Here is a 113,508-nt window from a genome sequence, read left to right as displayed (position 1 = left end):
GGTGCTCCAGGTGCCGCGTCTTCGGCGGCCCGGCGGTGACGCGGATCGGCACCGACCGGTTGTCGATCGCCCAGGCCGGGCCGACCGGCGCGTAGGAATTGGCCCGGAAGCGGCGGTAGGAATTGGCGTTCGGGGCGAACAGCGCCATGGACTCCGCCATGGTGGCTTCCAGGCCCGCGATCGCCTGGCGCAGGAGCGCGTTGCCGGCCGGCTCCTCGCCGGCGAAGAGGTTCGTGCCGGCCGCGTCGGCGAAGCTCACGTGGAGATGGGTGCCCGACCCGGCGAAGCCCGCGTAGGGCTTGGCCATGAAGGTGGCCGCGTAGCCATGGCGCTCCGCGACGCCCTTGACGAGCCGCTTCCACAGGACGGCGTCGTCGCAGGCCCGGAGCGGGTCGTCCCGGTGTTCCAGGACGATCTCCAGCTGCCCGGGCGAATATTCCGAGATGAGGGTGCGGGCCGGCAGGCCGGCGATCTCGGCCGCCTTGTAGACGTCGTCCAGGAAACCGGAGAAGTCGGACAGGTCCTGGACGAGATAGGCCTGCAGTTCGCTCTGCCGGAAGCCGTTGGGGGCGGTCGGCGGCACGGCGCGGCCCTCGGCGGCCGCCTTGCCGTCGAGGAGGTAGAATTCCAGCTCCACCGCCGCCACCGGATGGAGGCCGGCGGCCCGGCAGGCGTCCGTCACGCGGGCGAGCGCATGGCGCGGGTCCGCGTCGGAGCCGCTGCCGTCCTTCTCGAACGAGGTGAGGATGAACTGGGCCGTGGGCGTCGACCGCCACGGCGAGCGGGTCAGCGTGCCCTTGACGGGCCGGCACATGCGGTCGCTGTCGCCCTCGTCCCAGACGAGGCCGGTCTCCTCCACGTCCGCGCCCCGGATGTCGAGCGACAGGATGGAGCAGGGCAGCGGGCGGCCGTGCCGGTAGGCGCCCATCATCTCCTCCCGGCGGAGGATCTTGCCCCGCTGGACCCCGGACGGATCGGTGAGGAAGCACTCGAACTGGACCACGTCCGGGTTGGCGGCGAGGAAGGCCTCGGCCTCGGACGGATCGGCGATGAAGGCGGGGCGGTCGGTCAAGGCGGTCACCGGAGAAGAGCCGTGAGGGTGTCGTCGAAGGCCTCCGCCAGCCGGCCCACGTGGGCGGCGGTGGTGGCGGGCGACACGAGGGTCATGTTGTGGAAGGGCGTCACGATGACCTCGCGGTTGAGGAGCGCGATGTGGATCGCCGCCTCCAGGTCGTGATCGATCGTGGCGGCCGCGTGGGCGCCGTCCGTGAGCGGCGTCGGCGAGTGGACGATCTCCGCCCGGGCGCCGAGGCGCGTCACCGACCAGGGCAGGCCGTGCCGGGTAATGGCGGCGGAAAGCTCCGCGGCGAGCCGGTCCGAGAGCGCCAGCATGTGGCCGTAGGCCTCCGGCGTCATGACGTCCTCAAGCGTCGCCCGCATGGCGGCGAGCTGGAGCATGTTGCCGGAGAGCGTGGTGCCGATGCCCGAATAGCCCGCCGGCCGCTCCGCGTCGGCCCGGCGCATGGCCGCCTCCACGTCGGCGGTGAAGCCGAACACGGCGGCCGGAAGGCCGCCGGCGACCGGCTTGCCGACCACCAGGAAGTCCGGCTTGAGGCCGTGCGCCCTGGCGTAGCCGCCGCGCGCGGTGGAGATCGTGTGGGTCTCGTCGAGGCAGAGGAGGGTTCCGGCGCGCCGGCAGGCGGCCGCGAGGCCGTCCAGGAAGCCGGGCGCGGGCAGCACCATGGCGGTGTTCGTGAGCGCCGGCTCGGTGAGGACCAGCGCCACGTCGCCGGCCGCGAGCGCCGCCTCGACGGCCGGCAGGTCGTTGAACGGGCAGCAGACCGTGGTGGCGGCGACGTCCGCCACCTGGCCGAGGAGGCCGGGGCGGACCACCGTGCGGCCGTCCGGCCCGCGGGCCACGAAGGCGTCGTCCACCTGGCCGTGGTAGCAGCCTTCGAACACCAGGATCCTCGGCCGCCCGGTGATCGCCCGGGCCCAGCGGATCACCGCCCGGTTGGCGTCGCTCGCCGTCTGGGTCACCTGCCAGAACGGCAGGGCGAACACCTCGGCGAGGAGGTCGCCGACAGCCGCCGTGCCGGTGGACGGCATCATGGCGGTGAGGCCGTGGCCGGCCGCCGCGCGGATCGCCTCCACCACCGGGGCCGGCGCGTGGCCGAACATGGCGCCGGTGTCGCCGAGGCAGAAGTCCGCCAGACGGTGGCCGTCCGCGTCCAGCACCTCCGCACCGGACGCCTCCGCGACCGCGAGCGGGAAGGGCGTGCCCCAGTCCTTCATCCAATGGAGCGGCACGCCGCCGGGGAAATGCCGCCCGGCGCTCTCCGCGAGCGCGCGGGACTTGGGGTTGCGGTCGGCGAAGCGTCCGCGCTCGGCGGTGAGAAGCGCGGCGGCGCGGGAGGTGAGGGAGGGTGGGGCCATGCTGTTGTGATCACAAATTCGTCGGAGCCGGAACGGAGACACGATCCCGGCGCGCTTGTCCAGAGGGTCGATGGAGGAGAGGCCCGCGGCCTGGCTCCGCGGCCCGGGCCTGGGCCTGGGACGGGGCCGGCCGGGGCGCGCCGATCCGGGCCGCCGGCACGATCGTCCTTGCGGGACGGCCGCCGGATCGACAAAAGAGAACCCGCATGTTGAATGGAAGAATGTCGATGCGTTCGCTGCCCCGCCTGGCCCTCCTCGCCGTCCTCGCCCTGTCGGCCTGCGCCGGCCGACCGGACGAAGGGGCCCTGATCCCGACGGACGTGCCGGCGCCCGGGGCGAGCGAGGTCGAGATCCTCGCCACCACGACCCGTCTGCGCGCCCCCGAGACGCCGGCCATGTTCTCCGGCGAGCGGTCGGACGGTATCGACTTCGCGCGCCTGACCGTCTCCATTCCGCCCGCCCACAAGCCGGGCGCGGTGGAATGGCCGCGCCGGGCGCCCGGCGACCCGGCCCGCCACTTCGTGACGCGCCAGCGCGACTACGTGGACGGGGAGGGCGCGTTCCGCGGCCGCCTGGAGGCGGCCGTACGCGCCAAGGCGCCGGAGAACCGCACGGTCTTCGTGTTCGTGCACGGCTACAACACCGCCTTCGACGAAGGGGTCTACCGGCTCGCCCAGATCGTCCACGACACGGACTTCCCGGGCGTGCCGGTGCTCTTCACCTGGGCGTCGCGCGGCTCGCTCCTCGACTACGTCTACGACCGCGACAGCGCCACCGTGGCCCGGGACGCCCTGGAGCAGACGCTGCGCATCGCCGCCGACAGCGGGGCGCGCAACGTGGTGCTGTTCGCCCACTCGATGGGGAACTGGATCGCCGTGGAGGCGCTGCGGCAGGCCAAGATCAGCGGCAACCCGGACCTCGGCGGCAAGCTGACCGACGTGGTGCTCGCCTCGCCGGACATCGACGTGGACGTCTTCCGCGCCCAGATGGACCGCTACGGCAAGCCGGACAAGCCCTTCATCATGATGGTGTCGCAGGACGACCGGGCGCTCCTCGTGTCCAGCATCCTGGCCGGCGACAAGCCGCGCGTCGGCGGCTACACGGAGGACACGGCCGCCATCGCCGAACTGGGCGTGGTCGTGATCGACCTCTCCAACGTGGAGGGGCTGGACAGCCTGAACCACGACAAGTTCAACGCCGTGGCGCCCGGCTTCCTGCAGCGCCTGCGCGACCGGTTGGCCGCCGGCGACGACCTGGAGTTCCAGGAGACGAGCGTCGGCGAGACCATCGGCACCATCGGGCGCAACCTCGGCGGCGCGGTCGGCACGACGGCCGGCGTGATCATCACCACGCCGGCGACCATCCTGACCGCCCCGGTGGAGGCGATCATCCGGCGCTGACCGCCGCCGCCCCGCGCCGCCTTGGCGGCGCCTTGGCGGCGGCAGGGGCCGCGCCGGAGCGGCCCGGCCGGTCAGTAGCCTTCCGTCAGCACCCGCGCCTTGGCGATCTCGTCGAGCGCCTTCAGGTCGGCGAGGAAGCCCGGGATCCAGGAGAGCGGCAGCATGTTCGGGCCGTCGGACGGGGCGTTGTCCGGATCGTCGTGGGCCTCCGCGAACACCGCCGCGCAGCCGACCGCCATGGCGGCGCGGGCGAGCGTCGGCGCGAAGGCCCGCTTGCCGCCGGACGAGGTGCCGCGCCCGCCGGGCTCCTGCACCGAATGGGTGGCGTCGAACACCACCGGATAGCCGGTCTCGGCCATGACCGGCAGGCCACGGAAGTCGGTGATCAGCGTGCCGTAGCCGAACGAGGTGCCGCGGTCGCAGAGGAGGATGTTCTCGTTGCCCGTGGAGGCGATCTTGTCGGCGACGTTCGCCATGTCCCACGGGGCGAGGAACTGGCCCTTCTTGACGTTGATGCACGCGCCGGTCTCGCCGGCGGCGAGGAGCAGGTCGGTCTGGCGGCAGAGGAAGGCCGGGATCTGGATGATGTCCACCACCTCGGCGGCCCGGCGGGCCTGCTCGATGTCGTGGATGTCGGTGAGGATCGGGCAGCCGTAGGTTTCCCGGACGGCGGCGAGGATCTCCAGACCGGCCTCGATGCCGATGCCGCGCTGGCCCTTCAGCGACGTGCGGTTCGCCTTGTCGTAGGACGACTTGTAGACGAACGGCACGTCCGCCTTGGCGGTCGCCTCGGCGAGCGCGTCGGCGATGCGGAAGGCGTGGTCGCGGCTCTCGATCTGGCAGGGGCCGGAGATGAGCACGAAGGGAAGGTCGTTGCCGAACGTGACGCGACCGGCCGAGACGGTCTTCTGGGGCGTGGCGATGGCCATGGCGGTTTTCCTTTGAAGGCGGGGGGCGGCCGGTCAGGCCACGCCGGCCCGGAGCATGTCGAGAACGTGGATGATGCCCACGGGCTTGCCGTTCTCGACCACGAAGAGGACGCTGATCTGCTGGGCCTGCATGGACTCCAGCGCCTCGCCGGCGATCACGTCCGGCGCGATCGTCTTCGGCGCCCGGCTCATCACCTCGTCCACCGGGAGCGACAGGATCTCCATGGACATGTGCCGGCGGAGGTCGCCGTCCGTGATCACGCCGACGAGGTCGCCGGCGGGGTCGGTGATGCCGACCACGCCGAACCCGCGCGACGTCATCTCCATCAGGGCGTCCGTCATCGGGGCTCCGGTCGAAAGGAGCGGCATGCGGTCGCCCTCGTGCATCAGGTCGCGCACGAAGGTGAGCTGCGCGCCGAGCTTGCCGCCCGGGTGGAAGACCCGGAAGTCGATGGCCGAGAAGCCCTTCTCCTCCAGGAGCGCGATCGCGAGCGCGTCCCCGATGGCGAGCTGGAGGAGGGTGGACGTGGTGGGGGCGAGCCCGTTCGGGCAGGCCTCCTGCACCTTCGGCAGCACCAGCGCCACGTCCGCGTTGCGGGCGAGGGTGGACTGGGCGCCCGACGTCAGGGCGATCAGCGGCACGTTGAACCGCTTGGCGTAGGTCAGGATGTCGGCGAGCTCGGTGGTCTCGCCGGACCAGGACAGGGCGAGCACCACGTCCTCCCGGTCGATCATGCCGAGGTCGCCGTGGCTCGCCTCGCCGGCGTGCACGAAATACGCCGGCGTGCCGGTGGACGCGAAGGTGGCGGCGAGCTTGCGGCCGATATGGCCGCTCTTGCCGACGCCGACCACGATCAGGCGCCCGGAGGCGTCGCGGATCAGCCGGGCGGCAGCGGCCAGCCGCTCGCCGAGTTTCCCGTCGCCGATCTCGGACCGGACGGCATCGATGGCTTTGGTGGCGATGTCGAGCGTCCGGAGGGCGGACGCCGTCGTCTTCATGGGCATGGGGCTGCCGGGTCTCCAGGGAAGCCCCGGCGCCGGCGCGTCAGGGCTTGGTGTTGCGCTTTCTCAGCGAATCTTCCCACGACAGGGCGTGGGACACGATCATGTCCAGGTCCGCATGCTTGGGGGTCCAGCCGAGCAGGGCCCGGATCCTGGCGGAATCGGCGATGAGGGCCGACGGATCCCCGGCGCGACGCTCTGCGATTTCGACCTTGAAGTCCACCCCCGAGACGCGTTTCACCGCGTCGATCACCTCCAGCACGGAGTAGCCGGTGCCGTAGCCGCAGTTGCACGTGAGGCTGTCGCCGCCGTCCATCAGGTGGGCGAGGGCGAGGACGTGGGCGTCGATCAGATCGGTCACGTGGATGTAGTCGCGCAGGCAGGTGCCGTCCGGCGTCGGGTAGTCGGTGCCGAACACGCTCATGTGCGGCCGGTCGCCGAGGGCGGTCTGGCTGGCGATCTTGATCAGGTGGGTGGCGTTCGGGGTCGACTGGCCGGTGCGGCCCTTCGGGTCGGCCCCGGCCACGTTGAAGTAGCGCAGCACCGCGTAGCGCAGGCCGTGGGCGGCCGCGGTGTCGCGGAGCATGATCTCGGTCATCAGCTTCGACCAGCCGTAGGGCGACACCGGCGCCGGCGCCATGGTCTCGTCGATCAGCGCCTTGGAGGGCTCGCCGTAGACCGCCGCCGTGGACGAGAACAGGAAGGATTGCACGCCCCGCTTCACCGCCGCCTCGATCAGGGCCCGGGACTTCACGGTATTGTTGTGATAGTATTTCAACGGGTTGGAGACGGATTCCGGCACCACGATCGAGCCGGCGAAATGGGCGATGCCGGTCACCCCATGGCGGGCGATCGTCTCCTCGATCAGCGGCTGGTCGCCGATGTCGCCGACCACAAGGGTGGCGGCCTCCGGCAGGACGGCGTCGAACCCGGTCGACAGGTCGTCCACCACGACCACGGTCTCGCCACGGTCAACGAGCGCATGAACCATGTGGCTGCCGATGTAGCCGGCGCCACCCGTGACCAGAACTGCCATGACATTCACCTCCTGGCGGCCCGCCCGCAAGCCCGCGCTGCCCCGGCACGACCGCGTCCCGGTCTTACCGGCTCCTCCCAATGCTGGCAAACGGTCGCGCCCGCCTCGGTTCACAGATCCATAAGGCCTCCTGCGGTCCGTGGGAGGTCGTTAACCAGTTGTTAATCATGGTTGCTGAAGTCTTGTTAAGGAGAGCGCCTTGGGAAAGGCTTGGGTGTGATTCGTAAAGACCGTCGGCCTGTTGGTCGGCGAGGGAGATGAGATGTTCGGTCCGTCCGACCACCGCACGTCCGACACGCGCAAGACCGCCCGCCTGACGGTCGTCGGCCGTGGGAACCTGCGTCCGCAGCGCCCGATCACTCTTCTCTACGTGGAGGACGACGAGGACGACGTCTTCCTCGTCCGACGGCACCTGTCCCAGTCCGGCCGCTTCGCCGTCGAGTTCGCCCACGCGCCGACCCTCGCGGCCGCCCGGGCGATGACCGCCAGGCACCGGTTCGACGTGGTGCTGTGCGACTTCTGGCTCGGCAGCGAGACCACCATCCCGCTCGTCGACGAACTCAAGGCCGACCCGGACTGCAAGGTCGTGCTGGTCTCGTCGCTGGAGAACGAGGATATCGAGCTGATCGGCCGCCGCGCCGGAGCGGCCGGCTACGTGGCCAAGGACGACCTGTCCGCCGCCGCCTTCGACCGCATCCTGGCGACGCTCCTGCCGGAGGAGACGGACGCGGTGGCCGAGGTCGCCGACGCCCGGCAGGCGGGCGGCGTCGGCCCGTGGTTGCGCGCGCTCATGCGGACCCTCGACCGCGCCAGCCGGACCACCGACCTTCGGGATCTCGCCGCCGGCCAGATCCTGTTCGCCGATGCCGGCACGCCCGGGCACGACCTGCGCGGCGACGTGATCCACCGTCTGGCCGACCTGGAGCGCGCCTCCCGCCAGGGCGGGATCGCCCGCTTCGACGTGGTTCCCTATCTGGCGGACGCGGTCGCCACCCTCCGGGTGCGGGCAGGCAGGGGCGCCGAGGTGGCCTTCGTGCCGCCCTACCTGCCGGTGCCGATCGAGGCCAACCCGGCCATCTTCGCCGACCTCGTGCACGGTTTCTTCGCCGAGGCGCTGGACGTGGTGCGCTCCGGCCGCCGGCTGGTGGTGACGCCGCGCGTGCGCGACGGCGCGCTCCTGATCGAACTCACCGTGGCGGCGACCGGGCCGGCGCGTGCGGTGGACGGGGACGACGCGGCCCGGATCCAGGCGGCCGCCGAGGCCCGCCGCTTCCTGGTGGAGACCTTGGTGACCGCCGCCGGCGGGAGCTGCAGCTTCGGAGACGCCGGCGCCGAGCTGGTCGGCGCCCTCAAGGTGCCGCTCCGCCCGCTCTGACGCGACCTCGGCGGACGGCGAGCGGGCCTTACGGGCGAACCCGCGGCCCGCGCGCTCCGGCCGCCCGCCGGACCGGGGCGGCCGCTTTTCGGACGCAAGCCCGAGGGCGCGGCTCCTCAGCCGCCGCTTTTCAGGATGTCGGGGCCGTGGCCCAGGATGGCCGGGTCCACCGCCCCGATCGCGTCGGCGGATTTCCCCTCGTAGTCGAGATGGGTCAAAACGTGCCGGATGGCGTTGAGCCGCGCCCGCTTCTTGTCGTTCGCCTTGATCACCAGCCAGGGCGCGAGGTCCGTGTGGGTCGCCGCCAGCATGCGGTCGCGCGCGGCGGTATAGTCGTCCCAGAGCGCGAGCGCCTTGATGTCGACCGGAGAGAGCTTCCAGATCTTCAGGGGATCGTGCCGCCGGTCGTGGAAGCGCTTCAGCTGCATCTCGCGGCCGATGTCGAGCCAGACCTTGAAGAGGCGCAGGCCGTCCTCCACCAGGAGGGCTTCCAGCTTGGGCGCCTCGGCCAGGAAGGTGTCGCTCTCCTCTTCGGTGCAGAAGCCCATCACCCGCTCCACGCCGGCCCGGTTGTACCAGGACCGGTCGAACAGGACGATTTCGCCGCGGGTCGGCAGGTGGGCGACGTAGCGCTGGAAATACCACTGGCCGCGCTCGGTGTCGCTCGGCTTCGGCAGCGCCACGGAGCGGGCCGAGCGCGGGTTCATGTAGGCCCGGAAGGTGGACACCATGCCGCCCTTGCCGGCCGCGTCCCGCCCCTCGAACAGGATCATCACCCGCTCGCCGGTCTCCACCACCCACTGCTGCAGCTTGACGAGCTCGATCTGCAGCAGGCGGAGCTGGTCCTCGTAGACCCGGTCCTTGGTGGTGTCCTCGTAGGGATAGCCGCCCGAGGCGAGCGCGCCATCGCGGATCTCCGGCGGCAGGTGCGGATCGTCGAGGTCGAACGCGATCCCGCCGACCAGGATGGCCGGGGCCTCCGGCGCCTGGGCGGCCAGCACGGCCGCGCCTTCGCGCGCGGCCACCGCCTCGGGGCGGTCCGCCCCGAGCGCCGCGTCGGCGTCCGCCCCGTTGCGGGCGGCCGCCCCGCCGTCGGCCGTCCGGCCGTCGGCGGTTTTCCGACGGCCGCCGGTCTTCCGAACACCTTCGACCTTCCGAGCACCTTCGGCCTTCCGGCCGCTGTCGGCCTTCTTCGTCTTCGCCATCCGCTCCTCCCGTCACCCCAGCGTCGCCGCCGGATGCTACCAGCCTCGCAAGCCAAAGCGACACGGTGGATGATTCGAGGCACACTGTCCCCCCTGCGACGGTCGCCCGGGCGAGGGGAGGCCCGGGCCGGTCGGCGGCGCGGGCGCTGAACGGCAAACCGGGGAGAGCGGCTCGATGGCCGAGACGGACGAGGACGACAGGCCGGAGGGAAGGCTGGCCCGCATGCTGGGCCGGGTGCGGTCCAGTCGCTGGCTTCTGGCCGCCGCGGCGGGGCTCGCGGTCCTCGCCGTCGCTCTCTACGAGGTGCCGCCGGCCGCGGCCCTCGCGGGCGTCGTCGTGCTCGCCCTCGTGGCGGCGGCCGGCGGGCTCGCCGGGCCGGCACGGATCCGGGGCAAGCCCGTGCGCGCCGCCGGCACGCCCGTGTGGCCGGACACCGGCATGAAGCTCCTCGTCGAGGTGATGGAGGACCCCTGCTTCATCACCGACGGCACCGGCATCGTGCGCTATCAGAACAACGCCGCCACCGAGCGGTTCGGCGCCGGCCGGACCGGCGACCCTTTGTCGTTCAAGCTGCGGGTGCCCGAGCTCCTGGCCGCCCTGGAACGGGTCGGCCGCGGCGACACGGTGGAGACTGTGCGCTTCGGCGAGCGGGTGCCGACCGAGCGCGCCTGGGTGGCGCGGGTCGCCGGCATCCGCATGGGCAAGCGCGAGGGGCGGCCACGCGCCGACTTCATCTTCGTGCGCCTCCACGACGAGACCGAGATGATGCGGGTGGAGCGGATGCGCGTGGACTTCATCGCCAACGCCAGCCACGAGCTGCGCACCCCGCTCGCCTCCCTGACCGGCTTCATCGAGACCCTGCTCGGCCCGGCGCGCAAGGACGAGGTGAACCGGGAGCGCTTCCTGAAGATCATGCTGGAGCAGGCCGGCCGGATGGCGCGGCTCATCGACGACCTTCTGTCGCTGAGCCGCATCGAGATGAAGGCGCACGTGCGCCCGGAGGCGGCCGTGGACCTCGCCCGCATCGTCGACCAGGTGGTGGACATGCTGGGCCCCCTGGCGACGGAGACGGGCGCCACCATCCGGCGGGCGGTCGCCGACGGCGGCCATGTGGTGCGCGGCGACCGGGACGAGCTGATCCAGGTGACCGCGAACCTGGTGGAGAACGCCCTCAAGTACGGCCGGGACGGCGGCCTGGTGGAGATCACGCTCGCGGCGGAACGGGGCCCGGACGGGGCGGACGGCCGGCTCCTCACGGTGCGGGACGACGGGCCCGGCATCCCGCCGGAACATCTGCCGCGCCTGACCGAGCGCTTCTACCGCATCGACGCGGACCAGAGCCGGCGGCGCAAGGGCACGGGCCTCGGGCTCGCCATCGTCAAGCACATCGTGGCCCGCCACAGGGGCCGGCTGACGATCCGCTCCAAACCGGGCGAAGGGGCGAGCTTCAGCGTCTGGCTGGAGGCCGCGAAGGCCGCCGAAGCGCCTCGCGAGGCCTCTTGAAAGACTCGTCCGGTCAACGCCTTGATCTTCCGGCCCGCCGTCACTAGAACGTCATCCGCGACTGGGCGGCGGCATGGAGCCGGCGCGTCGCGGAGCGTTTGGGCGCCGGGACCGATCGGGTCGCCCGGCCGGCGCGGGAGTGGCGGTGCGAACATGCCGAGCGAAGCGCCCGGGCGTCCGGCCCCGGCCGATGCGCGGACCTGACGGCGGCGGGTCATGACACGGATCCTGATCGCCGAGGACGAGGAGCCGCTCCGGCTTCTCCTCAGCTACAACCTGGAAGCGGAAGGCTTCGCCGTGGAGGTCGTCTCCACCGGCGACGACGCGGCGCTCAGCGTCCGCGAGGCGCCGCCCGATCTCCTCATCCTCGACTGGATGCTGCCGGGCGTCTCGGGCCTGGAGCTCTGCCGGCGCCTGCGCCAGGACCCGGCGAGCGCGCGCCTGCCGGTGATCATGCTGACCGCGCGCGGCAGCGAGGGCGACCGGATCCGCGGCCTCGCGGTCGGGGCCGACGATTATGTGGTGAAGCCCTTCTCGGTGCCGGAGCTGATCGCCCGCGTCCACGCGGTGCTGCGCAGGGCCTCGCCCGATCTGGTGTCCACCCGGCTCCAGGCCGGCGGGATCGAGCTCGACCGGGAGACCCACCGGGTCCGCCGCGCCGGCCGGGACATCCACCTGGGGCCGATCGAATTCCGCCTCCTCGACTTCCTGATGCGGACGCCCGGCCGCGTCTATACCCGCGAGCAGCTGCTCGACGGCGTGTGGGGCCGGGACGTCTACGTGGACGACCGCACCGTCGACGTGCACGTCGGCCGGCTCCGCCGATCGTTGAACGGCCCGGAGGAGCCGGATCCGATCCGCACGGTGCGCGGCGCGGGCTATTCCTTCGACGAGCGCTTCGCCGACCGCTGACCGGTTGGCCGGGCGGTCGGGCCGCCTGGAGGGCGCTGCGCCGCGCCCGATTGCGACAGTTGCATGTTTGACGCGGGTCAAGGCGCGGGTGCGCCGGCGCCCGTTAGGGTGGCTCCAGTCCGTCACGGGAACTCGGAGACGCTCCCATGCCCAAGACCATGAAAGCCGCCGTCGTCCACGCCTTCGGCCAGCCGCTCGTGCTGGAGGAGGTGCCCGTCCCCGAGCCCGGCCGCGGCCAGGTGCTCGTCAAGATCGTGGCGAGCGGCGTCTGCCACACGGACATCCACGCCGCCGACGGCGACTGGCCGGTGAAGCCCAAGCTGCCCTTCATCCCGGGCCACGAGGGCGTCGGCTATGTGGCCGCCCTCGGCCCGGGCGTGACCGGCCTGAAGGAGGGTGACCCGGTGGGCGTGCCGTGGCTCCACGACGCCTGCGGCTGCTGCGAGCATTGCACCACCGGCTGGGAGACGCTCTGCGAGGGCCAGCACAACACCGGCTACGGGGTGGACGGCGGCTATGCCGAATACGTGCTCGCCGACGCCAACTACGTGGGCCGCCTGCCGGACAACCCGGACTTCGTCGCCATGGCGCCCATCCTGTGCGCCGGCGTGACCACCTACAAGGGCCTGAAGGAGACCGAAGCCCGGCCGGGCGAATGGGTGGTGATCTCCGGCATCGGCGGCCTCGGCCACGTGGCCGTCCAATATGCCAAGGCCATGGGCCTGCACGTGGCCGCCGTGGACGTGGCGGACGACAAGCTGGACCTTGCCCGCTCGCTCGGGGCCGACGTGGCGGTGAACGCCGCCACGGAGGACGTGGGCGCGGCGATCCAGAAGGCCACCCACGGCGGCGCCCACGGGGTGCTGGTCACCGCCGTCTCGCGCCAGGCCTTCGCGGACGCCCTGAAGATGGTCCGCCGGCGCGGCACCGTGAGCCTCGTCGGCCTGCCGCCGGGCGACTTCCCCACCCCGATCTTCGACGTGGTGCTGAAGCGCGTCACCATCCGCGGCTCCATCGTGGGCACCCGGCGCGACCTTGCCGAAGCGATCGAGTTCGCCGCCGAGGGCAAGGTGAAGCCGACCACCTCCACCGAGCCGCTGGAGGCCATCAACGGCGTGTTCGACCGGCTGAAGGCCGGGCACGTGGACGGGCGCGTGGTCCTGACCCTCTGAGCGCGCGAGGCGCGACCGGGCGGGCGGCGGCCTTGCATTCGCCGCCCGCCCGGCGTATAGGATGCCCATCAGTTCTGATGTGCTCGCTAAGAGCGGATTGGAGTGGGTTCCCCCGGAACCCGCTCTTTTTTATTATCCGCGGCGGGGCATCGATTGCATGAAGGCATCGACCGACCCATATGACCGCTGAAGACACCGCCCCGACCCCTCCGACCGAGCCCGCGGACAGCGCCGCGCCGGCCGGGGATCTGACCGAGCCGCGCGTGGTGGCCGAGACGGGCGTCGACGCCCGGGTGGCGGCGATCGTCGAGCCGGTGCTGCTCGACCTCGGGTACCGGCTGGTTCGGGTGAAGCTGTCCGGCCTCAACGGCCTGACCCTGCAGATCATGGCCGAGAAGGCCGACGGCACCATGAGCGTGGAGGACTGCGAGGCCGTGAGCCGCGCCGTCTCCCCGGTGCTGGATGTGGACGACCCGATCGACAAGGCCTATCACCTGGAGGTCTCGTCGCCGGGCATCGACCGGCCGCTGGTGCGCCGGTCCGATTTCGACCGCTGGTCCGGGTTCGAGGCCAAGCTGGAGCTGTCCGTGCCGCAGCTCGGACGCAAGCGCTTCCGCGGCTGGATCCTCGGCACCAGGGGCGAGCCGTCGGCCGCCGAGGGGGGCATGCGCCTCCTGCAGCCGGCGGACGGGGTGGACGAGGTCTGGTTTCCGCTCGACACCGTCTCGGACGCCCGCCTCGTGCTCAACGACGCGCTGATCCGCGACTCGCTGAAGGCGGGCAAGAACTGAAGAGGGGGCGGCGCGAAGGGGCGTGGCGCCCTCGCCGCCGGCAGGCATAGACCCACCGAGGTCAGGAGAAGAGAAGCATGGCCGTCAGTGCGAACCGACTCGAACTGCTGCAGATCGCCGATGCGGTCGCGCGCGAGAAGTCGATCGATCGTCAGATCGTGATCGCCGCCATGGAGGACGCCATCCAGAAGGCGGCCCGCTCGCGCTACGGTTCGGACACGGACGTGCGCGCCGAGATCAACCCGCGCACCGGCGAGATCCGGCTGCAGCGCCTGCTGCAGGTGGTGGAGACCGTCGAGAACGTGTCGACCGAGGTGGACCTCGCCGAGGCGCGCCACCGCAACCCGGCCGCCCGCATCGGCGACTTCATCGCCGAGCCGCTGCCGCCGATCGACTTCGGCCGCATCGCCGCCCAGTCGGCCAAGCAGGTGATCGTCCAGAAGGTGCGCGAGGCCGAGCGCGACCGCCAGTTCGACGAGTTCAAGGATCGCATCGGCGAGATCGTCAACGGCGTGGTCAAGCGCGTCGAATACGGCAACGTCATCGTCGACCTCGGCCGCGGCGAGGCGATCGTGCGCCGCGACGAGCTGATCCCCCGCGAAACCTTCCGCTACGGCGACCGCATCCGCGCGCTCATCTTCGACGTGCGCCGCGAGCAGCGCGGGCCCCAGGTCTTCCTCAGCCGCACCCATCCGCAGTTCATGGCGAAGCTGTTCGCCCAGGAGGTGCCGGAGATCTACGACGGCGTCATCGAGGTGAAGTCGGTCGCCCGCGACCCCGGCTCCCGCGCCAAGATCGCCGTCATCTCCAAGGACAGCTCCATCGACCCGGTCGGCGCTTGCGTCGGCATGCGCGGCAGCCGCGTGCAGGCGGTGGTGCAGGAGCTGCAGGGCGAGAAGATCGATATCATTCCGTGGAACCCGGACGCCGCGACCTTCATCGTCAACGCGCTGCAGCCGGCGGAAGTCTCCAAGGTGGTGCTCGACGAGGACGCCGAGCGCATCGAGGTGGTGGTGCCGGACGAGCAGCTGTCGCTCGCCATCGGCCGCCGCGGCCAGAACGTGCGCCTCGCCAGCCAGCTCACCGGCTGGGCGATCGACATCATGACCGAGGCCGAGGAGAGCGAGCGCCGCCAGAAGGAATTCAACGAGCGCACCGAACTCTTCATGAACGCCCTCAACGTGGACGAGGTCGTCGGCCAGCTGCTCGCCACCGAAGGCTTCGGCTCGGTGGAGGAACTCGCCTACGTGGACCGCGACGAGATCGCCTCCATCGAGGGCTTCGACGACGAGACCGCCGAGGAGATCCAGGCGCGCGCGCTGGAGTTCCTGGACGCCAAGGAGCGCGAACTCGACGAGGAGCGCGTGAAGCTCGGGGTCGCGGACGAACTGAAGGACATCCCGGGCGTGACCACCGCCATGCTGGTGGCCCTCGGCAAGGACGGCGTGAAGACCGTGGAGGATCTCGCCGGCTGCGCCACCGACGATCTCGTCGGCTGGACCGAGCGCAAGGGCGGCGAGGTGACCCGGCACAAGGGCGCCCTGTCGGACCTGGACGTGAGCCGCGCCGACGCGGAGGCGATCGTCATGAACGCGCGCGTGGCGGCCGGCTGGATCGAGGCTCCCGCCGAGGAGGCGGAGACGGACGCCGACGCGGACGCGGATGTGGACGGCGAGGTCGCCGAGGCGGAAGCCCAGAGCGCCTGATCACGGGCGCCCGACGGGGCGCCGGATCGGCGAGGACCAGGCGCCCGGCGGGATGCCGGCGGGCGCGACAGGCGTGAAGAGAGGACGGACGGGAGCATGGCGGCGCGGCGGGACGACTCCGAAAGGACCTGTCTGGTGACGCGCGCCACCGGTCCGACCGCCGGCCTCATCCGGTTCGTCCGCGCCCCGGACGGCCAGGTGGTGCCGGACTTGAGGGCGAAGCTGCCGGGCCGCGGCGTCTGGATCAGCGGGCGCCGGGCCGTGGTGGCCGAGGCGGTTCGCAAGCGGGTGTTCTCCCGCGGGTTCAAGGTCGAGACCGAGGCCCCGGCGGACCTGCCGGACCTGGTGGACCGGCTCTTGGCCGAGGCCGCGCTCGGGTCGCTTTCCATGGCCCGCAAGGCCGGGAAGGTGGTGACCGGGTTCGGCAAGGTGACGAGCGCCCTCGCGAGGGGGCAGGCGGTCGCCGTGGTCCACGCGATCGAGGCCGCCGACGACGGGCGGCGCAAGGTGGCGCAGGTGATGCGACGCCGCGCGCGCTCCGAGGCGGGCCTCGACGAGGACGACGCGGACGGTGAAGATTTGGAAGACGACGACCTCGACGATGAAGACTTCGACGACGAGGACTTCGACGACGAGGATCAGAACGGGGACCATCGGGACGGGGAGGCCGGCATCGGCCAGCCGTCCCGGGAGGATCCGGCCATCGACCCGGCGGCCATGCCGCGGGTGATCGGCGGGATCTTCACGAGCCGAGAATTGGATTTGGCATTGGGCGGCGCAAATGTGATACATGCTGCACTGCTCGCCGGCGGAGCGAGCACCAGCTTCCTCCAAAACGCCGCCGCGCTGGCCCGATACAGGGGCGTGGCGCAGGACACGGACTGGACAGCGGGCCTTTGAGACGAAGGACCCCGCGGCACGATTGGTCAATGGGCGCGGATGCGAGGCCTCTTGACCGGCGAGGATAGAGCACACGTATGAGCGATACGAAGAACACTGACGACAAGACCCTGAGCGTCGCCCCGAAGAAGGCGACCCTGTCCCTCGGCCGGCGCACCGTCGAGCAGGGGACCGTCCGGCAGAGCTTCAGCCACGGGCGGACGAAGGCTGTCGTCGTGGAGAAGAAGAAGAGCCGCGGCCCCGGCCATGGCGAGGGAGCGCCGGCGCCGTCCCAGACGGCCGCGCCCGCCCGCGCCGAGCAGTCGCCGCAGCGCGGCGAGCCGCGCCGCGACCAGGGCGGCCAGCCGCGCCCGCAGGACCGGCGTCCCAACGCCGGCGGCATGGTGCTGCGCTCCCTGTCGCAGGACGAGATGGAGGCCCGTCAGCAGGCGCTGGCCCAGGCCCTCGCCCGTGACGCCGAGGAGAAGCGCCGCGCCGCCGAGGAGGCGCGCCGCCGGGTCGAGGAAGAGGCCCGCCGCAAGATAGAAGAGGAAGAGCGCGCCCGCCGCGAGGCCGAGGAGGCGCGTCTTCGCGCCGAGGCCGAGGCCCGCGCCGCCGAGGAGGCCGCCGAACGGGCCGCCAACGCCCCGGCGCTCGCGGCGCAGCCCGCCGCCCAAGCGCCTGCCGCCGCCCCGGACGCGTCCGCGCCGGCCGCGGAGCCGGCCGTCACGTCCGTCCGCCTGACGGGCACCGAATCCAAGCGCCCGCCGGTGATCGAGATCCCGTCGCCGGCGCGGCCGAAGCCGGCCGCCGCCGCGACCCCGGGCGCCCCGGCCGCCGCCGCCGACGAGGACGACGAGAGCCCGCGCGGCCGCACCGCCGCCTCGGCGGTGAAGAAGGCGCGCGTGCCGGCCCCGGCGCCGGTCAAGCGCGCCGAGGAGGACCGCCGCAAGGGCCGCCTCACCATCACGGCCGCGCTGACGGACGACGAGGGCGAGCGCTCCCGCTCGCTCGCCGCGCTCCGCCGCCGCCGCGAGAAGGAGAAGCGCGCCCAGCAGTCCGGCCCGCGCGAGAAGGTCATGCGCGAGGTGGTGCTGCCGGAGGCGATCACCATCCAGGAGCTCGCCAACCGCATGGCCGAGCGCGCGGTCGACGTCATCCGCCTGCTGATGAAGCAGGGCCAGATGCTGAAGATCAACGACGTGATCGACGCCGACACGGCGGAACTGGTCGCGACGGAGATGGGCCACACGGTCAAGCGCGTGTCGGAGTCCGACGTGGAGGAGGGCCTGTTCGCGGCCCCCGACGCCGCCGCCGACACGGTCTCCCGGCCGCCGGTCGTCACCATCATGGGTCACGTGGACCACGGCAAGACGTCGCTCCTCGACGCCCTGCGCCAGGCCAACGTGGCGGCCGGCGAAGCGGGTGGCATCACCCAGCACATCGGCGCCTACCAGGTGGAGATGAACGGCCAGAAGGTCACCTTCATCGACACCCCGGGCCACGCCGCCTTCACGGCGATGCGCGCCCGCGGCGCCAAGGTGACCGACATCGTGGTGCTTGTGGTGGCCGCCGACGACGGCGTGATGCCGCAGACCATCGAGGCCATTGCCCACGCCAAGGCGGCGGGCGTGCCGATGATCGTGGCCATCAACAAGATCGACAAGCCGGACGCCAAGCCCGAGCGCGTGCGCACGGAACTGCTGCGCTACGAGGTGCAGGTGGAGTCCATGGGCGGCGACATCCTCGAGGTGGAGGTGTCGGCGACCAAGCGGATGAACCTCGACAAGCTGCTCGAGGCCATCCTGCTGCAGTCCGAGGTGCTCGAGCTCAAGGCCAACCCGGACCGGGCCGCCGAGGGCATCGTGGTCGAGGCCAAGCTCGACAAGGGTCGCGGCCCGGTGGCGTCCGTGCTGGTGGAGCGCGGCACCCTGAAGGTCGGCGACATCGTGGTGGCGGGCTCCGAGTGGGGCCGCGTGCGCGCGCTCCTCGACGACCACGGCCGCACCGTCCCGACCGCCGGCCCGTCCATGCCGGTCGAGGTCCTGGGCTTCCAGGGCACGCCGGACGCGGGCGACCGCGTCGCGGTGGTGGAGAACGAGGCCCGCGCCCGCGAGATCACCGAATACCGCATCCGCCTGAAGCGCGAGAACATGCAGAAGCGCGTGTCCGGCGCCCGCGGCTCGCTCGAGCAGATGATGAGCAAGCTCCAGACCGCCGGTCGCAAGGAGTTCCCGCTCGTCGTCAAGACCGACGTGCAGGGCTCGCTGGAGGCGATCATCGGGGCGCTCGACAAGCTCGGCAACGAGGAGGTCGCGGCCCGCATCATCCACGGCGGCGTCGGCGGCGTGACCGAGTCCGACGTGACCCTCGCGGAAGCGTCCGACGCGGCCATCATCGGCTTCAACGTGCGCGCCAACGCCCAGGCCCGCCAGGCGGCGGAGCGGTCCGGCATCGAAATCCGCTACTACAACATCATCTACAACCTCGTGGATGACGTGAAGGCGGCCATGTCGGGCCTCCTCAGCCCCGAACGCCGGGAGACCTTCCTCGGCAACGCCGAGATCCTGGAGATCTTCAACATCACCAAGGTCGGCAAGGTCGCCGGCTGCCGGGTGGTGGAAGGCGTGGTCGAGCGCGGCGCCAGCGTCCGCCTCATCCGCGACAACGTGGTGATCCACGAGGGCAAGCTCGGCACCCTGAAGCGCTTCAAGGACGACGTCCGGGAAGTGCACGCCGGCCAGGAATGCGGCATGAACTTCGAGAACTACCAGGACATGCGCGCCGGGGACGTGATCGAGTGCTTCCGCGTCGAGGAGATCGCGCGGACGCTCTGACGCCCGCGCATCGAGCCTGAACCAGACGGGACGGCGCCCGGCGGACGACCCCGCCGGCGCCGCCCGACCCCGGGCCCGGACCCGAACAGCCGACGTGAGCCGGTCTCCGCATGCCCGCGAGGGCGGCGGCGCGGCATCGTCCGACGCCCGCGGGACGAGGCCGGCCCGGCCGGCGGCCGACCGCGCCGGGGCCCGAACGGAATCGAGAGACCATGAGCAAGCACGCCTCCCGTGGCCGGGACACCGCCCGCGGCCCTTCCCAGCGCCAGCTTCGCGTCGGCGAACTGATCCGCCACGCCATCGCGGACCTCCTGTCCCGTGGCGAGATCATGGACGAGGCGGTCACGGCGCTGATGATCACCGTTCCGGAGGTTCGCATCTCGCCGGACCTGAAGAACGCCACCGTCTTCGTCACCCCCCTCGCCGGCGGCGACCCGGCGGCGGCCGTGAAGGCCCTGGAGCGCAACAAGCGGTGGATCCGCGGCCAGGTGGCCACCCGGATCAATCTCAAGTACGCGCCGGACCTCGTCTTCCGGTTCGACGACCGCTTCGAGGAGAGCGCCCGGATCGACGCCCTCCTGCGCAGCCCCGAGGTGCGCCAGGACCTCGGGCCCGACGACGAGACCGCCGAAGACTGACCGCGCGATCCTCTTCAAGGCGCGCCCATCCCGCATCCGCCGCGCGCCGGTCCGATCCCGGCCGGGCGAACCGACGAGATCACCCATGTCCCGCAAGAAGAAGCCCAACACCGTCCACGGCTGGATCGTGCTCGACAAGCCCGTGGGGATGACCTCCACCCAGGCGGTGGGGGCGATCAAGCGCCTGTTCGGCACCTCCAAGGCCGGGCACGCCGGCACGCTGGACCCGCTCGCCTCCGGCCTTCTGCCGATCGCCCTCGGCGAGGCCACGAAAACCGTCCCGTTCGTGCAGGACGGCCGCAAGCTCTACGCCTTCACGGTCCGCTGGGGCGAGGAGACCTCGACGGACGACACCGAAGGCCCGGTGATCGCCACCTCGGACGCGCGGCCGACCGCCGACGACATCGACGCGGTGCTGGACGAGTTCGAGGGCGAGATCCTGCAGACGCCGCCCGCCTTTTCGGCCATCAAGGTCAACGGCGAGCGCGCCTACGACCTCGCGAGGGACGGCGAGGAGGTGGTGCTGGAGGCCCGCCCGGTGACCATCCACCGGATCGACCTGGTGGCGACGCCCGACGCCGACACGGCGGTGTTCGAGGCCGAATGCGGCAAGGGCACCTACGTGCGGGCGCTCGCCCGCGACATCGGCCGCCGGCTCGGCACCCGGGGCCACGTGACGGCGCTCCGGCGCCTGGCGGTCGGCCCCTTCGGCGAAGCCGACATGATTCCGCTGGACACATTGCGCGACTTTTGGCAAGAGGACCCGGCTGACGGCCGTCTGGCCGCCGCACTCCGCCCCGTCGAGACCGCGCTGGACGACATCCCGGCCCTGGCCGTGACGGCGACGGACGCCAACCGGTTGCGCTCCGGCCAGCCGGTTCTCTTGCGCGGACGGGACGCTCCCGCCTTCGAAGGACCCGCCTACGCGACCTGCCAGGGGCAGCTCGTCGCGTTCGGGGACGTCGAGCGAGGCGAGCTCCACCCGAGGCGCGTCTTCAACCTGACCGCCGCCTGACGGCGCGGTCGACCCAGCCTAGAAGGATCCGACGATGTCGATCACGGCCGAGCGCAAGGCTGCGCTCATCAAGGACTATGGCACCAAGGACGGCGACACCGGGTCGCCGGAAGTGCAGGTGGCGATCCTCTCCGAGCGCATCGCCAACCTGACCGAGCACTTCAAGACCCACGGCAAGGATAACCATTCCCGCCGCGGCCTCCTGAAGCTGGTGAGCCAGCGCCGCCAGCTGCTCGACTACCTGAAGAAGTCGAGCGAGGAGCGCTACGCGACGCTCATCGGCCGCCTCGGCCTGCGCCGCTGACGGTTCGACGGGCGGGGAGCGACCTTCACGGTCGCGCTCCGCCCGTCGGTGTTTTTGGACGATTTGAACGCCCTCGCGCCGAAAACGTGCTATGGGCGTTCGTCAGGCGGTTTCCGCACGCGGCGGACACCCCCGAACCGGCGACCAGCGCCGATCCCCGACTGTCGAGAGCACCGGGATCGAGGCCCGTCGCCGCCACCCGGCGCGTTCGGCCATGGGGCAGGATTGCCGGACGCTTCGCCGCCGATCGCCGGCCCGAAGCGTCCCGCCGTCTTGCCCGTGGTCCGCGGCGCCGGATCCCACGACAAGACAGGAACGATCCATGTTCGATATCCAGAAGGTCGAGATCGAGTGGGCCGGGCGCCCGCTGACCCTCGAGACCGGGCGCGTCGCCCGCCAGGCCGACGGCTCCGTGCTGGCCACCTACGGCGAGAGCACCGTGCTCGCCACCGTCGTCTCGGCCAAGGAGCCGAAGCCCGGCCAGGACTTCTTTCCGCTGACCGTCAACTACCAGGAGAAGGCGTTCGCCGCCGGCAAGATCCCGGGCGGCTACTTCAAGCGCGAAGGCCGTCCGTCCGAGCACGAGACGCTGACCTCGCGCCTGATCGACCGCCCGATCCGCCCGCTCTTCCCGGACGGGTACAAGAACGACACCCAGGTGATCGTCACGACGCTCTCCCACGACATGGAGAACGCGCCGGACATCCTCGCCATGGTGGCGGCCTCCGCGGCGCTCACGCTCTCCGGCGTCCCCTTCATGGGCCCGATCGGCGGCGCCCGCGTCGGTCTCATCGACGGCGCCTTCGTGCTGAACCCGCCGGTCGACTCCATGGCCGACTCCAAGCTGGACCTCGTGGTCGCCGGCACCCATGACGCGGTGCTGATGGTGGAGTCCGAGGCCAAGGAGCTGGACGAGGACACCATGCTGAAGGCCGTAATGTTCGGCCATCAGGGCTTCCAGCCGGTGATCGACGCCATCATCCGCCTGGCCGAGCGCGCCGCCAAGGAGCCGCGCGACTTCACCGCCCCGGACTTCTCGGCCATCGAGCAGCGGATGCTGGAGATCGCCGAGACGGATCTGCGCGACGCCTACAAGATCACCCGCAAGCAGGACCGCTACGCCGCCGTCGACGCCGCCAAGGCGAAGGTGATGGCCGCCTTCTTCCCCGAGGGCGCGGAGCCGGAGTTCTCCAAGGAGCAGGTGGCGTCGGTCTTCAAGGACCTGCAGGCGAAGATCGTCCGCTGGAACATCCTGGACACGGGCCTGCGCATCGACGGCCGCGACCTGAAGACCGTCCGCCAGATCGTCGCCGAAGTCGGCGTCCTGCCCCGCGCCCACGGCTCGGCCCTGTTCACCCGCGGCGAGACGCAGGCCCTGGTGGTCGCGACCCTCGGCACCGGCGAGGACGAGCAGTTCGTGGACGCCCTGGAAGGCACCTACAAGCAGAACTTCCTTCTGCACTACAACTTCCCGCCTTATTCGGTGGGCGAGACCGGCCGCATGGGCTCCCCGGGCCGCCGCGAGATCGGCCACGGCAAGCTCGCCTGGCGCGCCATCCGGCCGATGCTGCCGGAGAAGCACGAGTTCCCCTACACCATCCGCGTGGTGTCGGAGATCACCGAGTCGAACGGCTCCTCGTCCATGGCCACCGTCTGCGGCTCGTCGCTGGCGCTGATGGACGCGGGCGTGCCGCTGAAGGCCGCCACCGCCGGCATCGCCATGGGCCTGATCAAGGAAGGCGAGCGCTTCGCCGTCCTGTCGGACATCCTTGGTGACGAGGATCATCTCGGCGACATGGACTTCAAGGTGGCCGGAACGTCCCAGGGCATCACCTCCCTGCAGATGGACATCAAGATCACCGGCATCACCGAGGAGATCATGAAGGTGGCGCTCGAGCAGGCCAAGGGCGGCCGCGAGCACATCCTCAATGAGATGGCCAAGGCCATCACCGGCGCCCGCGCCGAGCTCGGCGAGTTCGCGCCGCGCATCGAGGTGATGAAGATCCCGACCGACAAGATCCGCGAAGTGATCGGCACCGGCGGCAAGGTCATCCGCGAGATCGTGGAGAAGACCGGCGCCAAGATCGACATCCAGGACGACGGCACCGTCAAGTTCGCCTCCAGCGACATGAAGGCCATCCAGGCCGCCATGAACTGGGTGAAGGGCATCGCGGCCGAGCCGGAGATCGGCGCGGTCTACGAGGGCACCGTCGTGAAGGTCGTCGACTTCGGCGCCTTCGTGAACTTCTTCGGCTCCCGCGACGGTCTCGTCCACGTCAGCCAGCTCGCCCCGCAGCGCGTCCAGAACGTCAAGGACGTGGTGAAGGAAGGCGACAAGGTCTGGGTGAAGCTCGTCGGCTTCGACGAGCGCGGCAAGGTGCGCCTGTCCATGAAGGTGGTGGACCAGGCGACCGGCCAGGAGATCAAGGCGGACGAGCGCGCCGAGGGCTGAGGCTCCCGGATCGTCGATCCCCGACAATCGAGGGCCGGTGCGGGCTGATCCCGCGCCGGCCCTTTTCGTCCCGGCCACCGCGGCTCGCCGCCACGGCCGCACTTGACTTCCAGCGCGTCCGGCCCCTTCATGCGGCCGCGCTCAAGACCGGTCCATCAGCCTCCATGTCCACGAACAAGATCCCCGTCGACACCACCCGCTTCTCCGGCACCGACGCAATCCTGTCCGCCGTGGGCGCGACGCTCCTGATCGTGACGGAGATGCTGGGCGCCGTCTTCGCCTTCGCCTGGGCGATCGGCGGCCTGCTCGGCATCGGCGACACGGCGACCTACGTGCTGATGGCGGCGGTGGGCGTTCCGGGCGTGCTGGCGTCCCTGTCGCTGACCCGGCGCATCCTGCGGGTCGAGACGCACCTGCGCAAGGCCCCGCCGCAGGCCTGATCGCATCTCAGGGCATTCCGATATCAAGAAAAAGCCGGGCGCCCCGTCGGAACGGGTCACCCGGCCTTGCTCCGGCCGGCGCGTTGCGCCGACCGCTTCGGATCCCGTCGCCGCTTGGGCTTACTCGATCACCTGGATCACCTGGCGGGTCTGCGGCTCCACGATGACGCGCTGGTTGTTCACGATGGCGTAGCGGTACTGGGTGTACTGCGGCACCTCGTAGAGCGTCACGGTCTGCGGCAGCGGCTGGCCGACGACGACCTGCTCCTGCACCTGGACCGAGGGAACCTGCTGCTGGACCACGTACTCGCGGACCTCGGCCTCGGGCGGAGCCACGATGGAGCCGAGCGCGGCACCGGCGACGCCGCCGACCGCGGCACCCACCGGACCGCCCACGATGGCGCCGGTGACGGCGCCGCCGGCGGCGCCGCTGACGGTGCCTTCCTGAGCAGAGGCCGCTGAGGCGGCGAACGAAACCATAAGGGCGGCGAGAACGGTAGCCGTCTTCTTCATGATGAAAGCCTTTCCTCTCACGTTGTCACGGCGGAACAACGGTGGCGGCGGGCGTTGGTTCCTTGACGCCTGCGGACGAAGACTTTCGATGGTGAAGGGAATAAGTTGCCGGTGCGGCCGTTGGAGCCGCCGGTCCGCCGTCGATTTGTTCATGAAGCGGCGTGACGGTGGCTGAAAGCGCGGCGAGGCCGGCGCCGGCCTGACCGCCGGGAAGAGGAGCCGGCGCTCGCCGCGCCGACCCCTCGGTTCGTGAACTCCCGGTCAGATCCGCGCGACCACCGGCTCCGGCCGGGCGGCCGCGGCCTCGGCGGGGCTTCTCGCCAGGTCCGCCAGGATGCGGTCGGCCATCTCGTTGCCGTCGCGGACGGCGTAGTTGGTGCCGCGGTCCATGGGGTAGATCTGGGAGAAGTTGCACATCAGCACGCCCGGGCAGGGGGTCTGATAGGGCAGGAGCTTGTTCTCCTCGAAGCCGATGTCGACGATATGCTGGGCGTTGCGCAGGCGGAACACGGCGTCGTCCACCACCTGTCCCGGGTCGAACTCGGGAAAGATCGTCTTCAGTTCGGCATACCAGCGCCGCTTCAGATCGGCCGGATCCATCGACATGTACTCGTGCTCGGCGGGCACATAGTCGCCGATGTAGTAGATGTTGAGGCCGCCGAACTTCTCGGCGCCGACCAGGTTGCTGAGGCTGAGGAAGACCACGAACGGCGCGTTCGGCGTGTTCACGTTGTGCCAGTAGTAGGGCGTGATCTTCTGCGGCGTGGCGAACACCTGGACGCAGGCGTCCAGGTAGTCGATCGACCGGAGCTTGCGGAAGTAGGCGGGGTCCCGATCCTCGTAGGCGGGCATCATGGCGGCGAGCACGTTGCTCGGCACGGTCGCCAGCACCCGGTCGAAGCGCTCCTCCCCGGAACCGGTCGCGACGACAACCTGGCCGCCGTCGTTCCGCAGGCTCGACACCCGGGTGTCGAGGCGGACGTCGACGCCGCGCTCCGCGAGCCGCTTCATGAGGGCGTCGGTGATCACCCGGAACCCGCCGTCGAAATAGCCGAGCGCCTCGCCGATCTTCGGGTCGCGGCTGTCCACGCGCTGCTTCACGCGGCCCCACAGCCACGACATGGTGACCTTGTCGTAGTAGCGGTCGAACTTGCCGCGCAGGAGCGGCTCCCAGATCACGTCGGTCACCCGCCGGCCGGCGTTCTTGCGCAGCCATTCCAGCGCCGTGATGGTGCTGAGCTTGCGCCAGTTCTTCACCCGCTGCAGGTAGAGCACGGTCACGCCCGCCCGGATGCGGTCGGCGAGGCTGATCGGCGTGAAGCGGATCAGGTCCGTCGGCGACATCATCGGGTAGAGCACGCCGTCGTAATAGGTGGAGACGGACGAGGGGTGGAAGGTCAGCTTGTCCGTGAGGCCGAGCTCGTCCACGAGCGACAGGATGTGGGCGTCGGTCTTGTAGAGGAAGTGATAGGCCTTCTCGACCGGATGGCCGGCGAGGGTGAAGCCCGCCGCGAGGCCGCCGACCTCGCTGCCGCTCTCGAAGACGGTGACCCTGGCACCCGCGTTGGCGAGCCGGTAGGCGGCGACGAGGCCGGTGATGCCGCCCCCGATGATGCCGATGGATGGTGTGCTCACGAGGCTGACTTCTCCAATTCCAGATCGAGGACCTTCGGCTTGTGGAAGGTGATCCGCGAGTTGAGCAGATACTGGATGGCGAACACCACCGGCAGCGACAGGATCTTGCCGGCGTTGGCGCCGAGGCCCTCGTAGGCGGCGAGCTCGATCACCCCGTAGCCGGCGAGGTAGCCGATGGTCGCCACCACCACGAAGGAGGCGAGGCGGAGCGCCACGTGGTCGGTGGTGCGGAAGTTGTGGCGCGCGTTGAACGCGAAGCTGAACAGCACCGAGGTCGGCACCGAGATCGAGTGGGCCACGACCGCGGAGGTTCCGGCGCCGTTGTAGAGGAGGAGGAAGAGCACCACGTCGAGACCGGAGGCGGTGGCGCCGATCACCAGATACTTCAGGAGGTGCTGGTGCTGGACGGCGCGGGTCCTGGCCTGCGTCCAGATCGTGTCCGCGGCGGACCGGGAGGTCGGGGGAGAAGGGGGCATCATGAGCATCCTTGAACGGACGGAGTGCGACCGCCGACGCCCCGCCCGGCCCCGGAACGGGACGGGCGCGGCGCCATCCGGCGGCCGGTTGAGGGACGGCTCGCGCCCGCGGTCACGGCGCGCGACCCCAGACGAGCATCTTGGTGGCCACGAAGTTCCACACCACGGTGATCAGCGCGCCCGCGATGGCCGGCACCAGGTAGAGGAGGTCGGCGTAGACGTCGTGGATCATGGAGGCGACGCCCACGTTGGCGAACACCCCCACCGAGCAGACCAGGCTGAAGATCACGAAGCCGCGCCAGAAGCGCAGGCCCTTCAGGGTGGCGTCGTTGTAGGTGATGAGGTTGTTGACCGTGAAGTTGAAGAACATCGACCCCACGGTGGCGATCAGCTGGGAGGTCACGAACGAGGCGTGGAACAGGTCGTGCGCCGGCACCAGGAGCATCAGATGCACCAGGATGCCGAGGCTGTTGATGAGGGCGAACGACAGGAAGCGCGCCGGCACGTGGATGACGCGCCCGATGGTCTTCTCCAGGAAGAACAGCAGGAAGTCGTACATCACCCGCCGGTCGAGCTTGGACTCCCCCTGCGCCCTCGCGCGGAAGCGGAACGGCACCTCCTCGACCCGCGGCCGGGGTTCGGCCGACGTGATGACGTCGAGCAGGATCTTGAAGCCGAGCGCGGACAGGTCCGGCAGGGCCCGCTTCAGCGTCTCGCGGCGCATGGCGAAGAAGCCGGTCAGCGGGTCGGTCAGGTCGAGGCCGAACAGCCGGTTGGCGAGGGCGATGCCGGTGTTGCTGATCTTCACCCGCCGCTCCGTCCCAAGGCCCTCCTCGACGCCGTCGCCGAGGAAGCGGCTCGCCGCCACCACGTCGGCCTCGCCGGACGCGACGCGGCGATAGAGCTCCGGTAGCACCGCCTCGTCATGCTGCATGTCGCCGTCCATGACGGCGATCACGTCCGCGGCGGCGGCGAGCGCGCCTTCCACCACGGCCGACGAGAGGCCGCGCCGATTGTGCCGCGAGATCAACCGGACGCGCCGGTCCGTGCGCGCCAGCCCGCGCACCACGTCCGCCGTGTTGTCCGGCGAGGCGTCGTCGACGAAGATCACCTCCCAGCCGATGCCCGCCAGGACCCGCTCCAGGCTGGCGACGACCGCCCCCACATTGTCCCGTTCGTTGTAGGTCGGCACCACCACGGAGAGCTGGATGCCGGGCGCCGCCGCCTCTGTCGCCACGTCCGTCGGGGATCCGCGGCCGAGGACGCCGCCGGGTGGGACGGTGACCGGATCACGCGCGACAGGCCGGGTCTGAACCGTTTCCATGATGCTGATGTCCTTAACAGTTCGCGGGTATCCGCCCGCACGCGGGTCCGCCGCGAGGCGGATCGAGCACGGCTCAGACGATCGCGTCGTGCCCCCGGGGCCCGGCGGAACCGGATCCGCGCGATGGGTTCGTCAGCTTCGAGGCGCGCACCGTCCGGAACCGACGTTCGGCCGAAGGGCGCAGGGCAAAGGGTTTCTGTTTAATAATCAAAGACAACAATCTATTCTGGCCGCGGGTCTAGCCGGAGGCCCGGCGGACCGGGCCGAGGGACCGGCGCCCGGGGTGCCGAGCGCCGGCGCCGGTCCGCGACGGACCCGCGACGGCGGGAAGTCGCTCGTCCAGGCGCGGAAAGACCCGACCTTCCGACGGTGTGGCATGACTGACCCGCATGGAGTCTCCACGATGCTAGTGGCCGGTTCCGCGCACGCGCGACGAGATGCGAGGCAGCAACGGCCGGGGACCGCGGCGGACAATAGGATAAATAAATTGTAAAGTCACCATATGTTGCCGGGCAGCAACTTGAGCGGAGCCGGTGGAACTGACGATTCGGCTGCGGATCCGCCGCCCGTTTCGCTGCCTGCACCGTTCCTTCTCGGCGTTTCCTTCAGTGGCGGCTCCGCCCCGGCTCGTCGGCCGGGATCACCGGTCCGACGCTCCGGCGCCCGCCTCGAGGTCCAGGACCCCGTCGAGGGCCGGAGGCCGGCCCTCCCGGTCCGCGCGTCAAAGGGCGAGAAGCATCAGGAGGAGGATCACGCCTCCGCACAGCCAGCTGATCCGGTCCCGCAGGGCGAACAGCACCGGATCCTCGTTGAGCTCGCCGCGGTTGGCCAGGAAGAGGACCCGGGACACCCAGTAGAGCTGCACCACGTAGGTGATCCGCAGCACGTCCGGATGGGCGTAGAGCATTTCCACCTGGTCGGCGTTCAGATAAAGGGCCACCACCAGCACCGACAGGTAGCCGGACGCGGCGGCGAGCGGCAGCAACAGCCGCATGTCCTCGAACCGGTAGCCGCGCCCGGCGGGGGGCGCCCGGCCTTCCCGCTCCCGCGCCGAAAGTTCGGCGTAGCGCTTGGCGACGGCGAGCGAGAGGAACAGGAACAGGCAGAGCATCAGGAGCCAGTCCGACACCGCAACGCCGGTGGCCGCCCCGCCGCCGAGCACCCGCAGCGCATAGAGCCCCGCGAGCGTCACCACGTCCACGAACACCTTGCGCTTCAGGACGGTCGAATAGGCGACGGTGGCCGCCATGTAGACGGCCAGATGGCCGAGGAAGGCGGCGGGCAGCGCGATGGCCGCCACGGTGACGGCGGTCGCCAGCAGGCCGGCGGCCATCAGCGCCCCCTGGCCGACCGGCAGGGCGCCGGACGCGAACGGCCGCCGGCGCTTGGTCGGGCTCGCCCGGTCGCACTTGAGGTCCAGGAGGTCGTTGAGCGCATAGGCGCTCGACGCCGCCAGCGAGAAGCACAAGAAGGCGAGGCCCGCCGCCGCCAGGGTGGAGGCCGACAGGGCGTGGCCGAGCACGACGGGCAGGAACACCAGGGCGTTCTTGGCCCACTGATGGGTTCGAAGCGCCCGCACGACGGCGAGGGCGCGCGTCCGCGTCGGGGAGGGCGCGCCGGTGTCGTCGCCGTCGTCACGCACGAAGAGCAGCGTTCGTGCCCCGCGCCGGACCGAAGCGGCGCCCTCGAACCGGACGAGGGCGTCGAACCGCCCCGGACCGAGCGCGTCGGCGGCCGCCTCGACGGCGGTTCCATGACCGGAGGTGTCGAGCACGCCCGCCGCGCCGAGGCGCCGGGCGAGCGCCTCCACCTGGCGCCGGTCGGCCGCGGAAGCGAGCAGCACCCGGCGCCCCGCCGCGACCGCGGCGCGGATCTCCGCCTCCGCGCGCGGATGGAGCGGCACGTCGTCGAGCGGACCCAGGCGGTCGTTGACCTCCGCCTCCAGCCGGCGGGCGCCCTTGAAGGCCCAGAGCAGCATGTGCGGCACGGACCGGGGCTGGTCCGACGCCAGGCGCAGCACGGCCTCGTGGAGAAGGGGCGAACGGACCAGCGCGCCGTCCACGTCGACCACGAGCGGCAGGTCGGAGCCGACGTCCTCGACCGGCGCGAAAGCGTCTGGCGGCGCGGTCCGGCGCGCGAGCTGCGGCATCGTCATGCGGATCGTCGTCCTGTCGGATGGGTCCGACAATCCATAGAACAGATGGCATGAATTCGCCGTTAAGCCGCCGACATCCCCGGACCGCCGGGTCGGCCGCTGGGGTCGCCGGTCGCCGTCAGGTCTTCGGCACCAGGACCAGCGAGGGGAAGCGCCGCTCGATGGTGTAGTTCTCCAGGATCGCCTGCTCGAGCGCCTCGGGCACCAGGTTCTTGTCGAAGAAGTCGTCCTGCAGCTGGAGGCGGCCGTAGTAGCGGGTGCGGATCCGCTCCATCAGCAGGTCCGGCGTCACCCGGCCGGTCTTCAGCTTCTGGCCGTAGTTGAAGAACTCCAGCTCCAGAGGCTTGCCGGCCCAGAAGCACATGGACAGCATGTGGCAGGCGACCGGCCCGTCCGTTCTGGCGAGGCTGTCGATGAGGTCCACGTAGTGGGCTTCCCGCGCGCCCACCCAGCGCCAGTGGTTGTGGGCGCCGTTGGCGGTCGTGGTGCCGGCCAGAAGCGGCGCGCAGAGGAGGGCCGTCATGAGGGCGAGGGCCGTCCCGGGCGCGTATCCGGCCATGGCCAGGTGCTCGCCCATCACGACCGAGAGCATCATCAGCGACACCGCGGTGGCCAGAACCACGTCGAAGAGGGCGTTGAAGTTGACGCCTTCGCCGCCGAGGGCGGGCACCCCCACCAGGAGGCCGACCGCGTAGACGAGGAGGATCAGCCGTGTCCCGGGATCGCGCCACCGGAGGACCGCCAGGACGGCGACGGCGATGCCGAACGGCGCGAACGCCTCCGCCAGTTCGCCGATCATGCGCTTCATGAGGCCGGGATCGAACACGCGGGCGTGCAGAAGCACGCTGCGGAACACGGAGGGGCCGTAGGCGAGCCAGCCCGCCAGCAGGCTCGCCACCGTCGCGGCCGCGCCGGTGAGGCAGAAGACGAGGAGCGCGCGCCGGTCGTGGATGGCGAGCCAGATCGCGACCGCGAGCGGCATGACCACCAGGTTGTGCTTCACGAGCCCGCCGGCGAACAGCAGAAGGGTCGCCACCACCAGCCGCCCGGCGCCCGGCACCAGGGTCGAGCCGGTCACCAGCACGGCGAGACCGCCCATCTGCAGCGCGTGGCCGAACCATTGCGGGTCGTTCATGGCCGTGTAGTTGTTGAACCACATGCCCGCGTAGATCAGGAGCACCAGGGGCGCCGCCAGGGCCACGTAGCCGTTGCGCGTCAGCGCCCGCGTGACGATGCCGAGATTGACGGCGGTGACGAGGAGGCTGAGAGCGGACAGCACCCGCCCGGCGACCAGCGGGTCGTCCACCACGAGCGTCACCAGGGCGATCGCGTAATAGGAGAGCGGCGGGTAGTTGTTGGTGACGAGCGCGTCGAGATCCGGATAGAGCGGCGTGCCGGCCAGAACCGCGGCCGTGTGATAGGCGTTGTAGCCCTCGTTGTAGTTCAGCGGGATCTTGAGGGCGATCTGGCCGAACGGCACGGACATCAGGATCGCCGCGACGCCGAAGAGGGCGAGAAGCACGATCGCCTTCAGGGCGAGTTCGAAACCCGGGTTCCGGGCCAGATCCAGATCCACGCGTGCGTTCATGATGTCCCCGGGCGCGATTGCCGGGACATTAAACATTCAATTCCTACATAGCAATTGGCCGGCCTGATCCGACGGATGCAGATCGGGACCGGTTGTTCGTTGTCCCTCGCGCCCGACCGCCCGGTGCCAACCGACGGTGCCCAGGCAGCTTCCGGAGCCGCTTTCACCTGACGATCGGGGCGTTGTCCCGATTCTGGCCGCTCCCGCACTCGGAGCGGACGGTACTTGGGCGGCGATCACGTACGGCTCCGTCCCTCGAGGGACGGCCGGTGACATGTGGTCGTACGACAGAAGCGTGCCCAAAGACGCTCTGAAGGCGGAGACCCCTTCGCGGGTGGGTGCGTTCGCCGGATGCGGCGTCAGTGCGGAAGGGAGGTTGGTGGAGCCAAGGGGAGTCGAACCCCTGACCTCTTGAATGCCATTCAAGCGCTCTCCCAACTGAGCTATGGCCCCACTCGAGGTCGCCGGTCCCGAGGGATCGGCTTCAACGTCGCTCGCCGTTTCCGGCGCCGCCGGTTTGGGTACCGGCTCGACGCGCCGGGATATACGAAGCAACGGATCGCCGATCAAGTCCTTTTTTCGCCGTCGACCCAATCGGCCCCGGGCCCGGCGGAAAACGGCAGGAATCCCGGCGGCGCCGGTTCCCGCCCGGCCGCGCCCGCCAGCGCTCCCCCGGGTTTCGACAGGGCCACGATGCTGATCCGGCGCAAGAAAAAAGAGCGCGAGGGTCGCTCGCGCTCTTGCGGGGATTCGTCGATGGCCCTGACGGCCAGGAAGCGCCCGGACGGGCGGCGCGCGGTCAGCGCTCCTCCTCGTCCTCCACGTCGCCGATGATGTCGGACACGTCGCCTTCGTCTTCCTCGTCCTCCTCCAGGAAGGTGTCGTCGACTTCGGCGTCGTCCTCGATCTCCGCGTCCTCGATGTCGGGCACGTCGTCGCCGTCCGCGTCCTCCGCGTCCTCCAGGGACACGAACTCCGGACCCGCCTCGACGATGTCCTCTTCCTCGTCCTCGGCATCCTCGTCGGCGACCGCGGCCGACGGACGCGCCTTGGCGATCAGATGCGGGTCGAAGGGCGCGCCGCAGCGCGGGCACAGGATGGGGCTGCGGTTCAGGTCGTAGTATTTGGCGCCGCAGCTCGGGCAGAGGCGCTTGGTCCCAAGTTCCGGTTTCGCCACGGGCTTGACCTCAAGAATTAGACGGGGGAAGGGCTGGGATTCGGGGATCGGACATAGACGCTCCCCGACACCCTGTCAAAGACGAATTGGTGGCGGGCCCGCGCCGGGTCCGCGCGCCGCCCGCGGATGACGGCGCGCCGGCCCTGTGCTAGAGCGACCGGCAATCCGACCCGCCGGCCGATACCGGTTCACGAGCCCCGCCGGCCGACGCCGGCTCGAAACCCCGCCGGCGAAGGCCGGCCTGAAACCCCGCCGGCGAAGGCCGGCCTGACACGAAGAGTCCCGCCATGGGTTCCCACGCCGCCGCCCGCCCCCTGTCCGCCGGCCGATCCGGTCCGCTCTCCGGCCGCATGCGGGTGCCGGGGGACAAGTCCATCTCCCACCGCTCGCTGATGCTGGGCGCCCTTGCGGTCGGCGAGACCACCATCGACGGCCTCCTGGAGGGCGACGACGTCCTCAACACCGCCAACGCCATGCGGGCCCTCGGCGCCACCATCGTGCGCGAGGAGACCGGACGCTGGCGCGTCCACGGCGTCGGCGTCGGCGGGCTTCTGGAGCCGACCCACGTGGTCGACTTCGGCAACGCCGGCACGGGCGTGCGCCTCTGCATGGGCCTGGTGGCGAGCCAGCCGATCGCCGTCACCTTCACGGGCGACGCCTCCCTGGTGAAGCGCCCCATGGGCCGGGTGCTCGATCCCCTGCGCCAGATGGGCGTGGAGGTGCTGGCCCGCTCCGGCGACCGCCTGCCGCTGACGATCCGCGGCGCCGCCGCTCCGATGCCGGTCACCTACCGGGTCCCGATGGCGTCCGCCCAGGTGAAGTCCGCGGTCCTTCTCGCCGGCCTCGGCACGCCCGGCCTGACCACCGTGGTGGAGCCGGTGTTCACCCGCGACCACACGGAGCGCATGCTCGCCGGCTTCGGGGCCGCCATCTCGATCGACACCGATCGGGACGGCGTGCGCACCATCCGGCTGGAGGGCCGTCCGGAGCTGAAGCCGCAGGCGATCACCGTGCCGTCCGACCCGTCGTCGGCCGCCTTCCCGATCGTCGCCGCCACCATCGTGCCCGGGTCGGACATCGTGGTGGAGGGCGTCCTCATGAACCCCGCCCGCATCGGCCTCATCGAGACCCTCCTGGAGATGGGCGCCGCCATCGAGGTGGTGGCCGAGCGCCAGACCGGCGGCGAGACGCTCGCCGACCTGCGGGTCCGGTCCGCGGAGCTGAAGGGCGTCACGGTGCCGGCGAGCCGGGCGCCGTCCATGATCGACGAATACCCCATCCTCGCCGTCGCGGCGGCCACCGCCGCCGGCGAGACCCGGATGAGCGGCCTGGAGGAGATGCGCGTGAAGGAGTCCGACCGGCTCTCCGCCGTCGCCAACGGCCTCAAGGTCAACGGGGTGGACTGCACGGAGGGGCCGGACTGGCTGGTGGTGCGCGGCGGCCCGGTGCCGGGTGGCGGCCTCGTCGCCACGCACCTGGACCACCGCATCGCCATGAGCTTCCTCATCCTCGGCTTCGTCGCCCAGTCGCCGGTGACCGTGGACGACGCCGCCATGATCGCCACCTCCTTCCCGACCTTCGAGAGCCTGATGACCGACGCCGGCGCCAGCTTCCGGGCGGACGAGGACCGGGCCGCATGAGGATCGCCATCGACGGGCCCGCCGGCGCCGGCAAGGGCACGCTCGCCGAGCGCCTCGCCGCCCACTACGGCCTTCCCTACCTGGACACGGGCCTTCTCTACCGGGCCATCGGCCGGCTGATGGCCGACGCCGGGGCCGACCTGGACGATCCGGAGGCGGCCGGGGCGGTCGCGCTGGCCCTGACGGCCGAGGATCTCGCCCGCGACGACCTGAGGGGCCGGGAGGCGGGCGAGCTCGCCTCCCGGGTCGCCGTGCACCCGAAGGTCAGGGCCGCGCTCGTCGACTTCCAGCGCGCCTTCGCGGCCCGGCCGGAGGGCGCCGTCCTCGACGGCCGCGACATCGGCACGGTGATCTGCCCGGACGCGGACGTGAAGCTCTTTGTGACCGCCAGCGCGGAGGTGCGCGCGCGCCGGCGCACCGACGAACTCGCCGCCAAGGGGCGCGCGCCGGACTTCGAGCGCATCCTCGCCGAGATCCGCGAGCGCGACGCCCGCGATTCCAACCGGGCCGTCGCGCCCCTGAAGCCGGCCGACGACGCCGTCATCCTCGACACCAGCGATCTCGACCGCGACGCCGCCTTCGCGGCGGCCCTGGCGGTGATCGAGGCGCGCCGGACGCCCTGACCTCGGTCCGGGCCGCCTGTCCTGGAGCGCTTTCCGACCTGACGGACTCGTCAGGTCGACAAGAAATCGCTCCAGATCAAAAAGCTGGAGCAATCTCTCGGCGATCAAGTCGTGCAACTTGATCGGAGAATGCTCCAAGGACGATCCGTCTGTCCGGCGACCGGCCCGCCGAGCGCGACCTGCGGCTTGCCACCGATGAGGGGATGATCTATACCACGCGCGCTTCACGGGCGGCTTTCCGGCCGCCGGTGCGGCTTTCCATTTTGGTTTCGCCCCGTTCGGCGAACTGCGTCGGCACCCATCGCATCCCGGTGGGCCGTCCGGATCCGTCCGGAGCCGCACAGGCGAGACCCGTCGCAACGCTTGCCCCGCCGACGCGAGCCGGTCTTCCGGCACCAGGAGTTTCAATGGCACTGCAGAACCCAACCCGTGAGGATTTCGCCGCCCTTCTCGCCGAGAGCCTGACCGCCTCGGACGTCATCGAGGGTGCCGTCGTCAAGGGCACCGTCGTCGGCATCGAGAAGGACCTCGCGGTCATCGACGTGGGCCTCAAGGTGGAAGGCCGCGTTCCGCTGAAGGAATTCGGCGCCCGCGCCCGCGACGGCGAACTGAAGATCGGCGACGAGGTCGAGGTCTACCTGGAGCGCGTCGAGAATGCGCTCGGCGAGGCCGTCCTCAGCCGTGACAAGGCTCGCCGCGAGGAGAGCTGGGTTCGTCTCGAAGTCGCCTTCGAGAAGAACGAGAAGGTCGTCGGCCACATCTTCAACCAGGTCAAGGGCGGCTTCACCGTCGATCTCGATGGCGCCACCGCCTTCCTGCCGCGCTCCCAGGTGGACATCCGCCCGGTGCGCGACGTCGGCCCCTTGATGCACACCCCGCAGCCGTTCCAGATCCTCAAGATGGACAAGCGCCGCGGCAACATCGTCGTGTCGCGCCGCGTCGTCCTGGAAGAGACCCGCGCCGAACAGCGCTCCGAGCTCGTCCAGAGCCTGGAAGAGGGTCAGGTGGTCGAGGGCGTGGTCAAGAACATCACCGACTACGGTGCGTTCGTGGACCTCGGCGGCATCGACGGCCTGCTGCACGTGACCGACATCGCCTGGCGGCGCATCAACCACCCGACCGAAGTGCTGTCCATCGGCCAGCAGGTCAAGGTGCAGATCATCCGCGTCAACCAGGAGACCCACCGCATCTCGCTCGGCATGAAGCAGCTCGAGGCGGATCCGTGGGACGGCATCGAGGCCAAGTACCCGGTGGGCGTCAAGTTCCACGGCCGGGTCACCAACATCACCGACTACGGCGCCTTCGTGGAGCTGGAGCCGGGGATCGAGGGCCTGATCCACGTCTCGGAGATGTCCTGGACCAAGAAGAACGTCCATCCGGGCAAGATCGTCTCCACCTCCCAGGAGGTGGACGTGATGGTGCTCGAGGTGGATCCGGTCAAGCGCCGCATCTCGCTCGGCCTCAAGCAGACCCTGCAGAACCCGTGGGAGGCCTTCCTGGAGAAGCACCCGTCCGGGTCCGTGGTCGAGGGCGAGGTCAAGAACAAGACCGAGTTCGGCCTCTTCATCGGCCTCGACGGCGACGTGGACGGCATGGTCCACCTGTCCGACCTGGACTGGAACCGTCCGGGCGAGCAGGTCATCGAGGAGTTCCAGAAGGGCGACATGGTCAAGGCCGTCGTTCTCGACGTGGACGTCGAGAAGGAGCGCATCAGCCTCGGCATGAAGCAGCTGGGCAACGACCCGCTGGAGACCGCCGGCGACCTGCGTCGCAACGCGGTGGTCACCACCGAGGTGATCGAGGTCAAGGACGCCGGTCTCGAGGTCAAGATCGTCGACACCGACATCACGGCCTTCATCCGTCGTGCCGATCTGTCCCGCGAGCGGTCGGAGCAGCGCCCGGAGCGCTTCGCCGTCGGCGAGAAGATCGACGCCCGCGTGACCCAGTTCGACCGCAAGACCCGCAAGGTCGGCCTCTCCATCAAGGCGCTCGAGATCGCCGAGGAGAAGGAGGCCGTGGCCCAGTTCGGTTCGTCCGACTCGGGCGCCTCGCTTGGCGACATCCTCGGCGCGGCCCTCAAGGCCCGTCAGGAGGGCGGCGAGGAGTGAGACCTGGCGAGCCCGCGAGGCTCGCCGGACCTCCGCTTCCGATCGTGAAGGGGCCCGCTTCGGCGGGCCCTTTTTTTGTGTCCCGCGCCGGGGCGCGCCGCTTCAGGGCCGGCCGCCGAGGACCAACTCCCTCGATCGCCTCCCGACCCCCCACCGGCCGGCGTTTCGTCGTGCGCGGGCTTGCGCCGGGACAGAACCGCCACGGCAGCATGCTGCGCCGCGATCCGCCGTATTCGCGATGGCCGGCGTCACGTTAATCATAACCGTTCATCTTAACGAAAGAGACCCGGGACGTATCGCGCCGAACCGATTGAGCAAAGAGCCAATTTTATGTTTTATTTATCTCATCAACGACGGCGACGGGCCATCCGGACATTACCTGGGGCTTGAAGTCGAGACGGAGATTACGCGGGATCGGGCGACGTCGTCGCAAGATCCGAACGGTTTCTCCGGATTTTATTGGTTCGTTTTCTTTGTCGTCGTCCGCCGGTTTCGGCGGGCCGGCGATCGGGCTCAGTCGCATCCTGGATGCGATCGGGTTTTCATGACGAAAGCATAATGCGGACCTGTTTGCGCGGACTGACAGAGTTGCCTGAGCATTCATACTTGACGCGGGTGGGGGCTGGATGGATACTCGCCAGTACCCCACCCGCACTCGGGTCAGGGGGCTAAGACTGGCTTCCTCGTCGAAGCTGGCCATGCTGTACTCTTCTTCGAAGAGCGGCATCAAGTAGGGCGTCGCTTCGTGCGGCGCCCTTTTGATTTTCAGGTCGACGCCCGTCGGCTGCTCAGGAATACAATCCGCACCGGCGGAATTACTTCGCCCCTCAGCCGTAATCCGCCGCGTCCTGCCCGCTGGCCCGCCCCCGCCTCGCCGGTGTATACCCGCCGGACAGCGAGTGGAGCCTGTCCCGCCATGTCTCTTGATGCCGATGTCGTCGTCGACCGCCGCCGCGCCCAGCGCAAGATCGCCTTCTGGCGGGCGGCCGCCTTCCTGGTGGCGGCTCTCGCCGTCGGGGTGGCCGGCCTGATGGCCTGGTCCGGGCCGCGGTCCGGCGTCCCGCATATCGCCCGGATCACGGTCAGCGGCGTCATCCTGGCCGACCGGGACGTCCTCAAGATGATCGAGGAGATCGGCGAGAGCGAGCGGGTCCGCGGCGTGGTCGTGGCGATCGACAGCCCCGGCGGGTCCACCACGGGAGGGGAGGGGCTCTACACGGCCCTGAGGGCTCTCGCCGACCGGAAGCCGACCGTGGCGACGCTCGGCACGCTCGCGGCCTCCGCCGGCTACATGACGGCGATCGCGGCGGACCACATCGTCGCCCAGCGCACGTCCATCACCGGGTCCATCGGCGTGCTCTTCCAGTATGGCAACGTCGCGGGTCTCCTCGACAGCCTCGGGGTGACCGTCCGCAGCGTGAAGTCCGGGCCCCTCAAGGCCGAACCATCGCCCTTCGAGGCCGTCGAGACGCCCGGCGCGCGCGAGATGATCGCCCGCATGGTGGACGACACCTACCAGTGGTTCGTCGACATCGTGGCCGAGCGGCGCAAGCTCGACCGGGCGGTCGCTCTCCGGCTCTCCGACGGCTCCGTCTACACCGGCCGCCAGGCCATGGACCTGAAGCTCGTGGACGCGATCGGCAGCGAGGACGAGGCGATCGACTGGCTGGAAAAGGCCCGCGGCGTGCCCCGCGACCTGCCGGTGGTCGACTGGAGGCCCGAGCGCGAGTTCGACATCGCCGGCTTCGGCGGGCAGGCTCTGGCCTCGGCCGCCCGGGCGCTCGGGCTGCCGGCGTCGATCCTGCCCTCGGTTCCGCCGCTTGACGGCCTCGTCTCGGTTTGGCAACCTCAACTATCGGACGTTCAATAACAATTCCCCCGGCGCCCGGTCGGCCGCCGCGCCTTGTCATCGGGGTGCATGGCGCCGCCGGTCGAGCGCATGGAGGCGACCGCCGGGTGCTCGTCCACCGACGAGCCCGGCCAGTGGGCGAGACTCCGGACAGGGCGAGGGGGCGGATGATCAAGTCTGAGCTAGTGAGCCGCATCGCGGCGCGGAACCCGCATCTCTATCAGCGGGACGTGGAGAACATCGTCAACACCATCCTGGACAAGATCGTCGAGGCCCTGGCCAACGGCGACCGGGTGGAGTTGCGCGGCTTCGGGGCCTTCTCGGTCAAGAGCCGGCCGGCGCGCGTGGGGCGCAACCCGCGCACCGGCGAAAAGGTCGAGGTTGACGAAAAGTCCGTGCCGTTCTTCAAGACGGGGAAGGAAATGCGCGAACGCCTGAACGGCGAGGCCGGCTGAAGGCGGAGCCTTCGGTCCGGCGGAGATGCCGACGGGCCAAGCCTGCTGACCGGCGGAGCCGGCGGAACCCCGCCCGGCGAAGCCCTGTTTCCGTACACCGCCCGGGGCCGGCCATGGCCCCGGCCCAGCCGAAAGGACGTGTCGTCTCGTGCGAACCCTGGTCTTCCTCCTCATCGGGGCGCCCATCGCGCTGGTCGTGATCGCGCTGGCGCTGGTCAACAACCAGCCGGTGACCATCATCCTCGACCCGTTCACGCCGCAGACGCCCTACATGACCGTCACGGTGTCGCTCTACGTCATCTTCTTCGTGACCCTCATGGTCGGCGTGCTCCTCGGCGGCATGGCCGTGTGGGCGCGCCAGGGCCGGTTCCGCCGCGCCGCCCGCCAGAACCGCCGCGAGGCGAGACGCTGGAAGGGCGAGGCGGAGCGCCTGCGCGAGCAGACCGCGCCCGCCGGCCCGGGCCTGCCGGCGCCAAGCCGCCGCGCGGCCTGACACGCCGATGCGGATCTACACGGCCGCCGAGGTCGCGGCGGCCCTGCCGCCCGACGCTCTCGTCGACACCTTGCGGGCGGCCTTCCGGAGCCGGATCGAGACCCCGCTCCGGCACCACCACACCATCGACCGCGGCGCGGACGCCGCCGCGACGCTTCTCCTCATGCCCGCCTGGCACCGGGAGGGCAGGGGTGGCTATATCGGCACCAAGCTCGTGTCCGTCTTCCCGGACAACGGCCGGCGCGGCCTGCCCGCCGTGAACGGCGTCTACGTGCTGATGGCCGGCGACACGGGCGAGCCCCTGGCGGTGCTCGACGGCAAGGAGATCACCGTCCGGCGCACCGCCGCGGCCTCGGCCCTGGCGGCGGACTATCTCGCCCGCCGCGACGCCCGCCATCTCCTGATGATCGGCGCCGGCGCCATGGCGCCCCATCTGGTCGCCGCCCATGCGGCGGTCCGGCCCATCGACACCGTCACCGTCTGGGCCCGCGACCGCGCCAAGGCGGAGGCGTTCGCGGCCGGCATCCCTGCCGTCCTCCGCGACCGGACGGTCGCCGTCCACATCGCCGACGACATCGACGACGCGGTGGGGGCGGCCGACATCGTCAGCGCCGCGACTCTTTCGGAGACGCCGCTCGTCCGCGGCGCCCGTCTGCGGCCCGGGACGCATGTGGACCTGGTCGGCGGCTTCACGCCCACCATGCGCGAGGCCGACGACACGGCCGTCGTCCGGTCGTCGGTGTTCGTAGACACGCGCGCCGGCGCCTGCCACGAGGCCGGCGACATCGTCCAGCCGCTCCGCGACGGCGTGCTCACGGACGCCGCCATCCGGGCGGACCTGTTCGACCTCTGCGCCGGCCGCCATGGCGGCCGGGCGGACGACGGCGAGATCACCCTGTTCAAGTCGGTCGGGACCGCCCTTGAGGATCTCGCCGCCGCCGTCCACGTGCTGGAGGCCCGGTGACCGGGCCGGCCGGCGGTTTCCTGGCCACGCCGGCGGCCGGAAGCCGGCGCGCGACCCTGCTTCTCGCCCACGGCGCCGGCGGGCCGATGGACAGCCCGGCCCTGGAAGCCTTCGCGGCGGCGGTGGGGGCGGAGGGCGTCGCCGTTCTCCGCTTCGAGTTCCCCTACATGGCGGCCCGGCGCACCGGCGCCCGCAAGCCGCCGCCGAAGGCCGAAACCCTGGTGCCGGCCTACCGGCAGGCGCTCGAGGCGGCGCTCGCGGACACCGACGGGCCGCTTCTGATCGGGGGCAAGTCCCTCGGCGGGCGGGTGGCGGTGATGACCGCCGGAGAGACCCTGGAGCCCCGCGTCCGCGGCGTGGTGGCCTACGGCTATCCGTTCCACCCGCCGGGCGAGCCGGAAAAAACGCGCCTGCCGCCGCTCCAGGCGGCGCGGCTGCCGGTCCTGGTGCTGCAGGGCACGCGGGATCCCTTCGGCGGCAAGGACGAGGTGGCGTCCTACGATCTCGGACCGCGAGCCGAGGTGGCCTGGTTCGAGGACGGCGACCACGACCTGAAGCCGCGCCGGGCGAGCGGCGAGACCATGGCCGGCCATCTGGCGACCGCGGCGCGCCGGATCGCGGCTTTCGCCGCCCGATTGGCCTGACGGCGGCGATCGAGAGATCGGCCGACCCCGCGCGCGGGCGACGGCAGGAAGGGAGACGGCTGGACAGGACTCGCGCTCGCGCCGGTCCGACGCGCGGTCCGGACCCGCGCCGGCGCGCTGGCCTTGTCAGCGCACGATCGGTTCGTCGTCCGACGATCCCGGATCGGCGCTCCCGTCCGACGAGCCGATCCGGTCGGGAGACGCCTCTTCGCCGCGTTCATCCGGGACGCCATCGCCGCCGGCCTCGCTCCCGTCGGCCGGGGCGTCGAACTGGACCGGGTCGAAGTCGTAGACCGTGGAGCAGAACTCGCAAGTCACCGTGATGCGGTCGTCCACCGTCATGTCCCGGCGCTCGTCGGGCGTGAAGGTGCGCAGCATGTCGTCGATCCGCTCGCGCGAGCAGCGGCACTGCTCCTTCAGCGGCTGGCGGTCGAACACGCGCACGCCGCGTTCGTGGAACAGGCGGAAGAGGAGGCTCTCCGCCGAGACCGCCGGATCGGTGAGCTCCACATCCTCCACGGTCTCGACGAGCACGCGGGCTTCCGTCCAGGCGTCGTCGTCCTCGTGCTCGTCCACATAAGGGTCGGTGCCCTCGGGAGCGTCGCCCGGGTGCAGGTCGCGGACGCGGACCCGGTCTTCCGATTCGGGCAGGAACTGAACCAGAAGGCCGCCGGCGCGCCACTCCCGGCGCGGCTCGTGGCCGGGATCGCGGGTCATCAGCTCGCCGACCGCGAGCCGCACCCGGGTCGGGATCTGCTCGGACTGGGCGAAATACTGGTGCGCCGCGTCCTCCAGAGACCGGCCGTCCAGCGGCACGACGCCCTGATAGCGGTTGGTGTACTGGCCCTGGTCAACGGTCATGGCCAGATGGCCGTTGCCGAGCAGGTCCTCCGGCTTGTCCATTCCGGCGGCGACCGCCGCCATGACGGCGTCACGGTCGAACCGCGCGCAGGCGCGCAGCCGGTCGGGCGTCTCGAAGTCCACCACAAGCATGTGCACCGGGCCGTCCGACTGGGTCTGGACGATGAACCGGCCCTCGAACTTCAGCGACGTGCCGAGCAGCGCCGTCAGCGCCACCGCCTCCCCCAGCAGACGCGACACGGCCGGCGGATAGTCGTGGCGGCTTATGATGGTGTCGAGCGCCGGCCCCAGATGGACCACGCGCCCGCGGGCGTCGAGGGCGTCCACCTGGAAGGGCAGGACGCTGTCGTCGCCGGAGACCGGGCGACCGGCCGATTGGAAGTCGCTCATCAGGCAATCGCTCCCAGGCACCAGGCCAGGATGCCTTTCTGGGCGTGGAGGCGGTTCTCCGCCTCGTCGAACACGACCGATTGGGGACCGTCCATCACGCTGGCCGTGACTTCCTCCTCGCGGTGCGCGGGAAGGCAGTGCATGAAGATGGCGTCCTTGGACGCCGCCGCCATCAAACGATCGTTCACCTGATATGGTTTCAGGAGATTGTGACGGCGCTCCCCGTCCGCGTCGCCCATGGACACCCAGGTGTCTGTGACCACCGCATCCGCCCCGTCCACCGCCTCGAACGGGTCGGTGCCGATCTCCACCCGGGCGCCGCAGCCGCGCGCCCAGGCGACCGGCGCCTCGCGCGGCTCGAGTTCCGGCGGGGTGGCGATCCGGAGCGTGAAGTCGAACCGCGCCGCCGCGTGGATCCAGGACGCGAGCACGTTGTTGCTGTCGCCCGTCCAGGCCACCGTCCTGCCGGCGATCGGGCCGCGGTGCTCCTCGAAGGTCATCACGTCGGCCATGATCTGGCACGGGTGGGAGAGGCGCGTGAGGCCGTTGATCACCGGGACGGTGGCGTTGGCGGCGAGCTCGATCAGCGCGTCATGGTCCAGGATGCGGATCATGATGGCGTCCACGTAGCGCGACAGCACGCGCGCGGTGTCCGCGATGGTCTCGCCGCGGCCGAGCTGCATCTCGTCGCCGGTCAGCATCAGGGTCTCGCCGCCGAGCTGGCGCATGCCCACGTCGAAGGACACGCGGGTGCGGGTGGACGGGCGCTCGAACACCATGGCGAGGACCTTGCCATCCAGCGGGCGCGCGCCGCGCCCGCTGGCCTTCAGGTCCGCCTTCATGGCGAGGCTGCCGTCGAGAATGCGCCTCAGGTCCGCGGACGAGACGTCCGTGAGATCGAGGAAATGCCTGAGGCCGCCGGTCGCGGCGGGCGTCACGGCTGCTGGGGTGGTGGCGGTCGTCATCCAGCGTCCTCCTCAGGCCGAGGCGACCGCGGCGGCCTTCGCGGCCACGGCCTTGGCGGCCGCGTCCACGCGGGAGACCGCCTCGCGCACCTCGTCCTCGCCGATGATCAGCGGCGGTAGCAGGCGCACCACATTGTCGCCCGCCCCGATGCCGAGGATCTTCTCCGCCCGCATGGCGGCCACCACGTCGGCGGACGGCGCCTTGCACTTGAGGCCGAGCAGGAGGCCCTCGCCGCGCACCGTCTCGAACACGTCCGGGTTCTGGTCCACCACCTGGGCCATGGACTGCTTCAGCCGCAGCCCGACCTCGCGCACATGCTCCAGGAAGCCGGGCGCCAGCACCACGTCGAGCACGGCATTGCCCACCGCCATGGCAAGCGGGTTGCCCCCGAAGGTGGTGCCGTGGCTGCCCGCCGTCATGCCGGCCGAGGCCGCCTCGGTCGCCAGGCACGCGCCCACCGGGAAGCCGCCGCCGAGCCCCTTGGCCGAGGCGAGAATGTCGGGCGTCACGCCCGACCACTCGTGGGCGAACAGCCGGCCGGTGCGGCCGATGCCGGTCTGCACCTCGTCGAAGATCAGAAGCATGCCGGTCTCGTCGCAGAGCTCCCGGAGCCCCTTGAGGCAGACGGACGGAACCGGCCGCACGCCGCCCTCGCCCTGGATCGGCTCGATCAGGATGGCGCCGGTCTCCGGCGTGATGGCGGCCTTCAGCGCCTCGTGGTCGCCGAACGGCACCTGGTCGAAGCCGTCCACCTTCGGGCCGAAGCCCTCCAGATATTTCTGCTGGCCGCCCGCCGCGAGCGTCGCCAGGGTCCGGCCGTGGAAGGCGCCCTCGAAGGTCAGGATGCGGTAGCGCTCCGGCCGGCCGGCCGCGTAGTGGAAGCGCCGGGCCGTCTTGATGGCGCACTCCAGCGCTTCCGCGCCCGAGTTGGTGAAGAACACCCGGTCGGCGAAGGAGGCCTCCACGAGGCGGGCGGCGAGCCGCTCCTGCTCGGGGATCTGGAACGCGTTCGACACGTGCCAGAGCTTGGCGGCCTGCTCGGTGAGCGCCTGCACCAGATGGGGATGGGCGTGGCCGAGGGCGTTCACGGCGATTCCCGAGCCGAAGTCGAGCCATCGGCTGCCGTCGGTCGCCGTCAGCCAGGCGCCCTCGCCGCGCTCGAACGCCACGTCCGCTCGCGAGAACGTCTGGTAGAGCGGCGATTGAACGGACGGAACGGCTCCCGGGGTCTGGGTGTGAACGGCACTCATGGCCTACCTCGATCAACGGCGTCAGACACGGGCGGAGGCTTTGCGACAGCGCACATCGCGCGACCGATCCGCCAGAAAACGGCGGGCCGCGCCTTCCATATCCGGCAGGCGCGGCCCGGTTCCCATATACCATGAACGACGGCTTGACTGTCAATGCTGTCGCCGCCGCCGATGCAACGGCTGGATTCATCTGCCCGTCATCTTGCAACACTCGGCCGAAGGATAGATTCGACGCGAGCGCAAGTGCTGCCGAAACGCCACGATATTTGGGGAAAAGTTGTCGCTTGCGAATGGGTCGGGGGTTGGGCGGTTGCCTCGGAGTCTACCGCTATTATAGATTCACCATATCGGCCACGAGATGTCGTGGCCACAACCAGTCCTCGGGTCATGTGCGCGCTTGTCCAAGCGTATCCGGAAAGTCTGTCCGGGCGCATGAACCCGGATTCTGCCGATGCGGCGCGAACAAGGGATGAGACGATGTCCTGGACGGATGAACGTGTGGAACGCCTGAAGTCACTGTGGTCGGAAGGCCTGTCGGCCAGTCAGATCGCAGCGGAACTGGGCGGGGTCACGCGGAACGCCGTGATCGGTAAGGTGCACCGCCTGGGGCTCAGCGGCCGCGTCAAGCCGCAGGTCCAGCCGGCCCGTCCGGCGCAGGCCGCCCCGGCGCGCCCGAAGCCGGTCCAGGGCCGACCCGCCGCCCAGCAGGCGTCGTCGCCGGTCCGTCCCGCCCAGCCGATCACGATCGGCAACGTGGTGGTGAAGGCCGATCCGGACCTGGAGCGGGAGACCGCCGTGGCGGTGGAGCCGCGCATCCTGCCGGTGATCGACGCCGAGCCGGTCTCCTTCGAGCGGGTCACCATCCTCAATCTCACCGAGCAGACCTGCAAGTGGCCGATCGGCGACCCGGGCCGGCCGGACTTCTTCTTCTGCGGCCGGAAGTCGGACAGCGGCATCCCCTATTGCGCCTTCCACGCCCGCGTCGCCTACCAGCCGTCCAACGACCGCAAGCGCGAGAAGCGTGCTGCCGCGGGTTGACGGGCCGGAGCACGACCGGACCGACGCCCCCGCGGTGCGGCTGCGGGGGCACCACCTGCTCTGCATCCTGACCTATGTGGGTCGCGGCTACTCGCCGGCCTTCGTCGCCGCCATGGACGCGGTGGTGGAGCGGATCCGGACCGGCGCGCCGGTCCGGATCGTCGACGGGCCGGACGACATCTGCGCGGCCCATGTGGCCGAGGCGCCGGACGCCCACTGCCATGGCGATTCCGCCGCCGAGCGGGACCGGCGCGCCGTCCACGACGTCGCCGGGCTCATGGGCCTCGGCGGGGAGGGCGCCATCCGGCTCACCGCGGATCGTCTCGACGCCGCAAGAGAGCTGTTCCGGACCGGGCGGTCGCGCTCCGCCTGCCGGGGCTGCTCCTGGGCGGACCTGTGCACGTCCATCGCGGCCGACGGGTTCGCCGGCGCGCGCCTCGCCCCGGCCGACGCGGGCGAGGGGGCCTGACCGGGTGGAAAGGCGCGCGAGCGCGCGCCTCTCAGTGGCCGGCGAGAACCATGTCGATCAGGTAGCGGCCGTAGGTGCTCTTGCCGAGCGCCGTGCCGAGCCGCTCCAATTGGGCGGCGTCGATGAAGCCTCGCTTGAAGGCGATCTCCTCCGGACAGGCGATCTTAAAGCCCTGGCGCTTCTCCAGGGTGCGGACGAACTCGGCCGCCTCCAGAAGGCTGTCCGGCGTACCGGTGTCGAGCCAGGCGAAGCCGCGGCCCATGATCTCCACATTCAGCTGCCCCCGCTCCAGATAGGCGCGGTTCACGTCCGTGATCTCCAGTTCGCCGCGGGCCGACGGCTGCAGGTCGGCGGCGATGTCGACCACCTGCTGGTCGTAGAGGTAGAGGCCGGTGACAGCCCAGTTGGACTTCGGCGCCTTGGGCTTCTCCTCGATGGAGACGGCCCGCATGGCGGCGTCGAACTCCACGACGCCGTAGCGCTCCGGGTCGGTCACGTGATAGGCGAACACGGACGCGCCGGTGATCCGGGAGCGGGCCTTCTCCAGAAGGTTCGGCAGGCCGTGACCGTAGAAGATGTTGTCGCCGAGGATCAGGCACGAGGGCGAGCCGGCCACGAAGTCGGCGCCGATCCGGTAGGCCTCCGCGAGGCCGTTGGGCGAGGGCTGCTCCGCATAGGCGAAGCGCATGCCCCATTGGTCGCCGTCGCCGAGGAGGGCCTGGAAGGACGGCAGGTCGCGGGGCGTGGAGATGACCAGCACGTCCCGGATCCCCATCAGCATCAGGGCCGACAGGGGGTAGTAGATCATCGGCTTGTCGTAGACCGGCATCAGCTGCTTGGACGTCACCAGCGTCATGGGATGCAGCCGTGTGCCGCTGCCGCCTGCCAGAATGATGCCTTTCATGAGCACGAGCCCTATCGGTTGGAGAGGATGGCGCGGCCGCCGCCCGGCCGGCGCGTGACGCGGGTCGTCAGGAGAGCAGCCGATCCATGCAGACGCCGAGCGAAGCCCGCCAGTCCGGCAGGACCACCCCGTGCGCGTTCGAGAGTTTCGTGCCGTCGAGGCGGGAGTTGGCCGGCCGCCGGGCGGGGGTCGGATAGTCGGTGGTGGCGATACGCTCCACCGCCGGCACTCGCCGGCCCCGGGCGGCCGCCTCGGCGAAGATCGCCTCGGCAAAGTCCGCCCACGTGGCCTCGCCGCCGGCCGCCATGTGGAACACGCCCCGGAGCGCCGGATCGTCCGAACCGAGGAGGTTGCGGCCGACCTGGATCACCGCGTCGGCGATGTCGAGAGCGGCCGTCGGCCGGCCGTGCTGGTCGGCCACCACCCGCACCACGTCGCGGGTCTCGCCGACGCGCAGCATGGTCTTGACGAAGTTCGCCCCGAACGGGCTGTAGACCCACGCGGTGCGCAGGATCACGTGGTCCGGCGCGGCGGCGGCCACGGCCGCCTCGCCGGCAAGCTTGGAGGCGCCGTAAACCCCCAGCGGGCCGGTCGGGTCGGTTTCCACGTACGGGTCCGGCTTGGCGCCGTCGAACACATAGTCGGTGGAGAGATGAATCACCGGCACCCCGAGGCGGGCGGCCGCGGCCGCCACGGCGCCCGCGCCGGCGCCGTTCACCGCGTGGGCGGTCGCGGCGTCGGTCTCGGCCTTGTCCACCGCCGTATAGGCGGCCGCCGACACCACCAGGTCGGGCGCGGCGGCTTCGAGAGCGGGCATCACGGTGCCGGGGTCGGCGAGGTCCAGGTCGGGCCTCCCGACCGCGATCACCGTGGCGCCGGCGATCGGACCTCGCTCCAGGAGCGACTGGACCACCTGACCTTCCCGGCCGGTCACGGCGATGCGCATGGGCGTCAGGCTCCCGTCCGGGCGGCGGCCGCGGGCAGCACGCCGAGGCGCTCGCCGCCGTAGACGCCGGAGCGCAGCGGCCCCCACCACCAGTCGTTCTCCAGATACCACGCGATGGTGCGCTCGATGCCGGTCTCGAACGTCTGCTCCGCCCGCCAGCCGAGCTCCGTCTCCAGCTTGCTGGCGTCGATGGCGTAGCGATGGTCGTGGCCGGGCCGGTCGGTCACGAAGGTGATGAGCTGCTCCCGCGGCGCGGCGGCGGGCCGCACGGCGTCGAGGGTCCGGCAGATCCGGCGCACCACGTCGATGTTGGACCGTTCGTTGCGGCCGCCCACGTTGTACTTCTCGCCGAGCCGGCCGCGGCTCGCGATCAGATTAAGGGCGCGGGCGTGATCCTCCACGTAGAGCCAGTCGCGCACGTTAGAGCCGTCGCCGTAGACCGGCAGCGGCTTGCCGTCGAGCGCGTTGAGGATGATGAGCGGGATCAGCTTCTCCGGGAAATGGTAGGGCCCGTAATTGTTCGAGCAGTTCGACACCACGACCGGCAGGCCGTAGGTCCGGTGCCAGGCGATCGCCAGGTGGTCGGACGCGGCCTTGGAGGCCGAGTAGGGCGAGCTCGGATCGTAGGGCGTGTCTTCCCGGAAGAAGCCGTCCGGCCCCAGCGAGCCGTAGACCTCGTCCGTGGACACGTGGAGGAAGCGGAACTCTTGCATCTCGGCCGCCGGCAGCGTGCTCCAGTAGGCGCGCGCGGCTTCGAGCAGCGTGAAGGTACCGTTGATGTTGGTGGTGATGAAGTCCGCCGCGCCGGTGATCGACCGGTCCACGTGGCTTTCGGCGGCGAGATGCATGATCCGCGTCGGCCGGAAGGACGCGATCGCCTCGTCGAGGGCCGCCCGGTCGCAGATGTCGATCCTGGCGAAGCGGTGGTTCGGGGCGTTCTCGATCACCTTCAGCGAGGCGAGGTTGCCCGCGTAGGTGAGCTTGTCGACCGTCAGCACCTCCGCCCCGACCTCGCCGACGAGGTGGCGCACGAGGGCCGATCCGATGAAGCCGGCGCCGCCGGTGACGAGAATGCGCATGGGAGCGAAGGTCCTTTCCCTCAAGAAGCCCGACCGAAACGCCGGTGCTTGAGACCGCGCCCGGCCGGAGGGGCGACGTCCGTGGTCACGACCTGTATGGGAAAAGAGGCGGAAGTTCGGACAGGCGCGGCAGGCGGCGGTCCTTTTCCGACAGGACGGCGGCATCCGGCGCGACCGGCCACGCGATGCCGAGGTCCGGGTCGTCCCACAGGATGCCGCCGTCGTCGGCGGCGCTGTAGGTGTCGGTCACCTTGTAGAGGATCTCCGTGTCCGGCTGAAGGCTGCAGAAGCCGTGGGCGAAGCCGACCGGAAGCCAGAGCTGTCGGCCGTTGTCGGCGCTGAGCTCCACGGCCACGTGCCGCCCGAACGTGGGCGACCCCACGCGGATGTCGACGGCCACGTCGAGGAGCGCGCCGCGCACGCAGCGCACGAGCTTGCCCTGCGCCTTCGGGTGCCGCTGGAAATGAAGTCCCCGCACCGTCCCGGCGGCGCGGGAAAGCGACTGGTTGTCCTGCACGAACGTGACGTCCCCGGCGGCCTCGCGGAACACGTCGTCCCGGTAGACCTCGCTGAACCAGCCTCGATCATCGCCGAACCGCCTCGGCGTGAGGATCAGGACGTCGGCGACTGCGGTCGTGTCGATCTGCATCGGGTCCCCTTCTCCTTCGCCTCCCACCTATGACGGGTCGCGCGACCGAAGGGTATCGTTGAATTCATCAAACGCCATGCGATCTCCATCCGGCTCCCACCGGAACGTCAGGTAGGCGGGCACACGGCCCTCCCGGATCGCCTTGGCCTCGTAGCGCGTTCCGGGCCAGCCCGTCCAGGGCTGGCGCCAATCCTGCGGCCGGGTCGCGGTCCAGCGGAAGCCCGGGACTCGGCGCGTTTCGAACAGCGTCCAGTCCACATAGCTCTCGATGTCGGACGCGAAGTGGAATTCGCCGCCGGGCCGCAGCACCCGGGCGAACCGCGCGAGGGTGTCGGGGCCGACGAAGCGGCGCTTCCAGTGGCGCTTCTTCGGCCATGGGTCCGGATAGAGGAGGACGATCCGCTGCAGCGACGCGGACGGCAGCCAGTCCAGCACCGCGATGGCGTCGCGGTCGCTGAGCCGCACGTTCGCGAGGCCGCGCTCCTCGATCAGGCCGAGGGCCTTCACCATGCCGTTGACGAAGGGCTCCACTCCGATGAAGCCCACGTCCGGCCGCTCGGCCGCCCGATGGGCCAGGTGTTCGCCGCCGCCGAAGCCGATCTCCAGCCGGATCTCCGTCGGGGCGTGCCGGAAGAGCGCGCCGAGGTCCGTCGGCGCCGGTTCGTGGAGCGGCACCGCCAGCCGGGGCAGAAGCTGCCGGAGCCGCTCCGCCTGACCCGCCCGCAGGGCCTTGCCCTTGCGACGACCGAAGAAGGCGGCGTCGCGCGCGTCCTCGAGAGGCGTCATCACTGCGCTGTCTTTCATTGGATCTTCAGACCGGAGGACGCCGGCGCCGGACGACCGGCTGCCGGCGTCCGGCCGCGTCAGAGCAGGGCCGAGCGGAGCGTGTCCACCAGGTCGAGCCGCTCCCAGGAGAAGCCGCCGTCCTCGTCGGCCGGGCGGCCGAAATGGCCGTAGGCGGAGGTGCGGGCGTAGATCGGCCGGTTCAGGCCGAGCCGTTCGCGGATGCCCCGCGGGCTGAGCCGGACGACGTCCTTGTCGGCCAGCACGGCTTCCAGCCGGGCCGGATCGACCACGCCGGTGTCGTGGAGGTCCACATAGATGGACAGCGGTTCGGACACGCCGATCGCGTAGGACACCTGGATGGTGGCCTTCTCGGCGAGGCCGGCCGCGACCACGTTCTTGGCGAGCCACCGGGCCGCGTAGGCGGCGGAGCGGTCCACCTTGGTGGGGTCCTTGCCCGAGAAGGCGCCGCCGCCGTGCGGGGCTGCGCCGCCGTAGGTGTCCACGATGATCTTGCGGCCGGTCAGGCCGGCGTCGCCGTCCGGACCGCCGATCACGAACTTGCCGGTCGGGTTCACGTGCCAGACCGTGTCGGCGGTGATCCAGCCGTCCGGCAGGGTCTCGCGGATGTAGGGCGCCACGATCGCCCGCACGTCCTCGGACGTCAGCGACGCGTCCAGGTGCTGGGTCGACAGCACGATGGAGGTCGCCTCCACGGGCTTGCCGTTCGCGTACCGCAGAGTGACCTGGCTCTTCGCGTCGGGACCGAGCCTCGGCTCCTCGCCGGATTTGCGCGCGTCCGCGAGCCGCTTCAGGATCCGGTGCGCGTAGAAGATCGGGGCGGGCATCAGCTCCGGGGTCTCCCGGCAGGCGTAACCGAACATGATGCCCTGGTCGCCGGCACCCTCGTCCTTGTTGCCGGACGCGTCGACGCCCTGGGCGATGTCAGACGACTGCTGGTGCAGCAGCACGTCGATCTTGGCGGTCTCCCAGTGGAAGCCGTCCTGTTCGTAGCCGATGTCCCGGATGGCCGCGCGGGCGAGCCGCTCGATCACCTCCGGCGTGATCGAGTCGGGGCCACGCACCTCGCCGGCGATGACGACCCGGTTGGTGGTGGCCAGCGTCTCTGCCGCAACCCGCGCTTCGGGTTCGGCCGACAGGTAGGCGTCGACGATGGTGTCGGAGATCCGGTCGCACACCTTGTCCGGGTGGCCTTCGGATACGGATTCGCTTGTGAAGAGATAGTCGCGACGAGCCATTAGGGAGACACCCCTCAAAGTAAAGGAAATGGCGGCACTCGCGGGTGCCGGCCACGGCGTCTCCGTTGTCGCAAGCAGTCCCCGAAATAGCAAGCCGCGTGCGCCCTCCGGACCGGTGGTCGCACGCGGCTCGGCCGGAACGCCATCCCTCAGGCGACGCTTTCCTCCTCGCCGGCGAGCGATTGCACCAGGTCCACAATCCGGCGGCGGACCCTCGGATCCTTGATGCGCACGAACGCCTTGTTGAGCGACAGGCCCTCGGAGCTCGACAGGAAGTCGACCACGTAGGAATGGGACTGTTCGCCGAAGCCGATAGCCTCCTCCGGAGACCCCGGCGCATCCTCGAAAAAGAAGGACACCGGCACCTTGAGAACGGTGGCGATGTGCTGGAGCCGGCTCGCGCCGACCCGGTTCGTGCCCTTCTCGTATTTCTGAATTTGCTGAAACGTGATGCCGAGCGCCTCGCCCAGCTTTTCCTGGCTCATCCCCAACATCATGCGACGAAGGCGGACGCGGCTTCCGACATGCACGTCAATCGGGTTTGGTGATTTCTTGCTGGCCATGTGTTTCTCGTTAGCGGTTAGACTTCTCGCGAAGTCCTTCTTGTTTTCGCGACGGGGGGAGCGGTCCTGGTCATGGTGCCCTCCGGCGCTGTCGACACGGCAGTTTTGACTTTTTCATGCCGACAATAGCAATTGTCCGCCTGGGTTTAGTCCGTGTCAACGCTTCCACGCATGCTTGCGCCCCCCGAGCGCAACCAAAATGACCGAAATTACGTAGAACGTTAATAAAAAATGTGAGCCATAGTCAGAAAAAAACGGGGTCCCCACCGCCGCAGGGAGGCCGTAGTCGAGAACTCCGCGCTCTCCAAGAGGGAGAAGGGCGAGATATCGGCCGAACGGATCGATAACCGCAGATATTCCCGTGTTGGCTGCGCGCACCACGGGCAGGCCTTCCTCGATTGCACGCAGCCGCGCCATGTCCAGGTGCTGGAAGGGTCCGAACGTGTAGCCGAACCAGGCGTCGTTGGTCAGGTTGAAGAGCACGTCCGGCCGCTCCGGCGCGGTCACCCGGCCGGAGAAGATGATCTCGTAGCAGACCAGGATGCCGGCTTTCAGGCCCGACGGACCGACCGGCAGGGTTCGGAGGCCCGGGCCCGCCGAGAAGCCCCCGATGGTGCTGGCCAGTTGGCGCAGGCCCACCGCCTCCGCCAGGGACTGCAGCGGAAGATATTCGCCGAACGGCACCAGGTGGACCTTGTCGTAGGCGCCCGCGATCCGGCCGGCGTCGTCCACCGCGTAGACGCTGTTGTAGAAGCGCCGCCGGTCGGCGCCGAGCTCCATGCGCGGCGCCCCGGTCACCAGGGTGGTTCCGGTCGGCAGCATGTCGGCGATGCGGGCGAGCGCGTCCGGCTCCTCGGTGAGGAAGAAGGGCAGCGCGGTCTCCGGCCAGAGGATGTGGCTGAAGCTCATGGCGCCGAGGCGCTCCGGGTCCGTCCTCTGGTCGGAGAGCGCCAGGTAGGTGTCGAGGGTCCGCTGGCGGACCTCCGGGTCCCACTTCTGCGACTGGTCCACGGCGGGCTGGACGATCCGGAAACGGACGCCGTCCACGAGGCCCTCGCCCGGCCCGGGCGCGCCGGCGAGCCGGTAGGTGCCGTAGCCGACCACGCCCACCACGAGGGCGACCGCGGTCGCCAGCACGCCCATGCGGGCGCGCGGGGCGGTCTCGTCCAGAAGCAGGACCGGCGCGGCGAATACCAGGATCCCGAGGGCCGTCAGCCCGTAGACGCCGACAAGGCTCGCCGCCTGGGCGGTCACGTCCGTGAAGGCGGCCGCCTGGCCGATCAGGTTCCACGGAAAGCCGGTGAGCACGTGGCCGCGAAGCCATTCCGCGGCGCTGAGGCCGATCGCCAGGGACAGCACCCGCCAGGGGCTGTCGATCCACAACAGCCGGGCGACCGTCGCCCCGAGGGCGTGGAAGAGGGCAAGGCCCGCCGGCAGCGCCACCACGGCGACGGGCATCAGCCAGCCGAACGTCTCCGCCTCCACCAGGAAGGCGGCGCCGATCCACCACAGGCCGGCCAGGAAATAGCCGAAACCGAACCACCAGCCGACGGCGGCCGCCGGCCGGAGCCGGCGAATCCCGCGCCGCCCGGGCGCGACCGCGCCGTCGAGAAGGAGCACGAGCGTCGGCAGGGTGAGGAAGAGCACCGGCGCCAGGTGCACCGGCGCCTGCGCCAGGGACGATGCCGCGCCGGCCCCGAACGCCAGGGCCACCCGGCCCCAGCCCCAGGACAGAATGACGGCCTCAGCGATGGACCGCATCGAGGCTCCTTTGCTTGACCGCGAATCACCCCTGCGGCGGGAGGAGGGTTGTCGCGCCGCGCGACGACGGTCAAGCGAGGGAGCGTCCGATCAGGCGTCCGCCGGCCGCGGCTCGGCCGGCCTCGCCCGTCCGGCCCCGCCGGGCGCCGGGATGATCCTTACCGACCGCAGCCGGCGGGGGTCCGCCTCCAGCACCTCGATGGTGAAGCCCGGCAGGTCCTCCGAGGTGACGACCTCCCCGCTGGCCGGAATGCGGCCGAGCAGGGCGAAGACGAGGCCGCCGAGGGTGTCCGCCTCGTCGTCGAAGTCGTCCGGCACGAAGCCCGGGATGGCCTCCGACACCGTGTCGAGGTCGGCGCGCGCATCGGCCAGGAAGCTGCCGTCGTCGGCCGCCACGATGAGCGGGTCGTCCGTCTCGTCATGCTCGTCGTCGATCTCGCCGACGATGGTCTCCACCAGGTCCTCGATGGAGACGAGGCCGTCCGTGCCGCCGTACTCGTCGATCACCAGGGCCATCTGGGTCCGTGCCGCCTGCATCTTGGCCAGGAGGTCGGTCGCCGGCATGGAGGGTGGAACGAAGAGGACGGGCCGCAGCAGCTGCGCGTCCTCCAGCGTCCGGGCGAGGTCCACGGCGCCGAGGTCGAGCGGACCGGCCTCCGTGTCCGCGCCCTGCCGGGCCGCGATCACCAGATGGGTCATCAGGTCCTTGATGTGGACCATCCCGAGGGCGTCGTCGAGCGTCTCCCGGTAGACCGGCATGCGCGAGTGGCCGGAGTTCTCGAAGATCCTGAGCAGGTCCGTCAGCGTGACGTCGTGCGGCACGGCCAGGATGTCGGCCCGCGGCACCATCACGTCGTCGACCCGGGTCTCCCGCAGGCGGAGGATGTTCCGGATCATCGCCCGCTCCTCGGGCGAGAAGGCCGCGTCCAGCGCGTTGTCGCGGCTGAGGGCCTCTTCCAGGTTCTGCCGGAGGGAGACGGCCCGGAAGCCGAAGGCCTCGCGCAGGCGGTCGAGCCAGCCGGAATGCGGAAGCGGCGTTCCGTTCTGGTCCGTCGGGGAAAGGCTCGCCGGCGGGGAGAGAACGGGCACCGCGGGTGTACTCTGCGTATCGGGGTCGGTCATGGATCCTTCGCTCGTGGGGCGCTGTCCGTCGAACCGTCTCCTTGGCCGCCCCGGCCGCCGTCCGCCGCGACGGGCGGGTCGGCATAAGGATCCGGTATGCCGAGGGTCGCCAGGATCGCCGTTTCCAGCGCCTCCATCTCGGCGGCCTCCTCGTCCTGCACGTGGTCGTACCCGATCAGGTGAAGCAACCCGTGCACGATCATGTGGGTCAGATGATGACTGAAAGGAACGTCCTCGTCGACCGCTTCGCGCTCCACGGTCTCCCGGGCCACCACGATGTCGCCGAGAAGAGGGCCGTAGGCGTCCGCGTCCGGGTCGTCCTGCGGGAAGGAGAGGACGTTGGTCGGCTTGTCGAAGCCGCGATGCTGCCGGTTGAGGACGCGGATGTGCGCGTCGTCGGTGAGGAGCACCGACACTTCCGACTGGTCCAGGATCTCCGCGTCCGCCATGGCGGCCGTCGCCTGCACGGCCCGATCCACCAGGCGCTGCAGCAGGGCCTCGTCGCCCCAGGCGCCGGCCTCGACGCGGATGTCCGCCAGGAGGGTCGGGGTGGTCACGCGGGGGCCTTCCGGGCGATCAGCTTCTCCCGGCCGTCGTCGTCATAGGCCTTGACGATCCGGGCGACGAGTTCGTGGCGCACCACGTCCTCGTGGCTGAAGGTCACCTGCACGACGCCGGGCACGTCGCGCAGGATGCGGGTCGCCTCCACGAGGCCGGAGGTCTGGCCCGGCGGCAGGTCCACCTGGGTCGGATCGCCGGTGACGATCATCTTCGATCCGTCGCCGAGGCGGGTGAGGAACATCTTCATCTGCATGGACGTGGTGTTCTGCGCCTCGTCCAGGATGACGGCCGCGTTGGCGAGCGTGCGGCCGCGCATGAAGGCGAGCGGCGCCACCTCGATGGCGCCCGAGGTGAGCGCGCGCTCCACCTTGTCCGGCGGCATCATGTCGTAGAGGGCGTCGTAGAGCGGCCGCAGGTAGGGGTCGATCTTCTCGCGCATGTCGCCCGGCAGGAAGCCGAGCCGCTCGCCCGCCTCCACGGCCGGACGGGACAGGATCAGGCGCGCCACGTCGCCGCGCTCCAGGAGCGCGGCCGCGTAGGCGACCGCCAGATAGGTCTTGCCGGTGCCGGCGGGGCCGAGGCCGAACACCAGGGAGGACCGCTCCATGGCGCGGATGTAGGCATCCTGCGCCGGGTTGCGGGCGACGACCGTCTTCCGCCGGGTGGCGATCTGGGCGAGCTTCAGCCGCGTCTTCGGCTCCAGCGTCGGCAGGGCGAGCTGGCCGTCGAGGGTGATGGCCATCCGGATCGCCCCCTCCACGTCGCCGCCGGTGACCTCCTGGCCGGTCTGCAGCCGGGCATAGAGGGCCTCCAGCACGTCGCGCGCGCGGGCGCAGGCCTCGTGCGGCCCGCGGATCGTCACCTGATTGCCGCGGGCGGTGGTGTCCACCCCGAGCCGCTGCTCGATCAGGGCGAGATGCTGGTCGAACTGCCCGTAGAGGTCGCCGATCAGGCGATTGTCGTCGAAGACGAGGACGACATGGGTCATGTCCGAAGCGTGGGTCATGCGCTCTCCGGTCCGGAGGAAGAACGGGTCGAAACGGGCCGCCGGCCGCCCGGCGGCAAAACCGTCATGCCGAAAGCCGAACGGCAGGGGACGCGCCCGGTTCCGCCCCATCGGACGGAACCACGTCGCCGTTGAGGCTGTGCCGCCCGGTCGACGTGATGGCGACGGGCGCGATGGAGCCGATGAGGCCGGCGGGCGCGGTCACGTGCACCGGGTGGAGATAGGGCGACCGGCCGACCAGCTGGCCGGGCAGCCGGCCCGCCTTCTCCAGGAGCACCGGCAGGGTGCGGCCGACGAGGCCCGCCGCGAACCGGCGCTCCTGGTCGTCAATGAGGGCCTGCAGCCGGTGGAGCCGCTCGGTCTTCACCGTCTCCGGCACCTGGCCGTCGAGGTCGGACGCCGGGGTGCCGGGGCGCGGCGAATACTTGAACGTGAAGCAGCCCGCGTAGCCGACTGCCCGGACGAGCGCGAGCGTCGCCTCGAAGTCCGCGTCCGTCTCGCCCGGGAAGCCCACGATGAAGTCGCCGGAGAGGGCGATGTCCGGCCGGGCCGCGCGGATCCGCTCCACGAGGCGCAGGTAGTCGTCCGCCGTGTGCCTCCGGTTCATGGCGGCGAGGATCCGGTCCGAGCCCGACTGCACCGGCAGGTGCAGGTAGGGCATCAGCTGGGGCAGGTCGCGGTGGGCGCCGATCAGGTCCTCGCCCATGTCGCGCGGGTGGCTGGTGGTGTAGCGCAGGCGGTCGAGCCCAGGAATGCGGGCGAGCGCCCGGATCAGGCGGGCGAGGGTCCAGTCGTCCCCGTCCTCGCCCTCGCCGTGGTAGGCGTTGACGTTCTGGCCGAGGAGGGTGACCTCGCGCACGCCCGCGGCGACCAGCGCCCGCGCCTCGGCGAGCACCTTGCCGGCCGGCCGGGACACCTCCGCGCCGCGCGTGTAGGGAACGACGCAGAAGGTGCAGAACTTGTCGCAGCCCTCCTGGACGGTCAGGAAGGCGGTCACCCCGCGCGACCGGGTGCGCTCCGCGCTGACCGGCGGCAGGCTGTCGAACTTGTCCTCGATGGGAAAGTCCGTCGCCACCACCTTGGCCGGCGCCGCGGTCTTGAACGGCGCGGCCGCCTCGGCGAGGTCGCTCGGCCGCTCGCCGCGGGCCGCCCGGTCGATCAGGTCCGGCAGGCGGTGGTAGGCCTGGGGGCCGAACACCATGTCGACCACCGGCGCCCGGCGGATGATCTCCTCGCCCTCCGCCTGCGCCACGCAGCCGGCGACGGCCACCATGGTGGCCTGTCCCGCCGCCCGGCGCTCCGCCTTCACCTGGCGGATCCGGCCGAGCTCGGAATAGACCTTCTCGGCGGCCTTCTCGCGGATGTGGCAGGTGTTCAGGATGATGAGATCCGCGGCCTCGATGACGTCGGTCTGCCGGTATCCGAGCGGCGCCAGGCTGTCCGACATGCGATCGCTGTCGTAGACGTTCATCTGGCAGCCGTAGGTCTTGATGTAGACGGTCTTCTCAGCGGTCACGGTCGAAGTCTTGCGCTCCGGATGGGATGCCCGGGCCGGGCCGGCATGAGAAAGACCTCTACCCCTTTTCCGCCCTGATGAGAATAGCGGCGCCGGCGACCGTGTCAGCCGCCCCGGCGCAGGGCCTCCGACAGGAGCGTGCGCACCGCCGCCTCCGCCGCGGCGGTCACGCGCTTGCGGTCGCCGTCCCGGTCGAACGGGATCGGGTCGCCGAACGACACGACCGCGTCCACCGCGCCCTCCCGGACGATGGCCATCAGGTGCGGCGGCAGGTCCTGGTCGCCGATCCACGACACGTGCGCCCGCCCGAGCCGCCCCATGGGCAGGCCGTGCAGGCGCGTGTACGCGATGGCGACCGGCTGGACCAGAACGTGGCTGTGGCCGCCCGCGTCCACCGCCGCCCGCGCCGCCCCGAGGAGCGCGGAGCGGAACGGCAGGATCTGGTTGCCGTCGCCCGTGGTGCCCTCGGCGAACAGCACCATGGCGTCGCCGTCCGCGAGCCGCTCCGCGATCGCCGCCGCCTGGTCCCTGGTCTGGGTCCGGCGCTGCCGGTCGACGAACACCGTGCGCTGGAGCTTCGCCAGGAGCCCGAACAGCGGCCAGTCCGCCACCTCGCTCTTGGCGATGAAGGAGAGCGGCATCAGGGAGCCGAGCACCACGATGTCGATCCAGGACACGTGGTTGGCGGTGATCAGCAGCGGCCGATCCGGAGCCGGCCGGCCGCGCACCGCGACCCGCACGCCAAGCGCCCGGCAGGCGGCCCGGTGGAACACCATCGGCAGCCGGTGGCCGATGCGCCAGTCGAACCGGATCGCCAGCCACTGGACCGGCATCAGCGCGAGCGTGAGGAGCACGAGCGGGCCGAGCGCGAGGACGGGGCGGAGGCGCGCCATCAGCGTCCGGTCAGCGCCGCGGCTTGTCGTCGAGCGGCACGGCGTAGAGCTCCAGCCGGTGGTCCACCAGCCGGTAGCCGAGCCGCTCCGCGATCACCTCCTGCAGGGCCTCGATGTCCTCGCTGCGGAACTCGATCACGCGGCCCGAGCGCAGGTCGATCAGGTGGTCGTGGTGCTCGTCCGGCACGGTCTCGTAGCGCGACCGGCCGTCGCGGAAGTCGTGGCGGGCGATGATGCCGGCGTCCTCGAACAGCTTCACGGTGCGGTAGACGGTGGAGATGGAGATGTTCTGGTCGATCGCCGAGGCCCGCCGGTAGACCTCCTCCACGTCCGGATGGTCCGTGGAGGACTCCAGCACGCGCGCGATCACGCGGCGCTGGTCCGTCATCCGCATGCCCTTGGCGACGCAGACCTCCTCCAGGGGCGTGGTTTTGCTCGCGTCGGTCACCGGATCACGTCCTGCTTCGTCGGCCGCCGTCGCCAAGGTCCGGCCGGATCGTCACGTGGTCTGCGCTTAAGTGAGATCGGCCCGCATGACAAGGGCCGTCGCCGGGGGCGCGCTCCCCTTGGCGTAGTAGTTGGGACGCGAGCCGACCACCTTGAAGCCGACCGCCTTGTAGAGCCGGCAGGCGGGGCCGTTGGTCTCGTCCACCTCCAGGAAGAGCGAGCGGATCCGGTCGTGGTAGAGCCGGCGCAACGCGTGGTCGATGAGCCGGCGGCCGAGCCCCTTGCCCCGGTGCCTGGGCGTGACTGCGATGGTGAGCACCTCCGCCTCGTCGCCCGCCGCCCGGATCATCACGAAGCCGACCGGCCGGCGCGACCCGAACGGCACGCCGCGCCGGGCCACGAAGGTGAACACCCCGGACTGGACGAGCAGGGCCTCGACCTCGGCGGCGTGCCAGCCCCGGTGGAAGGCGGTCGCGTGGATGTCCGCGAGGTCGTCCACGTCGCCGAGACGCGCCTCGTCGATCACCGCCGGATAGGGATCGTACCAGAGGATCACGAGCGTCCTCCAGAGGCCGGGCCGGCCGGAGCCGCGGCGAGCAGAAGCCCGGCGATCGCCGCCGGCGGCTTGGCGTCCGGCGGCCGCAGGTAGGCAGGCTCGGGCCGGTTCGTCGCCGGGTCCAGCGTGGCGCCGAGCCGGGCGATCGCCCGCGGGTCCGGGCCGGCGAGGGGGATCAGTTCCGGACGCCGGGCGCCCGCCTGGACCGCCTGGTGGCCGATGATCGGCGCGCCCGAGCCGATCGCCACCGCCGCCCGGTCCGCGACCGCGTGGAGCACCGCCTCGGCGGAGGCGGCGAACGGCGCGAGAAGCGGCGTGCCGTCCGGCCCGTAGAGGGCCGCGTAGAGCTCGCCCCGCCGGGCGTCCACCGCCGCGAGCACCGGTCCCGTCGGCCGCTCCGGCACCGAGGCGGCGAGCGCCCGGAGCGTGCCGACGCCGACCACGGGCTTTCCGAGCGCGAGCCCGAGCCCGCGGGCGGCCGACAACGCGATCCGGATGCCGGTGAAGCTGCCCGGCCCGACCGCGACCGCGATCCTGTCGAGCGCGTCGAGCGAAACGCCCGCCTCCCGCAGCACGGCCTCCACCATCGGGAACAGGCGTTCCGCGTGCCCCCGGTCCATCCGGTCCACCGCGGCCGCGTCGATCCGCCGGCCGTCGCCGACGGCGACGGCGGTCTGGTCGAGGGCTGTGTCGAGGGCGAGAACGAGCATGGGCGAGGCTTACGGGATCGGAACGGCATCTGTCGAGCCCGGCTTCAATCCCGTGCCCTGCGGTGTATAACGACCGCAGACGCGCCCTGCCGCAAGACTGCTTTGGAGTGATGCCTCGTGCCGAAGTCCCGTCCCCCCGGCCGTGCCGCGCCCCCGCCCGGGCGCCGGGACGACAGGAGCCAGCGCGCGCCCGCGCCGCGGGCGGAGGCGCGTCCGGGCCAGGGCGCCAAGCCGGCGCCGCGGGACGCCGCCCCGGCCCGCCGCACGCCGGAGGCCGATCGAGGGCCCGCCCGTCCGGCCGGCGCGAGCGAGCCGAAGCGACCGGTGCCGCGCCCGCTCGGCCCGCGCCGGGCGGCCGAGACCATCGGCGTCATGCTGGAGACGGAAGGCTGGGACGCCTACCAGCTGCTCGATTCCGGCGAGGGCGCCAAGCTGGAGCGCTATGGGGCGCTCACGGTCGTCCGGCCCGAGCCGCAGGCCATGTATCCGCGCCGTCTGCCCGAGGCCGCCTGGGCCGCCGCCGGCGCCGCCTTCACCGGCGACGTGGAGGAGGAGGGGCCGGGCCGCTGGCGCCTCGCCGACGGGATCGGCGACAGCTGGGAGATGGCCGTGATGGGCATTCCCTTCGCGTGCCGGCTCACCTCCTTCCGGCACGTCGGCGTCTTCCCCGAACAGGTGGCCCACTGGACCTACATGGCGGACCGGCTGCGCGCTCTGTCGGCGACGCGGACGGAGCGGCCGCAACTCCTGAACCTGTTCGGCTACACCGGCCTCGCCTCCCTGATCGCCGCCTCGGCCGGCGCCGACGTGACCCATGTGGACGCGTCGAAGAAATCCGTCGCCTGGGGGCGCGAGAACCAGGCCCTTGCCGGCCTCGACGCGGCCCCGATCCGCTGGATCGTGGACGACGCGGTGACGTTCGCCGAGCGCGAGGTGCGCCGGGGCCGGCAGTATGACGGCATCCTCCTCGACCCGCCGCGCTTCGGCCGCGGCCCGGACGGCGAGGTCTGGGACCTGACCGAGGACCTGCCGCACATGCTGGACCTCGTCCGCCGGATCCTGAAGCCGGGCCCGTCCTTCCTGGTCCTCACCGCCTATGCGATCCGGGCGTCCTTCCTGTCCATCCACGAACTCACCGCCGATCTCCTGGGCGACCGGCCGGGGACGATCCGCTCCGGCGAACTGGTGCTGCGCGAGACCGGCCTGCCCGGACAGCCCGGCCGCCGGCTCTCCACCTCCATGTTCACCCGCTTCGAGGGAGAGGCCCCATGACCGACCGCCGCGACGACCGCCGCCCAGGGATCGGTGAAGCGGATCCCGTCTCTGGCAAACCCGATCGGTCACGGCCTGCGCCGCTTCGAGGGAGAGGCCCCATGAGCGACCGCCGCGACGCGCACGGCCGCGACGACCGCCGCCCGGCCATCGCCGCCCCGGGATCGGTGAAGCAGATCACGTCGCTCACCAATCCGATCGTGAAGGACATTCGCGGTCTCGCGCTGAAGAAGCACCGGGAGGAGACCGGCCTTTTCCTCGGCGAGGGACTAAAGCTCGTGACCGACGCCCTGGAGGAGGGCTGGCCCGTGCACACCATCCTGTTCGCCGCCGCCACGCGCGGCCAGGAGGCGGTGATGCGGGCCGCCGCCACCGTGCACGCCCGCGGCGGCATGGTGCTGGACGTTTCCGAACAGGTGCTCGGCAAGATCACCCGGCGCGACAATCCGCAGATGGTGGTGGGCGTCTTCCGCCAGAAGCTGACGCCGCTCGCCGAGGTGCGCCCGCGCGAGGGCGACATCTGGGTGGCGCTCGAACAGGTCCGCGATCCGGGCAACCTCGGCACGATCGTCCGCACCGCCGATTCGGTCGGCGCCAAGGGCGTGATCCTCGTCGGCGAGACCTGCGACCCCTTCTCGATGGAAGCGGTCCGGGCCACCATGGGCTCGCTTTTCCACGTTCCCCTGGTCCGCACCGGCCGCGACGCCTTCCTCGCCTGGGCGAAGACCTCCGGCGCCCGCCTGGTCGGCACGCACCTGAAGGCCACCGCCGACTACCGATCCGTGGCCTCCACCGCGCCCACCGTGCTGGTGATGGGCAACGAACAGCAGGGCCTGTCCGACGCGCTGGCCGAGGCCTGCGCCGTTCGCGTGAAGATCCCCATGTGGGGAAAGGCCGACAGCCTCAATCTGGCGGTGGCGACGGGCGTGATGCTGTATGAGTTGAGGAGGGTGGAGATTGGATCAGTCTGAGTTTGGCGGCGGCAAGGGCAAAGTTCCAGAAGCCTCGATGCGGCATTCGCGCCCAACCTGCCGCCTGACGAGCAGTTGATCGAAGGTCAACATCCTATGTCCGATACCCTTGCGATCTTCTCGTCCGGCATGTGGACGCTGAGACCCGAGATCGCGCTCTTGACAGGTATGACGCCGGTACGGGCCCGCATGGGTCTTGCCCGCGAGGCCAAAGCCGTCGCGGGATGGGGCCACAAGTCGACAGCGGACAGGGCGCGGCGCGCGGCGGCGGCGGCAGGACTACCCTACGCCGCCGTCGAAGACGGCTTCCTTCGCTCCATCCGCCCTGGCACGGGGACCCGCAGCTTCAGCTATGTAGTCGACTGGACCGGGATCTATTACGACGCATCGGCTCCTTCGGATCTGGAGCGCCTGATCGTCGAAGCAGCAGCCGAACCGGGGATCTCCGGTGATACTTTGGCGCTTCTGCGGCGCGCGCGACTGTCCAAGTACAACAGTGGTCGTCGCCTCGGGCAGGTCGAGCAGCTTTTGCCAAAAGACTTCGTTCTGGTTGTAGATCAGACTGACGGCGATGCATCAGTTGCGGGCGCGTTAGCATCAGCCTTAACTTTCGACACAATGCTTCAAGCGGCCTTGGACCGGTTCGGAAGCGATCGCACTGTGGTTAAGGTGCATCCGGACGTGACGGCGGGGTTGAAGCGCGGCTACCTCTTCGATCGCGCTCGAGACCTTGGTCTGGCGGTGCTTGATCGCGACGTCGATCCCTGGGATCTCTTCGAGCGGTGCGAAGCAGTGTTCACGGTCTCCAGTCTGATTGGCCTGGAGGCATTGATGGCCGGTGTTCCGGTCCACTGCTTCGGAGCCCCCTTCTACTCGGGATGGGGACTGACCAAGGACACAGTCGCACTACCGCGTCGGACCGCACGGCCGACCCTTGCGGGCCTGGTCGAGGCCGCCTACGGCCGTTATTGCCGGTACATCGATCCGTACTTCCGGGAAGCCTCGACGCTCCCGAATGCAGTCTCGACACTGAGCGAACTCAAGGCGCGGTTCCAGTCCGGCCCTCGGTTCGTGACAGGCGGCTTCTCCCGTTGGAGGATCGCCGCCGTCGAGCCATTTCTCGACTGCGCAGCAGGTCCGCCGATGCACCGTCGGACCATTGCCGAGGCCGAGGCGGAGGCAAAGGAAGGCCGACTCCGATTGGCCGTCTGGGGATATGGAAACGATCCGGTGGCGTCGGCATCGGTCCGGATCGAGGACGGATTTCTTCGATCGATCGGATTGGGGGTGGAGGGCGCCTACCCGGCCTCTCTCGTGCTCGATGAATACGGTCTCTACTATGATCCAGGGCGACTGAGCGGTTTCGAGGCGCTTGCGAACGGTGCGGTGCTCGATCGCGTCCTTCTGGAACGGGCCGCGGCTTTACGTGCGCGCATTGTCGCGGGCCGGCTCAGCAAATATGGCGTGGGACGATCGCTCGCCCTCCCGGGTGCGAGCGGGCGAATGCGGATCTTGGTACCTGGACAGGTGGAGACGGATGCCTCGATCCGGCTCGGCGCGATGGATGTTCGGACCAACACTGATCTTCTGAAGGCCGTCCGGCGGCAACACCCGGATGCATTCATCCTCTACAAGCCGCACCCGGACGTCGTCGCCGGCTTGCGCCGAGGCGCTGTCCCAAAGGCTGTTCTCGAAGCCACAGCGGATGAAGCGGTTTTAGAAGCCTCCATCGCCGACTGCCTGGACTGGGCGGACCGGGTGGAGACAATGACATCGCTGACGGGTTTTGAAGCTCTCCTTCGGGGGAAAGCCGTCGCCGTTCATGGGCGGCCGTTCTATGGCGGATGGGGTTTGACCGAAGATGTCGCGCCCATGCCCGATCGGCGCCAGCGCCGGCTTACGCTTGACGAACTCGTGGCGGTGGCACTCATCCTTTATCCGTCATATGTAGACCCCTTCAATCGGACGCCTTGCCCGGTCGAAGTGGTCGTGCGCCGGCTCTCCGAGCCGCCACCCGTCGAGACCGGGGCGGCGCGTCTCGAGCGCCTTGTGAGGACTCTCCGGGCTCGCATACTGAACAGGATCGCAGTTGCGTTCCCGCAATCCGATTAGGGCGGGATTGGGCCCACGGCTGGCATGATGTTGCCTTTCCGCAGCACCTCACGAGCGGCCTACGGCAGGACCGGTTGGACACTTTCTTTTCACGTCCGATCGGGTAAGGGTGACAAGTGTCTGGGTGTCGGGAAGACCTGTTTCATGATGAAGCGTTCGTATGCCGCTCTCACCGCAGCCATCTTCCTGACCAGTTGTGCCACTCTTCCCTCCAGCGGTCCTTCGGCCAGCGACATCGTCGACCGAACTGAGGATAGCGCTGCGCTCGACCGCTACGAGGTCGTGGACGTGAGCGACCGGGTGCTGGCCGCCCTTCGCTCGCGGCCCAACGAGAAGTTGGCTGGTTCTTTCGGAGGGGCTCGGGGCGGCACGTCCGACGCCATTGGAGTTGGCGACTTCGTCACAGTTACGATCTGGGAGGCCGGGAACGGTGGTCTGTTCTCCGCTCCAGTTGGCTCGGTGACCTCCGGCAACAAGAGCGTGACGATACCTGAGCAGCCCGTTACGCGAGCCGGTACGATCTCGATCCCTTACGCCGGCACGGTGACTGCCGCAGGCCGGACGCCGGAACAGGTCAAATCCAGCATCGAACAGGCGCTTTCCGGAAAGGCGATCGAGCCGCAGGTGCTCGTCAGCGTGACACGGCCGCTGTTCAACACGGCGACTGTGACCGGCGAGGTCACCAGGGGAGGGCGCGTACCGCTGTCCGCGCGCGGAGACACTATCCTGGACGTGATTGCGAGTGCTGGCGGGATCTCCGCGCCCGTGCATGAGACCTTCGTCCAGCTCCAACGCGGGCGGCAGACAATCCGGGTGCCCTTGCAGCAGGTTGTTGATAATCCGCAGGAAAACATCACTCTATCGGCCGGCGATACGCTGACCCTCACCCGTGACCCGCAGACCTTCACGGCTTTCGGCGCGACTGGCCGGAACGCCGAGATACCCTTCAGCGCCAAAGGGATCGCGCTCAACGAGGCCATCGCGAAGGCCGGCGGCCTCCTGGACAACAGGGCCGACCCATCCGGCGTTTTCCTGTTCCGGTCGGAACCGGCCGAAGTCGTCCGCCTCTACGCGCCGCAATCCCGCCTGGCGGCTCGGGGCGGTCACGTGCCGGTGGTCTACCGGCTCGACCTGCAGGACCCCAAGAACCTGTTCCTGGCCCAGAGCTTTCCGGTCTTCGACAAGGACATGCTCTACGTCAGCGCAGCTCCCGCTAACGAACTGGCCAAGTTCTTGGGAATCGTGAACCTTGCGGTAGGGACGGTGCGGTCTGGCGCGGGAACGTACACTAATTTGTCCGATGTCGAATAGCTTATGAAAATCAAATCTGTCGCTAACTTCCATGGCTTCGGAGCTATTACGAGGTGCTTTCAGTCGCTTCGCGCGTGCGTTAATCGAATAGATACGTAGCCACCAAGACAGAACTTCAGTTTTTTAACGAAGTTGATGCAATCAAAATACTTTATGCAACGAGCACAACGTCCAGCTTAAATTGCACCAATTTCCTGTAGCCGAAGTCATTGCAAAGCTGTAACACGGCGAGCTTTTCAGCCTCGGACGATTGCTCGATTAGGATAATCGGCTTATCACGTTCGATAATCTGAATCGCACCCCTAATTACGCCATCACCGCGACCTTCAACATCGATCTTTATCAGGTCAACTTGCGGGAACGCGAAATCATCGAGACGCCTGATAAGAACATCACCCGACTCGTCGTTCTTGAGCCGATTCCCGCCTAGGTTATTTAGCCGACCGCCCAGATTTCGACCTTTTGCATTCTCGTCCCCAAGCCCAACCTTATGAACGTCTATTCTATCGTTCAGTTTATTCAACTCTACGTTTCGAGTAAGGATGCCGTAAGCGGGCGGATTAGGTTCAAACGCGTATATCTTTCTAGCCCCCATGATAACTGCGAAGAAAATTGAATGGCTACCGATGTTCGCGCCAGCGTCGACGACAGTAGAGGACTGCCTGACCAAACCCTCCCGATTTATGAACTCAACAGCTTTAGGCTGATAAAAATTTGACGTCCGTAGAATATCATTTTGGATCTTATCCGATGCCCCGAACGGAAGATAAAACGAAACTTTAGTTCCGTTCACGCTGAACTCGAAAACTTTATCTTCACTCGAGAAAAATGTAGCGTATGATAGCAACAGTTCGTTCTGGTAGCGAAAATACGGATCGATAGAATTTACTAGGCACTTTGAAACGAGTTCAGCATTTCTCTGTTCGAGCTCTTCCACCTGCTTACGTAAAGTGTCCAGGTTCGCGATCAATTCACGAAGTTGCGAGTTCTTGGACCAAAACAAATTCATCACCGTAAGATTTGAGACTACGCAGCCGACCTGGACGTCGCAGAACGCCATGAACTGAATAGCTCTATGGAGGTAACCGAAATTAGTATAGGGTACTCCGGCGATTTAATCAATCATCCCGACCACGTACTCAGGCTTCGCTCTTGCAATCGTCTGAAGCCCTTAGTTGAGGAAAAGCCGAATATATGCCGCGCTCGAAGTCGGCCATGAGGCGAGCTCGAAGTTGCTCAACACGACGTGTGAGACTGTCGGGATCATCGAAAGCGTTATCTACAAAGGCAAGGAACTCGTCTACCGAAGCCTCCAATTCCGAGGAGCGGATTACGAAAGTCAGTTCGTTGCTCGGAACTGATTTGATTCCGGTCTCATTTACCATCACCGGAACCCCCGAGACTAATGCCTCTAAAACTTTGAAGTTTATGCCTCCTTGGATGAACACCGGCGATATAAGGGCGTCTATTCCCCCATAAAAATCACTCAAAGAGGGCACGAATCCCAATTGAAAGCATCTTGGCCCGAAGCCGCCAGATCGGGCGATGTGATTGCATATATCGCCGGCTACGAAAAACTTGCTATTTGGTCTGCGTTTCAAGATAAGCGGCCAAATATGTTGCATCACGTAATCAATTGCAGCGCGATTGGCAGACATGTTCGCGCCAATGAAACCGAACCGTTCAGCTTTGACCCGAAGCTTGAATGAAGGAGCAACAATCCAGCTGAAGCTCGGGGGTACCGTCAATACAGGAGGTCGCAATTGGTCGGGTACAAGGCTCTTTGCGTCTGAATTCGAGATCGCGAGCGCTAAATCGGTTTGATTAAGAAGTTTATACTCAATCCTCTGGTTCAAAGATTCCAATATATTCCTGACCACATTACTGGGCCGATAGAACCCGCGATCGCGAACAAAGTTGATGTCGTGCAGATCAACCGTATAGACGGTCGGTTTCGCTTTCTTCAACTTCCACGGAACCATCCATACATAGGAGAAGATAACTATGTCGCAGTCAAAAGAATTCACGCTCTGCTGATATGAGCGACTAAGGCTACTATTGAGACGAGCATAGAGCGGCAGGTAATAGTCTTTTCCCACAGCCCATTTCCCTAATTTGCGCAAACGCCCTATGACCCCGGACACCAAACGATTTTGGCGGTATGTTCTAAATTCAATCCCTAACTGATTGAGAAAGTCGCGATATCCTGGCGGCACCGATCCTTCGGGCGAGAGAACGCTTATCTTTGCATTCGCCCGATGCAGCTGGAGCAAGAAATCTAGTGCCCGTTGGCGAGACCCGTTGTTGACAGGAAATAGCGGTCCCGGATAAACGAACAAAATTCGAGGAGCAGTGCTGCTCCAGCGAACGGAAGAATATAAGCTAAGTTTCCCGCCGCTTAGAATCTGAACAGTCGGAGCCGACTTAGAAAATATAAATGACTTTAGGTCTGCGGGGCAGGACTCGAAGCCACCCTGCCTAAACACGACAGCTTCCAAATGAAGCGTTGCTGCGAATAAGGCAAGTTGCGTCATGCCCTCTGGATGCGCACCGAATCGACAGACTCGCATGCCTGTCGGTACACCGGAAATTTCCGCTGCAACAACGGCGATCAGATCGCTTCGATACCGCTGATCTATCGCCCTAAGATCGTCATAACTAACGCTGCCAGAACCGGAGTAGAAAAGGACAAGCTTATACATCGAGCTGCTTCTGCTTTAGGAACATGTCTCGGTGGCGGCTTATGACATCACACAGGGACGCAAGAGAGGTTCTATCTCTAGCATCGGGATCGTAGTAAACCGCCCGTGATAGATATGCTACGTAGAAAACCTCCTCGCGCGTACGCTTCTTTGCACGCCAATCCAAACGGATTTTGTCGGCTGTTAGGCCCCACCCGCTATAAAACGGCGCGCCATATGTCATGACAGGTTTACCGGCGATGATCGCTTCGAACCCCATACCTGAGGTTACACAGCGTACCTCGTCCGCGAGAGCGAAAAGCGAATAAGGGTTGATCTCCTCATCGTGTAGTATGATCGAAGGATGATCGATAACTTCGCCTAGCACGTCCTTCGTGAAGAACGAACCCTTGCCGCCAATAGTGCCGTCCGGGTGGCGTTTAAGCACGACGAGCGGCTCTTTTGTATCTGTAACGGCATCGACAACCATGCGTCGAAAAGAACTTTCGTTTGCTAGGCCACAGATAACAGATTGGTCGCCAAAGCGCTGATCTATCAAAAGATACACCGGTCTAGCGGTCGTAGCCCACGGAGGGATGTACTCAGGTGCGTGATTGTACTTGCTAATTCTGAGTTTGCGCAGTTGCGCAATCGACATTCGGACCTTGTCCAGTTCAGTTTCGTTGATCTCCCAATTGGAGGCAAGCGTACGTTCCATACGTGACCACCGGCGAGCGTCGTAGTATGGGCTTAGATCATCGATGAAAAATGATAGACCAGGACTTCCACCTGCTCCTATTTCCACAGAGCGTACGAACCCATCTTCGACGAATAGGAGTGGTGATCCGGATATCTTAGCATTTCGTCTCAGATTACGTCGACGATTAGACTCGGAAGCGCCCCATTGCATGAACGCAGCCGCACCGGCTGTGTCCTTTACGGTAGAGATCCTTCCACCGCCGTCCAAGCGCCCGTCTGCGTCGAAGGCAGGAACAATATATTTTTGAACGCCCTCTATCACATCTCGGCTTTCCGCTGATTGTGCTAGAGCTAACGACCCGGTGATTTGACCCTGGCAAAGCCGCAAACCGAACGCACTTCCGAAATCCCAATCTGTTGATTGGCCATCAACAACAAGATCCCGAATGAACGTAAGGGTCGTCTCGTTAGATGCACCAAACTGGTCGATGTGTCCGCGGGTTTCTTGAAGACAGTCATGCGAACGTTCGAGCAAAACGTTCAGCTCAACTCCGTTGAGGTTGTCGCAAACTGCTCCAAAGACTATGGTGCGGGAACAGGAATAAAGGTGATCCTTGAAATTATCGTCGATGATCAAGCCAGAGAATATTGCAGCGCGTTGAGATTTAGAAATTTCATTGTAGGCGCTGTTGTCTAGTGTGTTTTTCGCGCTATCTTCAACTATGATAAGGTTGCAGCCAAGATCGTCGCATAGAGTAACCAGCCGGACCAGAAATTCGTTCCAGCGCGTACGAAAGTCCGCCGCAGCGTCACCGCCCCATAATAGGAATACAGAACGACTAGCCTCAAGCCCGCAGATAAACTGAAGGCCAGATTCGAATCGCTCGACTTCTGTGCTTTCGAAATGCTGCCGGCGTTCAGGGATGTACGGCCAGTATGTCAGTTCAGGTTTATCGCTCGGGGGGCACAGGAAATCCGACAATTTCACGAAAGTGATGCCAAGTATCTGTGCGAAAGATCGACTTACATGAAAGAATCTATCGCCGCGGTCTCGTTGGACAACAACTAATTGCATCCGCTGCCGCTTAGCAGTGTGCGAAAGTTGCACGAGTGCGGCTTTCACTGGGTTTGGATCCTGAAGGACGGTGCCAACCTCGAGTGTGGGCGCGTTGCAAAGTGCAGATAAACTTGTATGTGCGGTTTTTAACCCAATTCGCAGCGAGTGAGCTTGGATGGGCGTCGAAAAGTGGATATCACGGTCATCACAGAAGACAAATAAAACATCCGGCTTCTTTATTAAAAGAGCGTTCAATTTGTCGGGACATATAGACAGGTAGTAGCGGCGCTTCAAATTGGCGACAGGTCTATTCCGCTCGAAAATGAGTTTATAAAGTTTAACAGCTCTGGCGTTTCGCTTCAGCCAACTCGGCGCGTTACGTTCGACGAGTTGTGCAACCTTATCCATCGTCATCTGAATGCTAGTCCTAACCTCAGTTGGCATCTCATTCGGTTGACCATTCGGCGATCTCAAGGGAAACCTACTCGGAACGCCGTGGAACTGCTAGCAGCGAACGTCTGTTAGTGGTTCTCGATAAATGTGATTCGATGTTGATCGCGGTCTATGTTTGATTGCCGTTCGAAACATAGGCCGCGATCTGTTTGACCATATATAAGGATTGCTAGATCGTGGCGATGTATGACCCTATCCTAAATGTTAGGTGAGTGGTTTGAGGGGATCGGCAAGATTGCCTTTACACCATGTGATCGCGAATCGCTGCATAGAGTAGCGCAGAAATCCCCCAAGCGATCAGCGAGCCAACCAGCACCAGCGCAGTATTGGTAGCCCTCAGCGGATAGAGTGCATGTTGCGGGAGGGACGGCGTTACGAACGTGGCGAGATACCGTTGCTCACGCTTCGCCTCAACGCGCGCGGCTTCGAACGATGCGAGTGATGACAGGTAGGCTCGTTGCGCGAACTCCGCCTCGGTTTCCAGCGACGCGAATGTCGCGAGCTGGCCGCTGATGCCGCCGGAGCCGGCTGCGCCCGGCTCCCCTCCTCCGTTTGAAACGCGAGACTTGCGAGCAGCGATCTGATCTTTGATCGCGGTGATCCGGGTTTCCAGTATCCGCCGGGACGGCGCTTCCGGGCCGACCAGCTGGGAGATCTGCTCGAGTTCCGCTTCGGACTGGGCGAGTTGTCCTTCCAGTTCGCCCATGAGCTTTTCGTGCGCTTCGGCGACGGCCGCGGGGCTGATCGTGTTCTCCGTGTTCCGGAACCGGGCGACAGCCTCACGCGCCTCCCGCAAACGATCTTCGGCGAACTGCACCTCCCGCTGGGCGAGGGCGACCGTGTCCGTTCGGGACTGCTCGGAGAGGCGGTTAACGAGGGCTCGGCTCTCGTCCACGACCACGGATGCGACCAGTTGGGCGTCTTCGGGGGTGAAAGCCTTGACCTCGAGCGTGATGATCCCGGTGTAGTGATCGAATTCGGCCGTTGCCATGCCGCGCCAGTACTCGACGAAATCTTCAATCGGCTGACCGGGCCAGAACCGGGCGAGCCAGTCCGCGGCGCCCGTCTCGTAGCGAGCTTGAAGGCCGATTCGCTGCTCGAGCCGGTCCACGAGTTCGCGCGATTGGATGAACTCCTGGACGATATAGGAATCGCCAGTGCTGGACGCCGCACCGGACCCGCCCGTGAGCATGCCGAGAAGGTCTCCCGAGAGCTGGTCGGCGCCACGGACAGCAAAGCGCGCCTCGGCGGCATACTGATCGGAAGCGAGGAACGCGTAATATCCCGCCGTCACGATTGTCGGAAGAGCGACGATCAGGGCGAGCGACGCAGCGACTAGGCGGCGTTTGGTCCTTTTACTGGCCCGGATCGCCTTCTCGACCCGGTCGTCGACAACGGGTCCGCCAGGCGCGGGCGTGACCTTGGATGTTGGCGCAGGCTTCGCCTGTGGAGCCTTGGCTGACTGGTTGGCAACGACCTTCAACTCTGGCGCTATCTTTGTTGCGTCCGGCTTCGTTTCCGCGCTCATGCGGTTCCTTTCCCTGCCCGATCCCAGGACCGATCGGCTGTCGCCGGCTTACTGTTCCATCATTTCCCTGTACAGGGACATCGCTTGGTCGAGGTCATCATAAAGGGTGAGTTCGCCGTCGGCTAGAATGGCCCCCATGTCGCAGTAGTCCCGAATCGTCTTCTCCGAATGCGACACCATGATGATATCCGCATATTTCCGACGTTCGTTGAACGCGGCGAGGCACTTGGCCTTGAATCGGCTGTCGCCGACGGCGGTGATCTCGTCCACCAGATAGCAATCGAAGTCTACCGCCATGCTGAGCCCGAACGTCAAGCGGGCTTTCATACCGGAGGAGTAGGACGACGTGGCCTCGAAAAAGTAGGGGCCCAGTTCTGAGAAGTCCTGAACGAAGTGGATCACCCTATGAGGGTCCATGTCATAGAGCCGCGAGACGAACATGCAGGCGTCATGACCACTCATGTTTCCGGCGATGGAGCCGCCGAAACCGAGCGGCCAGGATATCTTGAGGTCTCGGTGGATAGTGCCGAAGTCCGGTTCCTCGGCTCCTGAGATCATTCGGATCAGCGTGCTCTTCCCGGCCCCGTTGTAGCCAAGGATTCCGATGCTCCGCCCGCGTGGCAGTTCCATGTTCAGGCCGCGCAGAATCCACTTGCTCTCTCCGCGGGACGTGTAGCGCTTTACGGCATTCTCGAAGCGTATCATATCTTGTTCAGCACGTTCTTGCGAAACGTCCTCTCAAGGAGAAGGGCCAACAGCAGCGCCACGCTCACCGTCATGATCAGATAGAACCGGTCCAAAAATCGGCTTTCAAAATGGCCGAACCAAGCACTGCGCACCCATTCGGAAATGTGAAGCAGCGGTTGATAGTACAGCATGCGCTGGATCTCAGTAGGCATGCCATCGGCGATAAAGAAGATGCCGCTCGTGAAGAAGTTGAGGCGGGACGCAACCGAATAAATGTTCTCCCATGCCTTGAAGATCGCGATCAGCGTGCTGTTAATAATGCCGACCGCAAACCCGAGCACGACGCTCAATGCGAGGGGGAGCAGCAAGCGAGCTGGCTCGCTTGGCGCATTGGCCAATCCCGTTAGGACGAAGAGGCTGAACATGCACAGGAAGACCACGACAAGCGTGGCGACTTCCATGATCAACCGACCGACATAAATGTCGATCGGCTTGATGCGGGGGAAGGATAGGAGCGATTTGTTTGACCGGAGGGCTCCTCGGACGAACCCTTCGACCGCGTTGAACATCATATAGCTCATGATGCCCATGGCGATGAACGGGGCAATGTGAATGCCGAGCGGCGATGTCGTGGACCGAAGCGCCGACATCAGAACGCTGAACACGAACACGTATGCGGTCGGCTCCACAAACGCCCAGAACAGACCGAGGCGCCGCGTTCCGTAGCGATTGCGAAACTCGCGAAGTGTGATCGCCCACACGGCGTGGCCGAACCGGTTCACCGATGTCGAGTAGGTAACCGCCATGAGGGTATCAAACCTTCGACGAAGCGCTTGTCAATCCGGGTATGGCCCCGTCCGCCTATCAGGCGGCCATTTGGCACCAATATAGAGGCCGACTCGGGACAACGATCAATCTCCGGCCTCTCCCCCCAACCCTCCAACCTCATCCACATCAAACCCCGCCGCCGCTCCCCCGTCCACCTCGGCGATCGCTTCGGCATACCGCTTCAACAGGTCTCTTCCGCCCCGGTCGCCGTCCACGGCGGCGAGGTCCTGGAAGAAGCGGCGGGACCAGAGCACCGGGTTGCCGCGTCGGCCGTCGTGCGTCGGCACCACGATGAGGCTTCCTTCGGCGGGCCGGTAGGCGGCGATCACCCGGTCGACGAGCGGCGCGTCCACCAGCGGCATGTCGCCGAGAAGCACGACGGCGGCCTCGCTTGCCGGCGACACGGCGCCGAGCGCGGCCTTCAGCGAGGTGGACTGCCCCTCCGCATAGTCGGGGTTGCGGACGAAACGCACGTCCGGCATGTCGGCGAGCGCGGCTTCCACCGCCTCCGCCTGGTGCCCGGTTACGACGATCACCTCGCCGGCGGCCGAGCCGGTCGCGGCGCGCACCGCGTGGCGCACCATGGGCTCGCCCCGCACGTCGGCGAGCAGCTTGTTGCCGGCGCCGAAGCGGGTCGACCGGCCGGCCGCGAGCACCACGGCGGAAACGAACGGCCGGTCCGGGTTCTCCTTCAGGGCGTCGCCCGACCGGGGCGCCGGCCGGCTCACGATGTCCATCAGGAGGCCGCCGACGCCCATGCGGACGATATCGTCCGCCGTCACCGGGCGGCCGGCGAGCAGGCGCTCCAGCACCCAGTCGAAGCCGTTCTCCCGCGGGCTGCGGGCGCAGCCGGGTGCGCCGAGCACCGGCTTTCCGCCGAGCTCGCCGAGGATCAGGAGGTTGCCGGGGTCGACCGGCATGCCGAGGTGGACGACGGCGCCGCCGGCCTCGCGGATCGCCGCCGGGATCACGTCGTCCTCGTCCACCACCGCCGAGGCCCCGAACACGATGGTGAGGTCCGCGCGCTCGCGCGTCCAAGCCAGCGCCTCGGCGACGGCCCGTTCGTCGTGCGGAACGCGGATGTCGTCGCCGATCCGCGCGCCGGCTGGCCGCAGCCGTTCGGCCATCACGGCGAGCGTTTTGTCCACCACCTTGTCCTTCAGCGACGGCAGCAGGGTGGACACGACCGCGACCCGGAGCGGCCGGTAGGGCTCCACCGAAAGCACCGGCTCGGCTCCCGCCACGCGGATAGCCTCGGCCAGCAGCGCGCCGTCCACCGCGAAGGGAATGACCTTCACGGTCGCCACCATGCGGCCGGCCTCCACGCCGCGCAGCGGCGGCCGCGTCGCCACGGTCAGGGCGGGATCCACCCGGTTGATGACGTGGATCCGGTCCGGGTCGAGCGCGAACAGGCCCGCCGTCTCGGCGTAGAGGTTGCACCGGCCGGTCGCCGGCGCCTCCAGGCGCACGTTCGGGCCGGCGATGGCGGCGGCAAGCCGCCGGGCGGCCTCGTCCTCGTGCACGTCGCCGGGCTCCAGGCGCGCCACGGTGAGGGAGGCGAGGCCCGTCTCCACCAGGGCGGCCCGCACCGCCTCGTCCACCCGCGTGCCCTTGCGCAAGGTGCCCTTCGGCGTCGCCACCGCGTGGGCCAGATAGGCGCCGAGCGTCTCCGCCGGGCTGGCCGGACCGAACCTCACGGCGCCGCGCTCCCCGTGTCGATCACCCGGCGGCGGAAGGCCTCGATCACCTCCGCCATGATGGCGACGGCGATCTCGCCGGGCGAGGAGGCGCCGATGTCCATGCCGATCGGCGCCCGGATGGCCTCGATGTCGGCCTCCGCCACGCCGGCAGCCAGCAGCCGGTCGCGGCGCCTGGCGTGGGTCTTCCGGCTGCCGAGGGCGCCCACGTAGAAGGCCTGCCGCTGGAGCGCGTGGACGATCGCGAAGTCGTCGATCTTGGGGTCGTGGGTCACGGCCGCCACGGCGGTGTAGGGGTCGATGCCAAGGCCCGGCAGCACGGTCTCCGGCCAGTCCGCCAGGAGCGTTGTGCCGGCGAACCGCTCCGGCGTCGCGAAGGCGGTGCGCGGGTCCACCACGATCAGGTCGTAGCCGGCGGTGGCCGCAACGGGAATGAGGGCCTGGGTGATGTGAACGGCGCCGATCGCCACCAGCCGGGGCGGCGGCACGTGGACGTTAAGGAAGATCTCCCCGCCGTCCTTCTCGATCACGCCGGACTTGCCCGACCGCAGCGCAGCGGCGATCTCCACGTGCAGCGGGTCGTCGCCCAGCCGGTCGCCGTCGCCGACGAGGCGGCTGGAGCCGTCGCCGAGATTCGTCACCACCACGGCCGCGCGCCGCTCGCGCCGGCGGGCGTTGAGAAGGGCGAGGAGCGTCTGGTCCATGATCAGCCGATCCGCTCGACGAGCACGCGGATACGCCCGCCGCAGGAAAGGCCGACACGCCAGGCGGTCTCGTCGGCGACCCCGAACGAGAGGACGCGGGCCCGGCCGTCCGCGATCACGTCCAGGGCTTCGGACACCACCGCGCCCTCCACGCACCCGCCGGAAACGGAGCCCTCGAACAGGCCGTCGCCGTCGATCGCCAGATGGCTGCCCACCGGCCGCGGCGCGGAGCCCCAGGTCTCGATCACGGTCGCCAGGGCGACGGGCCGGCCGTCGGCCGCCCAGCGCTCCGCCACCGCGAGCACGTCCTGCGCTTCCAGCGTCCTGTCCGTCATGGGTCTCTCCTTATCGGGGCGGAGTGTCTGCCGATCATGGGCCCGCCGCCATCGGACTTTGGTGCGGAACCGCCGCGATCACGCCGGAAGCTCGCGCCCCGCCCGGCGCCGCCGCACCCGCACGTCCTTGTAGATGTGCACCATGAAGGCGGTCGCAAAGAGCGGCGTCAGCAGGTTCAGGAAAGGCACCGCCAGCACGGCCGCGATCACGAGGCCGGCGAGGAAGACGCGCACGCTCGCCTCCTCGCGCAGCATCCGCACGCCCATCGGGTCGTGGAACCGGTGGGCGATCATCTCGAAATACTCCCGGCCGAGCAGGTAGGCGTTGGCGATGAAGAAGGCGAACACATTGACGCCCGGCAGGAGGATGAGGAAGAGCACGACGATGTTGACGGCGATCACCAGGAGGGTGAAGCGCGCCGCCGACAGGAGGCTCGGCACCAGCGGCATGGGGCGGCCCGGCGCGTCGCCCGGATAATGGACGCGCTCGACTTCCTCGGCGATTTCGTCCAGGAAAAGACCCGCGAACAGGGACGTCACCGGCGCCACCAGGAAGCCGAGCCCGATGACGAGCCCGAGGCCGGTGAGAATTTCGAGCGTGGTCTGCAGCCAGACGTTCTCCACCACCACGAAATGGGTGAAGGTGGCGTAGAGCGCGGCCCACACCGCCGCCAGCATGAGAAGCGTGAGGCCGACGGACTTCAGAAGCACCACCCGGAAGGGCGGCGAGACGATCTGCGAGAAGGCGCGGGACGCGGCTGCGAGCATGGACGGCTCCGGACTGGTCAGCCCGTCACATAAGCCCTCGCGGCCGCGGACGCGAGAGGGTTCGAGGCCGAAGGGCGCGCGCCGCCCGGTCGGCCTCGCCCGCACGGCCCCGTCCCGGACGGGGCGCCGATGCGCCGCAAGAGGGCGCGGATCTTGCCGATGCGCCGCGGAGCGGCGCGGATTTGAGCACTACGCCGCGGAGCGGCGCGGATTTGAGCATTACGCCGCGGGCGGCGCGGAATTCGAATGGCGGGCCCGCGCCAGATCCGGCGCGGCGGCCGAGGGGGAGATGACGGACGCGATGACTGAGAGCGGTTACGACGTGCTGACGATCGGCAACGCCATCGTGGACATCCTGGCGCGGGCGGAGGACGATCTCATCGTCCGGCTCGGGCTCAGCAAGGGCATGATGCGGTTGATCGACGCGGAGGAGGCCGACCGCCTCTACGCCATGATCGGCCCCGCCATCGAGGCGTCCGGCGGCTCGGCCGGCAACACGGCGGCCGGCATCGCGTCCTTCGGCGGGCGGGCCGCCTACATCGGCAAGATCGCCGTCGACCAGCTCGGCACCATCTTCCGCCACGACATCACGGCGCTCGGGGTCCACTTCCCGACGAGCCCCCTCGAAGGCGGCGCGCCCACGGCCCGGTCCACCATCCTGATCACGCCCGACGGCGAGCGGACCATGAACACCTACCTCGGCGCCTGCCAGGCCCTCACCGAGGCGGACATCGACGAACCGACCGTCGCCGCCTCCGCGATCACCTACCTGGAAGGCTACCTGTGGGACCCGCCGGCCGCCAAGGCGGCCTTCCGCAAGGCCGCCGCCGTTGCCCACGCCCACGGCCGCAAGGTCGCCATCACGCTCTCCGACAGCTTCTGCGTGGACCGGTGGCGGGCGGAATTCCTGGAGCTCATGCGCAGCGGCACGGTCGACATCGTGTTCGCCAACGAGAGCGAGGCGAAGGCCCTCTACCAGACCGCCGACGTGGCGACCGCCGTGGAGGCCATGCGCGCCGACGTGGCGCTCGCCGTCGTGACCCTCGGCGAGGAGGGCGCGCTCGCGATCCGCGGCGCGGAGACCCGCTCCGTGCCGGCCTATCCGGTTGAAAAAGTGGAGGACCTCACCGGCGCCGGCGACCAGTTCGCCGCCGGCTTCCTCGTCGGCCTCACCCGCGGCCGGACCCTGGAGGAGGCCGCGCGCCTCGGCTGCCTCGCCGCCACGGAGGTGATCGGCCACATCGGTCCGCGCCCGTCGCGGTCCCTGAAGGCGCTCGCCGCCGAAACCGGCCTGCCGCTCTGAGGCGGGGAGGGGCCGCTCCCGTCCTTGGGTCATGAGCGGCCGGGGGCTTTCCGGGCCGGCCGCCCGGTCCGACGGCCGGCCGCCGCACTGGTGTGTGCCGAGGGCAGCCACGGACGACCGTCCGATCGCCTGCGCGAACCGGCCGCGCGGACCCCGTCACCCCCACAGCTCGGCCGACACCGCCAGGACGGCGTCCCGCAGCCAGCGGTGGGCGGGATCCCCGGTCCGCCGGCCGTGCCAGTAGAGCCGCACCTCCGGCGCCGGGATCTCCGCCGGGACGGCATGGATCGACAGGTCCAGCCGGGCGGCGATCGCCTCGGCGAACTGCCGCGGCACCGCCGCCAGGGCGGAGGTGCTGGCGACCGCTTCGGCGACGCCGTGGAAGTGCGGCAGCGCGATCCGCACCAGGCGTCGATGACCGGCGGCGGCGAGCGCCTCGTCCACCATGCCGGAAAGCGTACCGTCGATGGACCGGATGGCGTGCGGCAGACGCGTATAGATCTCCATCGGGATCGGCGCGCCCGGCTCCAGGTCGGCGAGCGCCGGATGGCCTTGCCGCGCGATCACGACGAAGGGCGCGGAGAACAGGATCCGGCTCTCGATCGGCTCCTGGGTCTCCAGTGGCCGCTCGAGCGCGGCGTCGATGGCGTCCTCCTGCAGCAGGCGCTGAACGTCGCCGCGGGCGCTGTCCAGGAAACGCCATGTGATGCCGGGCGCCGCGTCGCACCAGCGGGCGAACAGCCGCGGCATCAGGAGCACGGAGAAGAAGTCCGCGCCCAGCAGGGTGAAGGTGCGCCGGGCCGTCGCGGGCTCGAAGCCGCGCGGCGGGGCGAGCGCGGCCTCGATCGACTGCAGCGCATCGCGCACCGGCGGGAAGAGGTCGTCGGCGCGGGGCGTCGGCACCATCTCGTTGCCTCGCCGCACGAAGAGCTGATCGCCCATGAGGGCGCGCAGTCGGTTGAGCGCCGCGCTGACCGCCGGCTGGCTGAGGCCGATCTGCTCTCCGGCGCGCGTGACGCTCCGCTCGCGCATGAGGGCGTCGAAGACGCGCAGGAGATTGAGGTCGAGCGCGTTGAAATTCATCGCGGTGATCCGGCCCATGTCATCATTGGATTTCAAATGAGATCGGCAAGGAAGTAAAGACCTTACTCGTCGGATCCACATGGTTCCGAAGAAGAAGGAGGAGGATCTCTAATATGCTGAAAGAAAAATCTCCTGACGTCCGCAACGATACGCTGTGGTTCGGCAACACCATCGTGGACGTTCTGGTCTCGAGCGCCGATGGCGTCGACGGCATCTCCGTGGTGGAGCATCGGATGCCCTTCGGCGAAGCGCCCCCGCTGCACGTGCACATGACCGAGGACGAGATCTTCTACTGCATCGACGGCGAGTTTCTCGTCGAGGTGGGCGGCGAGCGGCTGGCGCTGACGGCCGGCGCCTCGGCGATCGCCCCGAAGGGCGTGCCGCATCGCTTCCGCGTGGTCTCGCCGGATGGCGCCCGCTGCCTCACGATCACCCGCGGCGCCGACTTCGAGACCATGCTTCGCACGGCGGGTCGCACTCCGACGCACGCGGGCCTTCCGACGGCGGTCGCCCCGACGCCCGACATGATCGCCGCGCTCACCGCCGCCTGCGCGGCGAACGGCATCACGATCATGGGCCCGCCGCTCGACTGAGCGGCCACCGGCGGAGCGATGGGCTCGGGGCCGCCCGGTCCGCCCGGGCTGATGGGCCCTCCCTCAGAAGAGAGACGACACCGCCAGCCCGGCGAGGGCGAGCGCCGCGATCCAGGCGGGCCAGACCAGCCGTTCCAGGCTCCAGCGCTGGCGCTCCAGGAAGAGGTTGCGGTCCCGGTCGGCGGCGGCCGCCGCCTCCAGGTCGCGGGCGAGCGTCGGCAGCTGGCCGGCGAGGCGGACGAGCGAGCCGATCGTGCCGGCCGCCTCCTCGATCCTGCCCACCGGGCCGAGATTGCGGGCGATCCACTCGGACACCACCGGCTCGGCGGTCCGCCACATGTCGAGCTGCGGGTCGAGCGTCCGGGCGACGCCCTCCACCACCACCATGGTCTTCTGCAGCATGATGAGCTCGGGCCGGGTCTGCATGTCGAACAGCTCGGTCACCTCGAACAGCTGGGTGAGGAGCCGCGCCATGGAGATGTCCGCCGCCGTGTGGCCCTGCAGCGGCTCGCCGATCGCCCGGAGCGCCTGGGCGAACGTGTCCACGTCGTGGTGGGCGGGCACGTATCCGGCCTCGAAGTGCACCTCCGCCACCCGGCGGTAGTTGCGCCGGATGAAGCCGTAGAGGATCTCGGCCAGGAACCGCCGCTCCTTGGCGCCGAGCCGCCCCATGATGCCGAAGTCCACCGCCACCAGCGCGCCGTCCCGGTCGACGAAGAGGTTGCCCTGGTGCATGTCCGCGTGGAAGAAGCCGTCCCGCATGGCATGGCGCAGGAAGCTCTGGATCAGGGTGGCCGCCAGGGCGACCGTGTCATGGCCCTCCTCCACCAGCCGGTCCACCTTCGACAGCTTGAGGCCGTCGATCCATTCCATGGTGAGGACGCTTTTCGACGTCCGCTCCCAGATCACCGCCGGCACCCGAAAGCCGGGGTCGGCCGCGGTGTTCTCCGCCATCTCCGACAGGGCGGCCGCCTCCAGGCGGAAGTCCATCTCCAGCGCCACCGACCGGGCGAGCGTGTCCACGATCGCCCGCGGCTTCAGCCGGCGGGAGGGCGGGTGCAGCCGCTCGATGGCCCGGGCGGCGATGTAGAAGCTGTTGAGGTCGCGGGCGAACCGGCGGGCGACGCCGGGCCGCAGCACCTTCACGGCCACCGTGCGGCGCTCGCCGGTGATCGGATCGTCGACCTCCGCCCTGTGCACCTGGGCGATGGAGGCGGCGGCGATCGGCGGGCCAAAGGTGGCGTAGGCGGTCTCCACCGGCACCCCGAAGGCCGCCATCACCTCCGCCCTCGCCACCGTCTCGCCGAAGGCCGGCACATTGTCCTGCAGCGCGCTGAGGTCGGCCGCCATGCGCCGCCCCACCACGTCGGGCCGGGTGGCGAGGAACTGCCCGAGCTTCACGTAGGACGGCCCCAGCCGGTTGACCGCCCGGGTGATCCGCTCGGCGCCGTCCCGGTCGCCGGCGGCCGGCCGCTGGATCAGGCGGGCGAGGCCGAGCAGCAGCCGGATCGGCATCGGAATCGGTTCCGGCAGCGGGAAGGCCGTCGCCACGCCCTCGCGGGCGAGCACGAAGGCGCCGCGCGCCAGCCGGAAGAGATCACCCAAGGCCATGAATGCAGCTCGATTCGCTCAGATCTTGACGCCCACGTGAAGCGCGGCGACGCCCCCGGTGAGATTGGTGTAGCCGACCCGCGAGAAGCCGGCGGCCTCGATCATGGCCTTGAACCGTTCCTGGTTCGGGAAGCGCCGGATCGATTCCACCAGGTAGCGGTAGCTGTCCTCGTCCTTGGCGACCGCGCGGCCCATGGCCGGGATCACGTGCATCGAATAGGCCTCGTAGACCTTGTCCATGAACGGCACGTCCACGGCGGAGAACTCCAGGCAGAGGAAGCGGCCGCCCGGCCGCAGCACCCGGAACGCCTCCTTGAGGGCCACGTCGATGCGCGGCACGTTGCGGATGCCGAAGGCGATCGTGTAGGCGTCGAAGCGGCCGTCCTCGAAGGGCAGGGCCTCGGCGTTCGCCTCCACGAAGTCGACCCCCTGGACGCGCCGGGCCTCGGCGCGCTCGCGGCCCACCTGCAGCATGGAGCCGTTGATGTCCGCCACCGTCACCTGCGCGTGGCCGGCCGAGCGGTCCACGATGCGGAACGCCACGTCGCCGGTTCCGCCGGCCACGTCGACCACCCGGAAGGGTCGCCGGCCGGAGCGCGGCGGCGCGAGGCGCGAGACGAGCGCGTCCTTCCAGAGCCGGTGCAGCCCGCCGGACATCAGGTCGTTCATCAGGTCGTAGCGGCGCGCCACCCGGTGGAACACCTCGTCCACCATGTCCTGCTTCTCGGCGACGTCCACCGTGCGGAACCCAAAGTAAGCGGTCGATCGGTCGGACATGAGGGTCTCCACGCAGCGCCCGCCGGAACCGGGCGGGCGGGACCATAGCCGAAGCGGGCGGCCCGCGCTATGTTCGCCGCGCCCGACCGACGCGGCCGGCCGAAGGCGGCCAGAGGCCGGTCCGGGCGCCGCCGGCCGCCCGTCCGTTCCGTCCCGGGCGCGCGAGCCGCCCGCTCCGTTTCCGTCCGAACCCGCCAAGACCGGTGCCCCGCCGTCCATGCCCGAGCTTCCCGAAGTCGAAACCGTGCGCCGCGGCCTCGCGCCCGTCCTGGAGGGCGCCCGCTTCTGCGCGGTCACGGTCCGCCGGCCGGACCTCCGCTTCCCCTTCCCGGAGCTCTTCGCCGAGCGGCTCGCCGGCCGCACCGTCACGGGCCTGTCCCGCCGGGCCAAGTACCTGGTCGGCGATCTTGACGACGGGTCCGTTCTCCTCATGCACCTCGGCATGTCCGGCTCCTTCCGGATCACCCGGCCGGGCGACGAACTGACGCCGGGCGGCTTCCACCACGAGCGGTCCAAGGACGCGGCCCACGACCACGTGGTGTTCCGAACGGACGGCGGGGCCGACGTCACCTACAACGACCCGCGCCGGTTCGGCTTCATAACCCTCACCACCCGGGCCGAGGCGGCGGACCACCCGCTCCTGCGCCATCTCGGCCGGGAGCCGACCGGCAACGACCTCGACGCCACCTATCTGGCCGCCGCCTTCGCGGGACGGAGGACCAGCCTGAAGGCGGCGCTCCTCGACCAGACCGTCATCGCCGGCCTCGGCAACATCTATGTGTGCGAGGCGCTCTGGCGCGCCCGACTGTCGCCCGTCCGGGCCGCGGGCTCCATCGTGCCGGCCAGCGGCGCGCCGGGCGTCCGGCTGGAGCGCCTGGTGACGGCGATCCGCGAGGTGATCGCCGAGGCGATCGCGGCCGGCGGCTCGTCGCTGCGCGACTATGTGCACGCGGACGGCTCGCTCGGCTATTTCCAGCACCGGTTCGCGGTCTACGATCGGGAGGGCGAGCCCTGTCCCCGTCCGGACTGCCGGGGCGTCGTCGGCCGGATCGTCCAGTCGAACCGGTCCACCTTCTTCTGTCCGGTCTGCCAGCGCTGAGGAGAGCCGCCGTCCATGTCCTACGAGACCGTCCGCACCGAGATCCGGGGCCGCGTCGCGCTGCTCACCCTCGATCGCCCGAAGGCCCTCAACGCCCTCTCCGCCCAGGTGCTCGCCGACCTGACCGACGCGGTCGCGGCCTTCGACGGTGACGACGCGGTCGGCGCCATGGTGCTGACCGGGTCGGAGCGGGCCTTCGCGGCGGGCGCCGACATCAAGGAGATGACCGGCCTCGATTTCGTCCAGGCGGTCCGGGGCGACTACATCGCCGCCTGGGAGCGGTTCGCCGCCACGCGCAAGCCGGTGATCGCCGCGGTCGCCGGCTACGCCCTCGGCGGCGGCTGCGAGCTCGCCATGATGTGCGACATCATCTACGCGGCCGACACGGCGAAGTTCGGCCAGCCGGAGATCACCCTCGGCATCATTCCGGGCATCGGCGGCACCCAGCGGCTGATCCGCGCCGTCGGCAAGGCGAAGGCCATGGACCTCATCCTCACCGGGCGCATGATGGACGCCGCCGAGGCGGAGCGGTCCGGCCTCGTCGCCCGGGTGTTCGCCCCGGACGTGCTCCTCGACGAGGCGCTCGCGGCGGCCGGGCGGATCGCCGGCTTCTCGCCGACGGCGGTCCTCATGGCCAAGGAGGCGGTGGGCCGGGCCCACGAGATCCCGCTGTCCGAGGGGCTCCGCTACGAGCGCCGGCTCTTCCACGCGCTGTTCGCCACCGAGGACCAGAAGGAGGGCATGGCCGCCTTCGTGGAGAAGCGCCCGCCGGTCTTCACCGGCCGCTGATCCGGGCCGGCCCGGGAACGGCCCGCGCCGTTGACGCCGGCCCTTCGAGCGACTATAAGCTCGCGCCGAAGACGGTGGCGGACCGACGTTCGCCGCCGACCCTGTTCGTCATGCGATCTCCTCTTCGTCGTCGGCGCGTCCGCCGGCCGCCGGGATGGTCGCCACCCGACATCGAGCGACCGTCTCGAAGCAAGAAGGAAAAGGCTCGTCATGGCCAATACACCGTCGGCCAAGAAGGCGACGCGGAAGATCGCTGCCCGCACCGAGGTCAACAAGGCTCGCCGCAGCCGCATGCGCACCTTCCTGCGCAAGGTCGAGGAAGCCATCGCCAGCGGCGACGCCGCCGCGGCGCGCGACGCCCTGCGGGCCGCGCAGCCGGAGCTGATGCGCGCCGCCGGCAAGGGCATCGTGCACAAGAACACGGCGTCCCGGAAGGTCTCCCGCCTGGCGAGCCGCGTGAAGGCTCTGTCCGTCTGAGGCGAGTACTTTCGACGCTGTCAGATTCATGGATGCGTCTTGCTACAAGGCCCGGCAACCGCCGGGCCTTTTTTCGTGCGAATTCTTTACGCGGCTTATTGTCGGGTTTGTCATGACTCCGCGGCGTGGCAGAAAACGTTCAACAGTTTCAGAGGCTTGAGGATACGTCGGGGTCGCCGGCCGGTGCAGAGCCGGCTCCAAAACCGCCCGGGACCCACCTGCGTGCAACATTTAATCGCGGTTGCATGATGTGTCCCGCGCCGAATCGATTTCGGGAATTGCTTGAATCCCAAAGCCTTCGCCAGGGGTTCCTCAGGGGCCGGACGGCCGTTCCGGGCAATGGTTAAAGCAAGGTATATCCAAGCCGATGATTCACGGCTTGCTCGCTTCAAACCGCCTGTGTATGGTCAACCTACCGTCGGGCGGCGACGAGATTTCGACGGTAATGTGGCAATAGACTCTGATACTTACGGTCTCTACATCAGCATTCGCAAACGATCCGGACCGTAATGACTCGGATAGTCTTCATTGCTTCTTCCCCGGTGCCGAGTAGCCGTCAGTGCTTGCTCGACAGCTTGGGGAAATCTCAAATTGTTGAATTGGCTGAAGCCGGGTTTATCGGACCCGGCAACGGGGTTGGCATGGCAATGACGGGGTTCATTCCTGAAGGCGATCGCCGGGGCGGATCAGGGGCCGCCCGATCGCCGGCACGCGGACGGGCGGGCGGCGGATCGGCCCGCGGCGGCGCTCCTCGGTGGCCGGCCGGCGGCGGCCTCGGCGACGGCCCGCCCGCCAGGGCGCCCCTGACCGACCAGTTCCAGACCATCTGACGGAACGACGGCCGACAGGGCCGGCTGACGGCGCCCGGATCTCCGGGCGGCAGGACCGTGTGTGCTTTTTTCTCTCCACCTGCAGGCGGCGACGGGTGCGAGACGCGATGACCTCGAGGAGGCAGGAATGCTTGAAGCGGACTTCAGCCAGGACGGCGACAAACCGCGCCACCGGGACGCCTGGAGCCAGGTGCTCGGCCGCCTGAAATCCGACCTCGGCGAGGAAGTCTTCTCCTGCTGGTTCGCCGGCATGAACCTGGAGGGCATCGACGGCGGCACCGTGGTGCTGTCCGTGCCGACCCGGTTCCTGAAGTCCTGGATCGCCACCCACTATCGCGACAAGCTGACCGCTCTCTGGCAGGCCCAGAGCGCCTCCGTCCGCAAGGTCGAGGTCACCGTCCGCACCGCCATCCGCGGCCGCTCGGACGTGCCCGCCCGCCTGGAGCCCGCCGGCGCCCCGTCCACCGCCTCCGTGGTCCCGCCGGTGACGGCGAGCACGATCCGCTTCGAGGCCGAGCCCGTCCGCAAGGAGGCGCCCCGCCAGGCCGCCCCCCAGGCCAGCCTGTTCGACGACTGCTCCTCGCCCCTCGACGGCCGCTACACCTTCGACACCTTCGTCGAAGGGTCCGCCAACCGGTTCGCGCTCGCGGCCGCCCGCCAGGTGGCCGAAGGGCCGGGCGCCGGCGGCGTCAAGTTCAACCCGCTCTACCTCCACGCGTCGGTCGGCCTCGGCAAGACCCACCTCCTGCAGGCCATCACCCACCAGATCCGCACCGGCCGTCCGGACCTGAAGGTCCTCTACCTGACGGCCGAGCACTTCATGTACCGGTTCGTGCACGCGCTGCAGACCCAGTCGGCCATCGCCTTCAAGGAGGCGCTGCGCCAGATTGACCTTCTCATCATCGACGACATGCAGTTCCTGCACGGCAAGCAGGTGCAGCAGGAATTCTGCCACACGGTCAACTCCCTGATCGACGGCGCCCGCCAGGTGATCGTCGCCGCCGACCGGCCGCCGGTCGAGCTGGAGACCCTGGACGAGCGCGTCCGCTCGCGCCTCGCCGGCGGTCTCATGGTGGAGATCTCCGCCCCGGATCTCGGGCTGCGCCGCCAGATCGTGGAGCGGCGGATCGACCTCGCCCGCCAGCAGCACCCGGCCTTCCAGGTGCCGGAGGACGTGATCGACTTCATCACCCGCAACGTCACCACCAACGGCCGTGACCTGGAGGGCGCCGTCACGCGCCTCGTCGGACACAACCAGCTGACCGGCCTCGCCGTCACCCTCGCGATGGCGGAGACCACGCTCCGCGACCTCATCCGCGCCACCGACACGCGCCGGGTGAAGATCGAGGACATCCAGCGCGTCGTCGCCAAGCACTACAACGTGTCCAAGCAGGACCTCCTGTCCAGCCGGCGGACCCGCTCGATCGTCTGGCCGCGCCAGATCGCCATGTTCCTGTCGAAGGCGCTCACCCCGCGCTCCCTGCCGGAGATCGGCCGGCGGTTCGGCGGGCGCGACCACACCACCGTCCTCCATGCAGTCCGCAAGGTGGAGGAGATGGTCGGCACGGACGAGGTTCTCGCCCAGGAGATCGAGGTGCTGAAGCGCATGCTGGAGGCCTGACCGGCCCTCCGGCCGGGCGCTCCCGCGCCTCCTCCGGGCACGCTCGTCCCCGCTTTGCACAGGACCCGCCGCCGGTGGCCGGCGGGGCTTGCTTTCCGGCCCCGCGGTGGCCACATTGCGTGTCCCCGCGTGGGCGCTTCGGCGGCCGGCGCGGGCCGTTTTTCTCCTTGTCGAGAAGCCCTCCTCAAGTCGAGAAGTCCGCCGTTCAGCGTTCGTCCGCCGCCCGGCCGGTCTTCCACGCCACACGGGACCACCATGCGCGTAACGCTCGAGCGGTCGCACCTTCTGAAGTCTCTCACGCACGTGCACCGGGTCGTCGAACGCCGCAACACGATCCCGATCCTGTCGAACGTGCTCCTGCGCACCCGCGACGGCAGCCTCCAGCTGAAGGCGACCGACCTGGACCTGGAGGCGCTGGAGACCGTGCCGGCCATGGTGGAGCGGCCGGGCGCCACCACCGTGCCGGCGCACATGTTCTACGACATCGTCCGCAAGCTGCCCGACGGCGCCCAGGTCGGCCTGGAGACCTCCCCGGACGGAGCGACGCTCGCCATCGCGTCCGGCCGGTCCCGCTTCTCGCTCCAGATGCTGCCGGAGAGCGACTTCCCGGACATCACGGTCGGCGACTTCAGCCACCGGTTCGACCTGAAGGCCCGCGATCTGCGCCGGCTCATCGACAAGACCCAGTTCGCCATCTCCAACGAGGAGATCCGCTACTATCTGAACGGCATCTTCCTCCACACGGTGGAAACCCCGAACGGCCGCCGCTTCAGGGCCGTCGCCACGGACGGGCACCGCCTCGCCCGGGCCGACGTGCCGGCCCCCGCCGGGTCGGAGGGCATGCCGGGCATCATCGTGCCGCGTAAGACCGTGGGCGAGATCCAGCGCCTCCTGGACGAGCCGGACGCGGACGTGGCGGTCGAGCTCTCCGACGCCAAGATCCGCATCTCCACCGGCGACGTGGTGCTCACCTCCAAGCTCATCGACGGCACCTTCCCGGACTACGGCCGGGTCATCCCGCAGGGCAACGACAAGGAGCTGAAGGTGGACCGGGCGGAGTTCGCCGAGGCGGTCGACCGCGTCTCCACCATCTCGTCGGAGCGCGGCCGGGCCGTGAAGCTCACCCTGGCGGAGGGCCGCATGACCCTCACGGTGGTGAACCCGGACAGCGGCTCGGCGACCGAGGAGCTTGTGGTCGAGTATGACGAGGATCCGCTCGACATCGGCTTCAACGCCCGCTACCTCCTCGACATCACCGGCCAGCTGACCACCGAGACGGCGGTCTTCAGGCTCGCCGACCCCGGCTCGCCGACCCTCGTCCAGGACGCGGACGACGTGGAGACCCTCTACGTCCTCATGCCGATGCGGGTGTGACCGGGCTCGATCGAGGCCCGACCCCGATGGACAGTCCCGCCCGCGTCTTCGTCACCGCCCTCCGGCTGACCGACTTCCGCAACCACGCCGCCTTCGCGCTCGCGCCGGGGCGCCGGTCGGTGGCGCTCGTCGGCGACAACGGGGTCGGCAAGACCAACTGCCTGGAGGCGATCTCCTTCCTGTCCCCCGGCCGCGGCCTGCGTCGGGCCGCCATGGCGCAGGTCGCCCGCATCGGCGGACCCGGCGGCTGGTCCGTGTCGGCGGACGTGGAGGGACTCTATGGGGCGGTCCGGCTCGGCACCGGCAACCTGCCGGACGAGCCGTCGCGCCTCGCCCGGGTGGACGGGGAGCCGGTCCGCTCCGCGGAAGCCTTCACCGATCATCTGCGGGTCCTCTGGCTGACGCCCGCCATGGACGGCCTCTTCACCGGCCCGGCCGCCGACCGGCGCCGCTTTCTCGACCGCATGGTGCTCGCCCTCGATCCCGGGCACGGCCGCCGCGTCGCCGGCCTGGAGCAGGCGCTGACGAACCGCAACCGCCTCCTGGAGGACCACCGGTCCGACCCGGCCTGGCTCGACGCCGTGGAGGCGCAGATCGCCGAGGCGGGCGTCGCCGTCGCGGCCGCCCGGCGCGAGGCGGTCGGCTGCCTGGAACGGCTGGTGGCCGCCGGTCCCGCGGCGGACCTCTTCCCGACCGCGCGCGTCAGCCTGGAGGGCGACCTGGAGGCGGCGCTCGACACCGGGTCGGCCTCCGACGTGGAGGACTGGTACCGGGCCGACCTCGCCGCCGGCCGCTCGCGCGACCGGGCCGCCGGGCGCACGCTCGTCGGCGCCCATCGGGCCGATTTCGTCGTCCACCACGCCGTGAAGGACATGCCGGCGGCCTTGTCGTCCACCGGCGAGCAGAAGGCGCTCCTCATCGGCCTCGTGCTCGCCCAGGCCCGCCTGGTGGCGGAACTCGCCCGGCAGACCCCCGTTCTCCTCCTCGACGAGGTGGTCGCCCACCTCGATCCGGGCCGGCGCGGGTCGCTGTTCGCGATCCTGTCCGACCTCGGCGGCCAGGTGTTCATGACCGGCACCGACCGGGCCCCCTTCGAGCCGGTTTCGGAGGCGACCGAGATCGTCGCCGTGACGGCCTGATTCGCACCCGGCGCCACCTTCTTGCGGATAACCGCCCCGAGACCGGTCCGGACGCCTCCAAAGGGCCTGATTTACAAGGGATTCTGCGGAAAATTCGGCCGTGTTGAACCGGCCGTCGGACCCCGGTAAGACGAGGGTCGCTCCATCTCGTAAGAAAGCGTGAGAATCGCGATGTCCGAACCCGCCCGCGTCACCGCCGAGGAGTACGGCGCCGAGTCGATCAAGGTCCTCAAGGGCCTCGACGCCGTGCGCAAGCGCCCCGGCATGTACATCGGCGACACGGACGACGGCTCCGGCCTCCACCACATGGTCTACGAGGTGGTCGACAACGCCATCGACGAGGCGCTCGCCGGCTGGGCCAACGAGGTGCGCGTCACCCTCAACGCGGACGGGTCCTGCACCGTGTCGGACAACGGCCGCGGCATCCCGACCGACATCCACAAGGGCGAGGGCGTGTCGGCGGCCGAGGTCATCATGACCCAGCTGCACGCGGGCGGTAAGTTCGACCAGAACTCCTACAAGGTGTCCGGCGGCCTGCACGGCGTGGGCGTCTCGGTGGTGAACGCCCTGTCGGTCTTCCTGAAGCTGCGCATCTGGCGCGCCGGCAACGAGCACCAGATCACCTTCACCCACGGCGTCGCCGATGCCCCGCTCGCTGTCGTCGGCGAGAGCGGCGGGCGCACCGGCACTGAGGTCACCTTCCTGCCGAGCCAGGAGACCTTCAAGGGCGTCGTCGAGTTCGACTACGCCACCCTGGAGCGGCGCCTGCGCGAGCTCGCCTTCCTGAACTCGGGCGTGCGCATCATCCTGACCGACGCCCGCGGCGTGGAGCCGAAGTCGGAGGAGCTCTTCTACGAGGGCGGCCTGGAAGCCTTCGTGCGCTACCTGGACCGGTCCAAGAAGCCGCTCATCGCCCGGCCGCTGACGGTCGCCACCGAGAAGGACGGCATCACCGTCGAGGTGGCGCTCTGGTGGAACGACAGCTACCACGAGACCGTGCTCTGCTTCACCAACAACATCCCGCAGCGGGACGGCGGCACCCATCTGGCCGGCTTCCGGGCGGCGCTCACCCGCCAGGTCACGTCCTACGCGGAGCAGAGCGGCATCACCAAGAAGGAGAAGGTGTCCATCACCGGCGACGACTGCCGGGAGGGGCTGACCTGCGTCCTTTCGGTGAAGGTGCCGGACCCGAAGTTCTCCAGCCAGACCAAGGACAAGCTCGTCTCGTCCGAAGTCCGCCCGGTGGTCGAGAGCGCCCTCAACGAGGCCTTCTCCACCTGGTTCGAGGAGCACCAGCCGGAGGCCCGCATCGTGGTCGGCAAGGTGGTCGAGGCCGCCGCCGCCCGCGAGGCCGCCCGCAAGGCGCGCGAGCTCACCCGCCGCAAGGGCGCGCTCGACATCGCCTCGCTGCCCGGCAAGCTCGCCGACTGCCAGGAGCGCGACCCGGCCAAGTCCGAGCTCTTCCTGGTGGAGGGCGATTCCGCCGGCGGCTCCGCCAAGCAGGGCCGCAACCGCGAATTCCAGGCGGTGCTGCCGCTTCGCGGCAAGATCCTCAACGTGGAGCGCGCCCGCTTCGACAAGATGCTGTCGTCGAACGAGATCGGCACCCTGATCACGGCGCTCGGCACCGGCATCGGGCCGGACGAGTTCGACGCCGGCAAGCTGCGCTACCACAAGATCATCATCATGACGGACGCGGACGTGGACGGCGCCCACATCCGCACGCTCCTCCTCACCTTCTTCTTCCGCCAGATGCCGGACCTGATCGAGCGCGGCCACGTGTTCATCGCCCAGCCGCCGCTCTACAAGGTCACCAAGGGCAAGTCGGAACAGTATCTGAAGGACGAGCGGGCGCTCGAGGACTACCTGATCGCGCAAGGGCTCGACGAGGCGGTGCTGCGGCTCGCCAGCGGCGAGGAGCGCGCCGGCCAGGATCTTCGCGCCATCGTGGATCGCGCCCGCCAGATCCGCTCCGTCCTCGACGGCCTCCACCACCGCTACGACCGGTCGGTGGTCGAGCAGGCGGCCATCGCCGGCGCGCTCAACGCCGAGATCCTCACCAATCCGGAGAAGGCCCGCGACGCCGCCGCCTACGTGGCGCGGCGGCTCGACATCCTCGCCGACGAGTTCGAGAAGGGCTGGACCGGCGAGGCCAACGAGGACGGGACCCTGGTGTTCCGCCGCACGGTGCGCGGCGTCACCGAGACCACCACCATCGACCCGGCGCTCCTCTCCTCCGCCGACGCCCGCAAGCTCGACGGGCACACCACCCACCTCCAGGAGGTCTACGGCAAGGCCGCGCATCTGCGCCGCAAGGACGGCGAACTGCCCGTCCGCGGTCCCCGCGCGCTCCTCGACGCCGTCTTCGCCGTCGGCCGCAAGGGCATCGCGCTTCAGCGCTACAAGGGTCTCGGCGAGATGAACGCCGAACAGCTCTGGGAGACCACCCTCGACCCGAACGTGCGCTCGCTCCTCCAGGTGAAGGTGTCCGAGGCCGTGGAAGCCGACGACATCTTCGACCGCCTCATGGGCGACGAGGTGGAGCCCCGCCGCGAGTTCATCCAGCTGAACGCCCTCAGCGTCAGCAACCTGGACGTCTGAGGCTCCTGTGCCTGAAAGCTGAGTTACTCCCCATGAAAGGAGAGTCACTCACCTGCGAAAGCACTTCAGTGCCCAGCCCTCCGAATTCGGAAAGCACTCTGTATCCGTATTTTTCTTCTCTATGAGCCGCTCAGCCTGCTAACGGCTCCGACGCAGTACGTCTTCGAGGGCGCACGTTTTGAACCAGTCTCGCAATCGGCGAGAGGTTTCGAGCCGCCTTTCGACCGCTGGCGGCAGTTCGAAAACTGCATACCGGCGCCGGGACACACCGGGTGCTGCCCAGGATGAAGTGGGGTCCCGCGCAGGGCGCTAGCTATCCCGATGCCCGGTCGCGCGGTTACCGGCTTGCTCACCGGACACGTTCGCGGGATAGCTTTCGGGCGCCTCCCGCGCCTCCCGCGCCTCCCAGGCTGCCCGCGCCATCTGCACGCAGGCCATCGCCTGCAAGAACGGCATATGCATTCCCCTTGCCGCGAGATACTCCCTTAGCTCGCCGGCGGCGACGAAATCAGTGCACCCTTCGACCCGGATGGGGATTGCGGTCGCGATGGGTTTTCCGCCGGAAGATCCCGACACAGCGACCTGGGGGCTGCGAGCAAGGTCGGACGACACGGGATCTTTGGGCGCGGTCATCGTCAGCTCTCTCATCGTGGCACCCCCGCACGCGGAGCACCGCGGCCCAAGGGTCCAGAACATTAGAATTCGCCGGCGCGGCGCCGTCGATCAACCGTCGGTCATCGGTGGGTCCTCGATGAGGTTGCGTCGTCGCAAACCCGACGTTGCCGACGATCCGCCGATGACCATCCCCTCGAAGCCGCCCGCCCGCTACGGCGCAACAGAAGGCGCGCGTGCGGGCGGCTTCGCTGCCGTTAAGTTACGCCACCCGATGGGACACGACCGCTTGCCGACGACCTCGAGTCCCTGACGAGCCTGGCCTGCATTCCTTCGGCGAACCCGGGAGCGCCCAACTTCAACGTACAGGAACCTTCGCCGGGCTTGGTGACCGTCAGCCGTCACTTCGCCGACAGGGACGTCGCCAATGCCTAGCGCATCCGGCAGCCGAGCGACGCGAGCCCTTCGAAGACGCCCCGCAACTTTCGTCACTCGTGCAGGGCGCCGAGCCGGCCGAAGCTCTCGACCGCGTGGTCCACGAACGCCCGAACCTTGGACGCCAGGACGCGGCCGCTGGGCAGCACGATGTGGACCGGCAAGGGAGCCGGCTCGTGCGCGGCCAGAATGCGGACGAGCCGGCCGGCGGCGACGTCGTCGCGGACCTGATACGATAGCGCGCGCGTGATGCCGAAGCCTGCACGGGCGGCCTGGAGCGCTGCCTCCACCTCGTTGAAGCGTATACGGGGCGAGACCCGCACGCCGACCGTACGGGGGCCATCCCCGAAGCTCCAATCGGCGCTGAACGAAACGGCCCCGGACATCACGATCTGGTGGGAGGCGAGGTCGGTCGGGTGGGCCGGAACGCCGTGAGACTCCAGATACTCGGGCGCGGCGACGAGCACCCGCCGGACGACGCCGACCTTGCGGACGACGAGACCCGTCGACTCCAGCAGGCCGATGCGGACCGCCGCGTGCAGCCGCTCCTCGATCAGATCGAGGTTGCGGTCGTGCAGCATCAGGTCGACGTCGATCCCCGGATGCGCGGCGAGGAAGGACAGCACGACGGGCGTGACGTGGCGTCGACCGAACACGACGGGCGCGGTGATCCGCAACGTCCCGCGCAGGGGTGCATCGGCGGCGATGGATACGGCCCCGTCGTAGTCGGCTAGGATGCGGCGCGCCTGCTCGACGAGGACCAGGCCGGCGTCGGTCGGGGCAAGGCGGCGCGTCGTGCGTTCCACGAGCCGGATCCCGAGCCGCGCCTCCAGGCCGGCGAGCATCCGGGTCACGGCCGGCGGCGACCGCTTCAGGCGACGGGCAGCGCCCGCCAGACTGCCGGTGTCCACGATCGCGACAAGCACGTCAAGTTCGTCGAGGCGATCCATCATCATTCCGCAAAGTGGAATTCTGTCTTCGCCTTGTCGCCCGTTTCGTCCGCAAGGCGCAAGTGCGACAACGGGGGCCCGACCAGCGAGGAGCTTTTAATGGCCTCCCAGGACATCACTCTCTACGGCGTTACCCTGTCCGGACACTCTCACCGCGTTCGTCTGATGCTGCGGGCCCTCGGCCTGTCTTTCCGCTTCGTCGAAGCGGACCCGTCGATGCGCCGGTCGCCCGAATACCTCGCCATGAACCCGCTCGGCCAAGTGCCGGTGATGCGCGACGGCGACGTCGTGCTCGCCGACAGCAACGCCATCCTCGTGTGGCTCGTGAACACCCGCGCTCCTCGATCCCGTTGGCTGCCGAACGATCCGCTCGGGGCGGCCAACGTGCAGCGCTGGCTGTCGCTGTCGGCCGGCGAGTTGCGCTACGGCCCCGCTCTGGCGCGCGTCTCGAAGGTGTTCGGCGCGCCGATCGACGAGGCGGCGGCGACAGCGAACGCCAGGCGATTACTGACCTTCATGGACGGTCACCTCGACGGACGTGAGTACCTTGCGGCCGACCACCTGACGATCGCCGACGTCGCGATGCACACATACGTCGCCCACGCGCCCGAAGGCGGCATCTCCCTCGAGCCCTATCCGAACGTGAGGCGCTGGCTGGGGCGGGTCGCGGTGGAGCCCTGGTTCGAGCCGATGCCGGCTTCCCCCGTCCCGGAGCTTGCGTGAGCCATGAATGCCTCGCCCTTCCACCCCGGTGAGTTGATGGCCCAGGCGCTCGCGGGAGGTGGCTCCGGCGGAGCCGCCATCCGCGACTTCATGCCCGACCAGCACCGGCAGTTCTTCGCGCTGCTACCCGCCCTGTTCGCCTGCCTCCCCGACACCGATGGACATCCCATTGCCACCGTCCTGACCGGCGCTCCCGGCTTCGTGACGAGCCCGGACGAGCGGACGCTGCGCGTCGCTGCGATGCCGTCGCCCGGGGACCCGGCACACGGACTGCTGCGGCCGGGCACCCCGGTGGGGCTGCTCGGCCTCGAGTTCGAGACGCGCCGCCGCAACAGGGCCAACGGCACCGTGACGGACGCCGATGGTGACGGATTCACCGTCGCCGTTCGGCAGAGCTTCGGAAACTGCGCGAAGTACATCCAGACCCGGCGGCTATCGCCGGGCCCGACCGCGACAGCCGATGCTGTCTCTACAACGGGCCTCGACCCCGCGGCAGCGGCGCTGATCGGCGAGGCCGACACGTTCTTCGTGGCGAGCCGGTCGGCGTTACCGGACCGAGATGCCGGAGGGCTGGACATCTCCCACCGGGGCGGCCGTCCCGGCTTCGCGCGGATCACGGACGGCCGGCTCGAAATTCCCGACTTCCGAGGCAACCGCTACTTCGACACGCTCGGCAATCTGCTCGAGGATCCCCGCGCGGGGCTGCTCTTCCTGGATTTCGAGAACGGCGACCTCGTGCACGTGCAGGGCCTCGTCCAGATCTCCTGGGAGCGGACCAGCGATGCACCCGAAGGCGCCGAGCGGATCTGGACCGTTGATGTCAAACGGACGATTCGACGGCCCGCCGCAATGCCCCTGCGCGGCGCTTTTGACGCCTTTGCTCCCACCACGCTACAGACCGGGGACTGGTCATGACTGAGCAGGTCGCCCATCCTAAGCCACCCGGCAGCGATGCGACATGACGGTTCGGTTTGCTTCGAGGTCTCCAAAGTTAGCTGGCCATGCCCCCTTCGAATTGCTGCGCGTGCTCTTGTTTATCGTCCCGGATTGCCCGCCCGTCCTCGGCGTTCCGGCGCCCGAGAATGCCGAGAGTATGGAGGCGATCTAACGCCTAGAACGACGCCACCCACGTTGCGGGTGAAAGCTTCACCCGCTCGTCGAGTGCGGGCATGAAGCTGAAGACCTTCGGCGCGTGTCCGAACTCGAACACCCGATAGATCCTCCAAGCGTCGGGCTGTTCTCGGGAGAGCGCCTCCTCGTTCCGGGTGAGATAGAAGGGCGTGGTGCGATCGCCGCGCGTGGTCTTGACCTCGATCAGGGTCTCGCGACCGGTTTCCGGATCGAAGAACCTGACGTCGTATCCCGCCCCATCACCGTCCAGGTCCGCGACCCAGCATACCTTGCGCATGAGATCCGCTCTGTCGGCGTCGAACAGGCGGCGTTGTACCACCTCGAGCACGAACTCCTCGCCGGCACGGCCGAGCGCCCGGTTCCGTTGATCGCGTTCACCGGGATCGAGCTTCCGCACAAGGCGGTCAAGGACTCTATTGGGGCGACTCGGGCGTCGTTCGGGGGGCGGCACGAAGACGTCCGCCGTGGGTGCGGCGACCGGAGCATATTCCGACGGGCTATCGATCTCCACCGGGACTCGGGTCAAGTGCTGCTCGACCTCGACTATCAACGCGTCCTGATAATTGTAGCGCGGCTTGTAGCCCCGAAGCCAAGGCAGCCCGAGTTCCGCCAGGACCGCACTGATGTTCTGGTGCTTGAACTCGATCGATCCGGCCGATCTGCCCGTCACGGCCCGGAGACCACGATTGTGCGCGCGCTTGTTAAGCGGGTGCCCAGCGATCTCGTCGGCCAGCATGGCGAAGTAGTCGGCCACCACCGCGCCGTCCAGTCCGGACCAGCTTCCGCGCAGCTAGGCCTGTTCTCCCTGTCTATCCCGGCACGTACCCCACGACACTAGGGCGACCGCCCCTCCATCGCGGAAATCATTTCCACTGAACCCGCCACGATGGCGTCCCCCATGAACCTGATGTTCGCAACCGAGCGCGCGGCCGCCTCGGCGTGCCCCCCGGCGCAGGCATCCTCGACTACGACAGGAATCAGGCCGAGGTCGGCTCCATGCCGCACCGTCGGTTCGATCCCGACCTCCATGACCGCGCCGCAGATCGCGAAGGACACAAGCCCGCAATCACGCAGCACGAAAGCCAGGGGCGTTCCCTCGACAGCGGAGAAGGTGAGCTTGTCGAGCACGGCCTCGTCCTCGCGGGGAGCAAGCTCGGGCACGATCGCGAATCCCGGCGAGTCCCTCAGGAACCAGGGACGGACCCCTTCGGGATCCGTCGTCCGCTGCCACGCCATCGCCTGCCGCATCTGAAACGCGCCCATCAGCTTCGTCGGCATCGACATGTGGCGGAGAAAGACGACGCGGAAGCCGCCGGATCGGGCGGCCTCGAGTACTTGGCCTATGCGCTCGACGATCGCGGCTCCGTTCGCCAGTTGCGAGACAATGCCCACCTGCATGTCGTAGACAACCAGGGCCATCCTGTCGCGGCGGCAGACGTCCCCGAGCCCGCTGTCGATCCGGATTCCGTTTAAGGTCGTCATGTCGTGCTCCTGATGATCGATGCAGATTGGCGGCCGCCGACCGGTGTGCAACCGAGACGGGAGGTCCGTCGGTCGCGCCGCCGAGCGTCCGATCGCTCACCAGGTGATCAGCGGAGATTTGCGGAGCCAGTCGGCCTCGCTCACCTGATCGACGACGAAGCGCGCAACGTCCGCCCGCGAGACGGTCCCGCCATGGAAGCCGGAGAGATCCGTCAAGGCCCGAACAGCGCCGCGCCCGGGTTTGTCGTTGAGGATGGCGGGGCGCACGAGCGTCCAGTCGAGCCCGCTGTGGCGAATGACCTCCTCCTGGCGGTTCTTATCCGCGTAGACTTTGCGCAGAAGCAGCGGGAAGATCAGGCGGTCGAAGAGAAACCCGCCGTGGCCGACGCTATCGCCCGCGCCGATGCCGGTGATGGCAACGAGCCGGGAGACCCTTTCGGCCTTCATGGCGTTCACGATCGCCCGAGTCGCCGTCGAGAGAAGCGTGACCTCCCGCAACGGGCTCGCCGGCGTGCCGAGCGCGCTCACGACGGCGTCCCGTCCCTGGAGCGCCACGCGCACGGCCGCTTCGTCGCGGGCGTCGCCGATGGCGAGAGTCGCACCGTCCATCCCGCGCGCCTTCTCGGGCGAGCGGACGAACGCCACGACGTCCCAACCGCGAGACACTGCGTCGGCGACGATCAGGCGGCCTGTGGGTCCCGTGGCGCCGAGGACGAGAATTTTCGGCGCCGTCGCGGCCCGGGTGTTCGAGATCGAAGATGACATGGTCCTGGTCCTTGCATCGTGGAACGGGGCTGCGGGACGCCGCCCCTGTTCGACTTCTCGGATGGCGGGTTCAGAGGCGGCCTTCGGCCACCAGGTCGCGGGTGCGCTTCAGTGTGGAGAGGAGAGCCGCCCGATAGCCCTTGTCGCTGTCGAACAGTGCTTGCTCGGCCTGCTCCTCGGGGCCGTTCGGCTGCCCGTCCCGGAGGCCGAGGTAGCAGTAGAAGCGGAGTTGCAGGGCTCCGGTCGCGTCCTCATAGAGTTCGTTGACGATCGCTCCCTCGCGCGGTCCGGTCGCCTGGAAGAAGGTGACCTTCCGTTCGGGCTCCAGGGTGATGATCTCGCGGATGTCGGCGCCGCCGATGGTGGCCTCGCGGACGAAGTGGGTGGCGCTTTCCTCCACCACGTCGCAGCGGGTGCAGAGACCTGGCGGAAGAAAGAGACGGGCGTCGCGTGCCTTGAGTTCGAGGCCGGCCCAGACCTGGGCGCGCGTCAGTCGGGGTTCGCCCGTCGGATTCACGGGGATGGTTGCCGTGGAGTAGATCATGGTCGCAGCTCCTGTTCTCGATGGAGGGTTGGTGGGCGTCGCGGCGGTCAGGCCGCGATCTCGGCGACGAAGTCGCGGTAGCCGCGCAGCGGGCGACCGAGGAGGGCGGTGAGGCGGGCGACGTCGCCGGGTTCCGGCAGCATGCCGTCGGTGACGAAGCGCTCGCCCATGAGGCGCATGTCGTAGGCCATCCAGGGCGGCATGAACCCGCGGAGGGTCTGTTCGAAGGCAGCCGGGTCCTCGCCGGGGTAGGCGACGAGGCGGCCGAGGACCTCGCTCCAGATCCCGGCGACTGAAGGACCCGTGAGGACGTCGGGGCCGACGAGGTTGATCCGGTCCAGCGGAAGCGCAGCCGCCGACCGCTCCCGCCGGATCAGTTCGAGGGCTGCGATCTCCGCGATGTCGCGGGTGTCGATCATCGCCAGGCCCTTGCCGCCCACGGGCATGGGGTAGACGCCGTAGTTCCTCACGGCGTCTCGGATCATCAGGTCGTTCCGCATGAAATAGGCAGGCCGCAGGATCGTCGCGCCGAAGCCCATGGCCTCGATCATGGGCTCGACCCCGAACTTGCCTGCGAAGTGAGGCACGTTCACGTAGACGTCGGCGTGAATGACAGAGAGGTAGACGACCCGCTCGATCCCGGCCTCCCGAGCGAGATTGAGCGTCAGCAGCGCCTGCGTGAATTCGTCAGGCACGACGGCGTTCAGCAGGAAGAGCGTGGAGACGCCCGAGAGCGCGCTCCGGAGCGCATCGACGTCGATGAGGTCGCCCTTCGTGACGACGACCCCGGCGGGGAGATCGGCCTTCGCCGGGTTTCGGACGAGCGCCCGAACGTTGGCGCCGCGTTTCACGAGGTGTTCGACGACGGTGCGGCCGACGGTACCCGTGGCGCCGGTGACGAGGATGGTCATGAGGATCACTCCGTTGGGTGGTCAGAAGACACCCTGAAGATCGGTGATCCACATTCAGCCCGATAGACGCTATATTTGGACGGAGCGTCTCACCGATGGAACGAACCAATGGACCTCCTCGCGCTTGCGGATTTCAATCTGGTGGCGCGGCATGGCGGCTTCGGCCGCGCCGCGCGCGCGGCAGGACGGCCGAAGGCGACCCTCTCCCGGCGCGTTGCCGAGTTGGAGGCGGCCTTGGGACTGCGGTTGTTCGAGCGCGGGTCACGGACCCTGAAGCTCACGGAAGAAGGCCGGATACTCTCCGCGCGCACAGGTGCGCTCCTGACCGAACTGGATGAAACGGCAGCGGCGATCGCGGCAGGCGGCGCCCGTCCGCGCGGGCCGCTGCGCATCAGCGCGCCGCTGCTGTTCTCGCAGACGGCAATGGGCAGATTGGCGGCCGGGTTCGCGCTGAAGCTTCCTGAGGTTCGCCTTGAGGTGACGACCGAGGATCGGGCTGTCGACATGATCGAGGAGGGCTACGACCTCGCCATCCGCGTCAATCCCGATCCGGACGAGAGCCTCGTCGGACGGGTGTTCCTGCGGGATCGACTGGTGGTCGTCGCGCACCCTTCCATCCGGCGACCGGACGAGAAGACCAGGGTTCCAGCGGTGGTCCGCGGGACGGGTGGTCCGGCCTCGGATTGGGAGGTCAGGTCAGCAGACGGACGGTTGCCTATCGGGGTCGAACCGGTACTGCATCTCTCCTCGCTCGTCATGGTCCGGGACGCAGTGCGGGCCGGCGTCGGGGCCGCACGCCTTCCGATATCGCTCGTCAGCCACGACCTTGCTTCCGGCGCGCTGGCAAGCTGGGGCGAGGTCGACGCTCCGGAGATCGCCCTTTGGACACTCTACCCGTCGCGTCGCCTGCTGAGCGCACGGGTTTCCGCCTTTCTCGATCACCTCAAGGAGGCGTTCCCCAACGGGACTCCGGACGAATTGGCGGCCTACGTCGAAGGCTAGGCCACCCCGGATGGGCGACGCGGAGGCGTTGGCGATTAGCCTCCTCGGTCCGCCCGGGCTTGAACGAAACCGAGTTCTCGGCTGCTTGCCTCGCAGTCGAAAAATGCAGGCGTGGTTGTAGGTAGGCCCACGCCCCTCCGGTCTCGGAGGCTCTGTTCCTGGTTGGCCGCGGCTGTGGCGAGCCTGTCGAACCCTCGACGATCCTGGCGCGCCGCGCCGCTGGGTCGTCCGTAGGTATCGTCGATCGACGAACGCTCCGGGTGATCCGAACCCGGAGTTGACCGATGTTCACGACCAAACGCATCCGGCATTGACCGACAGACGACCCCCCGGCCGATCGCCGTGATCGGCGCGATTCTCTTCCTCAACGTCGTCGGTATGACGTTGATCATTCCGGTCCTGCCCTTTCTCGTCGGAGCCTACGCGGCCCCGGACAGGGTTGTTCTCCATGTCGGCCTAATCGTATCCGCCTACGCCTTGTGCGCCTTCCTGGCCGCGCCAAACCTCTGCCGCGAGCGACCGTTGGGGCCGCAGACCCAACATTCTCCTTTCCCTGATCGGCCGCGTCCAGGGAGCGAACCAGGCGCAGCAGTCGCTGGCCAGGATGCTCGGTCCGCTCGTTCCGGCTGCCCTGTGGCCGATGAGTCTCAGCGCGCCCTACTGGGCGGCTGCCGCGGTAGCCGCGATCGGATTGGTCGCCCTGCTTCACCGCTCGACGGCGACCAACCGATTACCAGACCGCTAGACGCCATGACGATGCGCGGCCCTGCGGGTGCATCACGCTGCGGTTTCTCGCAGGGCGTCGATAAGGGCGCGCAACGCCGGCGGCACCTGCCGCCGGCTTGAATGGTAGAGCCGGAGACCTGGAAACATCGGACAGTACTCCGCCAGGACCTGGACAAGGCGCCCCGCAGCGACGTCCTCGGCGACGTCATGCTCGATCATGTAGCCGAGCCCCGCGCCGGCGCGCACTGCGGCAGCCACGAGGGGGCCGTTGTTGGTGATGAACTGGCCACCGGGGCGCACGTTGACGTCACGTCCCCCGACTGTGAACTCCCAAGGGAGTAGACCGCCGCTCGTCTGAAGGCGGTAGTTGATGCAGACGTGACGACGGAGATCGTCCGGGGTTTCGGGCTTAGGGTGGCGCTCGAAGTACTCAGGCGTGCCGACGACGACGGTGCGCAGGTCGGGACCGATCCTGACCGCGATCATGTCCTTCGCTACGGTCTCGCCGAATCGGATCCCTGCATCGAAGCCGGCGTCGACGATCTCCGTCAGCGCGTCATCGACGTCGATCTCCACGTTCACGTCCGGGTGGGCGAGCAGAAAGGCCGGAAGCTTCCGCCGGAGCACGGTATCTGCGGCGTAGGAAAAGGTGGTCAGGCGCACCGTGCCGGACGGCTTCTCCCGCCAGTCGGCGAGGCCCTTCAGACCCTCTTCGATCTCGGCGAGGGCGGGGGTCAGCGATCGCAGCAGTCGCTCGCCGGCCTCCGTCGGGGAAACGCTGCGGGTCGTGCGCGCGAGAAGGCGCACGCCCAGCCGCGCTTCTAGCCCGCGCATCGCATGACTGAGTGCCGATGCCGACATTCCGAGCCGAGCGGCCGCCCGAGTGAAGCTGCGCTCGCGGGCGATCGCCTCAAAGGCAAGCAGATCGTTGAGTTCAGTCCGCTGCATTCATGCATGCTGCTCACAAGCGCATGCGAGCGGCAAGCCATAATCGTCGGCGACAGAAACTCCTATCTCCGGCATCGACCAACTCGCATGGAGCATTCCGATGACAATGACGGATTATCGTTCGCTCGGCCGCTCGGGCCTTCTCGTCAGCCCGCTTGCGCTCGGTGGGATGACCTTCGGCGCCGGGCGTTGGGGATCGGGATTGGAACAGTCGCGCGCCGTGTTCGACGCCTATGTCGAGACCGGAGGCAACTTCGTCGACACCGCCGACATCTATGCGGGCGGACGAAGCGAGGAGATGGTCGGGACCTTCGTCCGTGAGACGGGGCTGCGCGATAGCCTCGTGATCGCGACAAAGGCCGGGTTTGCGCGCAGCCAGGACGGCAACCCGCACAGCGGCGGCAACGGTGCCAAGGCCATCCGGGCCGGGATGGAAGGATCGCTCCGCCGCCTCGGCACCGACTACATCGACATGTACTGGGTACACGTCTGGGATCGCGTCACCCCTGCCGAAGAGGTGTTGCGGACGCTCACCGATGCGGTCAGCGCCGGCAAGATCCTGCACTACGGCTTCTCGAACACGCCGAGCTGGTATGTCGCCAAGATCGCGACGATGGCCGAAGGCCACGGTCTTCCCGTCCCGATCGGGCTTCAGTACCAGTACTCCCTCCTCGACCGCGGCGTCGAACTCGACGTCCTGCCCGCCGGGCGCGAGTTCGGACTCGGTATGGTGCCCTGGAGCCCGCTCGGCGGCGGACTGCTGACGGGCAAGTACGGGCGCGAGATGCTGGGCGAGGCAAGTCGCCCTGGAGAGCTTCCCGACAAGGAGAGGCCGACGGGGGGCGAGGCGAGCGGGAGCACAGAACGGCTGAAAGGCGAAAACCCATTCGGCGGCATGCTGTTCACAGAGCGGAATTTCGACGTGGTGGATACGCTCCGAGCGATCGCGGGCGAGATCGGCCGCTCGATGGCTGAGGTCGCGCTGGCCTGGGTTGCTTCCCGCGAGGGGGTTTCGTCCGTGTTGATCGGGGCAAGCCGCGCCGAGCAGGTTGCCCAGAACATCCGCTCGCTCGACATCGCTTTGACGGAGGAACAGGAACGGCGTCTCGGCGAGGTCAGCGCCCTGCCTCTGCTCAACCCCTATTTCATCTTCCAGCTGCCCTCCGAGATGCGCTTCGGCGTCTCGTCCGCAAGGGGTTGGCGGTAGACGGTAGGCGTGCGGCGGTCCGTGGCCCGGCGCTCCGGACCGCCGTCTTTACCAGCCGAAAATGGCGCGTCCCGCGGGCACGGCAGTGGCGTGACCGGGATCATGGTTGATCCAGAGTTCTGCGTCCTCCTCGCGCACAAGATCGACGATCCGCTCCATCGACCGCCGCGACGCCTCGGCATCCGCGTTCATGGTGGGGACGTAGCGGTGCTCGAGGTTGAATGAGGAATGAGCGACATCCCCCGACAGGACGATCGCTCGGCCACCCTGCGTCCGCACCAACAGTGACGCGTGCCCCGGCGTGTGGCCCGGCGTCGCGATCACGCTTACGGAGCCGTCGCTGAAAAGGTCGCGATCGCCATCGAGGAGCAGCAGCCGCGCATCGCGCAGCCCCTCGTAAAGCTCCGGGCGGTAGCCATGGCGGGCCGCATCGGGACCAACCATGGCGTCGAACTCGGCGCTCTGGAGGACCCAGGTCGCATGTCGGAAAAGCGCCGCGTTGCCCACGTGGTCGAAGTGTCCGTGCGAGAGGATCACCGTGCCGATGTCGTCCGGCACCACTCCGATCTCCTGGAGTTGCGAGCGGAGCGTCCGCGGGAGGATCCCGCGAAGGCCATGGGCGATGATCCGCCCCTCCGGTTCCAGCGCCAGTTCGTCCGGCATACCGGTGTCCCAGAGGGTCCATTCTCCCGCACGCCGAATGAGGTAGGCGTTGCAGGGGAGCGTGATGGGCTCGCCCTGAAAACGGCCCGGCGTGTAGATGGATCGGTCGGCTGCTAAGGCGAAGCCCGCCTCCAGGCGGTAGATCGACTCGACTGTTCCGGGTTGTTCGCGGTCCAGTGACATCGGTCGACTCCTCCGAGATTGTCAGATTCCCTGCCCGCCCGAGACCTCGATCCTTTGGGCGTTCACCCAGCGGTTCTCCTCGGAGAGCAGGCTTGCGATCATCGGACCGACATCGTCCGGCACGCCGACGCGGCCGAGAGCGGTCATCCCGGCGAAGAACTGGTTGTATTCCGGCGTGTCCCGAACCGCGCCGCCGAAAAAGTCCGTCTCGATCGCGCCGGGGGCGACGCAATTGACGGCGATGCCGCGGGCACCAAGTTCCTTGGCCATGTAGACCGTGAGCACCTCGACCGCGCCCTTCGCCGCCGCGTTAGCGGACCAGCCCGGCGCCGAGACGCGGGTGAGCCCGGTGGACAGGTTGACGATCCGGCCGCCGTCGTTGATCAGCGGCAGCAACGACTGCGTCAGGAAGAAGACTCCCTTGAAGTGCACGTCGACGAGGGCGTGCGGACGGCCGCTTGGAGAAACGACGGACATCTGCCGATGCACCTGCGGCAAAGACCTCCGGAAGTACGTTCCCGAGCGGCTGAAGGACAGCGACCTGAATTGGGAGCGCTACTGCCTCTACCGACTCGGTCTCGGCTTCAGGGTCAAGATCCCGTTCCTTGATGCCGTAACGCTGGGCGCGGCAGGCGTAATGGCCCAACAACTGGGCCTTGCCGCCCGTGCGGCAGGCAGGTCGACGGGACCCAAAGCTCCAGGATTAGTGGAAGCCTGTCGGAACGGCATGATCTTCGCGGCGGGCGGTCCGGACGGGATTCGGCGCTTGCTGGATCGCCTGCTGGCGAGAAGGAATGGCAACAAGAACAGTACCGGTTACAGGCGGCTGCTCGATTGGGCCGAGGGCCACGTCGAACGCTATGGGCGGGAATCGGCCGTGGAGCCGCTCATCGCGGTTATCGAGAGGCACTACGTCGATACTATCCCGGCCACGCCGTCGACGAAGCTTCTCGGTCGGGGCCCCGCGGGGTTCAAGTTCCTGGGCGTGATGGTCGCGGCGGCCGAACTCGGCGTCAACGCAGCAGCCGTCCACCGTCTCGTGAACCGATCCCGAACCGACCTGTTGCAGGACCTGAAACAAGGCCGAATCCCGGTCGAGGAAATGGCGGATCTGCGTCGGCTGAACGAGGACGCCATCGACGGGGTCCGCCTTGCCGAGTTCTTCCGGATCAGCCGGAAGACATTCGACGAATTGCTGGCCTCCGGCCTGCTCGACGGCCTGCGGATCTCCGACGCCGGCCACGCACGCTACTCGCGCGCTGCCGCCGAAGAGTGGCTCGCGGAGCTCGCCGGATCGGCGGTCGTGATGGAGTCCTGCCCGGACGGTTGCGTCGGCCTTGTAAACGCCACGCATCTTGCATGGATCGGCGACGTCATACGGATGGTCGCGGAAGGCGCCGTGCCCGTCGTCGGCCGGATCGTCGACCTCGGGCTTCGCGGGTTGTTGGTCAGGCGCGCCGAGGTGAGACGGCTGGCGCAGGGGGAAGCATCCGCGGATTTCATCTCCGCCGTCGATGCGGCCGCCCTCCTGGGGGTGAGTGACAGTTGGGTCGAACGGCGTTGTTCGGGCCCCGATCCGCTCTTCGCACGCAAGGGCGGACGTGGAGCGAGAGGAACCTATGCGCGGATCGACGTCGAGACCTTCGCCCGGTCCCATCGTAGCCTTGCGCAGGCGGTGGCGGAGTACAAGCTTCCTCGCAAGCAGATCCTTGCCCGCCTGAATGCCTCCGGCGTTAAGCCGACGGTGACCGGCGCGAGGCCAGATGGGACTTGGTTCAGGTCCGCGGACCTGCGTGAGGCGCTGGCATCTCTTGGTGCTTCGGACCGCCCGTCAGTGCCGAGGACGCGCAAGCCGCGCTGCCATGCGGTGGCCTCCGAAGACGGCTGGGTCCCGCTCGCGGACGCCGCAGCCGCGCTTGGCGTCAGCAAAAGCCAGCTACTCAAAATGCTCGACGCAGAGGACGTCCCGTTCGCCGTCGAAAGGACGGAGGGCGGGCACCGTAGAATCGCGAGGCGCAACGTCGCGAACTTCGTACGGGATCACGTCTCGCTTGCTAGAGCTTGCGGAGGAGCCAGTCTCCGCGTGGGAAAGGCTTTGGACCTGTTGCGCAGCCGACACGTGGAGCCCGTCTGGCGGGGACCGCCCAAGCTTGCTTTCTACCGAAGGAGCGAGCTGGAGCCGTTGATGCAGGAGTTGCTGGCGCTGACGAGGTAGCGGGTCGGCTGGGCGTGACCTAGCCAGTCGTAGTCGGGACGGAAATGGATAACACGGCGCGGACACGATCAACGCTTCGAGCCGAGGAGCACCGGGGTGCGTGATCATTCCTTGCCCCGCCTGCGGATCGACAGCGCTTGGCAACTTGGCGTCAATTCACGTGGCATCAGCCGCAAACTTCGTTGGTCGCGCGGCATGCCCTACCGTCGAACAAAGCGCTGATTCACAAGCAGCAAAATTCGAGGGGTGCCAAAACGCCGTACCTTAGGTGCTTTCAGTATTCCGGGTCTTGCGGGTGAAAGTGCTATTACACGGCATAAACTCAGCTTTCATGAAAACAGGCAAGAAACCCGGAAAACCGGGAAAATGGCAGGAAGGAACTCAGCTTTCAGGCACAGCTCCTGTTGTCGTGCAGTGCCGAAGTTTGACTCTGGACCCCCGGTTGTTTGACTCCGATGGGCGAGAAGTCTGACTCTGCAATGCTACGCGCCTGAGTTGCAATAGCCGCGGCTGTCTCCAGCCCCTGCGGCCATTCACTCCTTTTCGACCGTGTGCGGGGCTATTGCGGTATCCAGATCGCGGAAGTTTCGTCCCCCATAAGGAACCGCCCTGCCCCCGAGGGCCTCGATGCCGACCCATGCGCATACGACGGCGTCGAGCCTGTCTTCGAACGCCTTCAATCCCGCGCCCCTCACATTCGGCCCTGGAAGGGGAAGCGCCGCTGCGACCCGATATCCGGTCATCGGGCCCCGCGGCCTCGCAGATGCGAATCCTGCACGGGGCCCGTGCCGTTCTGAGGCAGGATCAACCCGGTCGTCCAGCCGGGGCGGTCTGCCAGTCCACCTACGGCCATGTCCCGCCCATCCGGGGAGAGGTGGTCAGGCGGCTGTCCCTGGAGATGACTTGCATCGGCAGGACCGTCTGGAGCCTGCCTCCGGCATCGGTATACGAGGTAAGGATCCCGAGGGCAGGACGCGACGCTGCGAGTCATGCAGGCTGGCGATCGTAAGTTCGACGCACGTCCGTTGCGTCCACGGCTTCGTAGGATTCCAAGGGACTGACGGCGCAGTCCGGAATCTGATCCGGTCCGGTCATCGCGTTCCGAACGCCTACCGAACAACCATGCCTTCGGTGAACATGTCCACCAGGTGGGAGATACGGACCTTTGACGACGTGTGCTGCCCGGTAGCGAGCGAGATCGCAGTCGCTACGCAGACCAAATCGTCGAAGGTGACGTCCAACCGAACAACGCCTGCCCTTTGAGCCCGCTCCAGGAGGCGCAGACCTTCCTTGGAGGTCGCGGCACATCCGGGCGTCCCGACCTGAAGGACCGTCCCAAGAGAGGCGGCCAGGCCGCGGTAGACGTTGGTGTGTTGCACCAGCTCCTCAAGATAGAGCCGCAGGGCGCTGACGGGATCGAGCTCTGCATCCCGACGTCGGCTGGTCTCCGCGAACGTCTCGAACCGGGCGCTGTAGGCCGCCGCGAGAAGGTCCTCCCGGGTCGGGAACCGACGATAGAGCGTCGCAACGCCCACGCCGGCGCGCTTCGCAACCTCATCCAGAACGACGTTCGCGCCGCGTTCGAGAAACACCTCCTCCGCCGCTGCGAGGATGCGTTCCCGGTTCCGCTGCGCGTCGGCTCGCAAGGTTGCGTCGTCCTTCAAGATAGCTGCCCCAGAAACGGACTTGCGAAGTGGAGGATATCTCCATATAGGAAGTGGAGCAACTCTCCACTTGTCAGGATAGGGATGATGGCAAAGCGGTTCGACGGCAAGGTCGTGGTGATCACGGGCGGGACGGATGGCATCGGCCTCGCAACGGCCAGGGCCTTTGCGGCGGAAGGGGCCCGCGTATACATCACCGGCCGCAATGGAGCGCGCCTTGAGGACGCGGTCACGGACATTGGCAATGGCGTCGTGGGTGTCCAGGGCGACGTAAGCAACCCCGGAGATCTCGACCGCCTGTATGCCCGGATCGGGGAAGATCACGGTCGCGTGGACGTCGTATACGCCAACGCGGGGGTGTCCGAGTCGGCGCCCATCGGCGGCATCGAGGACGATCATTTCGACCGCGTGTTCGCCATCAACGTCAAGGGCACTGTCTACACCGTGCAGAAGGCCCTGCCGCTGATGTCGATCGGCGGTTCCATCGTGTTGGCGGGATCGGGTGCAGGGAGCAAGGGTTTCCCCAGCCTTTCCGTCTACAGCGCCACGAAGGCCGCGATCCGGTCCTTCGCGCGCACCTGGACAGCCGACCTGAAAGGCAGAGGCATTCGGGTGAACGTGGTTTCGCCGGGCATGGTCTTGACCCCGGCGATGGCAACCTATCTGCGGGACAACGACGAAGCGGAGGAGTGGATGAAGGGAGCAATCCCGTTCGGCAGGCTGGCCGAGGCCGATGAAGTGGCAAGGGCGGTCTTGTTCCTGGGATCCGACGAAAGCAGCTTCATCGGTGGAGCGGAGATGATGGTCGACGGAGGCTTTGTGGCTGTGTGACGCCCTTGCGCTTGATGAGGATCCCGAAGTCCGGACAGTCCACTAGGCTTTGAATCCGGCGGAGAGCGGGAGTGTCGTCGTCATACAGGCATTTGGCGTACGCTCGGGCGGAAAGCCCGCCTGCCACCCTGCCGCTACTCTCAGTCCTATAGGAGCGGATCTGAAGCTTAGATTTCGCCTACAACCCCCGGAATTCGAAGAGTCAGGCTTCTCCGCTAAACACCCCCGGCAGAGTCAATCTTCTTGCGCAACGGAGCCAAACTTCGGCTCCAGAATCGGCCTGTTTCGGGGGTCCAGAGACAAACTTTGGCACCGCACGACATCCGCATCCCCTCCCGCGGGGCCGGCCGGCCGGTCGGTCCGGCGGCCGCCCGCGCGGGGGCGCGTCAGCTGCGCACGCCGGTCGCCAGCTCCACCCGGTAGTTCGGCGCGTTGTGCGGGTGGCTCTCGTCCACGAAGATGGACCGGTCGTTCTTGGCCATCAGCACGTCGAAGAAGGGCGCGAACCGCTCGTCCGGGATGCCGAACGCATGCTGGATCCGGCCGATCAGCTGCTGCTCCTCCGGCTCCGCCTCGCCGTCCGACATGGCGCTGTCCACGAGGTTGAGGAGGATCGACATGCGCTGGGCGTCGCTGAGGAGCGGCGTCACGTCGGCGAGGAAATGGTCGATCGGCTTCGTGCGGGCGATCCGGACCGCCTGGTCGAGCAGCGCGCGGTTGTTGGCCCCGACGCCGATGCTGCCGCCCTCCTTGGCGCCGCCGAGCACGCTCAGGAGATGGCCGATCTCCTCGTTGTCCATCTCGCCGTCAGCGCCCATCACGTAGATGAGGCAGGTCGCGAAGGCGAGGTGCGGCGTCATCTTCTGGCCCTGGTCGGATTTGAAGCGGTCGAACAATCCCATCGGTGATCCTCCGTGAAATGACCGGCGGCCGTTGCCGCCGCCACGGTCCATATGGGATCGCCGCCGACCGCCATTGAGCCGCAGGCTCCAATGGGGCACATTGACGGCGTCAATGGATGAGATCCCGTCATGGCTCCGCCGCCCCCGTTCGACCTTGAGGTTCTGCGCACCTTCGTGGCCATCATCGACACCGGCAGCTTCACCCGCGCCGCCGGCCGGGTCGGCCTCACCCAGTCGAGCGTCAGCCTCCAGATCCGCCGCCTGGAGCGCGGCCTCGGCAAGGCGCTGTTCAGCCGGGAGGGCCGGACGGTCCACCTGACGGTCGAAGGCGAACTCCTCGCCGACTACGCCCGGCGCATGCTCCGCCTCGGCGACGAGGCGCGGGAGCGCCTGAGGGCGGAGGAGGTGGCCGGCACGGTGCGGCTCGGCACGCCGGAGGACTTCGCCACCGTCCACCTGCCGGACGTGCTCGCCCGCTTCGCCCGCGCCCATCCCAAGGTGGCGCTGGAGGTGAACTGCGACTTCACCGTCCACCTGCTCGACGGCTTCGCCAAGGGCGCCTACGACTTGATCCTGTTCAAGCGCGAGCCGCAGGGCCGCGCCGAGGGCCTGCACGTCTGGGAGGAGATCCTGGAATGGGTGGCCTCGCCGCGCCTCGCCGAACCGGCCGGCGGCCCGCTGCCCCTGGTGCTCGCGCCGCAGCCGGACGTCTACCGCCGGCGCGCCATCGCGGCCCTCGACGCGGCCGGCCTCGGCTGGCGGATCGCCTTCACGAGCCCCAGCCTCGCCGGTCTCCAGGCGGCCGTGGAGGCCGGCCTCGGCATCACGGTCCTGCCGCGCGAAATGGTGCCGCCCAGCTTCCGCCGGATCGGAGCGGCCTTCGGCCTGCCGGAGCTGCCGCCGACCGAGATCGTCCTCCGCCACGCCGCGCCGACGCCGTCGCCCGCCGCGGCCAGGCTCGGCGAGCACATCGTCCAGTCGCTGGAGGCGGCCCGCCAGGCCATCGCCGGTCCCGGAACCGGCTGAGGTCCGGCACGGCGCGCAAAATCGCCACCCATTGACGCCGTCAATGGGTCGGATCGGCGAACCCGGTCCTTCGGGAGGTCGGTCAGACCGCGCCGGCGGCCGCCAGGGCGGAGTCGATCGCCGTCGCGCAGCCCGGCGCCACATCGCCGATGGCCGTCTGGGCGTCGGTCATGCCGATCGCCACCGAGACCGCGGTCGTGAAGCCCCAGACCGGATCGGCGAGGGCGCGCTCCGCCAGCTCCGGGCCGGCCGCCCGCACGCACTCGGTCACCTGGCCCACCACGGCGGCGGGCACCTGCGCGTCCTCCATGGCGCTCCGGATGTCGGCGAGCGCCGGGTCGACCACGAGGAAGAGAAAAAGCGAGACGAGGAAGTCCTGGATCATCGGAAGGCTCCGCACCAGGCCGCCGGACGGCAGAACCGCCCTCGGCCGTCGCAAGGGATGGGAAGCGGTCCGACATGACGGTGCTTGCGACGGCAGCCGCCAGAGGGGCCCGGACCTTCGGACAGGCCTCAGATCGGGTGTCGAACGGCATCCGTCAAGGCCGCGGTCACGCCTGCGCGCCGGGTGCGGCATCGGGACGATCCGGAGCGCCGTCGCCCCCGGCCGCTCGCCCGTGTGACCTCGGTCACGGAAGCCGGGTCGGGACGTCGGCATTGTCCATCCATCGGCGGACGAAACGACCGGCCGAAACGACCCGGACCTTGAACCACCATCAACCCCACTGACACAGAAGGATGACCATCATGACCCCCTGGCACGCCGCTTTCGGTTCCGAAGT

At 68.7% G+C, this 113,508-nt stretch carries 100 protein-coding genes, 1 tRNA gene and 2 pseudogenes (1 of these 103 only partly in view); 44 read left to right on the top strand and 59 right to left on the bottom strand.

Features of this window, described 5'->3' with window-relative positions:
- Both HND91_RS18035 and HND91_RS18030 read right to left on the bottom strand, forming a co-directional pair.
- On the bottom strand, nucleotides 1-1,072 hold the 5' portion of the coding sequence (locus HND91_RS18035) for a glutamine synthetase family protein (protein ID WP_210272778.1). The gene continues 308 nt to the left of window position 1, outside the view; 1,072 of the gene's 1,380 nt are visible here — the first part of the coding sequence; its start codon is at nucleotides 1,070-1,072; the stop codon falls past the left edge of the window.
- A 5-nt stretch (nucleotides 1,073-1,077) separates the two neighbouring features.
- Nucleotides 1,078-2,436, bottom strand: coding sequence for an aspartate aminotransferase family protein (locus HND91_RS18030; protein WP_181707995.1), 1,359 nt, complete (start codon nucleotides 2,434-2,436; stop codon nucleotides 1,078-1,080).
- Between the two features lie 227 nt (nucleotides 2,437-2,663).
- On the opposite strand from HND91_RS18030, the gene HND91_RS18025 reads away from it, so the two are divergent.
- Entirely contained in the window at nucleotides 2,664-3,836 is a 1,173-nt protein-coding gene (locus HND91_RS18025) for an alpha/beta hydrolase (protein ID WP_181707994.1), read from the top strand.
- A 71-nt stretch (nucleotides 3,837-3,907) separates the two neighbouring features.
- Here HND91_RS18025 and kdsA read toward each other — a convergent pair whose 3' ends face one another.
- The 3 genes from kdsA to galE are packed head-to-tail and all read right to left on the bottom strand — an operon-like array spanning nucleotide 3,908 to nucleotide 6,803.
- Nucleotides 3,908-4,765 (bottom strand): 3-deoxy-8-phosphooctulonate synthase, encoded by an 858-nt coding sequence (kdsA, locus tag HND91_RS18020; RefSeq protein WP_181707993.1) that lies wholly within the window; start codon nucleotides 4,763-4,765, stop codon nucleotides 3,908-3,910.
- A 33-nt stretch (nucleotides 4,766-4,798) separates the two neighbouring features.
- A complete protein-coding gene (locus tag HND91_RS18015; protein WP_181707992.1) occupies nucleotides 4,799-5,770 on the bottom strand; it encodes a KpsF/GutQ family sugar-phosphate isomerase in 972 nt (323 codons plus the stop codon).
- Between the two features lie 40 nt (nucleotides 5,771-5,810).
- Entirely contained in the window at nucleotides 5,811-6,803 is a 993-nt protein-coding gene (gene galE / locus HND91_RS18010) for a UDP-glucose 4-epimerase GalE (RefSeq protein WP_181707991.1), read from the bottom strand.
- A gap of 262 nt (nucleotides 6,804-7,065) precedes the next feature.
- Here galE and HND91_RS18005 point away from each other — a divergent pair, with 262 nt between their 5' ends.
- Complete coding sequence (locus HND91_RS18005; RefSeq protein ID WP_181707990.1) at nucleotides 7,066-8,178, top strand: response regulator; 1,113 nt, start codon at nucleotides 7,066-7,068, stop codon at nucleotides 8,176-8,178.
- Nucleotides 8,179-8,294: 116 nt separating this feature from the next.
- Here the strand turns inward: HND91_RS18005 and ppk2 are convergent, their stop codons facing one another.
- A complete protein-coding gene (gene ppk2 / locus HND91_RS18000) occupies nucleotides 8,295-9,383 on the bottom strand; it encodes a polyphosphate kinase 2 (RefSeq protein ID WP_181707989.1) in 1,089 nt (362 codons plus the stop codon).
- A gap of 175 nt (nucleotides 9,384-9,558) precedes the next feature.
- On the opposite strand from ppk2, the gene HND91_RS17995 reads away from it, so the two are divergent.
- From HND91_RS17995 to HND91_RS17940, 12 genes and pseudogenes are all read left to right on the top strand, one after another.
- Nucleotides 9,559-10,887 (top strand): ATP-binding protein, encoded by a 1,329-nt coding sequence (locus HND91_RS17995; RefSeq protein ID WP_181707988.1) that lies wholly within the window; start codon nucleotides 9,559-9,561, stop codon nucleotides 10,885-10,887.
- Between the two features lie 216 nt (nucleotides 10,888-11,103).
- Nucleotides 11,104-11,799: a phosphate regulon transcriptional regulator PhoB gene (gene phoB / locus HND91_RS17990; RefSeq protein WP_181707987.1), complete on the top strand. Its 696-nt coding sequence runs from the start codon at nucleotides 11,104-11,106 to the stop codon at nucleotides 11,797-11,799.
- Nucleotides 11,800-11,945: 146 nt separating this feature from the next.
- Nucleotides 11,946-12,971: an alcohol dehydrogenase AdhP gene (gene adhP / locus HND91_RS17985; protein WP_181707986.1), complete on the top strand. Its 1,026-nt coding sequence runs from the start codon at nucleotides 11,946-11,948 to the stop codon at nucleotides 12,969-12,971.
- A gap of 179 nt (nucleotides 12,972-13,150) precedes the next feature.
- Complete coding sequence (rimP, locus tag HND91_RS17980; protein ID WP_181707985.1) at nucleotides 13,151-13,762, top strand: ribosome maturation factor RimP; 612 nt, start codon at nucleotides 13,151-13,153, stop codon at nucleotides 13,760-13,762.
- A 77-nt stretch (nucleotides 13,763-13,839) separates the two neighbouring features.
- Entirely contained in the window at nucleotides 13,840-15,468 is a 1,629-nt protein-coding gene (gene nusA / locus HND91_RS17975; RefSeq protein ID WP_181707984.1) for a transcription termination factor NusA, read from the top strand.
- 90 nt (nucleotides 15,469-15,558) lie between these two features.
- Nucleotides 15,559-16,368, top strand: a pseudogene (locus tag HND91_RS17970) (RNA-binding protein); the annotation flags it as partial.
- 77 nt (nucleotides 16,369-16,445) lie between these two features.
- Complete coding sequence (gene infB / locus HND91_RS17965) at nucleotides 16,446-19,184, top strand: translation initiation factor IF-2 (protein WP_181707982.1); 2,739 nt, start codon at nucleotides 16,446-16,448, stop codon at nucleotides 19,182-19,184.
- A 212-nt stretch (nucleotides 19,185-19,396) separates the two neighbouring features.
- Nucleotides 19,397-19,822, top strand: a complete 426-nt coding sequence (gene rbfA, locus HND91_RS17960; RefSeq protein WP_181707981.1) for a 30S ribosome-binding factor RbfA — start codon at nucleotides 19,397-19,399, stop codon at nucleotides 19,820-19,822.
- 85 nt (nucleotides 19,823-19,907) lie between these two features.
- Nucleotides 19,908-20,837, top strand: a complete 930-nt coding sequence (gene truB, locus HND91_RS17955) for a tRNA pseudouridine(55) synthase TruB (protein ID WP_181707980.1) — start codon at nucleotides 19,908-19,910, stop codon at nucleotides 20,835-20,837.
- A gap of 34 nt (nucleotides 20,838-20,871) precedes the next feature.
- Complete coding sequence (gene rpsO, locus HND91_RS17950; protein WP_181707979.1) at nucleotides 20,872-21,141, top strand: 30S ribosomal protein S15; 270 nt, start codon at nucleotides 20,872-20,874, stop codon at nucleotides 21,139-21,141.
- A 322-nt stretch (nucleotides 21,142-21,463) separates the two neighbouring features.
- The gene (pnp, locus tag HND91_RS17945) at nucleotides 21,464-23,593 is read left to right on the top strand and encodes a polyribonucleotide nucleotidyltransferase (RefSeq protein ID WP_181707978.1); all 2,130 of its coding nucleotides are present in this window, start codon (nucleotides 21,464-21,466) and stop codon (nucleotides 23,591-23,593) included.
- A gap of 164 nt (nucleotides 23,594-23,757) precedes the next feature.
- Nucleotides 23,758-24,033, top strand: a complete 276-nt coding sequence (locus HND91_RS17940) for a hypothetical protein (RefSeq protein ID WP_181707977.1) — start codon at nucleotides 23,758-23,760, stop codon at nucleotides 24,031-24,033.
- Nucleotides 24,034-24,153: 120 nt separating this feature from the next.
- Here the strand turns inward: HND91_RS17940 and HND91_RS17935 are convergent, their stop codons facing one another.
- The 8 genes from HND91_RS17935 to HND91_RS17900 form a co-directional block, all read right to left on the bottom strand.
- Entirely contained in the window at nucleotides 24,154-24,546 is a 393-nt protein-coding gene (locus HND91_RS17935; RefSeq protein WP_181707976.1) for a DUF1236 domain-containing protein, read from the bottom strand.
- Between the two features lie 261 nt (nucleotides 24,547-24,807).
- A complete protein-coding gene (locus HND91_RS17930) occupies nucleotides 24,808-26,181 on the bottom strand; it encodes an FAD-dependent oxidoreductase (RefSeq protein WP_181707975.1) in 1,374 nt (457 codons plus the stop codon).
- On the bottom strand, nucleotides 26,178-26,657 hold the full coding sequence (locus tag HND91_RS17925) for a GtrA family protein (RefSeq protein WP_181707974.1): 480 nt from the start codon (nucleotides 26,655-26,657) through the stop codon (nucleotides 26,178-26,180). The genes HND91_RS17930 and HND91_RS17925 overlap by 4 nt, the downstream gene beginning before the upstream one ends.
- 112 nt (nucleotides 26,658-26,769) lie before the next feature.
- The gene (locus HND91_RS17920) at nucleotides 26,770-27,981 is read right to left on the bottom strand and encodes a glycosyltransferase (protein WP_181707973.1); all 1,212 of its coding nucleotides are present in this window, start codon (nucleotides 27,979-27,981) and stop codon (nucleotides 26,770-26,772) included.
- Between the two features lie 721 nt (nucleotides 27,982-28,702).
- Complete coding sequence (locus HND91_RS17915) at nucleotides 28,703-30,136, bottom strand: UbiA family prenyltransferase (protein WP_181707972.1); 1,434 nt, start codon at nucleotides 30,134-30,136, stop codon at nucleotides 28,703-28,705.
- A gap of 118 nt (nucleotides 30,137-30,254) precedes the next feature.
- Nucleotides 30,255-31,724: a hypothetical protein gene (locus HND91_RS17910; RefSeq protein WP_181707971.1), complete on the bottom strand. Its 1,470-nt coding sequence runs from the start codon at nucleotides 31,722-31,724 to the stop codon at nucleotides 30,255-30,257.
- Between the two features lie 377 nt (nucleotides 31,725-32,101).
- A tRNA-Ala gene (locus tag HND91_RS17905) sits at nucleotides 32,102-32,177 on the bottom strand.
- 346 nt (nucleotides 32,178-32,523) lie between these two features.
- Complete coding sequence (locus HND91_RS17900; RefSeq protein ID WP_181707970.1) at nucleotides 32,524-32,901, bottom strand: TIGR02300 family protein; 378 nt, start codon at nucleotides 32,899-32,901, stop codon at nucleotides 32,524-32,526.
- A gap of 287 nt (nucleotides 32,902-33,188) precedes the next feature.
- Here HND91_RS17900 and aroA point away from each other — a divergent pair, with 287 nt between their 5' ends.
- The 8 genes from aroA (at nucleotide 33,189) to HND91_RS17860 (ending at nucleotide 41,677) form a co-directional block, all read left to right on the top strand.
- A complete protein-coding gene (aroA, locus tag HND91_RS17895; protein WP_181707969.1) occupies nucleotides 33,189-34,541 on the top strand; it encodes a 3-phosphoshikimate 1-carboxyvinyltransferase in 1,353 nt (450 codons plus the stop codon).
- Entirely contained in the window at nucleotides 34,538-35,164 is a 627-nt protein-coding gene (cmk, locus tag HND91_RS17890) for a (d)CMP kinase (protein ID WP_181707968.1), read from the top strand. The genes aroA and cmk overlap by 4 nt, the downstream gene beginning before the upstream one ends.
- A gap of 407 nt (nucleotides 35,165-35,571) precedes the next feature.
- Complete coding sequence (gene rpsA, locus HND91_RS17885) at nucleotides 35,572-37,272, top strand: 30S ribosomal protein S1 (RefSeq protein WP_181707967.1); 1,701 nt, start codon at nucleotides 35,572-35,574, stop codon at nucleotides 37,270-37,272.
- A 916-nt stretch (nucleotides 37,273-38,188) separates the two neighbouring features.
- Complete coding sequence (sppA, locus tag HND91_RS17880; RefSeq protein WP_181707966.1) at nucleotides 38,189-39,142, top strand: signal peptide peptidase SppA; 954 nt, start codon at nucleotides 38,189-38,191, stop codon at nucleotides 39,140-39,142.
- A 146-nt stretch (nucleotides 39,143-39,288) separates the two neighbouring features.
- Nucleotides 39,289-39,576, top strand: coding sequence for an integration host factor subunit beta (locus HND91_RS17875; protein ID WP_181707965.1), 288 nt, complete (start codon nucleotides 39,289-39,291; stop codon nucleotides 39,574-39,576).
- Between the two features lie 148 nt (nucleotides 39,577-39,724).
- Entirely contained in the window at nucleotides 39,725-40,069 is a 345-nt protein-coding gene (locus HND91_RS17870) for a LapA family protein (protein WP_181707964.1), read from the top strand.
- Between the two features lie 7 nt (nucleotides 40,070-40,076).
- Complete coding sequence (gene lhpI, locus HND91_RS17865; protein WP_181707963.1) at nucleotides 40,077-41,033, top strand: bifunctional Delta(1)-pyrroline-2-carboxylate/Delta(1)-piperideine-2-carboxylate reductase; 957 nt, start codon at nucleotides 40,077-40,079, stop codon at nucleotides 41,031-41,033.
- Entirely contained in the window at nucleotides 41,030-41,677 is a 648-nt protein-coding gene (locus HND91_RS17860; protein WP_343057394.1) for an alpha/beta family hydrolase, read from the top strand. Before lhpI ends, HND91_RS17860 begins: the two co-directional genes overlap by 4 nt.
- A 126-nt stretch (nucleotides 41,678-41,803) precedes the next feature.
- Here HND91_RS17860 and HND91_RS17855 read toward each other — a convergent pair whose 3' ends face one another.
- From HND91_RS17855 to HND91_RS17845, 3 genes are read right to left on the bottom strand one after another with little or no spacing between them, the layout of a single operon-like run.
- Complete coding sequence (locus HND91_RS17855; RefSeq protein WP_181707962.1) at nucleotides 41,804-42,928, bottom strand: Hsp33 family molecular chaperone; 1,125 nt, start codon at nucleotides 42,926-42,928, stop codon at nucleotides 41,804-41,806.
- Nucleotides 42,928-43,893: an ornithine carbamoyltransferase gene (gene argF, locus HND91_RS17850; protein ID WP_181707961.1), complete on the bottom strand. Its 966-nt coding sequence runs from the start codon at nucleotides 43,891-43,893 to the stop codon at nucleotides 42,928-42,930. The genes HND91_RS17855 and argF overlap by 1 nt, the downstream gene beginning before the upstream one ends.
- A 12-nt stretch (nucleotides 43,894-43,905) precedes the next feature.
- Nucleotides 43,906-45,144 carry an aspartate aminotransferase family protein gene (locus HND91_RS17845; protein ID WP_181707960.1) on the bottom strand — a complete coding sequence of 413 codons (1,239 nt, stop codon included), beginning with the start codon at nucleotides 45,142-45,144 and terminating at the stop codon, nucleotides 43,906-43,908.
- Between the two features lie 477 nt (nucleotides 45,145-45,621).
- Here HND91_RS17845 and HND91_RS17840 point away from each other — a divergent pair, with 477 nt between their 5' ends.
- Entirely contained in the window at nucleotides 45,622-46,182 is a 561-nt protein-coding gene (locus HND91_RS17840; RefSeq protein WP_181707959.1) for a GcrA family cell cycle regulator, read from the top strand.
- Complete coding sequence (locus HND91_RS17835; RefSeq protein WP_343057393.1) at nucleotides 46,166-46,651, top strand: DUF1284 domain-containing protein; 486 nt, start codon at nucleotides 46,166-46,168, stop codon at nucleotides 46,649-46,651. The genes HND91_RS17840 and HND91_RS17835 overlap by 17 nt, the downstream gene beginning before the upstream one ends.
- Nucleotides 46,652-46,682: 31 nt before the next feature.
- Here the strand turns inward: HND91_RS17835 and rfbA are convergent, their stop codons facing one another.
- From rfbA to tsaB, 16 genes are all read right to left on the bottom strand, one after another.
- Nucleotides 46,683-47,555, bottom strand: coding sequence for a glucose-1-phosphate thymidylyltransferase RfbA (gene rfbA / locus HND91_RS17830; RefSeq protein WP_181707958.1), 873 nt, complete (start codon nucleotides 47,553-47,555; stop codon nucleotides 46,683-46,685).
- A gap of 67 nt (nucleotides 47,556-47,622) precedes the next feature.
- The gene (gene rfbD, locus HND91_RS17825; protein WP_181707957.1) at nucleotides 47,623-48,501 is read right to left on the bottom strand and encodes a dTDP-4-dehydrorhamnose reductase; all 879 of its coding nucleotides are present in this window, start codon (nucleotides 48,499-48,501) and stop codon (nucleotides 47,623-47,625) included.
- A gap of 5 nt (nucleotides 48,502-48,506) precedes the next feature.
- On the bottom strand, nucleotides 48,507-49,580 hold the full coding sequence (gene rfbB, locus HND91_RS17820; RefSeq protein WP_181707956.1) for a dTDP-glucose 4,6-dehydratase: 1,074 nt from the start codon (nucleotides 49,578-49,580) through the stop codon (nucleotides 48,507-48,509).
- Nucleotides 49,581-49,665: 85 nt separating this feature from the next.
- Nucleotides 49,666-50,229 (bottom strand): dTDP-4-dehydrorhamnose 3,5-epimerase, encoded by a 564-nt coding sequence (rfbC, locus tag HND91_RS17815; RefSeq protein ID WP_181707955.1) that lies wholly within the window; start codon nucleotides 50,227-50,229, stop codon nucleotides 49,666-49,668.
- 27 nt (nucleotides 50,230-50,256) lie between these two features.
- Nucleotides 50,257-51,015, bottom strand: a complete 759-nt coding sequence (trmB, locus tag HND91_RS17810) for a tRNA (guanine(46)-N(7))-methyltransferase TrmB (protein WP_181707954.1) — start codon at nucleotides 51,013-51,015, stop codon at nucleotides 50,257-50,259.
- Nucleotides 51,016-51,092: 77 nt separating this feature from the next.
- Nucleotides 51,093-52,271, bottom strand: a complete 1,179-nt coding sequence (gene metK / locus HND91_RS17805; RefSeq protein ID WP_181707953.1) for a methionine adenosyltransferase — start codon at nucleotides 52,269-52,271, stop codon at nucleotides 51,093-51,095.
- A gap of 149 nt (nucleotides 52,272-52,420) precedes the next feature.
- Nucleotides 52,421-52,834, bottom strand: a complete 414-nt coding sequence (locus HND91_RS17800; RefSeq protein ID WP_181707952.1) for a helix-turn-helix domain-containing protein — start codon at nucleotides 52,832-52,834, stop codon at nucleotides 52,421-52,423.
- 156 nt (nucleotides 52,835-52,990) lie between these two features.
- Entirely contained in the window at nucleotides 52,991-54,595 is a 1,605-nt protein-coding gene (gene lnt, locus HND91_RS17795; protein WP_181707951.1) for an apolipoprotein N-acyltransferase, read from the bottom strand.
- Between the two features lie 90 nt (nucleotides 54,596-54,685).
- A complete protein-coding gene (locus HND91_RS17790; protein ID WP_181707950.1) occupies nucleotides 54,686-55,717 on the bottom strand; it encodes a hemolysin family protein in 1,032 nt (343 codons plus the stop codon).
- Nucleotides 55,714-56,274 (bottom strand): rRNA maturation RNase YbeY, encoded by a 561-nt coding sequence (gene ybeY / locus HND91_RS17785; protein ID WP_181707949.1) that lies wholly within the window; start codon nucleotides 56,272-56,274, stop codon nucleotides 55,714-55,716. The genes HND91_RS17790 and ybeY overlap by 4 nt, the downstream gene beginning before the upstream one ends.
- Nucleotides 56,271-57,284, bottom strand: a complete 1,014-nt coding sequence (locus tag HND91_RS17780) for a PhoH family protein (RefSeq protein WP_210272777.1) — start codon at nucleotides 57,282-57,284, stop codon at nucleotides 56,271-56,273. The genes ybeY and HND91_RS17780 overlap by 4 nt, the downstream gene beginning before the upstream one ends.
- Before the next feature lie 64 nt (nucleotides 57,285-57,348).
- Nucleotides 57,349-58,800 (bottom strand): tRNA (N6-isopentenyl adenosine(37)-C2)-methylthiotransferase MiaB, encoded by a 1,452-nt coding sequence (gene miaB / locus HND91_RS17775; RefSeq protein WP_181707948.1) that lies wholly within the window; start codon nucleotides 58,798-58,800, stop codon nucleotides 57,349-57,351.
- A 104-nt stretch (nucleotides 58,801-58,904) separates the two neighbouring features.
- Nucleotides 58,905-59,693 carry a lyso-ornithine lipid O-acyltransferase gene (gene olsA, locus HND91_RS17770; RefSeq protein WP_181707947.1) on the bottom strand — a complete coding sequence of 263 codons (789 nt, stop codon included), beginning with the start codon at nucleotides 59,691-59,693 and terminating at the stop codon, nucleotides 58,905-58,907.
- Nucleotides 59,694-59,703: 10 nt separating this feature from the next.
- Nucleotides 59,704-60,141: a Fur family transcriptional regulator gene (locus HND91_RS17765; protein ID WP_425485486.1), complete on the bottom strand. Its 438-nt coding sequence runs from the start codon at nucleotides 60,139-60,141 to the stop codon at nucleotides 59,704-59,706.
- 66 nt (nucleotides 60,142-60,207) lie between these two features.
- Complete coding sequence (locus HND91_RS22480; protein WP_181707946.1) at nucleotides 60,208-60,696, bottom strand: GNAT family N-acetyltransferase; 489 nt, start codon at nucleotides 60,694-60,696, stop codon at nucleotides 60,208-60,210.
- Nucleotides 60,693-61,406: a tRNA (adenosine(37)-N6)-threonylcarbamoyltransferase complex dimerization subunit type 1 TsaB gene (gene tsaB, locus HND91_RS17755; RefSeq protein ID WP_181707945.1), complete on the bottom strand. Its 714-nt coding sequence runs from the start codon at nucleotides 61,404-61,406 to the stop codon at nucleotides 60,693-60,695. The genes HND91_RS22480 and tsaB overlap by 4 nt, the downstream gene beginning before the upstream one ends.
- 117 nt (nucleotides 61,407-61,523) lie before the next feature.
- Between tsaB and HND91_RS23250 the strand changes: the two genes are divergently transcribed.
- The 4 genes from HND91_RS23250 (at nucleotide 61,524) to HND91_RS17735 (ending at nucleotide 67,072) form a co-directional block, all read left to right on the top strand.
- A complete protein-coding gene (locus HND91_RS23250; RefSeq protein ID WP_343057392.1) occupies nucleotides 61,524-62,678 on the top strand; it encodes a class I SAM-dependent methyltransferase in 1,155 nt (384 codons plus the stop codon).
- 101 nt (nucleotides 62,679-62,779) lie between these two features.
- Nucleotides 62,780-63,649 (top strand): TrmH family RNA methyltransferase, encoded by an 870-nt coding sequence (locus HND91_RS17745; protein WP_181707944.1) that lies wholly within the window; start codon nucleotides 62,780-62,782, stop codon nucleotides 63,647-63,649.
- Between the two features lie 96 nt (nucleotides 63,650-63,745).
- A complete protein-coding gene (locus HND91_RS17740) occupies nucleotides 63,746-65,761 on the top strand; it encodes a capsular polysaccharide biosynthesis protein (protein ID WP_181707943.1) in 2,016 nt (671 codons plus the stop codon).
- Between the two features lie 144 nt (nucleotides 65,762-65,905).
- Nucleotides 65,906-67,072 (top strand): polysaccharide biosynthesis/export family protein, encoded by a 1,167-nt coding sequence (locus HND91_RS17735; protein ID WP_343057390.1) that lies wholly within the window; start codon nucleotides 65,906-65,908, stop codon nucleotides 67,070-67,072.
- 151 nt (nucleotides 67,073-67,223) lie between these two features.
- Here HND91_RS17735 and HND91_RS17730 read toward each other — a convergent pair whose 3' ends face one another.
- The 10 genes from HND91_RS17730 to HND91_RS17685 all read right to left on the bottom strand — a co-directional run bounded on the left by HND91_RS17730 (nucleotide 67,224) and on the right by HND91_RS17685 (nucleotide 78,509).
- Nucleotides 67,224-68,132 (bottom strand): FkbM family methyltransferase, encoded by a 909-nt coding sequence (locus HND91_RS17730; RefSeq protein ID WP_181707942.1) that lies wholly within the window; start codon nucleotides 68,130-68,132, stop codon nucleotides 67,224-67,226.
- 79 nt (nucleotides 68,133-68,211) lie between these two features.
- The gene (locus tag HND91_RS17725) at nucleotides 68,212-69,774 is read right to left on the bottom strand and encodes a glycosyltransferase (protein WP_181707941.1); all 1,563 of its coding nucleotides are present in this window, start codon (nucleotides 69,772-69,774) and stop codon (nucleotides 68,212-68,214) included.
- On the bottom strand, nucleotides 69,767-71,923 hold the full coding sequence (locus tag HND91_RS17720) for a capsular polysaccharide export protein, LipB/KpsS family (protein WP_181707940.1): 2,157 nt from the start codon (nucleotides 71,921-71,923) through the stop codon (nucleotides 69,767-69,769). Before HND91_RS17720 ends, HND91_RS17725 begins: the two co-directional genes overlap by 8 nt.
- A gap of 280 nt (nucleotides 71,924-72,203) precedes the next feature.
- A complete protein-coding gene (locus HND91_RS17715) occupies nucleotides 72,204-73,490 on the bottom strand; it encodes a KpsE/RkpR family capsule polysaccharide export protein (protein ID WP_181707939.1) in 1,287 nt (428 codons plus the stop codon).
- 48 nt (nucleotides 73,491-73,538) lie between these two features.
- A complete protein-coding gene (locus tag HND91_RS17710; protein ID WP_181707938.1) occupies nucleotides 73,539-74,195 on the bottom strand; it encodes an ABC transporter ATP-binding protein in 657 nt (218 codons plus the stop codon).
- On the bottom strand, nucleotides 74,192-74,983 hold the full coding sequence (locus tag HND91_RS17705; RefSeq protein WP_181707937.1) for an ABC transporter permease: 792 nt from the start codon (nucleotides 74,981-74,983) through the stop codon (nucleotides 74,192-74,194). The genes HND91_RS17710 and HND91_RS17705 overlap by 4 nt, the downstream gene beginning before the upstream one ends.
- A gap of 105 nt (nucleotides 74,984-75,088) precedes the next feature.
- Nucleotides 75,089-76,702, bottom strand: a complete 1,614-nt coding sequence (locus tag HND91_RS17700) for an NTP transferase domain-containing protein (protein WP_181707936.1) — start codon at nucleotides 76,700-76,702, stop codon at nucleotides 75,089-75,091.
- Complete coding sequence (locus HND91_RS17695) at nucleotides 76,699-77,406, bottom strand: XdhC family protein (protein ID WP_181707935.1); 708 nt, start codon at nucleotides 77,404-77,406, stop codon at nucleotides 76,699-76,701. Before HND91_RS17695 ends, HND91_RS17700 begins: the two co-directional genes overlap by 4 nt.
- Nucleotides 77,407-77,408: 2 nt before the next feature.
- Nucleotides 77,409-77,741, bottom strand: a complete 333-nt coding sequence (locus HND91_RS17690; protein WP_181707934.1) for an XdhC family protein — start codon at nucleotides 77,739-77,741, stop codon at nucleotides 77,409-77,411.
- 78 nt (nucleotides 77,742-77,819) lie between these two features.
- Nucleotides 77,820-78,509, bottom strand: a complete 690-nt coding sequence (locus tag HND91_RS17685; RefSeq protein ID WP_181707933.1) for a sulfate transporter family protein — start codon at nucleotides 78,507-78,509, stop codon at nucleotides 77,820-77,822.
- Nucleotides 78,510-78,810: 301 nt separating this feature from the next.
- On the opposite strand from HND91_RS17685, the gene HND91_RS17680 reads away from it, so the two are divergent.
- Entirely contained in the window at nucleotides 78,811-79,812 is a 1,002-nt protein-coding gene (locus HND91_RS17680; RefSeq protein ID WP_181707932.1) for an adenosine kinase, read from the top strand.
- A gap of 156 nt (nucleotides 79,813-79,968) precedes the next feature.
- Here HND91_RS17680 and HND91_RS17675 read toward each other — a convergent pair whose 3' ends face one another.
- Nucleotides 79,969-80,895, bottom strand: coding sequence for a LysR family transcriptional regulator (locus HND91_RS17675; RefSeq protein ID WP_181707931.1), 927 nt, complete (start codon nucleotides 80,893-80,895; stop codon nucleotides 79,969-79,971).
- Nucleotides 80,896-81,008: 113 nt separating this feature from the next.
- Here HND91_RS17675 and HND91_RS17670 point away from each other — a divergent pair, with 113 nt between their 5' ends.
- The gene (locus tag HND91_RS17670; protein WP_181707930.1) at nucleotides 81,009-81,488 is read left to right on the top strand and encodes a cupin domain-containing protein; all 480 of its coding nucleotides are present in this window, start codon (nucleotides 81,009-81,011) and stop codon (nucleotides 81,486-81,488) included.
- 63 nt (nucleotides 81,489-81,551) lie between these two features.
- Here HND91_RS17670 and ubiB read toward each other — a convergent pair whose 3' ends face one another.
- Together ubiB and ubiE are read right to left on the bottom strand one after the other, a co-directional pair.
- A complete protein-coding gene (gene ubiB, locus HND91_RS17665) occupies nucleotides 81,552-83,099 on the bottom strand; it encodes a 2-polyprenylphenol 6-hydroxylase (RefSeq protein ID WP_181707929.1) in 1,548 nt (515 codons plus the stop codon).
- Nucleotides 83,100-83,117: 18 nt separating this feature from the next.
- The gene (gene ubiE, locus HND91_RS17660) at nucleotides 83,118-83,876 is read right to left on the bottom strand and encodes a bifunctional demethylmenaquinone methyltransferase/2-methoxy-6-polyprenyl-1,4-benzoquinol methylase UbiE (protein WP_181707928.1); all 759 of its coding nucleotides are present in this window, start codon (nucleotides 83,874-83,876) and stop codon (nucleotides 83,118-83,120) included.
- 217 nt (nucleotides 83,877-84,093) lie between these two features.
- Between ubiE and mutM the strand changes: the two genes are divergently transcribed.
- From mutM to gyrB, 7 genes are all read left to right on the top strand, one after another.
- Nucleotides 84,094-84,975 (top strand): bifunctional DNA-formamidopyrimidine glycosylase/DNA-(apurinic or apyrimidinic site) lyase, encoded by an 882-nt coding sequence (mutM, locus tag HND91_RS17655; protein WP_181707927.1) that lies wholly within the window; start codon nucleotides 84,094-84,096, stop codon nucleotides 84,973-84,975.
- Between the two features lie 15 nt (nucleotides 84,976-84,990).
- Nucleotides 84,991-85,764 (top strand): enoyl-CoA hydratase, encoded by a 774-nt coding sequence (locus HND91_RS17650; protein WP_181707926.1) that lies wholly within the window; start codon nucleotides 84,991-84,993, stop codon nucleotides 85,762-85,764.
- 210 nt (nucleotides 85,765-85,974) lie between these two features.
- Complete coding sequence (gene rpsT / locus HND91_RS17645; protein WP_181707925.1) at nucleotides 85,975-86,241, top strand: 30S ribosomal protein S20; 267 nt, start codon at nucleotides 85,975-85,977, stop codon at nucleotides 86,239-86,241.
- Nucleotides 86,242-87,198: 957 nt separating this feature from the next.
- Complete coding sequence (gene dnaA / locus HND91_RS17640) at nucleotides 87,199-88,692, top strand: chromosomal replication initiator protein DnaA (protein WP_181707924.1); 1,494 nt, start codon at nucleotides 87,199-87,201, stop codon at nucleotides 88,690-88,692.
- Nucleotides 88,693-88,947: 255 nt separating this feature from the next.
- Nucleotides 88,948-90,066 (top strand): DNA polymerase III subunit beta, encoded by a 1,119-nt coding sequence (gene dnaN, locus HND91_RS17635; protein ID WP_181707923.1) that lies wholly within the window; start codon nucleotides 88,948-88,950, stop codon nucleotides 90,064-90,066.
- A gap of 26 nt (nucleotides 90,067-90,092) precedes the next feature.
- Nucleotides 90,093-91,205: a DNA replication/repair protein RecF gene (gene recF, locus HND91_RS17630; protein WP_181707922.1), complete on the top strand. Its 1,113-nt coding sequence runs from the start codon at nucleotides 90,093-90,095 to the stop codon at nucleotides 91,203-91,205.
- A 171-nt stretch (nucleotides 91,206-91,376) separates the two neighbouring features.
- A complete protein-coding gene (gyrB, locus tag HND91_RS17625) occupies nucleotides 91,377-93,806 on the top strand; it encodes a DNA topoisomerase (ATP-hydrolyzing) subunit B (RefSeq protein WP_181707921.1) in 2,430 nt (809 codons plus the stop codon).
- Nucleotides 93,807-94,115: 309 nt separating this feature from the next.
- On the opposite strand, the gene HND91_RS17620 is transcribed toward gyrB, so the two are convergent.
- Both HND91_RS17620 and HND91_RS17615 read right to left on the bottom strand, forming a co-directional pair.
- Entirely contained in the window at nucleotides 94,116-94,439 is a 324-nt protein-coding gene (locus HND91_RS17620) for a hypothetical protein (protein WP_181707920.1), read from the bottom strand.
- 467 nt (nucleotides 94,440-94,906) lie between these two features.
- The gene (locus HND91_RS17615) at nucleotides 94,907-95,809 is read right to left on the bottom strand and encodes a LysR family transcriptional regulator (protein WP_246329561.1); all 903 of its coding nucleotides are present in this window, start codon (nucleotides 95,807-95,809) and stop codon (nucleotides 94,907-94,909) included.
- Between the two features lie 93 nt (nucleotides 95,810-95,902).
- Here HND91_RS17615 and HND91_RS17610 point away from each other — a divergent pair, with 93 nt between their 5' ends.
- Both HND91_RS17610 and HND91_RS17605 read left to right on the top strand, forming a co-directional pair.
- Entirely contained in the window at nucleotides 95,903-96,526 is a 624-nt protein-coding gene (locus tag HND91_RS17610; protein WP_181707919.1) for a glutathione S-transferase family protein, read from the top strand.
- A 3-nt stretch (nucleotides 96,527-96,529) separates the two neighbouring features.
- A complete protein-coding gene (locus tag HND91_RS17605; RefSeq protein WP_181707918.1) occupies nucleotides 96,530-97,441 on the top strand; it encodes a pyridoxamine 5'-phosphate oxidase family protein in 912 nt (303 codons plus the stop codon).
- Nucleotides 97,442-97,637: 196 nt separating this feature from the next.
- On the opposite strand, the gene HND91_RS17600 is transcribed toward HND91_RS17605, so the two are convergent.
- The 5 genes from HND91_RS17600 to HND91_RS17580 form a co-directional block, all read right to left on the bottom strand.
- A complete protein-coding gene (locus HND91_RS17600) occupies nucleotides 97,638-98,411 on the bottom strand; it encodes a protein NO VEIN domain-containing protein (protein ID WP_210272776.1) in 774 nt (257 codons plus the stop codon).
- 80 nt (nucleotides 98,412-98,491) lie between these two features.
- Nucleotides 98,492-99,139, bottom strand: a complete 648-nt coding sequence (locus HND91_RS17595) for a cysteine hydrolase family protein (RefSeq protein WP_181707917.1) — start codon at nucleotides 99,137-99,139, stop codon at nucleotides 98,492-98,494.
- A 96-nt stretch (nucleotides 99,140-99,235) separates the two neighbouring features.
- A complete protein-coding gene (locus HND91_RS17590) occupies nucleotides 99,236-99,904 on the bottom strand; it encodes an NAD(P)-dependent oxidoreductase (RefSeq protein ID WP_181707916.1) in 669 nt (222 codons plus the stop codon).
- Between the two features lie 70 nt (nucleotides 99,905-99,974).
- Nucleotides 99,975-100,448, bottom strand: coding sequence for an SRPBCC family protein (locus HND91_RS17585; RefSeq protein WP_181707915.1), 474 nt, complete (start codon nucleotides 100,446-100,448; stop codon nucleotides 99,975-99,977).
- A gap of 47 nt (nucleotides 100,449-100,495) precedes the next feature.
- Entirely contained in the window at nucleotides 100,496-101,359 is an 864-nt protein-coding gene (locus HND91_RS17580) for an NmrA/HSCARG family protein (protein WP_181707914.1), read from the bottom strand.
- A gap of 108 nt (nucleotides 101,360-101,467) precedes the next feature.
- Between HND91_RS17580 and HND91_RS17575 the strand changes: the two genes are divergently transcribed.
- Nucleotides 101,468-102,361: a LysR family transcriptional regulator gene (locus HND91_RS17575; protein ID WP_181707913.1), complete on the top strand. Its 894-nt coding sequence runs from the start codon at nucleotides 101,468-101,470 to the stop codon at nucleotides 102,359-102,361.
- Nucleotides 102,362-103,138: 777 nt separating this feature from the next.
- Here HND91_RS17575 and HND91_RS17570 read toward each other — a convergent pair.
- A complete protein-coding gene (locus HND91_RS17570) occupies nucleotides 103,139-104,035 on the bottom strand; it encodes a LysR family transcriptional regulator (RefSeq protein ID WP_181707912.1) in 897 nt (298 codons plus the stop codon).
- 100 nt (nucleotides 104,036-104,135) lie between these two features.
- On the opposite strand from HND91_RS17570, the gene HND91_RS17565 reads away from it, so the two are divergent.
- Nucleotides 104,136-105,242, top strand: coding sequence for an aldo/keto reductase (locus HND91_RS17565; protein WP_181707911.1), 1,107 nt, complete (start codon nucleotides 104,136-104,138; stop codon nucleotides 105,240-105,242).
- A 48-nt stretch (nucleotides 105,243-105,290) separates the two neighbouring features.
- On the opposite strand, the gene HND91_RS17560 is transcribed toward HND91_RS17565, so the two are convergent.
- Together HND91_RS17560 and HND91_RS17555 are read right to left on the bottom strand one after the other, a co-directional pair.
- Nucleotides 105,291-106,088: an N-acyl homoserine lactonase family protein gene (locus tag HND91_RS17560; protein ID WP_181707910.1), complete on the bottom strand. Its 798-nt coding sequence runs from the start codon at nucleotides 106,086-106,088 to the stop codon at nucleotides 105,291-105,293.
- Nucleotides 106,089-106,109: 21 nt separating this feature from the next.
- Nucleotides 106,110-106,529, bottom strand: a pseudogene (locus HND91_RS17555) (SDR family oxidoreductase); the annotation flags it as partial.
- 286 nt (nucleotides 106,530-106,815) lie between these two features.
- Here HND91_RS17555 and HND91_RS17550 point away from each other — a divergent pair.
- On the top strand, nucleotides 106,816-108,303 hold the full coding sequence (locus tag HND91_RS17550; RefSeq protein ID WP_181707909.1) for a MerR family transcriptional regulator: 1,488 nt from the start codon (nucleotides 106,816-106,818) through the stop codon (nucleotides 108,301-108,303).
- Between the two features lie 1,109 nt (nucleotides 108,304-109,412).
- Here HND91_RS17550 and HND91_RS17540 read toward each other — a convergent pair.
- Nucleotides 109,413-109,967: a TetR/AcrR family transcriptional regulator gene (locus tag HND91_RS17540; protein ID WP_210272775.1), complete on the bottom strand. Its 555-nt coding sequence runs from the start codon at nucleotides 109,965-109,967 to the stop codon at nucleotides 109,413-109,415.
- A gap of 87 nt (nucleotides 109,968-110,054) precedes the next feature.
- Between HND91_RS17540 and HND91_RS17535 the strand changes: the two genes are divergently transcribed.
- The gene (locus tag HND91_RS17535; RefSeq protein WP_181707908.1) at nucleotides 110,055-110,798 is read left to right on the top strand and encodes an SDR family NAD(P)-dependent oxidoreductase; all 744 of its coding nucleotides are present in this window, start codon (nucleotides 110,055-110,057) and stop codon (nucleotides 110,796-110,798) included.
- 386 nt (nucleotides 110,799-111,184) lie between these two features.
- Here HND91_RS17535 and HND91_RS17530 read toward each other — a convergent pair whose 3' ends face one another.
- A complete protein-coding gene (locus HND91_RS17530; RefSeq protein ID WP_181707907.1) occupies nucleotides 111,185-111,700 on the bottom strand; it encodes a tellurite resistance TerB family protein in 516 nt (171 codons plus the stop codon).
- A gap of 129 nt (nucleotides 111,701-111,829) precedes the next feature.
- Between HND91_RS17530 and HND91_RS17525 the strand changes: the two genes are divergently transcribed.
- Nucleotides 111,830-112,726, top strand: coding sequence for a LysR substrate-binding domain-containing protein (locus HND91_RS17525; protein WP_181707906.1), 897 nt, complete (start codon nucleotides 111,830-111,832; stop codon nucleotides 112,724-112,726).
- 82 nt (nucleotides 112,727-112,808) lie between these two features.
- Here HND91_RS17525 and HND91_RS17520 read toward each other — a convergent pair whose 3' ends face one another.
- Nucleotides 112,809-113,111, bottom strand: coding sequence for a hypothetical protein (locus HND91_RS17520; RefSeq protein WP_181707905.1), 303 nt, complete (start codon nucleotides 113,109-113,111; stop codon nucleotides 112,809-112,811).
- Nucleotides 113,112-113,508 lie beyond the last annotated feature (397 nt).

It is taken from the genome of Chthonobacter rhizosphaerae (genome assembly GCF_013839525.1).
Classification (GTDB): domain Bacteria; phylum Pseudomonadota; class Alphaproteobacteria; order Rhizobiales; family Pleomorphomonadaceae; genus Chthonobacter; species Chthonobacter rhizosphaerae.
The sequence above is the reverse complement of the archived record's forward strand: the minus strand, read 5'-3'. Positions and strand labels throughout refer to the sequence as shown.

Coding starts and splice junctions, on each gene's coding strand:
- ppk2 (WP_181707989.1), bottom strand. CDS start 9,383: ATGGCGAAGACGAAGAAGGCCGACAGCGGCCGGAAGGCCGAAGGTGCT.
- HND91_RS18030 (WP_181707995.1), bottom strand. CDS start 2,436: ATGGCCCCACCCTCCCTCACCTCCCGCGCCGCCGCGCTTCTCACCGCC.
- HND91_RS17705 (WP_181707937.1), bottom strand. CDS start 74,983: ATGGCGGTTACCTACTCGACATCGGTGAACCGGTTCGGCCACGCCGTG.
- galE (WP_181707991.1), bottom strand. CDS start 6,803: ATGGCAGTTCTGGTCACGGGTGGCGCCGGCTACATCGGCAGCCACATG.
- pnp (WP_181707978.1), top strand. CDS start 21,464: ATGTTCGATATCCAGAAGGTCGAGATCGAGTGGGCCGGGCGCCCGCTG.
- argF (WP_181707961.1), bottom strand. CDS start 43,893: ATGACGACCGCCACCACCCCAGCAGCCGTGACGCCCGCCGCGACCGGC.
- HND91_RS17855 (WP_181707962.1), bottom strand. CDS start 42,928: ATGAGCGACTTCCAATCGGCCGGTCGCCCGGTCTCCGGCGACGACAGC.
- HND91_RS18025 (WP_181707994.1), top strand. CDS start 2,664: ATGCGTTCGCTGCCCCGCCTGGCCCTCCTCGCCGTCCTCGCCCTGTCG.
- HND91_RS17935 (WP_181707976.1), bottom strand. CDS start 24,546: ATGAAGAAGACGGCTACCGTTCTCGCCGCCCTTATGGTTTCGTTCGCC.
- kdsA (WP_181707993.1), bottom strand. CDS start 4,765: ATGGCCATCGCCACGCCCCAGAAGACCGTCTCGGCCGGTCGCGTCACG.
- HND91_RS17570 (WP_181707912.1), bottom strand. CDS start 104,035: ATGCAGCGGACTGAACTCAACGATCTGCTTGCCTTTGAGGCGATCGCC.
- tsaB (WP_181707945.1), bottom strand. CDS start 61,406: ATGCTCGTTCTCGCCCTCGACACAGCCCTCGACCAGACCGCCGTCGCC.
- HND91_RS17915 (WP_181707972.1), bottom strand. CDS start 30,136: ATGACGATGCCGCAGCTCGCGCGCCGGACCGCGCCGCCAGACGCTTTC.
- HND91_RS17910 (WP_181707971.1), bottom strand. CDS start 31,724: ATGAACGCACGCGTGGATCTGGATCTGGCCCGGAACCCGGGTTTCGAA.
- HND91_RS17615 (WP_246329561.1), bottom strand. CDS start 95,809: ATGATGATGGATCGCCTCGACGAACTTGACGTGCTTGTCGCGATCGTG.
- HND91_RS17875 (WP_181707965.1), top strand. CDS start 39,289: ATGATCAAGTCTGAGCTAGTGAGCCGCATCGCGGCGCGGAACCCGCAT.
- truB (WP_181707980.1), top strand. CDS start 19,908: ATGTCCCGCAAGAAGAAGCCCAACACCGTCCACGGCTGGATCGTGCTC.
- HND91_RS17695 (WP_181707935.1), bottom strand. CDS start 77,406: ATGGACCAGACGCTCCTCGCCCTTCTCAACGCCCGCCGGCGCGAGCGG.
- rfbB (WP_181707956.1), bottom strand. CDS start 49,580: ATGCGCATTCTCGTCACCGGCGGCGCCGGCTTCATCGGATCGGCCCTC.
- recF (WP_181707922.1), top strand. CDS start 90,093: ATGGACAGTCCCGCCCGCGTCTTCGTCACCGCCCTCCGGCTGACCGAC.
- HND91_RS17575 (WP_181707913.1), top strand. CDS start 101,468: ATGGACCTCCTCGCGCTTGCGGATTTCAATCTGGTGGCGCGGCATGGC.
- HND91_RS17560 (WP_181707910.1), bottom strand. CDS start 106,088: ATGTCACTGGACCGCGAACAACCCGGAACAGTCGAGTCGATCTACCGC.
- HND91_RS17530 (WP_181707907.1), bottom strand. CDS start 111,700: ATGGGATTGTTCGACCGCTTCAAATCCGACCAGGGCCAGAAGATGACG.
- metK (WP_181707953.1), bottom strand. CDS start 52,271: ATGGCTCGTCGCGACTATCTCTTCACAAGCGAATCCGTATCCGAAGGC.
- HND91_RS17725 (WP_181707941.1), bottom strand. CDS start 69,774: ATGTATAAGCTTGTCCTTTTCTACTCCGGTTCTGGCAGCGTTAGTTAT.
- rimP (WP_181707985.1), top strand. CDS start 13,151: ATGACCGCTGAAGACACCGCCCCGACCCCTCCGACCGAGCCCGCGGAC.
- HND91_RS17535 (WP_181707908.1), top strand. CDS start 110,055: ATGGCAAAGCGGTTCGACGGCAAGGTCGTGGTGATCACGGGCGGGACG.
- HND91_RS17610 (WP_181707919.1), top strand. CDS start 95,903: ATGGCCTCCCAGGACATCACTCTCTACGGCGTTACCCTGTCCGGACAC.
- HND91_RS17605 (WP_181707918.1), top strand. CDS start 96,530: ATGAATGCCTCGCCCTTCCACCCCGGTGAGTTGATGGCCCAGGCGCTC.
- HND91_RS17580 (WP_181707914.1), bottom strand. CDS start 101,359: ATGACCATCCTCGTCACCGGCGCCACGGGTACCGTCGGCCGCACCGTC.
- HND91_RS17800 (WP_181707952.1), bottom strand. CDS start 52,834: ATGGCCAGCAAGAAATCACCAAACCCGATTGACGTGCATGTCGGAAGC.
- HND91_RS17780 (WP_210272777.1), bottom strand. CDS start 57,284: ATGACCCACGCTTCGGACATGACCCATGTCGTCCTCGTCTTCGACGAC.
- cmk (WP_181707968.1), top strand. CDS start 34,538: ATGAGGATCGCCATCGACGGGCCCGCCGGCGCCGGCAAGGGCACGCTC.
- HND91_RS17740 (WP_181707943.1), top strand. CDS start 63,746: ATGTCCGATACCCTTGCGATCTTCTCGTCCGGCATGTGGACGCTGAGA.
- HND91_RS17680 (WP_181707932.1), top strand. CDS start 78,811: ATGACTGAGAGCGGTTACGACGTGCTGACGATCGGCAACGCCATCGTG.
- nusA (WP_181707984.1), top strand. CDS start 13,840: ATGGCCGTCAGTGCGAACCGACTCGAACTGCTGCAGATCGCCGATGCG.
- HND91_RS17840 (WP_181707959.1), top strand. CDS start 45,622: ATGTCCTGGACGGATGAACGTGTGGAACGCCTGAAGTCACTGTGGTCG.
- sppA (WP_181707966.1), top strand. CDS start 38,189: ATGTCTCTTGATGCCGATGTCGTCGTCGACCGCCGCCGCGCCCAGCGC.
- aroA (WP_181707969.1), top strand. CDS start 33,189: ATGGGTTCCCACGCCGCCGCCCGCCCCCTGTCCGCCGGCCGATCCGGT.
- phoB (WP_181707987.1), top strand. CDS start 11,104: ATGACACGGATCCTGATCGCCGAGGACGAGGAGCCGCTCCGGCTTCTC.
- HND91_RS17565 (WP_181707911.1), top strand. CDS start 104,136: ATGACAATGACGGATTATCGTTCGCTCGGCCGCTCGGGCCTTCTCGTC.
- HND91_RS17730 (WP_181707942.1), bottom strand. CDS start 68,132: ATGGCGTTCTGCGACGTCCAGGTCGGCTGCGTAGTCTCAAATCTTACG.
- HND91_RS17720 (WP_181707940.1), bottom strand. CDS start 71,923: ATGACGATGGATAAGGTTGCACAACTCGTCGAACGTAACGCGCCGAGT.
- HND91_RS17790 (WP_181707950.1), bottom strand. CDS start 55,717: ATGACCGACCCCGATACGCAGAGTACACCCGCGGTGCCCGTTCTCTCC.
- HND91_RS17520 (WP_181707905.1), bottom strand. CDS start 113,111: ATGATCCAGGACTTCCTCGTCTCGCTTTTTCTCTTCCTCGTGGTCGAC.
- ubiE (WP_181707928.1), bottom strand. CDS start 83,876: ATGTCCGACCGATCGACCGCTTACTTTGGGTTCCGCACGGTGGACGTC.
- rfbC (WP_181707955.1), bottom strand. CDS start 50,229: ATGCAGATCGACACGACCGCAGTCGCCGACGTCCTGATCCTCACGCCG.
- HND91_RS17595 (WP_181707917.1), bottom strand. CDS start 99,139: ATGACGACCTTAAACGGAATCCGGATCGACAGCGGGCTCGGGGACGTC.
- lnt (WP_181707951.1), bottom strand. CDS start 54,595: ATGCGGTCCATCGCTGAGGCCGTCATTCTGTCCTGGGGCTGGGGCCGG.
- HND91_RS17845 (WP_181707960.1), bottom strand. CDS start 45,144: ATGAGTGCCGTTCACACCCAGACCCCGGGAGCCGTTCCGTCCGTTCAA.
- trmB (WP_181707954.1), bottom strand. CDS start 51,015: ATGACGCCTCTCGAGGACGCGCGCGACGCCGCCTTCTTCGGTCGTCGC.
- HND91_RS17525 (WP_181707906.1), top strand. CDS start 111,830: ATGGCTCCGCCGCCCCCGTTCGACCTTGAGGTTCTGCGCACCTTCGTG.
- HND91_RS17735 (WP_343057390.1), top strand. CDS start 65,906: ATGATGAAGCGTTCGTATGCCGCTCTCACCGCAGCCATCTTCCTGACC.
- rpsA (WP_181707967.1), top strand. CDS start 35,572: ATGGCACTGCAGAACCCAACCCGTGAGGATTTCGCCGCCCTTCTCGCC.
- mutM (WP_181707927.1), top strand. CDS start 84,094: ATGCCCGAGCTTCCCGAAGTCGAAACCGTGCGCCGCGGCCTCGCGCCC.
- HND91_RS17550 (WP_181707909.1), top strand. CDS start 106,816: ATGATCTTCGCGGCGGGCGGTCCGGACGGGATTCGGCGCTTGCTGGAT.
- HND91_RS17675 (WP_181707931.1), bottom strand. CDS start 80,895: ATGAATTTCAACGCGCTCGACCTCAATCTCCTGCGCGTCTTCGACGCC.
- gyrB (WP_181707921.1), top strand. CDS start 91,377: ATGTCCGAACCCGCCCGCGTCACCGCCGAGGAGTACGGCGCCGAGTCG.
- dnaA (WP_181707924.1), top strand. CDS start 87,199: ATGCTTGAAGCGGACTTCAGCCAGGACGGCGACAAACCGCGCCACCGG.
- HND91_RS17590 (WP_181707916.1), bottom strand. CDS start 99,904: ATGTCATCTTCGATCTCGAACACCCGGGCCGCGACGGCGCCGAAAATT.
- HND91_RS17925 (WP_181707974.1), bottom strand. CDS start 26,657: ATGCCCCCTTCTCCCCCGACCTCCCGGTCCGCCGCGGACACGATCTGG.
- HND91_RS17690 (WP_181707934.1), bottom strand. CDS start 77,741: ATGACGGACAGGACGCTGGAAGCGCAGGACGTGCTCGCGGTGGCGGAG.
- ubiB (WP_181707929.1), bottom strand. CDS start 83,099: ATGGCCTTGGGTGATCTCTTCCGGCTGGCGCGCGGCGCCTTCGTGCTC.
- lhpI (WP_181707963.1), top strand. CDS start 40,077: ATGCGGATCTACACGGCCGCCGAGGTCGCGGCGGCCCTGCCGCCCGAC.
- adhP (WP_181707986.1), top strand. CDS start 11,946: ATGCCCAAGACCATGAAAGCCGCCGTCGTCCACGCCTTCGGCCAGCCG.
- HND91_RS17745 (WP_181707944.1), top strand. CDS start 62,780: ATGAGCGACCGCCGCGACGCGCACGGCCGCGACGACCGCCGCCCGGCC.
- HND91_RS17620 (WP_181707920.1), bottom strand. CDS start 94,439: ATGACCGCGCCCAAAGATCCCGTGTCGTCCGACCTTGCTCGCAGCCCC.
- rfbA (WP_181707958.1), bottom strand. CDS start 47,555: ATGAAAGGCATCATTCTGGCAGGCGGCAGCGGCACACGGCTGCATCCC.
- rbfA (WP_181707981.1), top strand. CDS start 19,397: ATGAGCAAGCACGCCTCCCGTGGCCGGGACACCGCCCGCGGCCCTTCC.
- HND91_RS17710 (WP_181707938.1), bottom strand. CDS start 74,195: ATGATACGCTTCGAGAATGCCGTAAAGCGCTACACGTCCCGCGGAGAG.
- HND91_RS17585 (WP_181707915.1), bottom strand. CDS start 100,448: ATGATCTACTCCACGGCAACCATCCCCGTGAATCCGACGGGCGAACCC.
- HND91_RS17650 (WP_181707926.1), top strand. CDS start 84,991: ATGTCCTACGAGACCGTCCGCACCGAGATCCGGGGCCGCGTCGCGCTG.
- HND91_RS18005 (WP_181707990.1), top strand. CDS start 7,066: ATGTTCGGTCCGTCCGACCACCGCACGTCCGACACGCGCAAGACCGCC.
- dnaN (WP_181707923.1), top strand. CDS start 88,948: ATGCGCGTAACGCTCGAGCGGTCGCACCTTCTGAAGTCTCTCACGCAC.
- HND91_RS17670 (WP_181707930.1), top strand. CDS start 81,009: ATGCTGAAAGAAAAATCTCCTGACGTCCGCAACGATACGCTGTGGTTC.
- infB (WP_181707982.1), top strand. CDS start 16,446: ATGAGCGATACGAAGAACACTGACGACAAGACCCTGAGCGTCGCCCCG.
- HND91_RS17940 (WP_181707977.1), top strand. CDS start 23,758: ATGTCCACGAACAAGATCCCCGTCGACACCACCCGCTTCTCCGGCACC.
- HND91_RS17995 (WP_181707988.1), top strand. CDS start 9,559: ATGGCCGAGACGGACGAGGACGACAGGCCGGAGGGAAGGCTGGCCCGC.
- rpsT (WP_181707925.1), top strand. CDS start 85,975: ATGGCCAATACACCGTCGGCCAAGAAGGCGACGCGGAAGATCGCTGCC.
- olsA (WP_181707947.1), bottom strand. CDS start 59,693: ATGGCGCGCCTCCGCCCCGTCCTCGCGCTCGGCCCGCTCGTGCTCCTC.
- HND91_RS18015 (WP_181707992.1), bottom strand. CDS start 5,770: ATGCCCATGAAGACGACGGCGTCCGCCCTCCGGACGCTCGACATCGCC.
- rpsO (WP_181707979.1), top strand. CDS start 20,872: ATGTCGATCACGGCCGAGCGCAAGGCTGCGCTCATCAAGGACTATGGC.
- HND91_RS17920 (WP_181707973.1), bottom strand. CDS start 27,981: ATGGAAACGGTTCAGACCCGGCCTGTCGCGCGTGATCCGGTCACCGTC.
- HND91_RS17715 (WP_181707939.1), bottom strand. CDS start 73,490: ATGAGCGCGGAAACGAAGCCGGACGCAACAAAGATAGCGCCAGAGTTG.
- rfbD (WP_181707957.1), bottom strand. CDS start 48,501: ATGCGCATCGCCGTGACCGGCCGGGAAGGTCAGGTGGTCCAGTCGCTC.
- HND91_RS17685 (WP_181707933.1), bottom strand. CDS start 78,509: ATGCTCGCAGCCGCGTCCCGCGCCTTCTCGCAGATCGTCTCGCCGCCC.